This is a genomic window from Rhizobium sp. Nf11,1, from assembly GCF_050587665.1.
Taxonomy (GTDB): domain Bacteria; phylum Pseudomonadota; class Alphaproteobacteria; order Rhizobiales; family Rhizobiaceae; genus Rhizobium.
Genome location: NZ_JBOBHU010000014.1, coordinates 1 through 110,444, shown reverse-complemented (window position 1 = coordinate 110,444; position 110,444 = coordinate 1). Strand labels below are relative to the sequence as shown.

Annotated in this window: 112 protein-coding genes, 1 tRNA gene, 4 pseudogenes and 1 riboswitch; of the genes and pseudogenes, 44 read left to right on the top strand and 73 right to left on the bottom strand. The window is 61.5% G+C overall.

What is annotated here, in order from left to right:
- Positions 1–57: 57 nt before the first annotated feature.
- From ACQ7C1_RS20910 to soxR, 3 genes are all read right to left on the bottom strand, one after another.
- Positions 58–399, bottom strand: coding sequence for an ArsR/SmtB family transcription factor (locus ACQ7C1_RS20910; protein ID WP_085779680.1), 342 nt, complete (start codon positions 397–399; stop codon positions 58–60).
- A gap of 102 nt (positions 400–501) precedes the next feature.
- Positions 502–1,272: an SDR family NAD(P)-dependent oxidoreductase gene (locus ACQ7C1_RS20905; RefSeq protein WP_430959680.1), complete on the bottom strand. Its 771-nt coding sequence runs from the start codon at positions 1,270–1,272 to the stop codon at positions 502–504.
- Positions 1,273–1,396: 124 nt separating this feature from the next.
- Entirely contained in the window at positions 1,397–1,867 is a 471-nt protein-coding gene (gene soxR / locus ACQ7C1_RS20900; RefSeq protein ID WP_085779681.1) for a redox-sensitive transcriptional activator SoxR, read from the bottom strand.
- Positions 1,868–2,199: 332 nt separating this feature from the next.
- Positions 2,200–2,313, top strand: a riboswitch (TPP riboswitch).
- Positions 2,314–2,422: 109 nt separating this feature from the next.
- On the opposite strand from soxR, the gene ACQ7C1_RS20895 reads away from it, so the two are divergent.
- The 5 genes and pseudogenes from ACQ7C1_RS20895 (at position 2,423) to ACQ7C1_RS20875 (ending at position 7,327) form a co-directional block, all read left to right on the top strand.
- A complete protein-coding gene (locus ACQ7C1_RS20895) occupies positions 2,423–3,229 on the top strand; it encodes an ABC transporter permease (RefSeq protein WP_430959647.1) in 807 nt (268 codons plus the stop codon).
- Complete coding sequence (locus ACQ7C1_RS20890; protein ID WP_430959646.1) at positions 3,226–4,038, top strand: ABC transporter ATP-binding protein; 813 nt, start codon at positions 3,226–3,228, stop codon at positions 4,036–4,038. The genes ACQ7C1_RS20895 and ACQ7C1_RS20890 overlap by 4 nt, the downstream gene beginning before the upstream one ends.
- 64 nt (positions 4,039–4,102) lie before the next feature.
- Positions 4,103–5,113, top strand: coding sequence for an ABC transporter substrate-binding protein (locus tag ACQ7C1_RS20885; RefSeq protein ID WP_430959645.1), 1,011 nt, complete (start codon positions 4,103–4,105; stop codon positions 5,111–5,113).
- An 89-nt stretch (positions 5,114–5,202) separates the two neighbouring features.
- Positions 5,203–6,422: pseudogene (locus ACQ7C1_RS20880) on the top strand (acyltransferase family protein).
- Between the two features lie 167 nt (positions 6,423–6,589).
- Entirely contained in the window at positions 6,590–7,327 is a 738-nt protein-coding gene (locus ACQ7C1_RS20875) for a sugar transferase (protein ID WP_085779685.1), read from the top strand.
- Positions 7,328–7,730: 403 nt separating this feature from the next.
- On the opposite strand, the gene ACQ7C1_RS20870 is transcribed toward ACQ7C1_RS20875, so the two are convergent.
- The 8 genes from ACQ7C1_RS20870 to ACQ7C1_RS20835 all read right to left on the bottom strand — a co-directional run bounded on the left by ACQ7C1_RS20870 (position 7,731) and on the right by ACQ7C1_RS20835 (position 15,773).
- The gene (locus ACQ7C1_RS20870) at positions 7,731–8,138 is read right to left on the bottom strand and encodes a F0F1 ATP synthase subunit epsilon (RefSeq protein WP_085779686.1); all 408 of its coding nucleotides are present in this window, start codon (positions 8,136–8,138) and stop codon (positions 7,731–7,733) included.
- Positions 8,138–8,377, bottom strand: a complete 240-nt coding sequence (locus ACQ7C1_RS20865; RefSeq protein WP_097598149.1) for a hypothetical protein — start codon at positions 8,375–8,377, stop codon at positions 8,138–8,140. Before ACQ7C1_RS20865 ends, ACQ7C1_RS20870 begins: the two co-directional genes overlap by 1 nt.
- Complete coding sequence (atpD, locus tag ACQ7C1_RS20860) at positions 8,377–9,804, bottom strand: F0F1 ATP synthase subunit beta (protein ID WP_183705101.1); 1,428 nt, start codon at positions 9,802–9,804, stop codon at positions 8,377–8,379. The genes ACQ7C1_RS20865 and atpD overlap by 1 nt, the downstream gene beginning before the upstream one ends.
- Positions 9,805–9,826: 22 nt before the next feature.
- Positions 9,827–10,711, bottom strand: coding sequence for a F0F1 ATP synthase subunit gamma (locus ACQ7C1_RS20855; RefSeq protein WP_097598151.1), 885 nt, complete (start codon positions 10,709–10,711; stop codon positions 9,827–9,829).
- A 26-nt stretch (positions 10,712–10,737) separates the two neighbouring features.
- The gene (gene atpA, locus ACQ7C1_RS20850) at positions 10,738–12,267 is read right to left on the bottom strand and encodes a F0F1 ATP synthase subunit alpha (RefSeq protein ID WP_008527976.1); all 1,530 of its coding nucleotides are present in this window, start codon (positions 12,265–12,267) and stop codon (positions 10,738–10,740) included.
- On the bottom strand, positions 12,267–12,833 hold the full coding sequence (locus tag ACQ7C1_RS20845; protein ID WP_085779690.1) for a F0F1 ATP synthase subunit delta: 567 nt from the start codon (positions 12,831–12,833) through the stop codon (positions 12,267–12,269). Before ACQ7C1_RS20845 ends, atpA begins: the two co-directional genes overlap by 1 nt.
- Positions 12,834–13,088: 255 nt before the next feature.
- Positions 13,089–13,478, bottom strand: a complete 390-nt coding sequence (locus tag ACQ7C1_RS20840; protein WP_097598153.1) for a DUF4345 domain-containing protein — start codon at positions 13,476–13,478, stop codon at positions 13,089–13,091.
- A 78-nt stretch (positions 13,479–13,556) separates the two neighbouring features.
- Positions 13,557–15,773, bottom strand: coding sequence for a primosomal protein N' (locus ACQ7C1_RS20835; protein ID WP_430959644.1), 2,217 nt, complete (start codon positions 15,771–15,773; stop codon positions 13,557–13,559).
- Between the two features lie 186 nt (positions 15,774–15,959).
- On the opposite strand from ACQ7C1_RS20835, the gene ACQ7C1_RS20830 reads away from it, so the two are divergent.
- Positions 15,960–16,892, top strand: a complete 933-nt coding sequence (locus ACQ7C1_RS20830; RefSeq protein ID WP_430959643.1) for a dihydrodipicolinate synthase family protein — start codon at positions 15,960–15,962, stop codon at positions 16,890–16,892.
- A gap of 17 nt (positions 16,893–16,909) precedes the next feature.
- On the opposite strand, the gene ACQ7C1_RS20825 is transcribed toward ACQ7C1_RS20830, so the two are convergent.
- Positions 16,910–17,350, bottom strand: coding sequence for a GNAT family N-acetyltransferase (locus tag ACQ7C1_RS20825; RefSeq protein ID WP_430959642.1), 441 nt, complete (start codon positions 17,348–17,350; stop codon positions 16,910–16,912).
- Between the two features lie 4 nt (positions 17,351–17,354).
- A complete protein-coding gene (locus tag ACQ7C1_RS20820) occupies positions 17,355–18,305 on the bottom strand; it encodes a GNAT family N-acetyltransferase (RefSeq protein ID WP_430959641.1) in 951 nt (316 codons plus the stop codon).
- 139 nt (positions 18,306–18,444) lie between these two features.
- Here ACQ7C1_RS20820 and ACQ7C1_RS20815 point away from each other — a divergent pair, with 139 nt between their 5' ends.
- Entirely contained in the window at positions 18,445–19,380 is a 936-nt protein-coding gene (locus ACQ7C1_RS20815; protein WP_430959640.1) for a tyrosine recombinase XerC, read from the top strand.
- Between the two features lie 177 nt (positions 19,381–19,557).
- Entirely contained in the window at positions 19,558–20,634 is a 1,077-nt protein-coding gene (locus tag ACQ7C1_RS20810) for a TraB/GumN family protein (RefSeq protein WP_430959679.1), read from the top strand.
- A gap of 12 nt (positions 20,635–20,646) precedes the next feature.
- Here the strand turns inward: ACQ7C1_RS20810 and ACQ7C1_RS20805 are convergent, their stop codons facing one another.
- From ACQ7C1_RS20805 to sdhC, 18 genes and pseudogenes are all read right to left on the bottom strand, one after another.
- Positions 20,647–21,147 carry a cytochrome b gene (locus ACQ7C1_RS20805; protein ID WP_430959639.1) on the bottom strand — a complete coding sequence of 167 codons (501 nt, stop codon included), beginning with the start codon at positions 21,145–21,147 and terminating at the stop codon, positions 20,647–20,649.
- A 101-nt stretch (positions 21,148–21,248) separates the two neighbouring features.
- Complete coding sequence (gene lpdA / locus ACQ7C1_RS20800; RefSeq protein WP_430959638.1) at positions 21,249–22,655, bottom strand: dihydrolipoyl dehydrogenase; 1,407 nt, start codon at positions 22,653–22,655, stop codon at positions 21,249–21,251.
- A gap of 24 nt (positions 22,656–22,679) precedes the next feature.
- Positions 22,680–22,910 (bottom strand): annotated as a pseudogene (locus ACQ7C1_RS20795) (LysE family translocator); the annotation flags it as partial.
- Positions 22,911–22,927: 17 nt separating this feature from the next.
- Positions 22,928–23,679 (bottom strand): annotated as a pseudogene (locus tag ACQ7C1_RS20790) (SDR family oxidoreductase).
- Complete coding sequence (locus tag ACQ7C1_RS20785; RefSeq protein WP_097598161.1) at positions 23,676–24,206, bottom strand: hypothetical protein; 531 nt, start codon at positions 24,204–24,206, stop codon at positions 23,676–23,678. The pseudogene ACQ7C1_RS20790 and the gene ACQ7C1_RS20785 overlap by 4 nt, the downstream one beginning before the upstream one ends.
- Positions 24,203–24,952, bottom strand: a complete 750-nt coding sequence (locus ACQ7C1_RS20780) for a DUF4241 domain-containing protein (RefSeq protein WP_097598162.1) — start codon at positions 24,950–24,952, stop codon at positions 24,203–24,205. The genes ACQ7C1_RS20785 and ACQ7C1_RS20780 overlap by 4 nt, the downstream gene beginning before the upstream one ends.
- Before the next feature lie 11 nt (positions 24,953–24,963).
- On the bottom strand, positions 24,964–26,223 hold the full coding sequence (gene odhB / locus ACQ7C1_RS20775) for a 2-oxoglutarate dehydrogenase complex dihydrolipoyllysine-residue succinyltransferase (RefSeq protein ID WP_097598163.1): 1,260 nt from the start codon (positions 26,221–26,223) through the stop codon (positions 24,964–24,966).
- A 39-nt stretch (positions 26,224–26,262) separates the two neighbouring features.
- Positions 26,263–26,571, bottom strand: a complete 309-nt coding sequence (locus tag ACQ7C1_RS20770; RefSeq protein WP_085779703.1) for a YciI family protein — start codon at positions 26,569–26,571, stop codon at positions 26,263–26,265.
- 15 nt (positions 26,572–26,586) lie between these two features.
- Complete coding sequence (locus ACQ7C1_RS20765; protein WP_430959637.1) at positions 26,587–29,571, bottom strand: 2-oxoglutarate dehydrogenase E1 component; 2,985 nt, start codon at positions 29,569–29,571, stop codon at positions 26,587–26,589.
- 168 nt (positions 29,572–29,739) lie between these two features.
- Entirely contained in the window at positions 29,740–30,642 is a 903-nt protein-coding gene (sucD, locus tag ACQ7C1_RS20760; protein ID WP_430959636.1) for a succinate--CoA ligase subunit alpha, read from the bottom strand.
- Positions 30,643–30,661: 19 nt separating this feature from the next.
- Positions 30,662–31,855 carry an ADP-forming succinate--CoA ligase subunit beta gene (gene sucC, locus ACQ7C1_RS20755; protein ID WP_085779704.1) on the bottom strand — a complete coding sequence of 398 codons (1,194 nt, stop codon included), beginning with the start codon at positions 31,853–31,855 and terminating at the stop codon, positions 30,662–30,664.
- 34 nt (positions 31,856–31,889) lie between these two features.
- Positions 31,890–32,852 (bottom strand): malate dehydrogenase, encoded by a 963-nt coding sequence (mdh, locus tag ACQ7C1_RS20750; RefSeq protein WP_004679265.1) that lies wholly within the window; start codon positions 32,850–32,852, stop codon positions 31,890–31,892.
- 176 nt (positions 32,853–33,028) lie between these two features.
- Positions 33,029–34,192 carry a cell division protein ZapE gene (gene zapE / locus ACQ7C1_RS20745; RefSeq protein ID WP_430959635.1) on the bottom strand — a complete coding sequence of 388 codons (1,164 nt, stop codon included), beginning with the start codon at positions 34,190–34,192 and terminating at the stop codon, positions 33,029–33,031.
- 80 nt (positions 34,193–34,272) lie between these two features.
- A complete protein-coding gene (locus ACQ7C1_RS20740) occupies positions 34,273–34,788 on the bottom strand; it encodes a protease inhibitor Inh/omp19 family protein (protein WP_088391343.1) in 516 nt (171 codons plus the stop codon).
- A 219-nt stretch (positions 34,789–35,007) separates the two neighbouring features.
- Positions 35,008–35,787 (bottom strand): succinate dehydrogenase iron-sulfur subunit, encoded by a 780-nt coding sequence (locus ACQ7C1_RS20735; RefSeq protein ID WP_285195351.1) that lies wholly within the window; start codon positions 35,785–35,787, stop codon positions 35,008–35,010.
- Between the two features lie 18 nt (positions 35,788–35,805).
- On the bottom strand, positions 35,806–37,647 hold the full coding sequence (sdhA, locus tag ACQ7C1_RS20730) for a succinate dehydrogenase flavoprotein subunit (protein WP_430959634.1): 1,842 nt from the start codon (positions 37,645–37,647) through the stop codon (positions 35,806–35,808).
- Positions 37,648–37,654: 7 nt separating this feature from the next.
- Positions 37,655–38,035 (bottom strand): succinate dehydrogenase, hydrophobic membrane anchor protein, encoded by a 381-nt coding sequence (gene sdhD, locus ACQ7C1_RS20725; protein WP_085779708.1) that lies wholly within the window; start codon positions 38,033–38,035, stop codon positions 37,655–37,657.
- Between the two features lie 10 nt (positions 38,036–38,045).
- Positions 38,046–38,441 (bottom strand): succinate dehydrogenase, cytochrome b556 subunit, encoded by a 396-nt coding sequence (gene sdhC, locus ACQ7C1_RS20720; RefSeq protein ID WP_064811779.1) that lies wholly within the window; start codon positions 38,439–38,441, stop codon positions 38,046–38,048.
- A gap of 315 nt (positions 38,442–38,756) precedes the next feature.
- Here sdhC and ACQ7C1_RS20715 point away from each other — a divergent pair, with 315 nt between their 5' ends.
- A complete protein-coding gene (locus tag ACQ7C1_RS20715; RefSeq protein WP_430959633.1) occupies positions 38,757–39,248 on the top strand; it encodes a hypothetical protein in 492 nt (163 codons plus the stop codon).
- A 37-nt stretch (positions 39,249–39,285) separates the two neighbouring features.
- On the opposite strand, the gene ACQ7C1_RS20710 is transcribed toward ACQ7C1_RS20715, so the two are convergent.
- The 5 genes from ACQ7C1_RS20710 to tsaD are packed head-to-tail and all read right to left on the bottom strand — an operon-like array spanning position 39,286 to position 42,758.
- Positions 39,286–39,936 (bottom strand): class I SAM-dependent methyltransferase, encoded by a 651-nt coding sequence (locus ACQ7C1_RS20710; protein ID WP_430959632.1) that lies wholly within the window; start codon positions 39,934–39,936, stop codon positions 39,286–39,288.
- A gap of 6 nt (positions 39,937–39,942) precedes the next feature.
- Positions 39,943–40,374, bottom strand: coding sequence for an EVE domain-containing protein (locus tag ACQ7C1_RS20705; RefSeq protein WP_430959631.1), 432 nt, complete (start codon positions 40,372–40,374; stop codon positions 39,943–39,945).
- 2 nt (positions 40,375–40,376) lie between these two features.
- The gene (locus ACQ7C1_RS20700; RefSeq protein WP_085779712.1) at positions 40,377–40,670 is read right to left on the bottom strand and encodes a YciI-like protein; all 294 of its coding nucleotides are present in this window, start codon (positions 40,668–40,670) and stop codon (positions 40,377–40,379) included.
- A gap of 10 nt (positions 40,671–40,680) precedes the next feature.
- Entirely contained in the window at positions 40,681–41,664 is a 984-nt protein-coding gene (locus ACQ7C1_RS20695; protein ID WP_430959630.1) for an NAD(P)H-dependent glycerol-3-phosphate dehydrogenase, read from the bottom strand.
- The gene (gene tsaD, locus ACQ7C1_RS20690) at positions 41,661–42,758 is read right to left on the bottom strand and encodes a tRNA (adenosine(37)-N6)-threonylcarbamoyltransferase complex transferase subunit TsaD (protein WP_430959629.1); all 1,098 of its coding nucleotides are present in this window, start codon (positions 42,756–42,758) and stop codon (positions 41,661–41,663) included. Before tsaD ends, ACQ7C1_RS20695 begins: the two co-directional genes overlap by 4 nt.
- Positions 42,759–42,829: 71 nt before the next feature.
- Between tsaD and hemC the strand changes: the two genes are divergently transcribed.
- From hemC to ACQ7C1_RS20660, 6 genes are all read left to right on the top strand, one after another.
- A complete protein-coding gene (hemC, locus tag ACQ7C1_RS20685) occupies positions 42,830–43,759 on the top strand; it encodes a hydroxymethylbilane synthase (RefSeq protein ID WP_430959628.1) in 930 nt (309 codons plus the stop codon).
- 7 nt (positions 43,760–43,766) lie between these two features.
- Positions 43,767–44,474, top strand: a complete 708-nt coding sequence (locus ACQ7C1_RS20680) for a uroporphyrinogen-III synthase (protein ID WP_430959627.1) — start codon at positions 43,767–43,769, stop codon at positions 44,472–44,474.
- Positions 44,475–44,542: 68 nt separating this feature from the next.
- Entirely contained in the window at positions 44,543–45,808 is a 1,266-nt protein-coding gene (locus ACQ7C1_RS20675; protein ID WP_430959626.1) for a COG4223 family protein, read from the top strand.
- A gap of 4 nt (positions 45,809–45,812) precedes the next feature.
- Positions 45,813–47,414, top strand: coding sequence for a heme biosynthesis protein HemY (locus tag ACQ7C1_RS20670; RefSeq protein WP_430959625.1), 1,602 nt, complete (start codon positions 45,813–45,815; stop codon positions 47,412–47,414).
- Positions 47,415–47,431: 17 nt separating this feature from the next.
- Positions 47,432–47,917 (top strand): TerB family tellurite resistance protein, encoded by a 486-nt coding sequence (locus ACQ7C1_RS20665; protein ID WP_085779719.1) that lies wholly within the window; start codon positions 47,432–47,434, stop codon positions 47,915–47,917.
- Positions 47,907–48,659, top strand: a complete 753-nt coding sequence (locus tag ACQ7C1_RS20660; RefSeq protein WP_430959678.1) for a glutamine amidotransferase — start codon at positions 47,907–47,909, stop codon at positions 48,657–48,659. Before ACQ7C1_RS20665 ends, ACQ7C1_RS20660 begins: the two co-directional genes overlap by 11 nt.
- A gap of 13 nt (positions 48,660–48,672) precedes the next feature.
- On the opposite strand, the gene ACQ7C1_RS20655 is transcribed toward ACQ7C1_RS20660, so the two are convergent.
- Positions 48,673–49,905: an MFS transporter gene (locus ACQ7C1_RS20655; RefSeq protein ID WP_097598175.1), complete on the bottom strand. Its 1,233-nt coding sequence runs from the start codon at positions 49,903–49,905 to the stop codon at positions 48,673–48,675.
- Between the two features lie 139 nt (positions 49,906–50,044).
- Here ACQ7C1_RS20655 and ACQ7C1_RS20650 point away from each other — a divergent pair, with 139 nt between their 5' ends.
- Together ACQ7C1_RS20650 and ACQ7C1_RS20645 are read left to right on the top strand one after the other, a co-directional pair.
- The gene (locus ACQ7C1_RS20650; RefSeq protein ID WP_430959624.1) at positions 50,045–50,344 is read left to right on the top strand and encodes a YggT family protein; all 300 of its coding nucleotides are present in this window, start codon (positions 50,045–50,047) and stop codon (positions 50,342–50,344) included.
- Positions 50,341–50,652 (top strand): DUF167 domain-containing protein, encoded by a 312-nt coding sequence (locus ACQ7C1_RS20645; RefSeq protein WP_430959677.1) that lies wholly within the window; start codon positions 50,341–50,343, stop codon positions 50,650–50,652. The genes ACQ7C1_RS20650 and ACQ7C1_RS20645 overlap by 4 nt, the downstream gene beginning before the upstream one ends.
- A 4-nt stretch (positions 50,653–50,656) precedes the next feature.
- On the opposite strand, the gene ppa is transcribed toward ACQ7C1_RS20645, so the two are convergent.
- The 4 genes from ppa to ACQ7C1_RS20625 form a co-directional block, all read right to left on the bottom strand.
- A complete protein-coding gene (gene ppa, locus ACQ7C1_RS20640; RefSeq protein ID WP_064805467.1) occupies positions 50,657–51,193 on the bottom strand; it encodes an inorganic diphosphatase in 537 nt (178 codons plus the stop codon).
- 147 nt (positions 51,194–51,340) lie between these two features.
- Positions 51,341–51,847 (bottom strand): GNAT family N-acetyltransferase, encoded by a 507-nt coding sequence (locus ACQ7C1_RS20635; RefSeq protein WP_430959623.1) that lies wholly within the window; start codon positions 51,845–51,847, stop codon positions 51,341–51,343.
- A gap of 200 nt (positions 51,848–52,047) precedes the next feature.
- Positions 52,048–53,868: a translational GTPase TypA gene (gene typA / locus ACQ7C1_RS20630; RefSeq protein ID WP_064811516.1), complete on the bottom strand. Its 1,821-nt coding sequence runs from the start codon at positions 53,866–53,868 to the stop codon at positions 52,048–52,050.
- A gap of 159 nt (positions 53,869–54,027) precedes the next feature.
- Positions 54,028–56,115 carry a M3 family metallopeptidase gene (locus ACQ7C1_RS20625; protein ID WP_430959622.1) on the bottom strand — a complete coding sequence of 696 codons (2,088 nt, stop codon included), beginning with the start codon at positions 56,113–56,115 and terminating at the stop codon, positions 54,028–54,030.
- A gap of 226 nt (positions 56,116–56,341) precedes the next feature.
- On the opposite strand from ACQ7C1_RS20625, the gene ACQ7C1_RS20620 reads away from it, so the two are divergent.
- Positions 56,342–56,773, top strand: coding sequence for a hypothetical protein (locus ACQ7C1_RS20620; RefSeq protein WP_097598178.1), 432 nt, complete (start codon positions 56,342–56,344; stop codon positions 56,771–56,773).
- A gap of 30 nt (positions 56,774–56,803) precedes the next feature.
- Here ACQ7C1_RS20620 and ACQ7C1_RS20615 read toward each other — a convergent pair whose 3' ends face one another.
- Both ACQ7C1_RS20615 and ACQ7C1_RS20610 read right to left on the bottom strand, forming a co-directional pair.
- The gene (locus tag ACQ7C1_RS20615) at positions 56,804–57,445 is read right to left on the bottom strand and encodes a LysE family translocator (protein WP_430959621.1); all 642 of its coding nucleotides are present in this window, start codon (positions 57,443–57,445) and stop codon (positions 56,804–56,806) included.
- A gap of 253 nt (positions 57,446–57,698) precedes the next feature.
- Positions 57,699–58,922 carry an argininosuccinate synthase gene (locus ACQ7C1_RS20610; RefSeq protein ID WP_430959619.1) on the bottom strand — a complete coding sequence of 408 codons (1,224 nt, stop codon included), beginning with the start codon at positions 58,920–58,922 and terminating at the stop codon, positions 57,699–57,701.
- Positions 58,923–59,100: 178 nt separating this feature from the next.
- Here ACQ7C1_RS20610 and ACQ7C1_RS20605 point away from each other — a divergent pair, with 178 nt between their 5' ends.
- Positions 59,101–59,952 carry an SDR family NAD(P)-dependent oxidoreductase gene (locus ACQ7C1_RS20605; RefSeq protein WP_430959618.1) on the top strand — a complete coding sequence of 284 codons (852 nt, stop codon included), beginning with the start codon at positions 59,101–59,103 and terminating at the stop codon, positions 59,950–59,952.
- 183 nt (positions 59,953–60,135) lie between these two features.
- Complete coding sequence (locus ACQ7C1_RS20600; protein ID WP_085779730.1) at positions 60,136–60,777, top strand: LysE family translocator; 642 nt, start codon at positions 60,136–60,138, stop codon at positions 60,775–60,777.
- A gap of 60 nt (positions 60,778–60,837) precedes the next feature.
- Here the strand turns inward: ACQ7C1_RS20600 and ACQ7C1_RS20595 are convergent, their stop codons facing one another.
- The 5 genes from ACQ7C1_RS20595 to ACQ7C1_RS20575 all read right to left on the bottom strand — a co-directional run bounded on the left by ACQ7C1_RS20595 (position 60,838) and on the right by ACQ7C1_RS20575 (position 65,671).
- Positions 60,838–61,632 (bottom strand): ABC transporter ATP-binding protein, encoded by a 795-nt coding sequence (locus tag ACQ7C1_RS20595; protein WP_085779731.1) that lies wholly within the window; start codon positions 61,630–61,632, stop codon positions 60,838–60,840.
- Positions 61,629–62,507 carry an ABC transporter permease gene (locus tag ACQ7C1_RS20590; RefSeq protein WP_430959617.1) on the bottom strand — a complete coding sequence of 293 codons (879 nt, stop codon included), beginning with the start codon at positions 62,505–62,507 and terminating at the stop codon, positions 61,629–61,631. Before ACQ7C1_RS20590 ends, ACQ7C1_RS20595 begins: the two co-directional genes overlap by 4 nt.
- 120 nt (positions 62,508–62,627) lie before the next feature.
- Positions 62,628–63,581, bottom strand: coding sequence for an ABC transporter substrate-binding protein (locus ACQ7C1_RS20585; RefSeq protein ID WP_430959616.1), 954 nt, complete (start codon positions 63,579–63,581; stop codon positions 62,628–62,630).
- A gap of 93 nt (positions 63,582–63,674) precedes the next feature.
- Entirely contained in the window at positions 63,675–64,904 is a 1,230-nt protein-coding gene (rlmN, locus tag ACQ7C1_RS20580) for a 23S rRNA (adenine(2503)-C(2))-methyltransferase RlmN (RefSeq protein ID WP_430959615.1), read from the bottom strand.
- Positions 64,905–65,149: 245 nt separating this feature from the next.
- The gene (locus ACQ7C1_RS20575; protein ID WP_085779735.1) at positions 65,150–65,671 is read right to left on the bottom strand and encodes an invasion associated locus B family protein; all 522 of its coding nucleotides are present in this window, start codon (positions 65,669–65,671) and stop codon (positions 65,150–65,152) included.
- Positions 65,672–66,007: 336 nt separating this feature from the next.
- Between ACQ7C1_RS20575 and ACQ7C1_RS20570 the strand changes: the two are divergent.
- Positions 66,008–66,550: pseudogene (locus tag ACQ7C1_RS20570) on the top strand (sigma-70 family RNA polymerase sigma factor).
- Positions 66,551–66,565: 15 nt separating this feature from the next.
- Here ACQ7C1_RS20570 and ACQ7C1_RS20565 read toward each other — a convergent pair.
- Together ACQ7C1_RS20565 and ACQ7C1_RS20560 are read right to left on the bottom strand one after the other, a co-directional pair.
- Positions 66,566–66,958 (bottom strand): YkvA family protein, encoded by a 393-nt coding sequence (locus ACQ7C1_RS20565; protein WP_085780227.1) that lies wholly within the window; start codon positions 66,956–66,958, stop codon positions 66,566–66,568.
- 67 nt (positions 66,959–67,025) lie between these two features.
- Positions 67,026–67,331 carry a 4a-hydroxytetrahydrobiopterin dehydratase gene (locus ACQ7C1_RS20560; RefSeq protein ID WP_085779737.1) on the bottom strand — a complete coding sequence of 102 codons (306 nt, stop codon included), beginning with the start codon at positions 67,329–67,331 and terminating at the stop codon, positions 67,026–67,028.
- A 33-nt stretch (positions 67,332–67,364) separates the two neighbouring features.
- On the opposite strand from ACQ7C1_RS20560, the gene ACQ7C1_RS20555 reads away from it, so the two are divergent.
- Entirely contained in the window at positions 67,365–67,865 is a 501-nt protein-coding gene (locus ACQ7C1_RS20555) for a low molecular weight protein-tyrosine-phosphatase (RefSeq protein ID WP_430959614.1), read from the top strand.
- Here the strand turns inward: ACQ7C1_RS20555 and thpR are convergent.
- Together thpR and ACQ7C1_RS20545 are read right to left on the bottom strand one after the other, a co-directional pair.
- Positions 67,772–68,365, bottom strand: a complete 594-nt coding sequence (gene thpR / locus ACQ7C1_RS20550) for an RNA 2',3'-cyclic phosphodiesterase (RefSeq protein ID WP_097598187.1) — start codon at positions 68,363–68,365, stop codon at positions 67,772–67,774. The genes ACQ7C1_RS20555 and thpR overlap by 94 nt on opposite strands.
- Positions 68,366–68,433: 68 nt before the next feature.
- The gene (locus ACQ7C1_RS20545; protein WP_430959613.1) at positions 68,434–69,078 is read right to left on the bottom strand and encodes an arylesterase; all 645 of its coding nucleotides are present in this window, start codon (positions 69,076–69,078) and stop codon (positions 68,434–68,436) included.
- A 72-nt stretch (positions 69,079–69,150) separates the two neighbouring features.
- On the opposite strand from ACQ7C1_RS20545, the gene ACQ7C1_RS20540 reads away from it, so the two are divergent.
- The 4 genes from ACQ7C1_RS20540 to ACQ7C1_RS20525 all read left to right on the top strand — a co-directional run bounded on the left by ACQ7C1_RS20540 (position 69,151) and on the right by ACQ7C1_RS20525 (position 73,966).
- Positions 69,151–69,858 carry an ABC transporter ATP-binding protein gene (locus tag ACQ7C1_RS20540; protein ID WP_088390967.1) on the top strand — a complete coding sequence of 236 codons (708 nt, stop codon included), beginning with the start codon at positions 69,151–69,153 and terminating at the stop codon, positions 69,856–69,858.
- Entirely contained in the window at positions 69,855–72,398 is a 2,544-nt protein-coding gene (locus ACQ7C1_RS20535; protein ID WP_430959612.1) for an ABC transporter permease, read from the top strand. The genes ACQ7C1_RS20540 and ACQ7C1_RS20535 overlap by 4 nt, the downstream gene beginning before the upstream one ends.
- A gap of 174 nt (positions 72,399–72,572) precedes the next feature.
- The gene (locus ACQ7C1_RS20530; protein ID WP_085779743.1) at positions 72,573–73,301 is read left to right on the top strand and encodes a Bax inhibitor-1/YccA family protein; all 729 of its coding nucleotides are present in this window, start codon (positions 72,573–72,575) and stop codon (positions 73,299–73,301) included.
- Positions 73,302–73,408: 107 nt separating this feature from the next.
- Entirely contained in the window at positions 73,409–73,966 is a 558-nt protein-coding gene (locus ACQ7C1_RS20525; RefSeq protein WP_097598192.1) for a GNAT family N-acetyltransferase, read from the top strand.
- A gap of 6 nt (positions 73,967–73,972) precedes the next feature.
- Here the strand turns inward: ACQ7C1_RS20525 and ACQ7C1_RS20520 are convergent, their stop codons facing one another.
- The 3 genes from ACQ7C1_RS20520 to acnA all read right to left on the bottom strand — a co-directional run bounded on the left by ACQ7C1_RS20520 (position 73,973) and on the right by acnA (position 78,449).
- The gene (locus ACQ7C1_RS20520; RefSeq protein WP_085779745.1) at positions 73,973–74,374 is read right to left on the bottom strand and encodes a DUF2794 domain-containing protein; all 402 of its coding nucleotides are present in this window, start codon (positions 74,372–74,374) and stop codon (positions 73,973–73,975) included.
- Positions 74,375–74,672: 298 nt separating this feature from the next.
- On the bottom strand, positions 74,673–75,413 hold the full coding sequence (locus tag ACQ7C1_RS20515) for a DUF1223 domain-containing protein (RefSeq protein ID WP_430959611.1): 741 nt from the start codon (positions 75,411–75,413) through the stop codon (positions 74,673–74,675).
- 345 nt (positions 75,414–75,758) lie between these two features.
- On the bottom strand, positions 75,759–78,449 hold the full coding sequence (gene acnA / locus ACQ7C1_RS20510; RefSeq protein ID WP_430959610.1) for an aconitate hydratase AcnA: 2,691 nt from the start codon (positions 78,447–78,449) through the stop codon (positions 75,759–75,761).
- Positions 78,450–78,710: 261 nt separating this feature from the next.
- On the opposite strand from acnA, the gene ccmA reads away from it, so the two are divergent.
- The 5 genes from ccmA (at position 78,711) to ACQ7C1_RS20485 (ending at position 81,841) form a co-directional block, all read left to right on the top strand.
- Complete coding sequence (gene ccmA / locus ACQ7C1_RS20505; RefSeq protein ID WP_430959609.1) at positions 78,711–79,355, top strand: heme ABC exporter ATP-binding protein CcmA; 645 nt, start codon at positions 78,711–78,713, stop codon at positions 79,353–79,355.
- A gap of 241 nt (positions 79,356–79,596) precedes the next feature.
- On the top strand, positions 79,597–80,256 hold the full coding sequence (gene ccmB, locus ACQ7C1_RS20500; RefSeq protein WP_430959608.1) for a heme exporter protein CcmB: 660 nt from the start codon (positions 79,597–79,599) through the stop codon (positions 80,254–80,256).
- Positions 80,257–80,303: 47 nt separating this feature from the next.
- Entirely contained in the window at positions 80,304–81,065 is a 762-nt protein-coding gene (locus ACQ7C1_RS20495; protein ID WP_430959607.1) for a heme ABC transporter permease, read from the top strand.
- 3 nt (positions 81,066–81,068) lie between these two features.
- Positions 81,069–81,236 (top strand): heme exporter protein CcmD, encoded by a 168-nt coding sequence (gene ccmD, locus ACQ7C1_RS20490; RefSeq protein ID WP_097598197.1) that lies wholly within the window; start codon positions 81,069–81,071, stop codon positions 81,234–81,236.
- A complete protein-coding gene (locus ACQ7C1_RS20485) occupies positions 81,233–81,841 on the top strand; it encodes a DsbE family thiol:disulfide interchange protein (protein WP_430959606.1) in 609 nt (202 codons plus the stop codon). Before ccmD ends, ACQ7C1_RS20485 begins: the two co-directional genes overlap by 4 nt.
- 174 nt (positions 81,842–82,015) lie before the next feature.
- Here the strand turns inward: ACQ7C1_RS20485 and ACQ7C1_RS20480 are convergent, their stop codons facing one another.
- The 6 genes from ACQ7C1_RS20480 to ACQ7C1_RS20455 form a co-directional block, all read right to left on the bottom strand.
- Entirely contained in the window at positions 82,016–82,603 is a 588-nt protein-coding gene (locus ACQ7C1_RS20480) for a DUF2585 domain-containing protein (protein WP_430959605.1), read from the bottom strand.
- A complete protein-coding gene (locus ACQ7C1_RS20475; protein WP_430959604.1) occupies positions 82,600–83,244 on the bottom strand; it encodes a septation protein A in 645 nt (214 codons plus the stop codon). Before ACQ7C1_RS20475 ends, ACQ7C1_RS20480 begins: the two co-directional genes overlap by 4 nt.
- Positions 83,245–83,321: 77 nt before the next feature.
- A complete protein-coding gene (ftsY, locus tag ACQ7C1_RS20470; protein WP_430959603.1) occupies positions 83,322–84,869 on the bottom strand; it encodes a signal recognition particle-docking protein FtsY in 1,548 nt (515 codons plus the stop codon).
- A gap of 16 nt (positions 84,870–84,885) precedes the next feature.
- Complete coding sequence (gene mtaB, locus ACQ7C1_RS20465; RefSeq protein ID WP_430959602.1) at positions 84,886–86,157, bottom strand: tRNA (N(6)-L-threonylcarbamoyladenosine(37)-C(2))-methylthiotransferase MtaB; 1,272 nt, start codon at positions 86,155–86,157, stop codon at positions 84,886–84,888.
- On the bottom strand, positions 86,154–87,059 hold the full coding sequence (dapF, locus tag ACQ7C1_RS20460) for a diaminopimelate epimerase (protein WP_430959601.1): 906 nt from the start codon (positions 87,057–87,059) through the stop codon (positions 86,154–86,156). The genes mtaB and dapF overlap by 4 nt, the downstream gene beginning before the upstream one ends.
- Before the next feature lie 112 nt (positions 87,060–87,171).
- Positions 87,172–87,396, bottom strand: coding sequence for a hypothetical protein (locus ACQ7C1_RS20455; protein ID WP_064805530.1), 225 nt, complete (start codon positions 87,394–87,396; stop codon positions 87,172–87,174).
- A gap of 398 nt (positions 87,397–87,794) precedes the next feature.
- Between ACQ7C1_RS20455 and ffh the strand changes: the two genes are divergently transcribed.
- The 9 genes from ffh to leuC all read left to right on the top strand — a co-directional run bounded on the left by ffh (position 87,795) and on the right by leuC (position 95,725).
- Positions 87,795–89,375 carry a signal recognition particle protein gene (gene ffh / locus ACQ7C1_RS20450; protein ID WP_430959600.1) on the top strand — a complete coding sequence of 527 codons (1,581 nt, stop codon included), beginning with the start codon at positions 87,795–87,797 and terminating at the stop codon, positions 89,373–89,375.
- A gap of 16 nt (positions 89,376–89,391) precedes the next feature.
- Positions 89,392–89,712, top strand: a complete 321-nt coding sequence (locus ACQ7C1_RS20445; RefSeq protein WP_085779768.1) for a chorismate mutase — start codon at positions 89,392–89,394, stop codon at positions 89,710–89,712.
- Between the two features lie 48 nt (positions 89,713–89,760).
- A complete protein-coding gene (gene rpsP / locus ACQ7C1_RS20440; protein WP_097598210.1) occupies positions 89,761–90,132 on the top strand; it encodes a 30S ribosomal protein S16 in 372 nt (123 codons plus the stop codon).
- 115 nt (positions 90,133–90,247) lie between these two features.
- A complete protein-coding gene (gene rimM / locus ACQ7C1_RS20435) occupies positions 90,248–90,814 on the top strand; it encodes a ribosome maturation factor RimM (RefSeq protein ID WP_097598324.1) in 567 nt (188 codons plus the stop codon).
- On the top strand, positions 90,814–91,515 hold the full coding sequence (gene trmD, locus ACQ7C1_RS20430; protein ID WP_430959599.1) for a tRNA (guanosine(37)-N1)-methyltransferase TrmD: 702 nt from the start codon (positions 90,814–90,816) through the stop codon (positions 91,513–91,515). Before rimM ends, trmD begins: the two co-directional genes overlap by 1 nt.
- Positions 91,516–91,726: 211 nt before the next feature.
- Positions 91,727–92,269, top strand: coding sequence for a 50S ribosomal protein L19 (rplS, locus tag ACQ7C1_RS20425; RefSeq protein WP_064708028.1), 543 nt, complete (start codon positions 91,727–91,729; stop codon positions 92,267–92,269).
- Positions 92,270–92,407: 138 nt separating this feature from the next.
- Entirely contained in the window at positions 92,408–93,205 is a 798-nt protein-coding gene (locus tag ACQ7C1_RS20420) for a basic amino acid ABC transporter substrate-binding protein (RefSeq protein WP_430959598.1), read from the top strand.
- A gap of 18 nt (positions 93,206–93,223) precedes the next feature.
- Positions 93,224–94,042 (top strand): amino acid ABC transporter permease, encoded by an 819-nt coding sequence (locus tag ACQ7C1_RS20415; protein ID WP_085779773.1) that lies wholly within the window; start codon positions 93,224–93,226, stop codon positions 94,040–94,042.
- 273 nt (positions 94,043–94,315) lie between these two features.
- Complete coding sequence (leuC, locus tag ACQ7C1_RS20410) at positions 94,316–95,725, top strand: 3-isopropylmalate dehydratase large subunit (protein ID WP_183706507.1); 1,410 nt, start codon at positions 94,316–94,318, stop codon at positions 95,723–95,725.
- A 108-nt stretch (positions 95,726–95,833) separates the two neighbouring features.
- Here the strand turns inward: leuC and ACQ7C1_RS20405 are convergent, their stop codons facing one another.
- Together ACQ7C1_RS20405 and ACQ7C1_RS20400 are read right to left on the bottom strand one after the other, a co-directional pair.
- Complete coding sequence (locus tag ACQ7C1_RS20405) at positions 95,834–96,664, bottom strand: aldo/keto reductase (protein ID WP_430959597.1); 831 nt, start codon at positions 96,662–96,664, stop codon at positions 95,834–95,836.
- A gap of 131 nt (positions 96,665–96,795) precedes the next feature.
- Complete coding sequence (locus ACQ7C1_RS20400) at positions 96,796–97,317, bottom strand: L,D-transpeptidase family protein (RefSeq protein WP_097598216.1); 522 nt, start codon at positions 97,315–97,317, stop codon at positions 96,796–96,798.
- A 168-nt stretch (positions 97,318–97,485) separates the two neighbouring features.
- Between ACQ7C1_RS20400 and ACQ7C1_RS20395 the strand changes: the two genes are divergently transcribed.
- Together ACQ7C1_RS20395 and ACQ7C1_RS20390 are read left to right on the top strand one after the other, a co-directional pair.
- A complete protein-coding gene (locus tag ACQ7C1_RS20395) occupies positions 97,486–98,169 on the top strand; it encodes a response regulator transcription factor (protein ID WP_011427159.1) in 684 nt (227 codons plus the stop codon).
- 130 nt (positions 98,170–98,299) lie between these two features.
- Positions 98,300–98,755, top strand: a complete 456-nt coding sequence (locus tag ACQ7C1_RS20390) for a cyclic nucleotide-binding domain-containing protein (protein ID WP_011427160.1) — start codon at positions 98,300–98,302, stop codon at positions 98,753–98,755.
- A 6-nt stretch (positions 98,756–98,761) separates the two neighbouring features.
- On the opposite strand, the gene ACQ7C1_RS20385 is transcribed toward ACQ7C1_RS20390, so the two are convergent.
- The 6 genes from ACQ7C1_RS20385 to tesB all read right to left on the bottom strand — a co-directional run bounded on the left by ACQ7C1_RS20385 (position 98,762) and on the right by tesB (position 106,284).
- Positions 98,762–99,565, bottom strand: coding sequence for an exodeoxyribonuclease III (locus tag ACQ7C1_RS20385; protein ID WP_430959596.1), 804 nt, complete (start codon positions 99,563–99,565; stop codon positions 98,762–98,764).
- A 100-nt stretch (positions 99,566–99,665) separates the two neighbouring features.
- Complete coding sequence (locus ACQ7C1_RS20380) at positions 99,666–100,334, bottom strand: outer membrane lipoprotein carrier protein LolA (RefSeq protein WP_430959595.1); 669 nt, start codon at positions 100,332–100,334, stop codon at positions 99,666–99,668.
- A gap of 138 nt (positions 100,335–100,472) precedes the next feature.
- Positions 100,473–103,142, bottom strand: a complete 2,670-nt coding sequence (locus ACQ7C1_RS20375) for a DNA translocase FtsK 4TM domain-containing protein (protein ID WP_430959594.1) — start codon at positions 103,140–103,142, stop codon at positions 100,473–100,475.
- Positions 103,143–103,386: 244 nt separating this feature from the next.
- Positions 103,387–104,811: an ammonium transporter gene (locus ACQ7C1_RS20370; RefSeq protein ID WP_430959593.1), complete on the bottom strand. Its 1,425-nt coding sequence runs from the start codon at positions 104,809–104,811 to the stop codon at positions 103,387–103,389.
- A gap of 27 nt (positions 104,812–104,838) precedes the next feature.
- Entirely contained in the window at positions 104,839–105,189 is a 351-nt protein-coding gene (locus tag ACQ7C1_RS20365) for a P-II family nitrogen regulator (RefSeq protein ID WP_003543684.1), read from the bottom strand.
- 210 nt (positions 105,190–105,399) lie between these two features.
- Positions 105,400–106,284 carry an acyl-CoA thioesterase II gene (gene tesB / locus ACQ7C1_RS20360; protein ID WP_183706495.1) on the bottom strand — a complete coding sequence of 295 codons (885 nt, stop codon included), beginning with the start codon at positions 106,282–106,284 and terminating at the stop codon, positions 105,400–105,402.
- Between the two features lie 84 nt (positions 106,285–106,368).
- Here tesB and ACQ7C1_RS20355 point away from each other — a divergent pair, with 84 nt between their 5' ends.
- On the top strand, positions 106,369–107,583 hold the full coding sequence (locus ACQ7C1_RS20355; protein WP_430959592.1) for a ubiquinone biosynthesis hydroxylase: 1,215 nt from the start codon (positions 106,369–106,371) through the stop codon (positions 107,581–107,583).
- 18 nt (positions 107,584–107,601) lie between these two features.
- Here the strand turns inward: ACQ7C1_RS20355 and ACQ7C1_RS20350 are convergent, their stop codons facing one another.
- From ACQ7C1_RS20350 to ACQ7C1_RS20335, 4 genes are all read right to left on the bottom strand, one after another.
- Positions 107,602–107,790, bottom strand: coding sequence for a Trm112 family protein (locus ACQ7C1_RS20350; protein WP_003567459.1), 189 nt, complete (start codon positions 107,788–107,790; stop codon positions 107,602–107,604).
- Between the two features lie 9 nt (positions 107,791–107,799).
- Positions 107,800–108,486, bottom strand: a complete 687-nt coding sequence (locus tag ACQ7C1_RS20345) for an LON peptidase substrate-binding domain-containing protein (RefSeq protein WP_430959591.1) — start codon at positions 108,484–108,486, stop codon at positions 107,800–107,802.
- Positions 108,487–108,562: 76 nt separating this feature from the next.
- Positions 108,563–109,537, bottom strand: a complete 975-nt coding sequence (gene trxA / locus ACQ7C1_RS20340; protein WP_430959590.1) for a thioredoxin — start codon at positions 109,535–109,537, stop codon at positions 108,563–108,565.
- Positions 109,538–109,593: 56 nt separating this feature from the next.
- A complete protein-coding gene (locus ACQ7C1_RS20335) occupies positions 109,594–110,103 on the bottom strand; it encodes a prolyl-tRNA synthetase associated domain-containing protein (RefSeq protein WP_085780232.1) in 510 nt (169 codons plus the stop codon).
- Positions 110,104–110,360: 257 nt separating this feature from the next.
- Between ACQ7C1_RS20335 and ACQ7C1_RS20330 the strand changes: the two genes are divergently transcribed.
- Positions 110,361–110,435: transfer RNA gene (locus ACQ7C1_RS20330), tRNA-Gly, on the top strand.
- Positions 110,436–110,444: the final 9 nt, after the last annotated feature.

Below are 110,444 nucleotides of genomic sequence, written 5' to 3'. Positions count from 1 at the left end.
GAAATCATCCGGATCAGCTATCTTCGACGCAGCAACCGTGCTCCGCAAGGGCGGGTCCTAATTGTTTTCAGCAGCCGGAAAAAGATCGAACAGCGATTCAAGGAAGGCAAGCACGTTTGTATTGCCGATACGGTAATAGACCAGCCTGCCCTGACGGCGCGTATTGACGAGACCTTCGAGCCTCAAACGCGCGAGCTGCTGCGAGACCATTGCCTGCTGAATGCCGAGGATGTTTTCGATTTCACTCACCGTCCGCTCCTCGGTCGCGAGTATGCAAAGAATCAGAAGTCGGGTCTGGTGCGCCAGCGCCTTCAGCAGATCGCTCGCCTCACGAGCGTTTCCAGCGAGTTTGTGCAGTTCCTGACCGGACATTCCCGGCTCGGGCTTGGGCAATGGCATTCGACATCTCGGAAGGGAAGCAAAAGGCAGATCAGCACAATAGCATATTCGCACACACGAATTTGCCAAAAGTGATGAAATGTCAAAAAAGGTCTAACTAAATCAGCAGATAAGCTGGCCGCCATTGATCTCGAGGACCTGGCCGGTAATGTATCCGGAGAGCGAGGGCGCCGCCAGAAACAGATAGGCGGGCGCGCAATCCTCCGCTGTGCCCAGCCGCTGCAAGGGAATAGACTTTCTCGTCTGCTCCAGCTTTTCGGGGGAGGAATAGCGCTCGTGGAAATCCGTCTCGATCGTTCCGGGCGAGACACAATTGACGCGGATGCCATCCGGCGCCAGCTCGCGGGCAAGCGCCTTGGAATAGGTTGAAACGAAGGCTTTCGAGGCAGAATAAATCGAAGAACCGGGGCTGCCGCCGGTCAGCGCGGAAATTGAAACGGTGTTGACGATGGCAGCGCCTTCCGCCGCCTTCAATGCCGGCAGCAACGCACGCGTCAGCGCCACCACCGACGTCTGGTTCAAACGCACAATCGCCTCATAATCTGCGTCAGTCAGTGTGGCAGCTGGAAAACGGCCGAGCATAGTGCCGGCGTTGTTGACGAGCACATGCACCTTGTCGAAAAAGGTAAGCGCATTTTCGGCAAATTGCGCAGCGCCGCCAGCGGCAGTGAAATCGGCGTGCAGCAACAGCGCCCGTCTTTCGGATTCAGCCGTCAGCAGAAAATCCGGCAGATCGCGCCCCGGTTTGCGTCCGGTATGGACGATCACCTTCGCGCCGCAGTCCAGGAACTGCCGGGCCACTTCGAGACCGATGCCCCGCCCGGCGCCGGTTACGATGACATTGCGATTCTCGAATAGTCTCGGATGGAACACGAAGCCGTCCTCCTCGCGGACAATGCCGCCTGTTGCGCCATTCGCCCTTAACATATGAGCGCGCCGGCCGAAAGAAAGGCAGGCATCATCTTTCCGCCAGAGGCTGGCGCTCTTCCCTGAAAGTTCATACTTCGATTTCTGTCTCCAGCAGCCGTGCGCCTGGCCCTTCCTCGCCGAGCTGATCGAAGGGATTGCGCAACGGACAGCTTTCGATCGACAGGCAACCGCAGCCGATGCAGCCGGTCAGACGGTCTCGCAGCAGGCTCAGCCGTCTGATTCGCGTGTCGAGTTCATCCTTCCAGCGCGCCGACAGCGTCTGCCAGTCGGCAATCGTCGGCGTGCGCCCCTGCGGCAGGGAGGCAAATGCCGTCTGGATTTCCGAAAGCGGAATGCCGACACGTTGCGCCACCTTGATGATGCCGAGCCGGCGAAGGACATCGCGTCCGTAGCGCCGCTGGTTGCCGCGCGTGCGGATACTCGAGATCAGCCCCTTGGCCTCATAGAAATGCAGCGCCGAGACGGCAAGACCACTGCGTTGCGCCACTTCGCCGACCGTCAGAAGCCTGCCGAGCGGCGTTGCAGAAATCCTATTCATGGCCTATTGACCTCAATATTAGTTGAGGTTTTATAACCGCTGCTTCCCCGGCCGTAAAGCACGAGGCGCAGGAAGGAGCGTCAGTGAGATCATCCGGTCGATACAAGCTGAAATGATGGTGTCGGCGCTTGCCCGCGCCCGCACCAATCGCCCCTGCCGATATTGCCGCCTGAAAGACAAGCGCTCGGGTTCCGTTCCCGGCAGGTACGGAACCTCGGAAAACACCCGGACAGGACCTCCGTCCGGGTGTTTTTTATCAGCGCCCCATCCGACCGGGCGGACGGGTTTGCAATTTTGCGGTTGCGGCAAGAAAACCCCGATGATAGTTTTCGCCGAAATAACAGGGGAGCTCCGTGTCGCCGGGGCTGAGATGTGAGGCGCAAGCCTCCGGACCCTTCTAAGCTGATCTGGGTAATGCCAGCGGAGCGAGGTCCAAATGTATTCCGGCGCGCAAGTGTCACTCTACCGGACGTCCGGCAATTCCGTCGGCATCCCTATCGATGCCCTCGACAGGTTTGCGCGAACGGCCCGGCGAAACCCTGAAATCGAACGCCGATGACATCGCCACGACCATCGGATTCGCGCCTTGCGACGCTCTATCTCGCCGTGTACCGGGCAATGCCCGCCTTGCTCGCAGGCTTTGCTTTTCTGGCGGCATGGGAACTCTATGTCGATCTTTCCGGCATCAAACCGTCCATTCTGCCGGCACCTTCGCGTATCCTCGTCCAGGGCTGGCTGAACCGAGAGGGGCTGATATCAAACACCTGGCCGACGCTCGGCGCGACACTCGGCGGTTTCGCCCTGTCGCTCGCCTTCGCCTTCGCCTCTTCGATCCTGATGGATTTCATGCCCTTCATGCGCCGGGCAATGCTGCCGATCTTCATCGCCAGCCAGACTTTGCCGCTGGTGGCGATCGCGCCTCTCGTCGTCCTCTGGTTCGGTTTCGGCCTTTTGCCGAAGATATTGCTGGTGGCGCTCGTCACCTTCTTTCCGCTGCTTGTTGCCCTGCTTCAGGGCTATGAGGCGACCGATCGCGACATTGCCGAGCTCTTGAATTCGATGAAAGCGAGCCGCTGGCGCATTTTCCGCCTGGCGCGGTTTCCCTCGTCGCTGCCCTATTTCTTTGCCGGCCTTCGAATCTCGATCACCTATGCGGTCGTCGGCGCGATCTTTGCCGAATATGCCGGCGCTGCAAGCGGCCTCGGCATTTATATCCTCAACGCCAAGAACAATTTCCGTCCCGATCTCGTGCTCGCCGCCGTGATCGTCAGCGCTCTGCTGACGCTCTGCCTCTTCGCGCTGACGCTGGTTATCCAGCGTTTCGTCATGCCTTGGCAGCCATCTCAGGAGCGGCGCCGATGACCGGTCAGATGCTTGAGCTGCGCAACATCTCGAAGTCCTTCGACGGCATGAAAGTTCTAGACGACATTTCGCTCGCCGTCGCAGACGGCGAGTTCGTCTCGATCGTCGGCCCATCCGGCTCCGGAAAATCGACCGTGCTGAGACTGCTGACACAGGCGCTGCGACCCGATTCCGGCGCCATGCTTTTCAACGGCGCAGCGCTGGAACAGACGCCGCATTCCTTTGCCTTCATGCCGCAACGCGATGCGCTGATGCCCTGGCGCCGGATCATCGATAATGCCGCGCTCGGTCTGGAAGTGAAGGGCATGGCTCGCCGGGCTGCACGCGCCGCTGTCGCGCCCCTCTTCGAGCGGTTCGGCCTTGCCGGCTTCGAGCATCACTACCCCGCCTCTCTTTCCGGCGGCATGCGCCAACGTGCTGCGCTGCTGCGCACCGTCATCCAGGAGCAGGACATGCTGCTGCTCGACGAGCCCTTCGGCGCGCTCGATGCGCTGACCCGCACGCAGATCCAGGAGTGGCTGCAAGGCATGTGGACCGAACATCGCTGGACGGCGCTGCTGATCACCCACGATGTTCGCGAGGCCGTTTTCCTCTCCGACCGGATCTACGTGCTGTCTGCCCGTCCGGCACGTGTCATCCGCGAATTCCGCGTTCCCCTGCCCCGCCCGAGAAGCATTGCCGATCTCGGTTCGCCGGCGGCCCAGGCGATCGAGACCGAAATCCTGCAAACCCTGCTTCATCCGCCAGAACAGGGTGGTTTTAGGCCGGTCGGCCCAAAATCTGAATCCTGTTCCAATTTAAAGAGTTAGAGTCTGATGTCGTTCGAAAACCGTACTTTTCGGCGTCATGCTCTAAAGACCTGAGGAGGTCACCATGCCGCTTCTCACCCGCCGCCAGACGATGCTCGCCGCCATCGCGACAAGCCTCGCCGGCCGCGTCGCCTTCGCTCAATCGGCGCCCGCAAAGGTTCGTATCGCGCTCGACTGGACGCCCAACACCAATCACATCGGCATCTACGTCGCCAAGGCGAAGGGCTTCTACGCGGCCGCCGGCCTCGATGTCGAAATTCTACCCTTTACCGACACGAGTGCCGGCACGCTGGTATCAAACGGGGTCGCCGATTTCGGCATCAGTAGCGAGATCGAGGCCCTGACGCAGCGTGCTGGCGGCGGTGACGTGAAGATGGTCTACGGCGTCGTCCAGACGGAAACCGCACGCCTGATCTTCAAGGGCGGGCGGGACGACATCAAGAGCCCTAGAGATCTCGATGGCAAGACCTATGGAGGCTTCGGCGGCACTTGGGAAAGCGCGCTGGTCTCGGCGATGATCCGCAATGACGGCGGCAAGGGCGACGTCAAGACCGTCACCCTTGGCACCTCCGCCTATGAGGCGCTGGACAATGGCTCGATTGACTTCACGCTGGAGATCTACACCTGGGAGGGCATCGCCGCTGAGCTGGAAAATCGGCAGATCAGCCGCTTCCACTATTCCGATTACGGCATTCCCGACGAGCAGACGACAGTCATCGTTTCCAGTGACGCCTATCTCTCTGCCAGTCGAGAACACGCGCGCGCCTTCATCCAGGCCACGCGTCAAGGCTACGTCTACTCCATCGATCATCCCGACGAAGCCTGCGACCTGCTGATATCAGGAAGTAACGGTGCGCTGATGAACACGGAACTGGTAAGAGCATCTCAGAAGGCGTTGATCGAAGGCCATTTCCTGAGATCCGAGTCCGGCGTGATCGGCACGCTTGATCCGGCAAAGGCCGATGCCATCGGCGCTTTCCTGGTCGAGAACGGCATTCTCGTCGATGCGAATGGCGTCGTGCTCAAGGAGAAGCCGGACTTTTCCACCTATTACACCAACGAACTCCTCGGCTGAGCTCGCCCCGGGCCTTGCCGAGGCGGTCTTCCCAGGCAATGCTTTGCGCCTGGGCGGTTTGAGCCGAATCGGGCAGGGCGGGGAACGACATGCGAGCACAGGACAGACTGGCCGGAGCCGACTTTCTGCGCGCAATGGCCTGCTTGTTGGTGCTCGCGCACCATCTCGCGCTCCGGCTGGATATGCGCAGAATTCCGGATGAATTTGCGGCAACGGCAAACGTTCTCCGCTTCGGCAATTTCGGCGTCGCCATCTTCTTCGTGCTCAGCGGCTTTCTGCTTGCCCGCCCCTTCTGGCACGCTCTCGACGCCGGCGGCGCCATGCCCACCCTTGGGCACTACGTCATCCGCAGGTTGGCGCGCATCGCTCCGGGCTTCTGGGTCGCCACCAGCGTCAGCTTCGTCCTTAGCCTGACGCTGCTTGCCCTGCCGCTGACGCCGGAACTCGTCGTCCGCTACGTCTCGGGACTGTTGTTCATGAGCCAGTGGCATTGGCGCACGTTTTTTCCCGTCGAAGCCGATGGACCGCTCTGGTCCATTCCCTTCGAGGTCACCAGCTATGTGCTCCTCCCGGTCGGCTTTTTCGTGCTGTTTCGCTTGCCGCTGCTGCGGCAACGTCCGTTCTTCGCCCGCGCCGCCTGGCTCTGCGTCATTGCCGTGGTCCTTCTTGCCCATCTGATGATCCTGAGGCTCTTTGCGCTCGACGATATCGGTCGCGGCTGGGCATATGGCCTTCAGGGTGGAGCGAAGGAATGGATGCCCAACTATAATCCGATCGGCTTCTTTGCTGTCTTCGCGCTCGGCGCGCTTGCCGCCGGCATCGAAGTGATGTTGCCCGCAAGACGATCTCCCTGGTTCGACGCCGCGGCACTCCTCGCCGTCGCGGTTGCCGCTTACCGCCTCCTCATATCCCCAGGCGGCTCGGCCGAAGGTTACGGTTGGCTTGACATCCCCTATGGATTTCCGGTCTTCCCACTGGCCGTTGCAACAGCGCTCGTTTCACTCAACCATTCGCAGCGTCTGGGCAGACTGCTTGATAACCCCCCCGTCCGCTACATCGCCAAGATCTCCTTCGGCATTTACATCTGGCAGGAGATCATCCTGACATTGATCCAGAGACTGGACCCCGGCTCGTTCGGCGCCTCCTCCGAGAATGTGGTCACCGGCTGGCTGCAATCCTGCACACTGACAGCGGCGCTCGTTTTTCTGGTGGCAAGCCTCAGTTATTATCTGTTGGAACGACCAGTAATCGATTTTGGCAATCGCCTGACATCGCGCCGCCTGATCGGGCTACTCCTTTAGAAGTATAATTTCGGACGCCGCTCAACTAGAGGCATTAAGGTTAACGCGAAATACTCCCATTTTTGGCGTCTTTATGCTTACCGATTTCTTATTTATAACGATGACAAACCATACGTAAGCATGTATCTGTCTCCCCGCTGTTCAGTATCGCATCTAAACTTCTGGGCATTGAGTAATGTATGCTTTTACTTCGAAGATAAGTTCACGCTTCGATTCGTCTCAGCGTCAGAACAAAATCCGGACCCTGGTTGTAGCGAACTCCAACATTCGCCAACCGGACAGCTTTTCCGGTGTCGAAGGGAGGGCGGCTCTGCGATTGGCCGTAAAGCGGCTGATTGATATCGTCATCTCGGCCAGCGCTCTGCTCGTACTGGCGCCGCTTTTCCTGGCAATCGCTCTTTTCATCAAACTCGACGATGGAGGCCCCGTATTCTTCCGCCAGATCCGTTGGGGCCTGAACGGGCGGAAGATCACCGTCTTCAAGTTCCGCTCGATGCACATCGAAGCTTGCGATCCCAGCGGCATTCAGCAGACCGTCAAGGGCGACAGCCGGGTGACCGGCTTCGGCGCTATGCTCCGCAGGACCAACATTGACGAGCTGCCGCAGCTTCTGAACGTCCTCAGGGGCGACATGTCCCTGGTCGGGCCGCGCTGCCATGCCATCAACATGCGCGCAGCCGGCCGGCTCTACGAAGAATTGGTGCCGAACTACCACCATCGTCACGTCATGCGCCCCGGCATCACCGGCCTCGCGCAGACACGCGGCTGGCGCGGGCCGACCGCACGGCCGCTGCAAGCCCGGGCCCGGATCGCCTGCGATATCTATTATGTCAGGCATTTCAGTCTGCTGCTCGACCTGAAAATCCTGTTCAAGACGCTGGTCATCGAGCTGCGCGGCGGCACCGGCTTCTAGGGCAATTCCAGGAAAAGTATGGAACGGTTTTCCGTTCGGAATCGCGTAAAACGAAATCTTAGGGCGATTCTGCGCTTCGGTGAAAACCTGAACCGCTCTCGAACCCTCCTGGTTGGTCCATAGCGTCGCGCGCGCAAAAGTGCGACACTGCGAAAAGGACATCAGCCAAACGAAGCGCTAAAGCGCGAGAAGCAAGTCAGCAACGCGAGTATCAAGGGCCGTAGCACCTTTGCGCGCCCTGAAGACGCGCGGCGCTGCAAATGTGGCCTCTCGGTCATGAGCCGGACAAAAGCGGTTTTGAATGCCCGCTCTTTTTCAAATCTTTGATGAGGCGCTTCAAGTTCCCTCGCAGAAAACAAAAAAGCGGCCTCGCGGGCCGCCTTTCATCGAAGCCGTCGATTGGTCAATCCTGCTGGACGATGCCGCTAAGATGCGTCAGTTCCATGATGAAATGCTCGAGCTTCGACTTGTGCTCGTGCAACTCGGCATGTTCGAGTTCCTTGCGGGCTGCCTCGATGCGACGGGTCAGTTCGTCCTTATGGAGTTCCTCGACTGGAACGGCGGACTCTGCCAGCAACGTGCAGCCGGTCGGCAGAATGTCGGCAAAGCCGCCGAACACGACATAGTCCTGCTTCTTCCCAGAAGCTGAACGCACGCTCACGACACCCGGCTTGACCGTCGTCATCGTCGGCGCATGGTGCGCCATCACGGTCATCTCGCCCTCAGTCGCGGGAATGACGACCTCGGTCACCATCTCCGACAGCAGCAGACGCTCCGGCGAAACGAGCTCAAAGTTGAAATTGTCAGCCATCAGTGACTTACCTTCTCGGCTATGGCTTTTGCATCTTGCAATTTGGTCCCGCAGAACGGGCAGTGCAGTATCGCCTGGTCGAGATATCCGAGACCTTCTTCGGTCTGAACCAGTCCCACGACCATCATGATCACGCCGTTATCGGCACGGTAGATGGTCGGCGCGGCTGGCTCTGGGAGTTCCGCTACGACCCCTTTCAGGGAGTCGCAGCAGAATATCTCGTCCTTAGCGTCGCTCATCAAGCAGCAGCGAGCTTCTTGGCCTTTTCGATGGCTTCATCGATCGAACCGACCATGTAGAAGGCAGCTTCAGGCAGGTTGTCGTATTCACCGTTGACGAGGCCCTTGAAGCCCTTGATCGTGTCTTCGAGGGCAACCAGCTTGCCCGGCGAGCCGGTGAAGACTTCGGCGACGAAGAAGGGCTGCGACAGGAAGCGCTCGATCTTGCGGGCGCGGGCGACGGCCAGCTTGTCTTCTTCAGACAGTTCGTCCATGCCGAGGATGGCGATGATGTCCTGCAGGGCCTTGTAGCGCTGCAGCGTAGACTGAACCTTACGAGCGACCTCGTAGTGCTCTTCGCCGACGACCATCGGGTCGAGCATGCGCGAGGTGGAGTCGAGCGGGTCGACGGCCGGGTAGATACCCTTTTCAGCGATCGAGCGCGACAGAACGGTCGTTGCGTCCAAGTGGGCGAACGAGGTTGCCGGTGCCGGGTCGGTCAAGTCGTCGGCCGGAACGTAAATGGCCTGAACCGAGGTGATCGAGCCGGTCGTCGTCGTGGTGATGCGTTCCTGCATCGAGCCCATGTCGGTTGCGAGCGTCGGCTGATAACCCACGGCCGAAGGAATACGGCCGAGCAGAGCCGACACTTCCGAGCCTGCCTGCGTGAAGCGGAAGATGTTGTCGACGAAGAACAGAACGTCCTGGCCCTGGTCGCGGAAGTGTTCTGCAACTGTCAAACCCGTCAGAGCGACGCGAGCGCGGGCGCCCGGCGGTTCGTTCATCTGACCGTAAACGAGCGCAGCCTTGGAGCCTTCGCCACCACCATGCTTGTTGACGCCCGATTCGATCATTTCATGGTAGAGGTCGTTGCCTTCGCGGGTACGCTCACCCACGCCTGCGAAGACCGAGTAACCACCGTGCGCCTTGGCGACGTTGTTGATCAGCTCCATGATGAGAACGGTCTTGCCGACGCCGGCACCGCCGAACAGGCCGATCTTGCCGCCCTTTGCGTAAGGAGCGAGAAGGTCGACGACCTTGATGCCGGTGACGAGGATCTGCGCTTCCGTGGACTGCTCGACGTAAGCCGGAGCGTCCTGGTGGATGGCGCGCCTGTGAGCGGTGGTCAGCGGGCCTGCTTCATCGACCGGCTCGCCGATGACGTTCATGATACGGCCGAGCGTTTCGTCGCCGACGGGAACCGAGATCGGAGCGCCGGTATCGATGACCTGCTGGCCGCGAACGAGGCCTTCGCTCGAGTCCATCGCGATGGTGCGGACTTCGTTTTCGCCCAGATGCTGAGCGACTTCGAGAACCAGGCGGACGCCGTTGTTGTCGGTTTCAAGCGCGTTCAAAATCGCCGGCAGTTCGCCTTCGAAAGCAACGTCGACGACGGCGCCGATAACCTGGGTGACTTTGCCGACAGAGCGGGTAGCTGCCTCAGCCATATTCTTACCCTCTTTCCCTAACTCAGAGCGCTTCCGCGCCCGAAATGATTTCAATCAATTCCTTGGTGATCTGAGCCTGACGCTGACGGTTGTAGCTCAGCGTCAGCTTGTTGATCATCTCACCGGCATTGCGCGTCGCATTGTCCATCGCGCTCATCTTGGCGCCCATCTCGCCCGCGACGTTCTCAAGGAGAGCACGGAAGATCTGGACGGAGATATTGCGCGGGATCAGGTCGTCGAGGATCGACGCCGGATCCGGCTCGTATTCATAGACGGCGCCTGCATGTTCTGCATCCTGGGCGACGGCTTCCGGAGCCTTGGCCGGGATGAGTTGCTGGGCGGTCGGAACCTGTGAGATGACCGACTTGAACTCGGAGTAGAACAGCGTGCAGATGTCGAACTCGCCGGCCTCGTACATCTCGATGACGCGCTTTCCGATCTGGTCGGCATTCTCGAAACCGATCTTCTTGACTTCGCGCAGTTCCTTGCGCTCGATGATCAGCGATGCATATTCACGCCGCAGGATATCGTAGCCCTTCTTGCCGACGGTGAAGATCTTCACCGTCTTGCCCTCGGCAAGCAGCCTGCGGACATGGTCGCGCGCAAAGCGAGCAATCTGCGAGTTGAAACCGCCGCAAAGACCGCGTTCGGCCGTGCAGACCACCAGCAGATGGACCTGGTCCTTGCCGGTGCCGGTCATCAGCGCCGGCGCGCCATCCGCCTCGGTGACGGCCTTGGCAATGTTCGCCAGAACCGCACCCATGCGCTGCGAATAGGGCCGGGCGGCCTCGGCCGCCTCCTGCGCACGCCGAAGCTTCGCCGCGGCGACCATCTTCATCGCCTTGGTGATCTTCTGCGTCGCCTTGACGGAGGCGATCCGGTTTTTCAGATCCTTAAGTGAAGGCATCCGTTATCCGTCCTAACTGGGCCCGATTACTGGAAAGACTTGGCGAAGCTATCGAGAGCAGCGGTGAGCTTGCCCCGAGTATCGTCGCTGATTGCCTTTTCCGTGCGGATCGCGTCGAGGATGGCTGAGCCTTCCGAGCGCAGATAGGACAGCAGGCCCTGTTCGAACTTGCCGACCTGAGCGACCGGCAGCTTGTCGAGGTAGCCATTGACGCCTGCGAAAATCACGGCGACCTGCTCTTCCGTCTTCAGCGGCGAGAACTGCGGCTGCTTCAGGAGTTCGGTCAGGCGTGCACCGCGGTTCAACAGGCGCTGCGTCGCAGCGTCGAGGTCCGAACCGAACTGGGCGAATGCGGCCATTTCGCGATACTGGGCGAGCTCGCCCTTGATCGAGCCGGCAACCTGCTTCATCGCCTTGATCTGGGCCGAGGAACCGACGCGGGAAACCGACAGACCGACGTTAACGGCCGGGCGGATACCCTGGTAGAACAGGTCGGTTTCAAGGAAGATCTGGCCGTCGGTGATCGAGATCACGTTGGTCGGAATGAAGGCCGAAACGTCGTTGCCCTGCGTTTCGATGACAGGCAGAGCGGTCAGCGAACCGGCGCCCTTATCGTCGTTCATCTTTGCAGCGCGCTCGAGCAGGCGCGAGTGCAGGTAGAAAACGTCGCCCGGATAGGCTTCGCGGCCCGGCGGGCGGCGCAGCAGCAGCGACATCTGACGGTAGGCGACAGCCTGCTTGGATAGGTCGTCATAGCCGATCAGGGCGTGCTGAGCGTTGTCGCGGAAGTATTCGCCCATTGCGCAACCTGCGAACGGAGCGAGGAACTGCATCGGAGCCGGATCGGAAGCGGTCGCGGCGACGATGATCGAGTATTTCAGGGCGCCGCGCTCTTCGAGAACCTTGACGAACTGGGCAACCGTCGAGCGCTTCTGGCCGACGGCGACGTAGACGCAGTAGAGCTTGTCGTTGTCGGGGCCGTTGTCGTGGATTGGCTTCTGGTTCAGGAAGGTGTCGAGCAGGATGGCGGTCTTGCCGGTCTGGCGGTCGCCGATGACGAGCTCGCGCTGGCCGCGGCCGACGGGGATCAGAGCGTCGATGGCCTTGAGGCCGGTCGACATCGGCTCGTGAACCGACTTGCGCGGAATGATGCCTGGAGCCTTGACGTCAACGCGCGCACGGCGGGTCGCGTTGATCGGGCCCTTGCCGTCGATCGGGTTGCCGAGAGCGTCGACGACGCGGCCGAGCAGCTCCGGACCGACCGGCACGTCGACGATGGCGCCGGTGCGCTTGACGGTGTCGCCTTCCTTGATGTCGCGGTCGGAGCCGAAAATAACGACACCAACGTTGTCGGATTCAAGGTTCAGGGCCATGCCGCGGATGCCGCCGGGAAACTCGACCATTTCACCAGCCTGAACATTGTCCAGACCGTAAACGCGAGCGATACCGTCACCGACGGAGAGAACCTGGCCGACTTCCGAGACTTCTGCCTCTTTGCCGAAATTTTTGATCTGGTCTTTGAGAATTGCGGAAATTTCCGCGGCGCGGATATCCATCAGCCGACCTCTTTCAATGCAAGCTTAAGGGTAGAGAGTTTGGTACGAAGAGACGTATCAATCTGACGGGACCCGACCTTGACGATCAGACCACCAAGAATTGACGGATCAACCGTGACAGCAATTGCCACGTCTTTGCCGGTGACGCCCTTCAGCGCCGCCTTCAATTCATTTTCCTGCTCTGCTGAGAGAGCATGGGCCGAGGTGACCTCGGCAGAAATTTCGCCGCGATGATTGGCGGCGATCAGCCGGAAGGCCTTGATCATGCCGGGCAGAGCGAAGAGGCGGCGGTTGCGCGCCACGACCTTCAGGAAGTTGGCGAAGAAGCCCGAGATGCCGGCCTTTTCACTGATGGCGACGATGGCCTTCAGCTGGTCCTCGGCAGAGAAAACCGGGCTCAGTATGAAGCGCTTCAAATCATCGCTCTCATCCAGCATCGCCTGGAAACGGTCAAGGTCTGCAGTTACGGTAGCGACGGCACCCTCTTCGAGCGCCAGCTCGAAAAGCGACGAGGCATAGCGCTCTGCAACACCAGAAGTAAGCTGGGACGTGTCTGCCACTGGCACAAATTTCCCTGATTTCAATCCAAAATCCGGCTCTCGGCGGGCGCCGAACCTATGATCTTGAATTCGTTTTGATTTCCCCCAGAAATCACAAGAGAAGCCTCTTGCTTCTTCCGAAATTCGGGGTCCGTCTAACATAGGATGTTCGGACTCGCAACACGCGTAACGTCCGAATACGCCTTTCGCATGAATTTCTGTTCGCAAAATTGCGCAAAGGCTTCCGGACAGGCCGCGAAGGCGGCCCGCCAGCGGTGAAATTCACGTTTGAATGAAGCCGAAAACATAAAGCAGCGGTAACGCAGCAAGCACGACTTGCACAACCAGAAGTAAATAGTTGACCAGATTGCTCCCCTTATCGGACAGGATCGATATGATCCGCGCAAAGGCAGCCATGCTGAAGGAGGCGCCGAGCGCCATGTAGATCCAATCCTGCGCAAGCAGGATCGCTGAGAGCCCGAAGCCGAGATAGAAGCCGCCCATCGAGCGTCCCTCGCCATATCCTTCCGACCGCCCCTCCTGCACCTGCAAGCCGAGAAGACGGAAAGCATGGCCCGGCGCAAACATCATGATGAAACCGGCCAGCGCCGTGAAAGCGGCAGAGCAGAAGGCGAGTTGCTCGCCGAGTTCGGTCGGAAAATAGAATTCCATGCATCGGCCCCTAATCGCCCGGATGATTCGCTGTTTTATGGCATGCGCTCGAAAAGGAGGAAATGGCGGCGTACTATTTTAAAGAAAGCTCTGGGGATCAATGTCGAGCTGCACCTGCACCGACCCGCGCTCCTTCGGAGATTGCGACAGCATCGCCCGCAGAAATCCCTGCATGTCGGAGTTGCGCCGTCCGTGGACCAAAAGGCGGAAGCGGTGGCGGCCGCGCACCAGGGCAAGCGGCGCTTCCGCCGGGCCGAGCACTGAGATGCCGGAGACCTGGGGTGCTGCGTTGCGCATGCCGCGCGCATGATTTTCCGCGTCTTGGCGCATTTCGGCCGAAACGATGATCGAGGCGAGCCGGCCGAACGGCGGCAATGCTGCACGTTCGCGCTCGGTGATTTCGCGCTCGTAAAAGGCATCGGAGTCGCCGGAAACGATTGCCTGCATGACCGGGTGCTGCGGCTGGTAGGTTTGCAGCAGCCCATGGCTCTTCAGGCCTGTCCGCCCGGCGCGGCCCGTCACCTGCGACAGAAGCTGGAAAGTGCGTTCGGCCGCGCGCGGATCGCCATTGGCAAGACCGAGGTCGGCATCGACGATGCCGACCAGCGTCATCAGCGGAAAATTATGCCCCTTGGCGACGAGCTGGGTGCCGATGACGATATCGGCCTCACCCTTCGCGATCGCATCCAGCTCCAGCCGCAGCCGCTTCACGCCGCCCATCATGTCCGAGGAGAGGACGATCGTCCGCGCCTCAGGGAAATGTCGTTCCACCTCTTCGGCGATGCGCTCGACGCCTGGCCCGCAGGCGACCAGATGGTCGAGCGTCCCGCATTCCGGGCATGCCTCGGGCGTGCGCTCGGCATGACCACATTGATGGCACTGCAACTGCTTGCGGAAGCGATGCTCGACTAGCCAGCTCGAACATTGCGGGCATTGGAAGCGGTGACCGCAGACCCGGCAGAGCGTCAGCGGCGCATAGCCGCGCCGATTGAGAAAGAGCAGCGCCTGCTCCCGCCTCTCCACGGTCTTGCCGATCGCCCGGATCAGCACCGGCGAGAGGAAGCCACCCCGCTCCGGCGCGTGCCTGCGCATATCGATGAGATGTAGATCCGGCAGCGCCGCGTCGCCGAAACGCGTGGGCAGGTGGACAGTGCTGTAGCGGCCGTTCTGTCCGTTGACCTGGCTTTCGACCGATGGTGTCGCAGAGACCAGGATGACGGGAAAATCGCCGATGCGGCCGCGCACGACGGCCATGTCACGGGCATTGTAGAAGACCCGATCTTCCTGCTTGTAAGCGGGATCATGCTCCTCGTCGACGATGATGAGGCCGAGATTCTCGAAAGGCAGGAAGAGCGCCGAGCGGGCGCCGGCCACGACGCGCACTTCGCCGGTCACCGCCTGGCGCCAGACTTTTTCGCGCATGCGCGGGGCGAGATCGGAATGCCATTCGGCCGGCTTTGCTCCGAAGCGATCCTGAAAACGCTCGAGGAAACTGGCCGTCAGCGCGATCTCCGGCAGCAGGATCAGCACCTGCTTGCCACGTTCCAGGGTCTCGGCGATCGCCTCGAAATAGACTTCCGTCTTGCCGGAACCCGTGACGCCATCGATCAGCGACACCGAAAATTCGCCCCTGCGGACGTCGGAGACGATTTCCGCCGCCGCCTCTTTCTGCGGCCCTTCGAGGCGCGCGGCGGCAAAGTCGGGATCCGGCATCGCCACGACTGGCGGCGGCGGCAGGAACACCGTTTCGAAAATGCCGAGCGTGACCAGTCCATCGACCACGCTCGTCGAAACACCGGCCGCATGCGCCAGACCGCTGCGCGTCCAGGAGAGACCGTCGGAGGCGGCCGCGAGCACGCGCGCACGCGCCGGTGTCATCCGCTCAGGTTCGCCGCCGACGAATTTCAGCCCCTCCACCATAGGCTCCGGCTCGAAGGCGTTCGGCGCCCTGAGCGCCATGCGCGCGACGAGACCGGGCGGGGAGAGCGTATAGCTCGCCACCCAATCGATGAAATCCCGCATTTCCTTGGAAAGCGGCGGGCAATCGAAGACATGGCTGATCGGCCGAAGCTTCTTCGGATCGACGCCATCTTCGCCGCCGTCCCAGACGACACCGATCACCTGCCGCGGCCCGAGCGGCACCTGCACGACCGAGCCGGGCTCGACCGCCATGCCCGCAGGCACCGAGTAGGAATAGGGTTTCGGCGCCGGCATCGGCACCAGCACCGGAACCGTTCGGTTCACGGGCGGTGCTTCGAAAAGCGCGCCAAAGAGATCGGACGAATCTATGCTCATCGCGCGAGACCATGCCCGCAAATCGCTGGAATTGGAACCGCAAAGACGCGAGGGCTCGTCGGGGGAGAATGTGGATAACGAAGACGCGCCAAGACGGACCGCGTCTTGACGAAAAGGTTGCGGGGCAAGCAATCGGCCGCCTAGATTTCCGGTAGATTTGTTCGACAGCTGAATCGGAGAGCATGAATGGCCAGACTGACCGAGAATGCCAAAGGCGTCTACGTTATCGCCGTAACTCCCTTTGCCGACGACGGCGCGCTCGATCTCGAAAGCGTCGACTGCATGGTCGATTTCTACGAAGGCGCCGGCGTCACCGGCCTGACAGTGCTCGGCCAGCTCGGCGAGGCCCCGAAGCTGACTGCGGACGAATCGCGGATCGTGGTCGAACGTGTACTGAAGCGCCTCGACGGGCGCCTGCCGGTGGTCGTCGGCGTGTCGGCGCCCGGACTTGCCCCGATGAGGGAACTCGCCAAGGCCGTCATGGGCGAAGGTGCCGCCGGCGTCATGGTTGCGCCGCCGTGGACCATCAGGACCGACGATCAGGCCTTCGCCTTCTACCAGTCGGTTGGTGAAACCCTGGGTGATACGCCTTTCGTGCTGCAGGACTATCCGCTCACGACCAATGTGACGATCGCATCCGCGGTCATCGAGCGCATCGTCAGGGAGGTGCCGAATTGCGTCATGCTCAAACACGAGGATTGGCCTGGCCTGTCGAAAATCACCGCACTCCGCGCAGCCAGCGACACGCGCGGCATGCGGCGCATCTCCATTCTCTGCGGCAATGGAGGGCTTTTCCTGCCCGAAGAAATGGGCCGGGGCGCCGACGGCGCCATGACCGGCTTCTGCTATCCCGAAATGATGGTCGGCGTCGTCGAAGCCTATAGCGCCGGCAATGCTGATCGCGCCTACGAAATCTTCGATGCCTACCTGCCGCTCGCCCGCTATGAACAGCAGCAGGGCATCGGTCTTGCCTGCCGCAAATACGTGCTTGCCAAGCGCGGCGTCATCAAGTCCCCCGCCTTGCGCAAGCCGGGGCTTAGACTTTCAGCGCTCGACATTGCCGATGTCGAGCGGCTTTTGGCCCGCCAGGGCGTCCGCCTCAAGGAGATCGGCGCATGATGGTGTGCGGTCTCGCCTCAACCGCGCAGGTCGAGAACATGGGTGTAGCCATCCTGCTCACTGGGACGAAACTCAAGCGACTCCCAAAATTTCGCCGCACCGTCGTTTCCCGCATGCACGGTGACACAACGGCAGAAGCGCCGCGCGTGATCCAGAAGAGCGAGCGCAAGCATCCGCCCGACGCCGCGACCGCGCATCGCGGGGCGGACGTAGAAACGCCGCATCCGCAGCGCTTCCGGCAGGGTGGGTTCGATGGTCATGCCACCAACGCCAACGAGTGTTTCGCCGGCAAAGGCGCCGAGCAGCCTTTCGCCGTCACCCGCGAAGCGGATGTCGCCAGCTGCCCACTCATCGATAAGCCGGCCGATATGGAGATGGCCTTCCTGCCGGGCGTCGTCCGCAAGTCCCGCCATCGCCTCCGGCAAACGATCACGGAAGATGCGAATATCGATCGTCACGGTTCTAGAAGGCCAGAACCGACATCTGGCGCGGCATCGCCGCAGCCGGCCCGGCGACCGGCACGAAGGTCGCGTCCCCATCGCGGGCCATGTCGTGGACCGTATGTTTCTCCAGCGCCTTCGTCACCTCGTTGACATCGCCATCGAGATGTTCGGCGGGAATGAGATTGCCGATGACGAAATCGAAACGGTCGCCGCGCTTGTTCAAGAGTTCGTGGAAAACCGTCATGTCGCGAAGCTCCGTCGACCACTTCGCCAGCCAGTAGAACAGGCCGGAATTGCGCGCCGTCATGTGGACGGGGAGGATCGGCAGATTGTATTTGCGCGCCAGCCCGACGGCCGACGTTTTCCATGGGCGCTCGTTGAGCTGGCCGTTCGCCCAATAGGCAATGCGGCCGGACGGAAAGAGCACGGTGGCCTTGCCTTCCCGCACAGCGTGGTTCGTCAATTGTAGCGTCTCGCGCGCCTTAAGCTTGCTCTTGTGCTCCTCCCGCCATTCGACGGGGATGACCATCTCGGCAAAACGCGGATTGACGCGGATCGCGTCGCGATTGGCAAAGAACATCATATCGGGCCGGCGCGTTTTCAGCAGATCGAACACGGCGACCCCGTCGGCAATGCCAGTGGGGTGATTGCTGACGAGGATGAAGCCGCCGCTGTCGGGAATGCGTTCGCCGTTGGCGACGCCGATGTCGAGCTTCAGCACGTCGCTCAAATATTCGAACGACTGGAACCCCGGCATCTTGGCAACCGCATTGGCGAATTCGATCGCCTTGTTATAGCGCAGAAGCGTGTAGAGGAACGGTCGCATGACCGGCCAGAGCGGATGTTTCACGATCCTCTGGCCGCGTTCGGCAATCAGCGTATCGACGATGTGACCGGGCTTTCCCTGTGAAACGAGAGCGATCGCTTCCGCGAGTTGTCCGAAAGCCGTCATGGAGTCGCGCCGTGCCATGAAAGATCCTGTCTATGGGCTGTAAGCTATCGCAGTACAATATGATCGAAGGATGACAATGGCTTGGCCGGCATTAGCAATTCGATAACCGTTCCTGCTTCAAATTGGCGGACTTGAAGGCAAATTCAAGGCCAGCAACGTGAATGAACTGCTTGTAATCGCCGACCCGCGCCTGATGGCGGAACGCACTGCGTGGCTCGAAAACCTCGCTCGTGAACGCCGTCTTTCCGAGCATACGCTCGATGCCTATGAGCGCGACACCCGCCAGTTTCTGACCTTCCTGACCGGCCATCTCGCCGGCCCGGCGACCCTCGCGGATATCAGGGAATTGCGCCCCGCCGATTTCCGCGCCTTCCTTGCTGCTCGGCGCAGGCAAGGCTCCGGCGCCCGTTCGCTCGGCCGCAATCTCGCCGGCCTTCGCTCGCTGTTGCGTCACCTGGAAAAGAAGGGCCTGGTCAATGCCGCCGGCGCCGGCGCGATCCGTTCGCCGAAGCAGCCGAAGTCGCTGCCCAAACCGCTGTCGGACACGCAGGCGATCACCATCGTCAGCGATGAAGCCCAATTGCATGACGAACCCTGGATTGCCGCGCGCGATGCGGCTGTCATGACGCTGCTCTACGGCTGCGGCCTACGCATCTCCGAGGCACTGAATCTCGTTCCCGCCGACCTGCAAAAGGGCGCGACGACGCTGCGCATCACCGGCAAAGGCAACAAGACACGGCTGGTGCCGCTTCTGCCCGTGGTTTTCGACGCGGTCGAAAAATATCGCGCACTCTGCCCATATGATCTCGACAGCGACGCGCCGCTGTTTCGCGGCGCCCGCGGCGGCAAGCTGCAGGCGGCGATCATCCAGCGGGCCATGCAGAAGCTACGGGGCGCCTTCGGCCTGCCGGAGACGGCGACGCCGCATGCGCTCCGCCACTCCTTCGCCACCCATCTGCTTGCCGGCGGCGGCGATCTGCGCACCATCCAGGAACTGCTCGGCCACGCCAGCCTTTCGACAACACAGGTCTATACCGGCGTCGATGCATCGCGGCTGCTTGAGGCGTATGATCGAGCCCATCCGCGCGCTTGATGGATGTCGTCCAAAATGCGTAGCGCTTGTGACGACGGCACCCCACATTCGACACGCTCAGCGCCCATGAATTCGGCTCGATGCGATGCGCTAAGTTTTCGTTAACGCATTCTCTTAAAGGATTATGCGTAAGCCGAGCGTAGAGCAGAAGCGATTGGGCATGTGGGGAATACCATGATGACGACTTCGATCAGCCGCCGGGCTTTTTTCCTCGCAGCACCCGGCAATCTGCTGCTCTGGCTGATTGCGGCCTTCCACATGCTGCTTGTAGCAGCCCTGTTTGTCGCCCTCCTGGCCGCAAGGCCGGCGGCGGCCGAAGACGCTGCCTGCACCGGCCGCAATCTGATGGTCGACTTGCAGCAGAGCGACCCCGCCCGATATGCCGAGGCGGTCAAGGAAGCCGAGGCAACGCCGAACGGCAAGGGCATCTTCTGGAAGATCGAAAAGCCTGGACTTGCCCCCTCATGGCTGCTCGGCAGCATGCATGTGACCGATCCCCGTGTGCTTGCTCTGCCACCGCGCGCCCAGGCCGCCCACGACGCAGCCAATACGATCATCATCGAATCCGACGAGATCCTCGATGAACGCAAGGCAACCGCCGCCCTGCTCGCGCGGCCGGAACTGACGATGTTCACCGACGGCACGACGATCGATAAGCTGCTCTCTGCCGAGGATTACAAGCGCCTGGAAGCCGGCCTCAAGCAGCGCGGCATCCCCCTCACCGCCGTCTCCCGCATGCGGCCATGGATGATCGCCAGCGCCGTCGCCCTTCCGGCCTGCGAACTCGCACGCAAGGCCAGAGGCGTGCAGTTTCTCGACCAGAAAATTGCCAGCGACGCCGTTGCTGAAGGCAAGCAGGTCAAGGGGCTGGAAACCCTTGCCGATCAGATCCAGGCCATGGCCGATCTGCCGGTCGAATTCCATATGAAGTCGCTGATCGAGACGCTGGAACTCGGAGCAAAAATGAATGATGTCGTCGAAACGATGACCGATCTCTACCTCTCCGGCGATATCGGCATGACCATGCCGATCCTGAAGACAGTGACGCCGGAGAACGAAGGAGAAAGCAGCGACTATGCTGCCTTCGAACAGCGGGTCATCCTCGATCGAAACAAGGTCATGGCAGAGCGCGCCGCACCCATTCTTGACGGTGGCAACGTCTTCATGGCCGTCGGCGCCCTGCATCTGCCCGGCGAGGGCGGCGTCATCGAATTGCTGCGCAAGCAGGGCTTCACCGTTACCGCCGTGAACTGAACTCGTTTTCGGTCAGCCGAGCGTCATGCGGCGCAGCACATTGCTCTTCCAATAGAACTGATGGACGAGCGCGCCGGCGACGTGGGCGGCGATCAGCCCCCAAAGAATGACCTTCAAGACATCCGCGTGAACGAAACCGGCGGGCTTGATGCCGAAATAGTAAGCGGCGATGCCGGAAAGCGGCAGCACGAAGAGCAGGATATAAAGCCCCGCATGGACGAGCTTTGCCCCTAGATGAAAGATCGCCGGCTCCTGCGAAACCTCAGACGGCACACCCTGCATAAAACGCAGACAGAGCCTGAGGACGGCAAGCAGCAGAATGGCGATGCCGACGTAGGCGTGAATATTCGCCGAGGCAATCTGCTCGGGCGTCGGAACCTCGCCCCTGCGAACGAGGCGGTGCCAGATATTCATCCCGTCGGGAAACAGCAGATTGAAGAAGATCAGCAGCGCCACGGCCCAGTGGAGGAAACGTTGGCTGAGACTGTAACTCAGGATGGACGGCTGCTGCATTCCTGATCTCCCCCGATGCTCGAACTTTGCGATATGAGACAACTAAAACAGCCGCTTGCCTCTCGGCAAGCGGCTGCGCGCTTCATTACGAAGATGTAAGATTACATATGGATCGGCTTGAAGAAAGTCGCGAGTGCAGCCTCCTTGACCGCTTCGGACATCGTCGGATGTGCATGGCAGGTCCGACCGAGATCTTCCGATGAGCCGCCGAATTCCATCAGCACGGCGATCTCGTGGATCATCTCGCCGGCACCGAAGCCGACGATATGGCCGCCGAGCACGCGATCGGTCTCCTTGTCCGCGAGGATCTTGACGAAGCCGTCGGTCGCCAGCATTGCGCGGGCGCGGCCGTTTGCGGTGAACGGAAATTTGCCCACCTTGTAAGCGATGCCCGCCGCCTTCAGTTCCTCCTCGGTCTTACCGACCGAGGCGACCTCCGGCTGGGTATAGACGACGCTCGGAATGACCTCATAATTGACGTGGCCATGCTGACCGGCGAGGATTTCGGCGAGCGCCACACCCTCGTCTTCCGCCTTGTGCGCCAGCATCGGACCCTTCACCACGTCGCCGATCGCATAGATGCCGGCGACATTGGTCTTGAAGTGACCGTCGATCTCGACGCGGCCGCGATTATCGAGCACGACACCTGCCTCTTCCAGGCCGAGGCCTGCGGTATAGGGCTTACGGCCGGTGGCGATCAGCACGACTTCGGCGTCGAGCGTCACCGCGTCACCGCCCTTGACCGGCTCGAATGTGACCTTGGCGCCCTTGCCGCCCTTCTCGACGCCGGTGACCTTGGCACTGAGGTTGAAATCGATGCCCTGCTTGGCAAGCATGCGCTGGAACTGCTTGGAGACTTCGCCGTCCATGCCGCCGAGGATGGTGTCGAGATATTCGACGACGGTGACCTTGGCGCCGAGACGCGACCAGACCGAGCCGAGTTCGAGGCCGATGACGCCGCCGCCGACGACGATCAACGTTTCCGGCACCTTTTCCAGTGCGATGCCGCCGGTGGAGGAAATGATGGTCTTTTCATCGATCTCGACCTGCACGCCGGGAATTCCGGCGACGTCGGAGCCGGTGGCGATGACGATGTTCTTGCCCTCGATCTCCTGCGCCGTTCCATCCTTGGCGGTGACGGAAACCTTGCCGGCCGAAACGATCTTGCCGGTACCCTGGAAAGGGTCGATCTTGTTCTTTTTGAAGAGGAAGGCGACGCCGTCGACATTCGACTTCACCGTCGCGTCCTTGTGCGCCATCATGTTGCCGAGGTTGAGCGTCGGCGCCGGCACGTCGATGCCAAGCGCGCTTAATCCGTGGCCGGCCTGATGGAACATTTCGGAAGCATGGAGCAGCGCCTTCGACGGAATGCAGCCGACGTTCAGGCAGGTGCCGCCATAAGTCGCGCGCTTTTCGACGACGGCGACCTTGAGGCCGAGCTGGGCTGCCTTGACGGCGCAGACATAGCCGCCCGGGCCGGTTCCGATAATGATCACATCATAAGACATTGCTTTTCCCTTTGAATTTATCGTTTAGTCGACTGCGCGCGACAGCGCCAGGCGGAAGCCGAAGGCGACGAGTGCCGCTCCGGTGATGCGGTTGAACCATTTGCCGCTGGCGATGAAGCGGTCACGGATCGCCTGACCGTGAAGAAATAGAAGACGCCGGCAAACAAGGCGACCAGCGCCGTCGCCAGGCCGATGCCGTAGGAAAAACTGGATAAGGACAGGCGTATCGTGATGCACGAGTGTATACTGCATGCTGTTTCTTACCCGTCTTTCTAGCGGCCGCCGCTCACGTTGAGGATCGCGCCGGTGACATAGGAGGCGGAAGGAGAAAGAAGATAGAGGATAGCGTCTGCCACCTCCTCGGCTGTGCCTGGACGCTGCATCGGGACCGACGGCGCCATTTCGCGGGCCCGGTCCGGCAGTCCGCCCGAAGCATGCAGATCGGTTTCGATGATACCGGGTCTGACGGCATTCACACGAATACCTTCGGCTGCGACCTCACGCGCGAGCCCGATGGTGAAGGTATCGATCGCCGCCTTCGAAGCCGCATAATCGACATACTGTGTGGCCGAGCCGAGGATTGCCGCCATCGACGAAACATTGACAATCGCGCCGCCCCGCCCACTATGACGGCTCGACATGCGGCGAACGGCCTCTCCCGCGCACAGATGGAGCCGGTCACATTGACGCGCAGCATCCTTTCGACCCGCTCCATCGACATCTCATCGACCCGCTGCGGATAATCGACAATGCCGGCATTGTTGACCAGCCCGTCGAGCCGGCCGAAATGACGGTCGACCGCCGCAAACATCGCGGCGATATCGGCAGCCTTGCCGACATCGCCCTGGATCGCCACGGCCTCGCCGCCGGCCTCGGTGATCGCCGCAACGACAGCCTCCGCCGCCTGTCGGCTGGAGGCGTAATTCACGGCGACGCGCCAGCCCTGGCGCGCGGCGAGCCGGCAGACCGCGGCGCCAATACCCCGGCTGCCGCCGGTCACGAGAACAACAGGTGCATCACTCATGTCGCACACTCCTTGAAAGTCAGCACGTCCCACGGCGCCACTGAAGCCTTGCCCTCGCCCCAGGCGCTCGATTCACGAATGGCGGGACCAAGGCCGGGAAGCACGAGCTTTTCGGCCGCCGCCGCGCCCTCCGGCTGCAGATTGTCCATCTCGCCCTGGGCATTCATACCGTAGACGGCGCCCTGCCAGACGGTGCATGCATCGAGGTCGGCGCCCGTCGCGTCTCCCTCCGGGCAGTTGAACATCAGGATGCCGATCGCCCGCACCGGATCTTCCGATGGCATCACGTAGCCTTCCATGACGACGGATGCCTCGAGCGCATTGACCTTGAACTGGTTGCTGGCGGCAGCCGAGGGAGAATTCAGCGGTGTAAAACGCAGTTCGTAGGCGCCGTCACGGTCGACGTAAACGGCGTGCTCCTGTTTGCAGTCGGCGGCGAACGCGGCAACCGGAGTGGTGAAAACCGCGGCAGCTGCAATTGCAGCCACGCCTTTCCGCCCTGCCATGATCCCGATCGCCCCGCTCATTGCACCTTCGCCTCTCGCCGTCCATCGGCATTCTCGATAACACCAAAATCCGTCAACAGCACCAATGGACGACCGTCCTTGTCGAGGCCCCAGAAGACAGGATAGACACCGTCGCCCCAGCCGCTCCAGAACACAGCGACGTTGCCCTTCTTGCCGGCAATCGGCCGGTGCAGCGCATAGTGGTTCTTGTTGGCATCGAGGTCCGAAGCCAGCACGTCATCATAATAGTTGATGTCGACGCCCGGTTTCTGCGCCTGGACCTGCGCTTCACGCTCATCGATCAGCGCCAGCGTATCGGCATCCATGTAGCAGCCGATGCCGGCATCGACGGGATAGCCGAAGATCTCGTCATCCTTCAGCATCGCCGGGTCCTGCCCGGGAAGGACAGCTAGCTCCCAATGATCGGGCTTGCCCTCGGCAAACCGCATGCTGGCCGCCGCGATGCGACCGAAGGCCCGGTAGAGCGTCACCGGATAGTCACCCGGCGCAACCGTTCTTGCCAGCGCCGGACGATCCGGCTGAGCAAGCGGATCGGCAGCGACAATGCGCCCCGACGTCAGCTCGACATCGCCCATATGGACCACGTCGATCGACCGGCTGGAGAGTTCGGCATCATCAAACGCCACCAACTCGAAATTGCTGCTGGCCTTGCCGACATCCCAGCCGGCAGCCGATGCGGAGACCGGCGCATGCGCGGCGGCAGCGCAAAGAAGAAGGCGCGCCGCTCGCATGACCCGGTTCCGCATCGAAATGCTCCTTAGAGATCGAGAACCAGACGTTCCGGATCTTCGAGGCTCTCCTTGACACGCACGAGGAAGGTGACCGCTTCCTTGCCGTCGACGATACGGTGATCGTAGGACAGCGCCAGATACATCATCGGACGGATGACCACCTGGCCGCCGATCGCAACCGGCCGCTCCTGGATCTTGTGCATGCCGAGAATGCCGGACTGCGGCGCATTGAGGATCGGCGAAGACATCAGAGAACCGTAGACGCCGCCATTGGTGATGGTGAAGGTGCCGCCCTGCATGTCGGCCATAGCAAGCGAGCCGTCACGGGCCGCCTTGGCAAGGCGGCCGAGTTCCTTCTCGATTTCGGCGATCGACATCTGGTCGGCGTCGCGGATAACAGGAACGACGAGGCCCTTGTCGGTGCCGACGGCCATGCCGACATGGCAGTAGTTCTTGTAGATGATGTCGGTGCCGTCGATCTCGGCATTGACTGCCGGCAGTTCCTTCAGGGCATGCGTCACCGCCTTGGTGAAGAAGCCCATGAAGCCGAGCTTGACGCCGTGCTTCTTCTCGAAAATGTCCTTGTACTTGTTGCGCAGGTCCATGACTGCCTTCATGTCCACCTCGTTATAGGTGGTCAGCATGGCGGCGGTGTTCTGCGCGTCCTTGAGGCGCTTGGCGATCGTCTGGCGCAGGCGCGTCATCTTCACGCGCTCTTCGCGTGAGGCATCCTCGACCGTCGACGGGCCACGCGCTGCAACCGGCGCCGCTGCCGGTACGGCCGCCGGAGCGGAAATGCCCTTGGCGACGGCGGCGATGACATCGCCCTTCAGCACCTGGCCACGTTTGCCACTGCCGTCGACCTGATCGGCGGAAAGATTGCTTTCAGCCAGCATCTTCGCAGCCGCCGGTGCCGGCGGCATGGTGGAGACGGAAGCACTCGACGACGATGCAGCGGCAGCAGCAGCTGGCTGGGCCGCGGCAGCCGGGGCTGGCTGGGCGGGAGCGGCGGCCGGTGCGGCAGCAGCCGGCGCGGCGGCGGCGCCGGCACCTGCGGAGATCTGGCCGAGCAACGCACCGAGGCCGACGGTCTCGCCGGCGGCAGCGACGATTTCCGAAAGCGTGCCGGAGACGGGCGCGGGAACTTCGATGGTCACCTTGTCGGTTTCAAGCTCCAGAATCGGCTCGTCAGCCTTGATGGCGTCGCCGACCTTCTTGAACCAGGTGCCGACGGTTGCCTCGCTGACGGATTCACCGAGAGTTGGAACGCGGATTTCTGTGGCCATTGTTCAAATCCTGATTTCGTGTGTTTTCGTTTATGCGTTTCAGACGGCGGGCGGCCGCAAAATGATCGAGGGCATCGGCAGGATATCGAAACGGAAACCGAGACCGGAAGCGATGATGGGATCGCCGTCGGCAAGCGCTTGTGCCGCCGCCTGATCCTCGACTTCGACGACTGCCATGCCGAAGGCGCCTTGACCCTCGAACACGGGACCGACGACAATTGCCGATCCCGCAAGGGCCTGCCGATGCCAATATTCGACGTGGCGTTTCATCGCCGCCATTTCCTCCCCCGTCCCGTCGTGCGGAAAAGTGGGGCGCGGCGGCAGCAGTCTCAGAAAGAAGTAAGCCATTGCGCCCCCCTTGATTTAGCCGCCCAATGCATCCTCGAGGAATGCGGCGAGCTGAGACAGATGCTTCGACATCAGGCCCGTCGCCGGCGAGGCGGCGGCCGGACGGCCGGTATAGCGGACGCGCTGGTATTTCGCATCGATATGGGCGAGCACCCATTCGAGGAACGGGTCGATGAACGACCATGCGCCCATGTTCTTCGGCTCTTCCTGGCACCAGACCATCTCGGCATTGCGGAAGCGCGACAGCTCGTTGATCAGCGCCTTTGCCGGGAACGGATAGAGCTGCTCGACGCGCAGGAGATAGATGTCGTCGATGCCGCGTTTTTCACGCTCTTCGAGAAGATCGTAATAGACCTTGCCGGAGCACATGACGACGCGGCGGATCTTGTTGTCCTTCTGCAGCTTGATCGGGCCGTCCTTGATCACCTCGGCATCATCCCACAGCAGGCGGTGGAAGGCGGATTCACCGGCCAGTTCGGCAAGTGTCGAGACCGCTCGCTTGTGGCGCAGCAGCGACTTCGGCGTCATCAGGATCAGCGGCTTGCGGAAGTCGCGCTTCAGCTGCCGGCGCAGGATGTGGAAATAGTTCGCCGGCGTCGTGACATTGGCGACCTGCATGTTGTCTTCCGCGCAGAGCTGCAGGAAGCGTTCCAGGCGAGCCGAGGAGTGCTCCGGACCCTGACCTTCATAGCCGTGCGGCAACAGGCACACGAGGCCGGACATGCGCAGCCACTTGCGTTCGCCCGAGGAGATGAACTGGTCGAAGACCACCTGCGCGCCGTTGGCGAAATCGCCGAACTGCGCTTCCCAGAGCGTCAGCGCATTCGGGCGGGCGAGCGAGTAGCCGTATTCGAAGCCGAGCACGGCCTCTTCCGAAAGCATCGAATTGATGACTTCGTAGCGGGCCTGCGTCGGCGAAAGATTGGCGAGCGGAATGTAGCGTTCCTCGGTCTCCTGATCGTAGAGAACCGAGTGACGCTGCGAGAAGGTGCCGCGTTCGCAATCCTGACCGGACAGACGGATCTTGTGGCCTTCCAGGCAGAGCGCGCCAAAGGCGAGCGCTTCGGCCATCGCCCAGTCGAGGCCCTCGCCGGTGGCGATCATGTTGGCCCGGTTTTCCATGAAACGCTGGATCGTGCGGTGCGCATTGAAGCCTGCCGGGATTTCCGAGAGCTTGCGGCCGATCTCCTTCAGCGTCTTCATCGGCACCGCGGTCTTGCCGCGGCGCTGTTCGTCGGCATTGTCGGCCGTGCGCAGGCCCGACCACTCGCCATCCAGCCAGTCGGCCTTATTCGGCTTGTAGTGCTGGCCGGCGTCGAACTCCTGCTCGAGATGCGCGCGCCAGTCGGCCTTCATCTTCTCGACTTCGCCTTCGGTAACCAGTCCCTCGGCGACCAGGCGGGCCGCATAGAGCTGCAGCACGGTCTTGTGGCCGCGGATCACCTTGTACATCTTCGGCTGCGTGAAGGACGGCTCGTCGCCTTCATTGTGGCCGTAGCGGCGATAGCAGAACATGTCGAGTACCACAGGCTTGTGGAACTTCATGCGGAATTCGGTCGCGATCTTGGCTGCGTAGACGACCGCTTCCGGATCGTCGCCGTTGACGTGCAGGATCGGTGCTTCGATCATCTTGGCGACGTCGGACGGATAGGGCGACGAGCGCGAGAAGGCCGGATTGGTGGTGAAGCCGATCTGGTTATTGATGATGACGTGCATGGTGCCGGCAACACGGTGGCCGCGCAGACCGGAAAGACCGAGGATTTCGGCAATGACGCCCTGGCCGGCGAAGGCCGCATCGCCATGGATCAGCAGCGGCAGAACCTTGGCGCGTTCGGAAAGCGGAATGATGTCGCCTTCCCACACCGTAGCGCTCATGTCCTGCTTGGCGCGAGCCTTGCCCATCACGACAGGATCGACGATTTCGAGATGCGACGGGTTCGCCGTCAGCGACACGTGTACCTTGTTGCCGTCGAATTCGCGGTCGGAGGATGCACCGAGATGGTACTTGACGTCGCCCGAGCCTTCGACTTCATCGGGTGCGTAGGAACCGCCTTTGAATTCGTGGAAGATGGCGCGGTGCGGCTTGCCCATGACCTGCGAGAGCACGTTGAGGCGGCCGCGATGGGCCATGCCGAACACGGCTTCCTTCAGGCCGAGATGACCGCCGCGCTTCAGGATCTGCTCCAGAGCCGGGATCAGCGATTCGCCGCCATCCAGGCCGAAGCGCTTGGTGCCCTTGAACTTGACGTCGAGGAACTGTTCGTAGCCTTCGGCTTCGACGAGTTTCGAAAGGATCGCCTTCTTGCCCTCAGGCGTGAAGGCCACGCCCTTGTCCGGGCCTTCGATGCGCTCCTGGATCCACGCCTTCTCTTCCGGGTTGGAGATATGCATGAATTCGACGCCGAGTGTCGAGCAGTAGGTGCGCTCGAGGATCTCGATCATTTCGCGGATGGTCGCGTATTCCAGGCCGAGCACGTTGTCGATGAAGATCTTGCGGTCGTAATCGGCTGATGTGAAGCCATAATTTTCCGGCGACAGCTCGCGATAATCATCGACGGTGGCGGCGATTCCGAGCGGGTCAAGCTTGGCGTGCAGGTGGCCGCGCATGCGGTAGGCGCGGATCATCATGATGGCGCGGACGGAATCGCGCGTCGCCTGCAGCACGTCGGTGCTGTCGGCAGGCTTGCCCTCGGCTGCGGCCTTGGCCTTAACCTTCGTCTCGATCACCTTCTCGACGATGCCCCAGTCGCCGTCGAGAGCCGACACCAGATCGCCGCCGGCTGCCAGAGGCCAGTTCTTTCTACGCCAGGAAGCTCCCTTTGCCGCCTTTTTCACATCGGCAGGATCGTCTTCCAGCGCCTTGAAGAAGGCGCGCCATTGATCGTCGACCGACGCCGGATCCTCTTCGTAGCGCCCATAGAGCTGCTCGATATAGGCCGCATTGGCGCCATCCAGAAACGAGGTGATCTGAAACTGCTCGTTGGCTTCTTGCCGTGCCATGGTGATATGCGAACGCTTCCGTCCGCCTCCTGACTTTGATGATTTTGCCGGATCGATCGCCGGCTGCCGCATTCCGATCGCCGCCTGTCCGCGGCGCATCTGCTGCTCTCGTATCCAAGCCGGGCGGAAGGCGCAGATGCCGTTCCTCCGCCCGGTCTATAGGCGGCTTCAGCCCTTCAGGACTTCCACCAGCGTCTTGCCGAGGCGGGCCGGAGACGGAGACACCTTGATGCCAGCCGATTCCATCGCCGCGATCTTCGATTCAGCGTCGCCCTTGCCGCCGGATACCACGGCGCCGGCATGGCCCATGGTGCGGCCCTTCGGTGCCGTACGGCCTGCGATGAAGCCGGCCATCGGCTTCTTGCGGCCCTTCTTGGCCTCGTCCTTCAGGAACTGGGCTGCGTCTTCTTCGGCGGAGCCGCCGATTTCGCCGATCATGATGATCGAAGTCGTGGCTTCGTCGGCGAGGAACATCTCGAGCACATCAATGAACTCGGTGCCCTTGACCGGGTCGCCGCCGATGCCGACGGCCGTCGTCTGGCCGAGGCCTTCGTTGGAGGTCTGGAAGACGGCTTCATAGGTCAGCGTGCCCGAGCGGGACACGATGCCGACCGAACCCTTGCGGAAGATCGAGCCCGGCATGATGCCGATCTTGCATTCTTCCGGCGTCAGGATGCCCGGGCAGTTCGGCCCAAGCAGGCGCGACTTGGAGCGGTCGAGGCGAGCCTTCACGCGCACCATGTCCATGACCGGAATGCCTTCGGTAATGCAAGTGATGAACGGTATCTCGGCGTCGATCGCTTCGATGATGGCATCGGCAGCGCCCGCCGGCGGAACATAGATGACGGTCGCATCGGCGCCGGTCTTTTCCTTGCCCTCGGCAACGGTCGCGAAGATCGGCAGGCTTTCGCCCTTTGCGCCGGTCCAGGTTTCACCACCCTTCTTCGGGTGGATGCCGCCGACCATCTGGATGCCGTAATAAGCGAGCGCCTGTTCGGTGTGGAACGTGCCGGTCTTGCCGGTCAGACCCTGAACGAGGACCTTGGTGTCTTTATTGACGAGAATAGACATTCTTTCCGATCCCTCAAAATTAGCCGTTGATCGCCGCGACGATCTTCTTGGCCGCATCGTCCAAGTCGTCAGCCGCCGTGATCGCGAGACCCGACTCGTTCAGGATCTTCTTGCCGAGCTCGACATTGGTGCCTTCAAGGCGCACGACGAGCGGAACCTTGAGACCGACTTCCTTGACCGCGGCAATGACGCCTTCAGCGATGACGTCGCACTTCATGATACCGCCGAAGATGTTGACGAGAATGCCCTCGACCTTCGGGTCTGCGGTGATGATCTTGAAGGCCGCAGCGACCTTCTCCTTGCCGGCGCCGCCACCGACGTCGCAAAAATTGGCCGGCTCCTTGCCGTACAGCTTGATGATATCCATCGTTGCCATGGCGAGGCCCGCGCCGTTGACCATGCAGCCGATATTGCCGTCGAGCGCGACGTAAGCGAGGTCCCACTTGGAAGCCTCGATTTCCTTGGCGTCTTCTTCGGTCTCGTCGCGCAGCGCCCGGACGTCGTCGTGACGGAAGAGCGCGTTGCCGTCGAAGGACATCTTGGCGTCAAGAACGCGCAGATGGCCATTCTTCATGACGATCAGCGGATTGATTTCGAGAAGCGACATGTCCTTCTCGTTGAAGGCCTTGTAGAGCAGCGGGAAGAGCGACTTGGCGTCTTCTGCGGCAGCACCTTCGAGCTTGAGAGCGGCGGATATCTTGGCGACGTCGGCAGTCGTCACGCCGGCTTCCGGATCGATGGCGATCGTCTGGATCTTTTCAGGCGTATCGTGCGCGACGGCCTCGATGTCCATGCCGCCTTCGGTGGAAACGACGAAGGCGACCTTACCGACCGAACGGTCGACCAGCAGCGAGCAGTAGAGTTCGCGTTCGATGTCGGCGCCGTCTTCGATGTAGAGACGGTTGACCTGCTTGCCGGCTTCGCCGGTCTGCGCGGTCACCAACGTGTTGCCGAGCATCTCCTTGACGTTGGCAACGACGTCTTCGATCGACTTGGCGAGACGTACGCCGCCCTTGGCTTCCGGCGACAGCTCCTTGAACTTGCCCTTGCCGCGGCCGCCCGCATGGATCTGGCTCTTGACCACGTAAAGCGGGCCGGGAAGCGACTTGGCGGCCGCCTCGGCTTCTTCGACCTTGAGAATTGCCACACCCTCGGCAACCGGCGCGCCATAGCCCTTCAGCAGAGCCTTGGCCTGATATTCATGAATGTTCATGGGTCTATCCCTGTTTCGATTACTTCAGCGCCGATTACTTCAGGGCAGGCGCGATGTTGATGCAGGCTTCGCACAGACCGGCGACAGCGGCCACCGACTTGTCGAAGGCTTCCTTCTCAGTCTTGTTGAGATCGATCTCGATGACGCGCTCGACGCCGCCGGCGCCGATGACGGTGGGAACGCCGACATACATGTCCTTGACGCCGTATTGGCCGGTCAGATGGGCCGCGCAAGGCAGGACGCGCTTCTTGTCTTTGAGATAGGATTCGGCCATTTCGATCGCCGAGGCAGCCGGCGCATAATAGGCTGATCCGGTCTTCAGCAGGCCGACGATCTCGGCGCCGCCGTCACGGGTGCGCTGGATGATCTCTTCGAGGCGCTCCTTGGTGACCCAGCCCATGGTGACGAGGTCGGTGAGCGGAATGCCGCCGACCGTCGAGTAGCGGGCGAGCGGCACCATCGTGTCGCCGTGGCCGCCGAGAACGAAGGCCGTGACGTCCTGAACGGAGACGTTGAATTCCTTGGCGAGGAAGAGGCGGAAGCGCGAGGAGTCGAGAACACCTGCCATGCCGACGACTTTGTTGGCCGGAAGGCCGGAAAACTTCTGCAGCGCCCAGACCATGGCATCGAGCGGGTTGGTGATGCAGATCACAAAGGCGTTCGGGGCATACTTCTTGATGCCGGCGCCGACCTGCTCCATGACCTTGAGGTTGATGCCGAGAAGATCGTCGCGGCTCATGCCCGGCTTGCGCGGGACGCCGGCGGTGACGATGCAGACGTCGGCGCCTTCGATCGCCGAATAGTCGCTGGCGCCGGTCAGATTGGCGTCGAAGCCTTCGACCGGCGAGGACTGTGCGATGTCGAGGCCCTTGCCCTGGGGGATGCCGTCGGCGATGTCGAAGAGGACGATGTCGCCCAGTTCCTTCAGGCCGGCCAGATGCGCCAGCGTGCCACCAATCATGCCAGAACCAATGAGTGCGATCTTGTTACGCGCCATTTCGCTGTTTCCTTTGCGATCAAATTCGTCGAACGACGCTTGAAGGCACCGCCCAATGACGCACTCGCATAGACCCAAAGGCTAAAAATGGCAATCCATTAATTTTGATGCAGCATTTTCAATCGTTTAGATACTAAAATTCTTACGTAAACGTAAGATATTTTGTCACCGCATTGTTACTCTGCGGCGCGTTTCTTATGGTGCAGCGCAAGATATTCCGCGCTCCGCATCTCGAACAGGCGTGATGCCGCGCGATCGAATTCAAAGCTCTCGGTGCCACGACGGTTGACGAGCAAGTCCTCCGGCATCGCCGCTGCCGATATGTAAAGCCGCACGGCATGATCGTAGAGCGTATCGACCAGAATGATGAAACGCTTGATCTGGTTCCGCTTCTCCGGCCCGAGCAAGGGAACGTGATCGAGGAAGACCATATCGAAGCGTTCGGCGATGGCCAGGAAGTCGGCGGCCCCGAGCGGCTTGTCGCAGAGATCGGCGAAAGAGAAGCGCGCCATGCGGTCGGCGGCAAGCGGCACGTGGATGGAGCGCCCCTTCATCGGTATATCGAGCGGCTGCGCCTTGCGCCCATGCAGCGCCTGCGTCCAGGACGCCTCCATCGCCATGTCATTATGTTCGCTGAGCGGCACGAGATAGACCGGCAGGCTATTCAGCTTCTCCATCCGGTAGTCGGTCGGCGAATCCAGTGTGACGACATCGACATGCTGCTTGAGCAGAGCGAGGAAGGGCAGGAACAGGCCGCGATTGAGCCCATCCTTGTAGAGATTGTCCGGTTCGACATTCGAGGTCGCCACCAGCACGCATCCCCGCGCGAAGAGTTCGGAAAACAGCCGCGACAGGATCATCGCATCGGCAATGTCGGTGACGGTGAATTCATCGAAGCAGAGCAGTTCCGCTTCATCGTAGAGGGCTGCGGCGACCGGCGGCATCGGATCGGCCTGCTTCGTCTCGCCGTTCTTGAGCTTCAGCCGATGTGCCGCGATACGGTTGTGAACATCCGCCATAAATTCATGGAAATGCGCCCGGCGCTTCTTCCTGCACGGCGCCATGGCAAAGAACATGTCCATCAACATGGTCTTACCGCGTCCGACGCTGCCGTGAATATAGAGTCCCTTGATGCCGTCGGCGGCTTTCTTCTTCTTGGCAAACAGCCAACCGAGCGCGCTCGTTTTGGCCGCCGGCCGCAGTTGCTTCAGCCCGGCAAGCACCCGATCCAGGCTTTTGGCCACCTCCATCTGGGCGGAATCGACCTGCAACGCACCGGCAAGCGTCAGCGATTTAAGCTGTTCGCAAACGCTGAGCGTATAATCTGGCATTGGCTGCATGAGGGCACGTCCGCCTGTCGGTCATCAGCGGCGCACCGCCGGATCGTTCGCCGCGCGGTTCGTTTACCGCGCCGGTTCATTTACCGACTGAGGCTGATCTGCTGACCCGTATTCGTCTGGCCCTGGAAGCGATTGTCGGCCGTCTTGTAGACGCTGCCGATCTGGTTGCCCGAACGATCTTTGAGCAGCACCTGCTTGCCGGCGACCTCCCAGGAGCCCATCGCCGTCAGCTCGCCGACGCAGCCGCGCGTGCCGCCACGCGACCCGCTGCCGAGATTGGTGAGCGTCAGGAACATGTCGCAGCTGCCGTTGACGCGCCAGCTTCCGACCATCGATTCCTTGGTGACGTCGAGCGCATTCGCTGCCATGGCGCCTGACTGCGCCCCAGGCATCGGTGCCGTCGCCGTCGGCGCGGCCGGAAACTGCGAGCTGCCGGTCGGCGGCGGAAGCTGGCCGCCCTGCACAGAGGGCACAGGCTGCGCCGTCAACGGCGCCGGTCCGGCGTTCGAGTTGGAGCTATAATCATATGCCGTACGCTGACAACCGGCTAGCGCGAGAGCCACCACCAGACCTGTCATCGCATATCGCAACTGCATCATCATACTCCTGAATTCGGCTATCGCCGCAAGAACGGGCGTGAGACAAGTCCGATTATCGTAATTCGCTTTGGTTAATCAAGTCGGGTTGCAGAAATTGCCCGTGACAACACCTAACCGAAAAACGATACAGTTCAACTGCCCTGCTGCAAAACTTCCTGCACATGAATTTTGTCAGGAAGGTGTTGCGCGCGCGTATCTCCCCGACTCCCGCAGTGATCAGACCCGGCGCTCGACCATCATCTTCTTGATTTCGGCGATTGCCTTGGCCGGATTGAGGCCCTTCGGGCAGGTCTGCGCACAGTTCATGATCGTGTGGCAGCGGTAGAGGCGGAACGGGTCCTCGAGATTGTCGAGACGTTCGCCGGTCGCCTCGTCTCTGGAGTCGATCAGCCAACGATAGGCCTGCAGCAGAACGGCCGGACCGAGATAGCGGTCGCCGTTCCACCAGTAGCTCGGACAGGAGGTCGAGCAACAGGCGCAAAGGATGCATTCATAAAGACCGTCGAGCTTCTGCCGGTCCTCGTGGCTCTGCTTCCATTCCTTGGCCGGCGTCGGCGACACCGTCTTCAGCCAAGGCTCGATCGAGCGATGCTGGGCGTAGAAGTTGCTGAGATCGGGCACCAGATCCTTGACGACGGGCAGATGCGGCAGCGGATAGATCTTCACCGCGCCCTTGATATCGTCGAGGCCCTTGGTGCAGGCAAGCGTGTTGGTACCGTCGATGTTCATCGCGCAGGAGCCGCAGATGCCCTCGCGACAGGAACGGCGCAGCGTCAGCGTCGGATCGATCTTGTTCTTGATGTAGAGCAGGCCGTCGAGAACCATCGGGCCGCAATCGTCGACATCGATGTAGAAAGTGTCGATCGACGGGTTCTGACCATCATCCGGGCTCCAGCGATAGACGCGGAATTCGCGCGTGTTTGTTGCACCGGCCGGCTTCGGCCAGACCTTGCCTTCGCGCATCTGGGAGTTCTTGGGGAGAGCGAGTTCAACCATGCGAGGTTCCTCTTGAGATCAGTAGACGCGCGCCTTCGGCTCGATCTTGTGCGGATCGATGCCTTCGGCGATCAGCTCGGTGTGAACAGGCCTATAGTCGAGTTTCACCTCGCCTGCCTCGTTCACCCAGGCGAGCGTATGCTTGCGCCAGTTGACGTCGTCGCGGCCGGCGAATGCGCCCTCGGTGTAATCCTCACGTGCGTGCGAACCGCGGCTCTCCTTGCGGGCCTCGGCGCCGTAGATCGTCGTGATGGCGTTTGCCATCAGGTTCTGCAGCTCGAGCGTTTCCACGAGGTCGGAGTTCCAGACCATCGAACGGTCGGTGACTTTCAGATCGCGCATTTCCTGCCAGATCGCCGAAATGCGCCGGCAACCGGATTCCAGCGATTCCTGGGTGCGGAACACCGCCGCGTCTTCCTGCATGGCGCGCTGCATCTTCTCGCGCAGCGCTGCCGTCGGCGTGCCGCCGCTGGCGTGGCGCAGGCCGTCGAAGCGGTCCATGATCTTGTCGCAGGCGGCTACGTTGAGATGCGGGATCGGCGCCGCCCGGTCGATGACCTCGCCGGCGCGGATTGCGGCGGCGCGGCCGAAGACCACGAGGTCGATCAGCGAGTTGGAACCGAGGCGATTGGCGCCGTGCACCGAAGCGCAGCCTGCTTCGCCCACAGCCATCAGGCCGGGAATGATCCGCTCCGGATTGGCGCCATCGGCGTTCAGCACTTCGCCCCAATAGTTGGTGGGGATGCCGCCCATATTGTAATGAACGGTCGGCAGAACCGGGATCGGCTCGCGTGTGACGTCGACGCCGGCGAAGATCTTGGCGCTCTCGGAAATGCCCGGCAGGCGTTCATGCAGAACGGCCGGATCGAGATGGTCGAGATGCAGGAAGATGTGGTCCTTGTTCTTGCCGACGCCGCGGCCTTCGCGGATCTCCAGCGTCATGCAGCGCGAAACGACGTCGCGCGAGGCAAGATCCTTGGCCGAAGGCGCATAACGCTCCATGAAGCGTTCGCCCTCGGAGTTGACGAGGTAACCGCCTTCGCCGCGCGCGCCTTCGGTGATCAGACAGCCCGATCCGTAGATACCGGTTGGGTGGAACTGCACGAATTCCATGTCCTGCAGTGGCAGGCCGGCGCGTGCCACCATGCCGCCGCCGTCGCCGGTGCAGGTATGGGCAGACGTTGCCGAGAAATAGGCGCGGCCGTAGCCGCCGGTCGCCAGCACCACCATCTTGGCGGCGAAGCGATGGATCGTGCCGTCATCGAGACACCAAGCGACGACACCGGTGCAGCGGCTGCCGTCTTCGGACATGATCAGGTCGAGCGCAAAATATTCGATGAAGAATTCGGCATTGTTGCGCAGCGACTGGCCGTAGAGCGTATGCAGGATGGCGTGGCCGGTACGGTCGGCGACGGCGCAGGTGCGCTGCACCGGCGGGCCCTCGCCGTAATTCTGCATGTGGCCGCCGAAGGGGCGCTGATAGATCTTGCCCTCCTCGTTACGCGAGAACGGCACGCCGTAATGCTCGAGCTCATAGACCGCCTTCGGCGCTTCCATGGTCAGATACTGCATGGCGTCGACGTCGCCGAGCCAGTCCGAACCCTTGACGGTGTCGTAGAGATGCCACTGCCAGCTATCCGGCGTCATGTTGCGCAGCGAGGCGGCGATGCCGCCCTGCGCCGCTACGGTGTGCGAGCGGGTCGGGAAAACCTTGGTGATGCAGGCGGTACGGAATCCCTGCTCGGCCATGCCGAGCGTCGCGCGCAAACCTGCGCCGCCGGCGCCAACGACGATCACGTCATAGGAGTGGTCGACATATTTGTAGGCCTTGCCATTCTGGGCTGGTGAAGTCGGTGCCATGTCGAGCTTATCCTACGAATGCAATTTTCAAAATGGCGAAGAGACAGAGGCTGGCGACCACGATCGCAAAGAACGTGTTCAGCATCAGCAGAGCGATCTTTCCGAATTCGCCATGCACATAATCCTCGATGATGACCTGCATGCCGAGCTTCATATGGATGACGCCCGATATCACCATCAATCCCATGACGACGGCGACAAAGGGGTTCGACAGGGCGCGAACAACATCCGCATAGGGCGCGCCGGCATAGGTGATCATGAAGATGACGAAGAAGAGGATCAACGGAATATTGGAGACCGCGGTCAGCCGCTGACGCCAGAAATGGCTTGTGCCTTCCTTGGCGGAGCCGAGCCCGCGAACCTTGCCGAGGGGGGTGCGCATATCCATGAGAGGACCTTCAGAAGCGAATGAGAAAGCCGATCGCCCAGACCAGCACGGTCAGACAGAGCGAGCCGATGACGTTGGCGATGGCGAGCTTGGTCGAGACTTCCTTCTCGAAGCCGTAGCCGAGGTCCCACATGAGATGGCGGAAACCGCCGAGCATGTGGTGCAGCAGTGCCCAGGTATAGCCGAGCAGCACGAGCTTGCCGAGAAGGCTGCCGAGCACCCAGTTGGCCCAGTCGTAGGAGCTCTGGCCGCTTGCCGCTGCGATCAGCCACCAGGCGACCAGCAGCGTGCCGACGTAGAGCGCGCCACCGGTGATGCGGTGGACGATCGACATGACCATGGTGGGAATAAGTTTATAGACTTGCAAATGCGGCGACAGGGGCCGGTTATTTGTCACGTTCGCCATCAGAACCTCGCGGCGGCTTCTCTGCGCTCCCGGATTTCGGAGCATGCTCAGTCAACCACACGAATGACAAAATTCTCTGTGTGCGTTGCATCAATTGCGCACGTTTAATCACCGGAAAGCCATACGACAAGCACAATCGCTGTCTGCTTTTAATTTAATCGATTCGGGTTACCGGGAAGTTTGCGGACTAACGAAACTGGTCTTTTCCGCTCAATATTTCGGCCACTTCTCAGGCGCGCATGGACAAGCTGCAGCTTTTGGCGCAATCTGGCGTTAACGATTTGTTAACGATTGCAATTCCGGAGGCCGGCGTCGATGTTTCGCAGTCTGTCGAGAGCTACCTTGCTTACCCTTGCCGCGCTGGCCGCACTTCCCGCCATGGCGGGCGAGCACCGCGACGATCGTCGCTTTCCCCATCGCCGTGTCTTTCACGATGGACTTTATCTCGGCGAAAGGCTGAGTTGGCGCGATCGCGGCATTCGTTTCGACAGCACCTATGGCTATCGATACGGCAGAAAGCGGATGCCGATGCTGGAACGGTTTTCGCCGCCGACAGCCAATCGCGTCACCCGCGGCAGTCTCGTCGTCCTCCTGCCCCAGACAGCCGGCGGATACGGCAGCGGCACCTATGCCGGGTCTTCCTATGTCTACGAGACCGACGGCGGGACCTATGTCGGTGGCAACGGCTACGGCTACTATCCTGCAGCCCGGCCTGAGACGCTGGCGCCGAAGGCAAAGGTCATCGACGTCGCCATCCAGGACGATCCCTGCTCCTATGAAGCCAATGTCTGCGTCATCCGGCCTTAACCGCATGGCGCATCGCGACGCGCGTTAGAGTTCCGTATCAGCCGGGCGCGAAGCGCCATACGGTCGTCTTCTTGATGTCGCTATCCTCTAGCGCCCGCGTCACCGCCACCTGATAGACGGCGCAGAATTCCAGCCGGTCCCGCGGAAGGTAGCTGCGCCCGGGATCGCCGACCAGTACCGGCCTGCCCTCGGCCGCCAGCCGCGCGAACCAGGGGACGAGCGCATCGGCGAATGTGCGATCGTAAAAGACATCGCCGGCTAGCACGATGTCCGCCTCGACGCTCGCACCGACCAGATCGGCGCCGGTAAATCCGAGCGCAACATGATTGGCCTCGGAATTCAGCCGGATTGCCGTCTTTGCCCAGGGGTCGATATCGGCAGCCATCACCTCCCCGGCGCCGGCCATAGCCGCCGCAATGCCGACAAGGCCGGAGCCGCTGGCGAAATCCAGCACGCGTTTGCCCCGCACCATGTCCGGATGATCGAGGATGTAGCGCGCCAGCCCCTGCCCGCCCGCCCAGGCAAAAGCCCAGAAGGGCGGCGGCAGGCCGACGGCTTCCAGCTCCTCTTCCGTTTTCAGCCAGAGTTCATGCGCCTCGTTCGCCAGAAAGAGCGAAATCTCCGGCACCTGCGGCGGCGGCAGCAGACTCGTATTGGCGCGAATGAAGGTTTCCGGGTCGGTCTTCAATGGTCTTCAGCGCGGCGGATTGTCGAGGCCGCCCATGCGGCAGACTTCGGCCCATTCGTCATCCGTCACCGGCTGCACGGAAAGGCGCATGGAGGTGACGAGCGACATTTTGGCGAGTTTCGCATTCGCCTTGATGTCCTTCAGCGTTACCGGCTTCGGCATGTCCATGACGGCGCGGATATCGACGCAATCCCACTTCGGATCGCCCTTGCCGCTGGAGTCGGGATGCGACAGCGCTGCGACTTCGACGATGCCGACGATCTCCAGCCCGTCATTGGAATGGTAGAAGAACCCTTTGTCACCAATCTGCATCGCCCGCATGTTGTTGCGCGCCAGATAGTTGCGCACGCCGGTCCATTCCGTGCCTTTTTCACCGGCGGCCTTCTGCTGCTCCCAGGACCAGGAGGCAGGTTCGGATTTATAGAGCCAATGCGCCATGCTCACGCCTCCGGCTTGTTGAAGACCCAGTTGAAGGGCTTGATATCGACGCTTTCGAACAAACCGGCCATGGCGTAAGGGTCGGCATCGGCGAGCGCCTTTGCCTCTTGCGCTGTCTCCGCCTTGACAAGCACCAGACTGCCGCAGGCCTTGCCTTCGTCGTCAAGGAAAGGGCCGGCCATGGAGAGCTTGCCTTCGGCATTGAGTTTGTCGAGATAGGCAAGATGCGTCGGCCGCGTCTCCATGCGAACGTTCAGATGTCCCGGCTTGTCCTTGCAGAGCAGGGCGAAAAGCATGTCTGTTCTCCTATTCGGTGGTGATTGGACGCGTCATCAACTGCTCGATGGCGTCTGATATGTCGAGCCGGCCGTCGATGATGGCGGAAACGGCATCCGTGATCGGCATGCTGATCGCAAGCCCCGCGGCAAGCCGGGAGGCGACGGAAGCGGCAAACGCACCCTCCACCAGGGCGCCGTGGGTGGGATCGGTCTTTTCGCCGCGCCCGAGCGCAATGCCGAAACGCAGGTTTCGCGATTGATGACTCGTTGCCGTCAGCACCAGATCGCCGAGACCGGAAAGTCCGCGCACCGTATCGGCCTGCCCGCCTTTGGCCACGACGAAGCGCGACATTTCCGCGAGACCACGGGCGATCAATGCCGCACGGGCGGATTCGCCGATGCCGCGGCCCTCGACGATACCGCAGGCGATCGCCAGCACATTTTTGAGCGCGCCGCCGAGCTGCACGCCGATACGATCGGTGGAGGCATAGAGCCGGAAGGTCCGTCCGGAGATCGCCTGAGCGAGCCGCTCGGCTGTCTCCATGTCATTAGCCGCAATCGCCATCGCCGTCGGCAGCCCTTTGGCGATATCGGTGGCAAATCCCGGGCCGGAGAGAACCGCCACCGGATGGTCCGGCAGTTCCCGCTCGAGCATATCGGTCAAAAGATTGCCCGTCGTCCGCTCAATGCCCTTGGCGCAGGTGACGACAACGGCATCCTTTGACAGGTAGGGACCATATTGCCGCGCCGCGTCGGCCTGTGCCTGCGACGGCATCGCAAAAAGCACGATGGACGCCCCGGTGATCGCATCCGCCTCGGCGGAAAATTCCAGGGCTTCGGGCAGCGAGATGCCGGGCAGCACGGCATCATGCAGCCGTTCTTCTTTCAGATCCTCGATCAGGGACGGATCGCGCCCGACGAGCGTCACGGCGCTGCGGCCGGCAAGGGCGATCACAGCGGCAAGCGCCGTGCCGAATGCGCCCGATCCGATGACGGCGATCTTTTCACTCATGCCTTGGCTCCTCTCTTTCCAAAGCCGATCAGCGTTTCGGCATTGGCATCGAGCGGCCAGCGCGAACGCGGCTGCACGTCGAGTGTATCAGGCGCTACACCGGTCGCCATGCGCTCGAGCCCCGCCCAGGCGATCATCACCGCATTGTCGGTGCAAAGGCTGAGCGGCGGCGCAATGAAGCGGAAGCCGTTCTTGTCGCAGAGCGCCCGGAGCGTGCCGCGCAGCTCGAGATTGGCAGCGACGCCGCCGGCAACGACCAGCGCCGGCTTCTCGCCGCTGCTCGGGAACTCCGTCTTGAACCGTTGCAGGCCGCGGCCGATGCGGTCCTTCAGCGTGCGCGAAATCGCCTTCTGGAACGAAGCGCAGATATCAGCCACATCCTGATCGCTGAGCGGCGCGATCTCTTGCGCCGCCTGCCGCACCGCCGTCTTAAGGCCGGAAAACGAGAAGTCGAGCCGCGCCTCGCCGACGAGCGGGCGCGGAAAATCGAAACGATCGGCATTGCCGTCGCGCGCCATCCGCTCCACCGCCGGACCGCCGGGATAGGGCAGGCCGAGCAATTTTGCCGTCTTGTCGAAAGCTTCGCCGAGTGCATCGTCGATCGTAGTGCCCCAACGTTCATACTGTCCGACGCCACGCACCAGGATCAGCTGCGTATGGCCGCCGGAAACGAGCAGCACCAGATAGGGAAAGGAGAGCCCGTCGGTCAGCCGCGCCGTCAGCGCATGGCCCTCGAGATGGTTGACCGCATAGAGCGGTTTGCCGGCGGCCCTGGCGATCGCCTTGCCGGTCATCAATCCGACAAGCAATCCGCCGATCAGACCCGGGCCTGACGTGGCGGCGATGGCGTCGACATCATCAAGCGACAGATTCGCGCGTTTCAGCGCCTGTTCGATCAGTTCGTCCAACGCCTCGACATGGGCGCGCGCGGCGATCTCCGGCACCACGCCGCCATAGGCGCTGTGCTCGTCGAGCTGGGAAAGCACGACGTCCGACAGGACGTTGCAATGCCCCTCCGCATCACGCTCGACGACGGCGGCGGCGGTCTCGTCGCAGCTTGTTTCGATGCCGAGGATGCGCAGAAAGGGAACCATTGGCCTGTTCGTTGATTGCGATGGAACGGAAACCCGTTTACGAGAATTCCGGTAACAACGGAACAGAGCGGATGCAAACAAAACCTTTCCGGATCGGCACGCGGGGCAGCCCGCTGGCGCTTGCCCAGGCGCATGAGGCCCGCGACAGGCTGATGGCGGCGCATAACCTGCCTGAAGAGATGTTCGAAATCGTCGTGCTGACCACCAAGGGCGACCGCATCACCGACCGATCGCTGGCCGAGATCGGCGGCAAGGGTCTCTTCACCGAGGAACTCGAGCAGAAGCTTGTGTCGGGCGAGCTGGATTTCGCCGTGCACTCCGCCAAGGACATGCCGACGCACCTGCCGGAGGGCCTCCACCTCTCTGCCTATCTGCCGCGCGAGGATATCCGCGACGCCGTCGTCGGTCGCACCGCACCCAGACTGATCGACCTGCCGCATGGCGCCACCGTTGGCTCTTCGTCGCTGCGCCGCCAGGCGCTGATCCGCCGTATGCGGCCCGACATCAACGTCATCACCTTCCGCGGCCTCGTCGAAACCCGCCTGCGCAAGCTGGAGGAAGGGCAGGTGGATGCGACCTTGCTGGCGCTAGCCGGCCTCAAACGACTCGGCAAGGTCGAGGTGATCACCGATATCCTCGACCCCGATAGCTTCCCACCGGCGCCGGCGCAGGGGGCGATCTGCATCGAAAGCCGCGTCGGCGACACAAAAATCGATGACCTCTTGGCGGCGGTCAACGATGCCGCGACCTTCGACACCGTCTCCTGCGAACGCGCCTTCCTCGCTGCTCTCGACGGCTCCTGCCGCACGCCGATCGGCGGCTATGCCGTTTGCGAGGGCGACCTCATTCGATTCTCCGGCCTGATCATCACGCCCGACGGCCGCAGCCAGCATGCGGTGACCACCGATGGCCACCGCCGCGACGCGGCCGCACTCGGCACCCGCGCCGGCCAGGATGTGCGCGCTAGAGCCGGCAGCGCCTTCTTCGACGACTGGCACTGAAGCGGCCATGCGTGTGCTCGTCACCCGCCCCGCGCATTCGGCGACAAGAACAGCACAACGTCTGCGCGACATGGGCCACGAGCCGCTGCTGCTGCCGCTGCGTCGGCCGGTGCACGACAGGGCCGCAGCCGCAAGCGCGCTTACGGCCAGCAGCGGTGCAATCGCTGTGACCAGCGCCGAGGCGGTCAGGGTCGTTTCCGCCCTCGGCGATCAGCTCTACCCGCATCTGGCCCGCCCGCTTTTCGCGGTCGGAGACGCGACGGCGCAAGCCGCGGAAAGCCTCGGCTTCCGATCGGTCGCCTCTTCCTCCGGCAACGGACGCGATCTCGCCGAGCTCGTCGCGGCGCAAGGGGTGAATGGTTTGCTCTATCTTGCCGGGATACCGCGCGCCGAAACTTTTGAACAAGGAATGGTCGAACGCGGCATCCGTTTTTCCGTCGCCGAATGCTATCGCATGACGCCGGTTGTTCCGAGCCCGATTGAGGTCGAAGCTCTCTTTTCCGGCGGCCGCCCGAACGCCGTTCTCTTCTATTCCCGGCAGGCGGTGGAAGATTTTTTTCACCTGGCAGAGCTGCGATCAGCCCTGTCGGAACACCGCGAAACCCGCCTTCTCTGCCTGAGCGAAGCGGTAGCACAGGCCATTCCGATGTCCCTGAAAAAAACCGTGGCGATTTCGTCCATGCCGGATGAGCAAAGTCTTTTGTCGCTGCTTTGAAGGCTCTAGCCGCCCAAATTTGATCTAACCTCTTCCCTTAACTGGCATCACTGTCTAGTTTCGTTGCAATGCAGGATAAAGAGGACCTCATGGTATCGGGAAACCCGCCACGCCATTCGAAGAGCGCCGATGAGCCGGTCACGATCGACCTCGATGCACAGGACTTCGCCTCCGAAGCCGATACCGAAAAGCCGGTGAACAATCATTCCGGCGACGCTGACAGCCACCCTGCGGATCTCGGCCCGCCGCCCGAAACCGAAGCGGCGTCGCAGCCTGAACCCGAAAGCAGGCCCGAATCGGAGCCGGAGGAGGAGAAGTCGGCAGCCGCCGAATCTTCCTTCACACCCCCTGCCGAACAGCCCGCGCGGCGGGGCGCCGGCACCTCCGGTCTTATCGCCGCCGGCATTTTCGGCGGTCTCGTGGCGCTGCTTGGCGCGGGTGTCATTCAATATGCAGGTTACCTCCCGGGTTCCTCCGCCCCGCAGACCTCGTCCGAGATCGCCGATCTCTCCGGTGAGATCGAAGGCTTGAAACAGACCGTCGCCAACCTTGCCGCCAATCCCGTAAACACGGGTGACGGCGCGTTCGAGACGCGGATTGCCGCGCTGGAAACGGCTGCGAAGAACACCGCAGCGGCGCCATCGGCAGATCCTGCAAATGTCGAGGCGCTCAACCAGAAGGTTGCAGAGCTCAGCAGTCAGGTCGACCAGCTGCGCTCGATGCTTGCCCAGTCCTCCGACCAACAGACGAGCAGCGACGCCGATATCGCCAAGCGCCTCGCCGAGGCCGAAAAGAAGCTCAATGAGCCGCGCGAGGATGTTGCCGTCGCCCGAGCCATCGCGGCCGCCGCCCTGAAGGCGGCGATCGATCGCGGCGGGCCGTTCCTGGCCGAGTTGGATACGTTCGCCGGCGTCGCACCTGACGATCCTGCTGTCGCCGACTTGCGTGGCTTTGCCGAGACCGGCGTTCCCTCACGCGCCGACCTGATGCGCCAGGTTCCCGACGTTGCAACCGCCATCATCGAATCGATTAATCAGCCGGATCCGAACCAGAGCTGGTCGGATCGGCTGATGGCGAGCGCAAAATCGCTGGTGACGGTCCGACCCGTCGGCAATATCGAAGGCGAAAGCGTCGAAGCGATCGCCGCCCGCTTAGAAGACAAGGTGAAGAACGGCGATCTGCCCGGTGCGTCCGCCGAATGGAACAATCTGCCGCCCCCCGGCAAGCAAGCGTCCGCCGCCTTCAAGCAGTCGCTGGAAGCGCGCATCCGTGTCGAGGAACTGGTCGGCGGGGCGCTGTCGAAAGCCGTCAACGGCGCCGGCAAGGAAGGGTGAGACCATGACCAGGCTAGTCATCTTCGCCTTGCTCGTCCTGCTTCTTGCCTACGGCTTCTCCTGGTTCGCCGACCGCCCCGGGGACATCTCGCTGATCTGGGAGGGCCAGATCTACCAGACGAAACTGATCGTCGCCGTCAGCGCGATCATCGCCCTTATCGCCGCCGTGATGATCGCCTGGTGGTTCGCCCGGTTGATCTGGACTTCGCCGCATTCGGTGACACGCTATTTCCGCGCCCGCAAGCGCGATCGCGGCTATCAGGCACTGTCGACCGGCCTGATCGCCGCGGGCGCCGGCAATGCATTGCTCGCCCGCAAGATGGCGGCTCGTTCGCGTGGCCTCATCCGCGCCGATCAGGAGCCGCTGATCAATCTGCTCGAGGCTCAGGCGGCACTGATCGAAGGCCGCCATGATGAGGCGCGCGCCAAGTTCGAAGCCATGGCCAACGACCCGGAAACGCGCGAACTTGGCCTGCGCGGCCTCTATCTCGAAGCCCGCCGCCTCGGAGCCAACGAGGCCGCCCGCCAATATGCCGAAAAGGCCGCCGACAACGCCCCCTATCTGCCCTGGGCCGCCCAGGCGACCCTCGAATATCGCAGCCAAGCCGGCCGCTGGGACGATGCGATCCGACTGCTCGAGCAGCAGAAGGCCGCCCGCGTCGTTGACAAACCCGAGGCCAACCGCCTGCACGCCGTGCTGCTGACGGCACGCGCCACCGAAAAGCTGGAAGGCAACCCGGCCGGCGCCCGCGACGACGCCCTGCAGGCGCTGAAGCTCGCCGCCGATTTCGTTCCGGCCGCTCTCATTGCCGCGAAGGCACTGTTCCGCGAAGGCGGTCTGCGCAAGGCCGCTTCGATCCTCGAACAAGTATGGAAATCGGCGCCTCATCCCGAGATCGGCCAGACCTATGTCAGAGCCCGCAGCGGCGATTCCACACTCGACCGCCTGAAACGCGCCGAACGGCTGGAAGCGATGCGCCCGAACAATGTTGAATCTCTTCTTGTCGTCGCTAAGGCGGCGCTCGACGCGCAGGAATTTGCCAAGGCGCGCGCCAAGGCGGAAGCGGCGGCGCGCATTGAGCCGCGTGAAGCCGCCTTCCTGCTCCTGGCCGACATCGAGGAGGCCGAGACCGGCGACCAGGGCCGCGTGCGCCACTGGCTCGCCCAGGCGCTGAAAGCCCCGCGCGATCCCGCCTGGGTTGCGGATGGTTTCGTCTCCGACAAATGGCTGCCGGTGTCGCCGGTCACCGGTCGTCTCGACGCCTTCGAATGGAAGGCGCCGTTCGGTCAGATCGAGGGGCCGGTCGAAGACGGCTCAGTCCCGGCCTCGATCGAAACGGCTCTGAAGACCCTGCCGCCGCTGCGTGACGTCAAACCGGAAAGCCCGGTCAACGATCACCGCATTATTGAGCTGGAACGCGCCGCAACGATCGCCGAGGCTGTGCGCCCGGCGCCGGCAAAGCCGAAACCCGTCGAAGCCGCCGCCAGCGGCAAAGCGCCAGCACCGAACGAAGCAAAGCCCTTTTTCGGCGGGCTGCCGGATGATCCCGGCGTTCGCGATCCCAGGACGGAACCGGAACCCAAGACACGGCTTCGCCTTTTCTGACACGGAACGAAACCCGCATGTTCGAACGCTTTCAGGCATTCTTCCAGAATCTCACCGCCGATCGTCCGAAGAAAGGCTTTGCCCCCGATGACCCGCGCATCGCAGTGGCAGCACTCTGCATGCAGGTCATGGAAGCCGACGGCCAGATCAAGGCCAGTGAAAAGAAGCGGCTGCGCAAGCTCTTGAAGGAGCAGTATTCGCTCGACAGCAAGCAGCTCGATGCTTTGATGGCCGCCGGCCTCGAAGCCGAAAGCTCCGCCGTCGACTATTATCGCTTCACCGCCGACCTGAAACGCCATCTCGATACCGAGCAACGTCTGGAGCTGATCGGCATTCTCTGGGACATCGTTTATGCCGACGGCGAGCGCAGCGAGATGGAAGATCATGTCATCTGGCGTATCGCCGATCTGCTCGGGGTCTCCTCACGCGAACGCATTCAAAAGCGGCAGGAGGCGGCCGCCAGGGTAACGGATATCCAGGTTGCGCAAGATGATGCCGACTGAGCAAAACCTGAACAGGGACCGGCGCCCGATCCTTATCGTCCTGCATCAGGAGCGATCCAGTGCCGGACGTGTCGGGCAATTGCTGGTCGAAAAAGGCTACTGCCTCGATATCCGTCGCCCGGTCCTCGGTGATCCGCTTCCGATGACGCTCGCAGACCATGCCGGCGCCGTCGTCTTCGGGGGGCCGATGAGCGCCAACGATCCGGACGACTTCGTCAAGAAGGAGATCGACTGGATCGACGTCCCGCTACGGGAAAAACGCCCTTTTCTCGGCATCTGCCTCGGTGCCCAGATGCTGGTGCGTCAACTCGGCGGCAAGGTGCAGCCGAATGCCGACGGCTCGACGGAGATCGGCTGGTACCCGCTGCACCCGACCGAGAAGGGCCGCCTGCTGATGCACTGGCCGAAGATGGTCTATCATTTTCACCGCGAAGGCTTCGAGCTGCCACACGGTGCCGATCTGCTCGCCGAAGGCGATGCCTACCCGAACCAGGCCTTCCGCTACGACGGTAACGCCTGGGGCCTGCAGTTCCATGCCGAGCTCACCCGGGTGATGATGCATCGCTGGGTCGTGCACGGTGCGCATCGCTTCATTCTGCCGAATGCCCAGCAGGGCCGCGAACACCTCGAAGGCCGCATGCTGTTCGACGCGCCGCTGAGAGCTTGGCTGACAGAATTCCTCGATCTCGTCTTCGAGGGAAAGTCGGCGAAGGCGACACCGTCTATCACTCTGCACGCATAATTCCGCTTAGCGGTCAGGCGGGCGCGTCGAGCGTGTCGATCCTGCGCAGCTTCGGGAAACTGGAAGCCCAGATCGCCGCAACCGCCAGAGTTCCGATCCCGCCGATGATGACTGCTGGCACCGCGCCGAAGACCGACGCCATCGTGCCCGCCCTGAACTCCCCAAGTTCGTTGGAAGCGCCGACAAAGACCATGTTGACCGCATTGACCCGGCCGCGGAGTTGGTCCGGCGTCCAGAGCGCGATCAGGCTCTCGCGCACATAGACCGACACCATGTCGGCCGCGCCCATCAGCGCCAGTGCTGCGATCGAAATTTCGGTATTGGTCGAGGCGCCGAAGATGATGGTGCCGACACCGAACAGGGCAACGCCGATGAACATATAGAGACCGGCGCGGTGTTTCAGCGGGTAGGCTGCGAGGAAGATCGCCATGACGATGGCGCCGAGTCCTGGCGCTGCCCGCAGCAGTCCGAGTCCCCAAGGGCCAAGCGTCAGAATATCGCGGGCGAAGATCGGCATCAGTGCAGTCGCACCGCCGAGCAGAACGGCGAAGAGATCGAGCGAGATCGCGCCGAGCACCACCTTTTCGGCACGGATGAAACTGAAGCCGCCGAGGATCATCGCCCAGCTCTTGGCCTCGCCCGTCGTCTTCTGTTCCGGCTTGGGGATCATGAAGAGGAGAGCCGCGCCGAGGATGGAAAAGATGACCGCCACCGTATAGGCGGTCGTCGCACTGACGCCATAGAGCAGGCCGCCGATCACGGGCCCGGTGATCGCCGCGAGCTGCCAGGACGATGAATTCCAGGCGATCGCATTGGAAAGGGCGTGCTCGGGCACGAGATTGGGTGCGAGAGACTGCACCGCCGGCGACATGAAGGCACGCTCGATCCCGAAAATAAGAAGCACCGCAAAGACCGGCCAGGGCGCGAAGGTCTCCGTCGCCGTCATGATCAGCAGCGCCAGCGTGCAGAGCGCGCTTACCAGAGAGCAAAGAGCGGCGATGGCCCGGCGATTGTGCCGATCGGCGACCGAACCGGTGACCAGGATGAGCAGCAGCGACGGCAGGAACTGTACCAGCCCGATCAAACCGAGATAGATCGCCTTGCCGGTCTGATCGTACATCTGCCAGCCGACGGCGACACTGACGATCTGCTGCGAGAAGGACAGCAGGAAGCGCGCGAAGAAGAACCGCGTGTACGACGGATGCCGGAACGCGGCAAAACGGTCTCCGGTGGGCGAAAACGACATGGGCCTTGTCCGAGGAAGCGGGCGCGGAATGGCTGCGAAGCGGCCCGTTAAACATGATCTGCCATGCGTCTCCACACGGCACTTGCTCGTTTAGTCGCCAATGTCTACATGTCTGTCAACAACGAATTTGGAGATGACGATGTATGCGCTGCTGGCCACCATTGATTTAGCTTTGCGAATTTATACGTTCATTCTGGTCGGCAGCGCGATCTTCTCGTGGCTCTATGCCTTCAATGTCATCAATTCCCACAACCAGTTCGTCAGTCAGATTGGGATGTTCCTCTACAACATCACCGAGCCTGTGCTGCGCCCGATCCGCCGCTTCCTGCCCAATCTCGGCGGTATCGATATTTCGCCGATCATCCTGTTGCTGATCATCTTCTTCATCCGCATGCTTCTAGCAACCACCATTGCGCCGATGTTCGGCGTTGGCCTCTGAGCCGTCCCTGGAGCCTTTTCAGTGATCATCTGCGCCTCGCCGTCCGGCTGACGCCGAATGGCGGGCGTGACGCGATCGATGGCATCGAGGCGGATGGCGAAGGCGAAACGCACCTGAAGGCCCGCGTCACATCAGCCCCGGAAAAGGGCAAGGCCAACAAGGCCCTCATCCTTCTCGTCGCCCAATCGCTGCGCATTCCGAAATCCAGCGTCAGCCTCGTCTCCGGCGAGACGGCGCGCAAAAAAATCCTCCGGATCGAGGGCGACCCGGAGGATTTGGTAAAAAAGCTCGAAGCGTTATTAGGCTGAGGGTTCAGCCCTTCGCCTTCTTGGCCCGCTCGACGGCCTCGATGATGAGCTGGCCGGCTTCCTTGGAATCGCCCCAGCCGAAGATCTTCACCCACTTGCCGGGCTCCAGATCCTTGTAGTGCTCGAAGAAATGCTCGATCTGCTTCAGCGTGATCTCCGGAAGATCGGTAAAGTCCTTCACCTTCTCATAGCGCAGCGTCAGCTTCGGCGACGGCACGGCAATGATCTTCTCGTCTTTGCCGGAATTGTCTTCCATCTTCAGGACGCCGATCGGACGCACGTTGATGACGCAACCCGGAACCAGCGGCCGGGTGCTGGCGATCAGCACGTCGATCGGGTCGCCATCTTCAGACAGCGTGTGCGGTACGAAACCGTAATTGCCCGGATAGGTCATCGGCGTGTAGAGGAAACGATCGACGACCAGCGTGCCGGCCTCCTTGTCCATTTCATACTTGATCGGATGACCGCCAACAGGAACCTCGACGATAACGTTGACGTCTTCAGGTGGATTGTTACCGATTGAAATGGCGTCGATGCGCATAGGATACTCCCGCGGGGTTGAATTGCTCGAAGCCAGATAATCAGTTTCATCTCGCAACGCAACACGGCAGATCACCGATGCGTGATGACACCGGCGTGATGCGGCAAAAACTTTAAAGGAGAGGTGTGCGAAGCTTGAGCAGGCCGATCAGTTCCAGATGAAACCGATCTTCTTCAACTGCTTGTGGTCGAAATTTTCCATACCTTCGCAGAAATCGGTCCCGCCGTGGTGGCGGTAGAAGCGGCTGGCGGCCTCGTTTTCCTCGAGGCACCAGACGACCAGCCCGTTGCAGCCGAGCGACTTCAACAGCCGGCGCGCCTCGCCGAACAGCATGTGGCCGAGACCGATGCCCTGATATTCGGGGCGAAGATAAAGCTCGTAGATTTCGCCTTCCTGCGGCAGGGCGCGGGCACGGTTGAGACCGAGCGTCGCATAACCGGCGACCGTCCCTGCGACATCGAGAACCAGCAATGTCGCAGGTCCGCGCGTGGCCTTGCGCCACCAGTTCTCGCCACGACGCTCGATCATATGCGTCAGCGCGCGATGCGGAATGATGCCTGCATAGGTATGTTGCCACGCGAGCCTGTGCGTTTCCGAAATGGCTCGGGCATCGTGCGGTTCGGCCCGCCGGACATCGATCGACAACGTCTTCATAACGCTTACTCTGGTCCTGCCGCAGGCAATTAACCATATGCGGCGAGCGCATCGTGATCGATTGCCCACAGACTTGATATGTGGACGACGGATAAAATTTAACGCTTTTTTAACGATTGTCACAAGTCGGAATCAACGCAGCGCACAATAAAAAACCCCGGCTCGAAGGCCGGGGTTTGAAGGCGGTAACGACTGAGCTCTTAGAGAGCCGCCTTGGTCTTCTCGAACCGCTTGCGGTCGTTGGCGTCGAGATACATCTTGCGCAGGCGAATGGACTTCGGCGTGACCTCGACCAGTTCGTCTTCCTGGATCCAGGAGAGCGCGCGCTCCAGCGTCATGCGGATCGGCGGGGTCAGCTTGACGGCTTCGTCCTTGCCGGCGGCGCGGATGTTGGTCAGCTTCTTGCCCTTCAGAACGTTGACCTCGAGGTCGTTGTCGCGGGTGTGAATGCCGATGATCATGCCCATATAGACCTTTTCGCCGGCGTCGATGATCATCGGCCCGCGGTCTTCCAGGTTGAACAACGCGTAAGCAACGGCTTCACCGGCTTCGTTGGCGAGCAGCACGCCGTTGACGCGGCCGCCGATCTCACCCTTGTAGGGCTGGTAGCTGTGGAACAGGCGGTTCATGATCGCCGTACCACGCGTATCCGTCAGCAGTTCCGACTGATAGCCGATCAGGCCGCGAGTCGGCGCGTAGAAAACCAGACGGACGCGGTTGCCGCCGGACGGGCGAAGCTCGACCATTTCGGCCTTGCGCTCCGACATCTTCTGCACCACGACGCCGGAATGTTCTTCGTCGACGTCGATCAAAACTTCTTCGATCGGCTCCAGAAGCTGACCGCTCTCATCCTTGTGCATGACGACGCGCGGACGCGAAACGGCAAGCTCGAAGCCTTCGCGGCGCATGTTTTCGATGAGAACCGCAAGCTGAAGTTCGCCACGGCCGGAGACGAAGAACGAGTCCTTGTCGGCGCTTTCTTCGATCTTCAGCGCAACATTGCCTTCGGCTTCCTTGAACAGGCGGTCACGAATGACGCGGCTCGTCACCTTATCGCCTTCGGTGCCGGCTAGCGGCGAGTCGTTAACGATGAAGGACATAGTCACGGTCGGCGGGTCGATCGGCTGCGCCTTCAGAGCTTCCGTGACCGACGGATCACAGAAGGTATCGGCGACCGTGCCCTTGGAAAGGCCGGCGATCGCGACGATGTCGCCGGCGTGCGCTTCCTCGATCGGCTGACGCTCGATGCCGCGGAAGGCGAGGATCTTGGAAATACGGCCCTGCTCGATCAACTTGCCGTCCTGGCCGAGAACCTTGACAGCCTGGTTCGGCTTGATCGAGCCGGAGGCGATGCGGCCGGTGATGATACGGCCGAGGAAGTTGTTGGCTTCGAGGATGGTGCCGATCATCCGGAACGGACCTTCTTCGACCTTCGGCTCGGGCACGTGCTTGACGACGAGGTCGAGCAACGGTGCAAGGCCTTCGTCGGTCGGGCCTGCCGGATCGTAGTTCATCCAGCCGGCGCGACCGGAACCGTAAAGGATCGGGAAGTCGAGCTGTTCGTCGGTCGCATCGAGTGCGGCGAAAAGGTCGAAGACTTCGTTGACGACTTCGTCGGCGCGCGCATCGGGACGGTCGATCTTGTTGATCGCAACGATCGGACGCAGGCCTACCTTGAGGGCCTTGCCGACGACGAACTTGGTCTGCGGCATCGGGCCTTCGGCAGCGTCCACGAGAACGATCGCGCCGTCCACCATCGAGAGAATACGCTCGACTTCACCACCGAAGTCGGCGTGGCCGGGCGTGTCGACGATGTTGATGCGCGTGTCCTTCCATTCGATGGAAGTCGCCTTGGCGAGAATGGTGATGCCGCGCTCTTTTTCGATGTCGTTGGAATCCATCACGCGTTCCATGACGCGCTGGTTCTCGCGGAACGAGCCGGACTGTTTCAGAAGCTCGTCAACGAGAGTGGTCTTGCCATGGTCAACGTGCGCGATGATCGCGATGTTGCGAAGTGCCATATGTCATAATCTCTGAGGCTGGGGCGCTACGCCAAGTGGACGCGCCATTTACGTTTGGCGCGCTCTTACCGGTTTTTTCGCGATTGCGAAAGGGGGTCGCGCGCGAAAGCTGCGGCATGGCTGCCGCCATGCCGCTCGCTTTTCTGTCATCAAACTGTCTTAAGCGTCGCTGCCTGTCAATTCCTCGAAGGTGGCGAGTCCCTTTTTGACCAGCATAGCATCCGGCCTCGGCAGCTTGCCGCGGAAGCCCTTATAGGCATCCTCGGGATCAACCGAGCCGCCGGCGGAATAGATATTCTCCTTGAGCTTGCGCGCCATCTCGCCGTTGAAGGCGTCTCCCGTCTCCTCGAAGGCGGCAAAGGCATCGGCGTCGAGAACTTCCGACCACATGTAGGAATAATAGCCGGCCGAATAACCGCCGGAGAAGATGTGCTGGAAGTGCGGTGTGGCATGGCGCATGACGATCGACTTCGGCATGCCGATCTCGGCCAGCACCTCCGCCTGTACCGCCATCGGATCGTCAACCGCTTCGCGCGTATGAAACGCCATATCGACGAGCGCCGACGAGGTGAATTCGACGGTATTGAAACCGGCATTGAAGGTGCGGGCCGCCAGTACCTTGTCGATCAGCACCTGCGGCATCGGCTCGCCTGTCTCGAAATGCACGGCGTATTCCTTGAGGATGGCGGGAACAGTCAGCCAGTGCTCATAAAGCTGCGAGGGCAACTCCACGAAATCGCGCGAGACGCCGGTGCCGGAAACCGAGGGATAGGTGACGTTTGAAAGCATGCCGTGCAGCGCATGGCCGAATTCATGAAACAGCGTGCGGGCATCGTCGAGCGACAGCAGCGCCGGCTTGCCTTCGGCGGGTTTGGCGAAATTGCAGACATTGTAGATGATCGGCAATTCGCCGCGGCGGCCGTTCTTCAGTTGCAGCTTGTGCTGCGATTGCAGCGAGCTCATCCAGGCGCCTGAGCGTTTCGAGCTGCGGGCGAAATAATCGCCGAGGAAAAGGGCGACCAGTCTGTCGTCCCGATCCCTGATTTCGAACACTCTGACGTCGGGGTGATAAGCCGCGACACCCTTCTTCTCGACCGCGCGGATGCCGAACAGCCGGCCAGCCACGTCGAAGCAGGCGTCGATGATCTTTTCGAGCTGCAGGTAGGGCTTGAGCTCGGCCTCGGAAAAATCGAACTTCCGCGCCCGGATCTTTTCGGCATAGTGGCGCCAGTCCCAAGGCATCACCTCATGGTTCCGCCCCTCTTCGGCGATCAGTGCCGCGATGTCGAGCTCTTCCTCGCCGGCGCGTTTCACCGCCCGCGCCCAGACGGCCCTCAGCAGGTCGTTCACCGCATCGGCCGTCTTGGCCATCGTATTGTCGAGCTTCAGCTCGGCGAAATTGCCGTAGCCGAGCAGCTTCGCCACCTCGTGGCGCAGGGCCAGCGTTTCCTTGATGACGCCGCGATTGTCAGTCTCCCCGCCGTTTGCGCCGCGCGCCACCCATGCCTTGAAGGCCTGTTCGCGCAGGTCCCGCCGCCCCGAGAAAGTCAGGAACGGCTCGATGATCGAGCGCGACAGCGTCACCGCATATTTGCCCTCCTCGCCGCGTTCGCGCGCCGCCGCTGCCATCGCGTCGCGCAGGAATTCCGGCAGCCCGTCGAGCTCTGCACCCTCGGATAGCATCAGCGCCCAGGCCTTCTCGTCGGCCAGCACGTTCTGGCCGAACTGCGTGCCGAGACCCGCGAGCTTTTCGTTGATCGCTGCAAGCTTCTCCTGCTCGGGCTTTTCAAGCTTGGCGCCTGATTTGACGAAGCCTTTCCAATGCCGCTCCAGCACCCGCGTCTGCTCCAGCGTCAGGTCGAGGCTCTCACGATTCTCCCAGAGCGTGTCGATGCGGGCAAAGAGCGCGGCATTCATCCCGATCTTCGAATAGTGCCGTGACATCTTCGGCGAAATCTCCCGCTCGAGCGCCTGGATGACTTCGTTGGTATGTGCGCCCGCCTTGTTCCAGAACAGCGCCGAAACGCGCGACAGTGCATCGCCGGCGATCTCAAGCGCCACCACCGTATTGTCGAATGTCGGCGCATCGCTATTTCCGGCAATCTCATCGATCTCCTGTTCATGCGCGGCGAGCGCTGCGCCGAAAGCGGCAGAAAAATCGCCATCCTCGATGGCATCGAAACGTGGCAGACCGTGGAGAGCGTCCCAGTTTACGAGCGCCGGATTGAAATCATGGGGAGAAGCCATCGGAGAATTCCTTTTGGTATGCGAACGGATGGTCAATATAGGAGAGCCGCCGCAGAATTGGTATGTCGCCGCGTCAGGCGTTTGCCTCGTCGGGCAATCTGACGCAGGTCAGCCAGAGCCGGCACACAAGATTTGACAATTGAAAATTAACTATTTGTTAACGATTGACGCGAATCACCCACAGGCGCTAGTTTCCCGATGATCTTCCTGCCAGGGGACATGCGCCATGGAAATTTTTTCCCTGCGGTCTTCTCAGAGTTTGCTGTTTAAAAACAACCCTAATAACGCAAGAAATTCGAAGACTGCCGATATTCAAATCGAGACAAAGGCTCCGGCCCCGGTTTCGTTCCAGCTCGAAGATAATCTCGACGAGGGGCCGGATTTCACCGCCGTCAGCCCTGGCGAGCTGCGCAACTACGCCCGCCAAAGCTTCGATAGCGGCCTGATCGATCAGAACACTTACGCCGCGATCTCCGAACCATTGCCGATGCATGCGATCGATCCACTGGGCAATATCATCGATCTCTCCAGCGTCACCGACGGCACGAGTTTCAATTTCCTCGATTATTATAAGAATCAGCTGCAGGTCGCCATGTCGATCGGCGATCCTCATGAAGTCCAGACGCTAAAGTCGATCGTCAATTTCCTGAACGGCTGAGCGAATGCGCCTCGCATGAAATGAGGCGCTTCAAGCCTTGCGCCAGCCGATGAGGCCGGGCGTTGCATGCCATAGCGCCTGGGCGGCAAAGCCCATGAACAGCACGCCGGACGAGCGCACGATCAGCCGCTCATGCGCGCGATAGAAGCGACGAACCGCCCCCGCCCCGATGATGCCGATCAGAATGACGTCGGCTGTCACGAAACCCAGGAAAGACACAACGAGAAGCACCGGCAGCGCCTCGAAATCGAGCGCGCCGGCCGAGCCTGCGACCAGCGCCGTGAATGTGGCAAGCGCGACCGGATAACCCTTCGGATTGGTGACGCCGAAAATCAGGCCACGCCGGAACGGCCGCTCGACCATAACAAGCGCCTGCCCGTCCGGTCTCGGCTTGGCGTTGACTGCGCCCCAACCGATCCAGGCGAGGTAGAAACCGCAGGCGAGCCCGAGCAGATCGAAGACGAAGGTCCCGATCGTCTTCGCCCCGACGATCGCAATCAGCGCCAGCGATGACCAGATGAGATCCCCGACCAGATGCCCCATCATGAACAAGGCGCCCGCCTTACGCCCCTGCCCGGCGCCGATGCCGAGCAGTTGCAGGAAGGCGGGTCCCGGAATGAGCACATAGAACAGCGCCGCCAGAAAGGCGCCGAAAAGCAGGGACTGCGTCATGGGGATGCTCCGAAGAATGACCAGAGCAGACTAAGTGATGGCAGGCGCCGGTCAAGGGCGATTAAACGGCCATGAAAAGGTCAGAGCGGTTCTGCGCTCGGTGAAAAGCTGAACCGCTCGATCGCAATCTGCATCTCGTCATCACCTTCCGGTTGCGCGGCGCGCCGTGCTTTGACCGTCCGTACCTCATTTCACGAAAAAGCCCGCACGGCAAAAATACCGGCGGGCTCGTATCGAGTCCGAGAAAACGTGATTACTTCGCGAGGTTACGCTTGCCGAGCGTGCGCAGGCGCAGCGCGTTGAGCTTGATGAAGCCGGCTGCATCCTTCTGGTCGTAAGCGCCCTGGTCGTCCTCGAAAGTGACGAGCTTATCGGAATAGAGCGACTTTTCGCTCTCGCGGCCGATGACCATGACATTGCCCTTGTAGAGCTTCAGCGTCACTTCGCCTTCGACATGCTCCTGGCTCTTGTCGATCAGCGCCTGCAGCATCTCGCGTTCCGGCGAGAACCAGAAGCCGTAATAGATCAGCTCGGCGTAGCGCGGCATGATCTCGTCCTTGAGATGGGCGGCACCCCGGTCGAGCGTGATCGATTCAATGGCGCGGTGCGCCGAGAGCAGGATCGTGCCGCCGGGCGTTTCGTAGACGCCGCGGGACTTCATGCCGACGAAACGGTTCTCGACGAGATCGAGACGGCCGATGCCGTTGTCGCGGCCGTAGGTGTTGAGCGTGGCGAGCAGCGTCGCCGGCGACATCTCGACACCATTGATAGACACGGCATCGCCCTTGCGGAAGCCGACCTTGATTGTCGTCGCCCTGTCGGGAGCGGCCTCCGGCGAGATCGTGCGCATGTGCACATATTCCGGGGCTTCCTGCGCCGGATCTTCCAGAACCTTGCCTTCGGAGGAGGAATGCAGCAGGTTGGCGTCGACGGAGAAGGGAGCCTCGCCCTTCTTGTCCTTGGCGACCGGGATCTGGTGCTGTTCGGCAAAGGCCAGCAGCTCCGTGCGGCTCTTGAACGCCCAATCGCGCCAGGGCGCGATGATCTTGATGTCGGGATTCAAAGCATAGGCGGAGAGCTCGAAACGAACCTGATCGTTGCCCTTGCCGGTCGCGCCGTGGGCGATCGCATCCGCGCCGGTCTTGCGGGCGATATCGATCAGATGCTTTGAGATCAGCGGACGGGCGATCGAGGTGCCGAGCAGGTAGACGCCCTCGTAGACAGCATTGGCGCGGAACATCGGAAAGACGAAGTCGCGCACGAATTCCTCGCGAACGTCCTCGATATAGATCTCCTTGATGCCGAGCATTTCGGCCTTCTTGCGCGCCGGCTCCAGCTCCTCGCCCTGGCCAAGATCGGCGGTGAAGGTGACGACTTCGGCGCCGAGTTCCGTCTGCAGCCACTTCAGGATGATCGAGGTGTCGAGGCCGCCGGAATAAGCGAGCACGACTTTCTTCACGTCTTTGTATGATGCCATGATGATGAGGTCCGTTGCATAAAGGCCGGCGAAAACCCGGTGTCGCGGCACTTTTAGCGAGATTGGCGCGTGACGCAAGGGCAAGTGCGATGGCTGAGGCGCCGATAGCGTTTGACAGTGCGCAAGCGGCACCCATATTCGGCTGCGTGCGAACAATGCTCGAGGAGGGGCTGTCCCCGTGACGAATATTCAAGATATTTTCAAGAAGTCCAATGTTGCCGTCATTACCGGCGGCGCTTCCGGCATCGGGCTTGCGGCGGCGAAGTATTTTGCCGGACGCGGCATGAGCGTCGTCATCGCCGATCTCGGCGGCGATCGGCTGGCCAACGCCGCCGAGGAGCTCAAAGCCATTGCCGGCGAAGAGGATGTGATGGCAGTTGAGACCGACGTCGCCAGCCGCGACTCCCTGGAGGCGCTCGAACGCGCCGTGCTCCAGCGTTTCGGCCGTGTGCACGTGCTGATGAACAATGCCGGGATCGGCCCGGAAACTTCGATCTTCAGTGCAAACGCGAATTGGGACCATATCTTCGCCGTGAACCTGATGGGCGTCGTCAACGGGACGCGCGTCTTCGGGCCGAAGATGCTGTCCCACGGCGAACCCGGGCTGATCATCAATACCGGCTCGAAGCAGGGCATCACCACGCCGCCGGGCAACCCCGCCTACAACATCTCCAAGGCTGGCGTGAAAGTCTTTACCGAGGCGCTCGAACACGAGCTTCGCAACACCAGAGACGCCAAGATCTCCGCGCATCTGCTGATCCCCGGCTTCGTCTTCACCGGTCTCACCAAGGGCGACCGCGCGGAAAAGCCCACCGGCGCCTGGACGCCGGAACAGACGGTCGACTTCATGGTCGAAAGCCTGGAACGCGGCGATTTCTATATCCTCTGCCCCGACAACGACGTGACCCGCGCGGTCGATGAACGCCGCATGGCCTGGGCCGCCGGCGATATCATCGAGAACCGCCCGCCGCTGTCGCGCTGGCACAAGGATTACGCCGACAAGTTCAAGGCCTTCCTCGAAGAGAAGTAATCGGTGCCACTGCATTTCACCCGGAAGCGTGCAGCGGTTCCGGGATAACGATATGCACAAAAAACAGCGAATGCGCGCCGCATGAATCAAGTTTAGTGCGACGCGCATGAGAAGGTTTGATTGGTAATTTTCTGAAGGCTGGATAAGTAGTCACCTTGACTGATCCAGCTTTCCGAGCGTGCCATGGATTTCCTGCCGAACCTGCCGACCCTTCTCGCCTTTGCCGCCGCGACGCTGCTGCTCGCGGCGACCCCAGGTCCCGATATGACGCTGTCGATCAGCCGTTCACTCGCCCAGGGCAAGAAGGCGGCCCTTTTCGTCGTCGTCGGCACCAGCCTCGGCATCGTCGTCCACACCATGCTGGTCGCCTTCGGCATTTCGGCGCTGATCACCGCTTCGCCGACCGCTTTCCTGATCCTGAAGACCGGCGGCGCCGGCTATCTGCTCTGGCTCGCAGTGCAGGCGATCCGCTTCGGCTCGAAGCTGACGGTCGCCAAGGTCGAGACGCAGAAGGGCACCGCGCTTGCCAACGTCTCATCCGGCTTCTGGGTCAATCTCCTGAACCCTAAGGTCATCATCTTCTTCATGACCTTCCTGCCGCAATTCGTCAGCGCCGGCGATCCCGCCGTCACGCAGAAGCTGCTGTTTCTCGGCTTTTGCTTCATCCTGATCGGCATGCCCGTCAATGCCGCTGTCGTCTTTGCCGCCGACTGGCTGGCGTCCTGGCTGCAGAACAACAAGAAGGTTCTGCGCGGCATGGATTACACCTTCGCCGGCGTCTTCTCGATCTTCGCCGCCAAAATCCTGCTCACCCAGGCTCGATAGGTCGCGGTCGGCTTTGCCGATCCGCACGCTGACGGCTCAGCCGATCAGCACGCTGTTGGTTCAGCCAATCAGCAAAGCATCGTCATCGAGCGTCTGGCCGCGCATCTTGCGGAACATGGCGATCAGATCTTCGACCTGCAGGTCCTTCCTGCTGTCGCCCGCCACGTCGAGAACGATCTCGCCACCATGGAGCATGATCGTGCGGTGGCCGTAATCAAGCGCCTGGCGCATGGAGTGCGTGACCATCATCGTCGTCAGCTTGCGCTCGGCAACGATCTTCTGCGTGAGGTTCATCACGAACTCGGCCATCCCGGGATCGAGGGCCGCCGTATGTTCGTCGAGCAGCAGCACTTCGGAGCCGGCAAGTGTCGCCATGACGAGGGACACCGCCTGCCGCTGCCCGCCCGAGAGCAGATCCATGCGATCCTTCAGCCGGTTTTCCAGCCCGAGATTGAGCTCGGCGATCCGCTCCTTGAAATAGTCCCGACGTTTGCCGCCAAGCGCCGGCACAAGCCCGCGCTTTTCGCCGCGTCGGGCAGCCAGAGCAAGATTCTCTTCGATCGACAACGAGCCGCAGCTGCCCGTCAGCGGATCCTGGAAGACGCGTGCCACCAGGCCGGCGCGCGCCGCCGTCGATTTGCGCGTCACATCGCTCTTGCCGATCAGCACCTGTCCTTCGCTCGGGATGACATCGCCGGCGAGCACGCCGAGCAGCGTCGATTTGCCGGCGCCGTTGGAGCCGATGACGGTGACGAAGGAGCCTTGCTCGATGGTCAGGCTGACGCCGTTCAGCGCCTGCTTCTGCAGCGGCGTGCCGCGTCCGAAAACGACCTTGATGTCTTTGACGCTGATCACGACACGGCACCTCGGCGAAGACGGGGTAGAATGAGCGCGAAGGTCACGAGCACCGCCGTCACGAAATTGAGGTCGGAGGCCTGCAGGCCGATGACGTCGCTCGACAGCGCCAGCTGGATCGCGATGCGATAGAGGATCGAGCCGAGCACGCAGCCGACAAGCGCGATCAGCAGGCCGCGGCGTCCGAGCAGCGTCTCGCCGATGATGACCGCCGCGAGCCCGACGACGATCGTGCCGACGCCCGAAGTGACGTCGGCAAAGCCGTTGGTCTGGGCAAACAAGGCGCCGCCGAACGCCACCAGCGCGTTCGAAATCGCCATGCCGAGATAGATTTGCCGGCTGGTGTCTACGCCCTGGGCGCGGGCCATGCGCGCATTGGCGCCGCTCGCGCGCATCGCAAGCCCGGCATCGCTTTCGAGGAAGCGCCAAACCAGAAGCAGCGCGACGATGACGAGAACGCCGACGAAGAGCGGCCGCACATAGAAATCGCGCAGGCCATGACCGAAGAATGGACTGATCATCGTATCGGCATTGATGAGGGCGACGTTGGGTTTTCCCATCACTCTCAGATTGACGGAGAAGAGCGCGATCATCGTCAGGATCGAGGCAAGCAGGTTGAGGATCTTGAAGCGCACGTTGAGCAGCGCCGTCACCATGCCGGCCGCCGCGCCCGCCGCCATCGCAATCAGCGCCGCGAGCCAGGCATTGACGCCGGCAATAATCAGCACCGCGGTCACCGCCGCGCCGAGCGGAAAGGAACCATCCACCGTCAGGTCCGGGAAATCGAGGACGCGGAAGGCGAGATAGACGCCAAGGGCGACGAAGGAATAGACCAGGCCGAGCTCGACGGCCCCCCAGAATGCGATTTGGCTCAAGGCTTTCAGCCCCTTTTGTTTCCGTTCCGCCCGTCGCGAAACCGCAGCCTTTTAATACTTCAGCCGCACCCGTGCAAACGGGAGCGGCTGAATGTGAATGGTCGAAGGAACGATGGCCGTTTATTCGATGACTTTGTTGGCGCGCGAAAGCACGCTCTCGGGCAGGGTGACGCCCATCTTGGCCGCGGCGGCCTTATTGACGACCAGATCGCTGCCGGCAGCGGTCTTGACGGCGATGTCGCCGGGGTTCTCACCCTTCAGCACGCGCACGACGATCTCGCCCGTCTGCTTGCCAACATCGTAATAGTTGAAGCCGAGGGCGGCGATCGAGCCGCGCGAAACCGAATCCGTGTCGGCGGTGAAGAGCGGCAGCTTGCTCTCTTCGGCAACCGAAACGGCGCCTTCGAGCGCGGAGATGATCGTGTTGTCCGTCGGAACGTAGATGGCGTCGGCGCGGCCGGCGAGGGCGCGCGCCGCACCCTGAACCTCGGCAGACTTGGTGGCAGCCGATTCCACGACCGTCAGGCCGGCCTTTTCGGCCTCGGCCTTCAAGACGGCGAGCAGCGAAACCGAGTTAGCCTCACCTGAGTTGTAGAGGTAGCCGATGGTTTTGACCTTCGGCACGATTTCCTTGATCAGCGCCAGGTGCTCGGCGACCGGCGACATGTCGGAAAGGCCGGTCACATTGCCGCCGGGCTTGTTCATGTTCTTGACGAGCTGGGCGCCGAGCGGATCGGAGACGGCGGTGAAGACGACCGGAATGTCACGCGTCGAGGAAACGACCGCCTGGGCCGAGGGCGTGGAGATTGGCACGATGACGTTGGGCTCGTCGCCGGCGAATTGGCGGGCGATCTGGGCAGCGGTGGCCGGATTGCCCTGCGCCGATTCGAACAAGAATTTCAGGTTCTCGCCTTCCTTGTAGCCGGCGGCCGTCAGCACGTCGAGAACGCCCTTGCGCGCGGCATCCAGCGCCGGGTGCTCGACGATCGCGGTGACGGCGACGGTCACGTTGTCGGCCTTTGCGGGCAGGGAAAGGGCCAAAGTGGCGGCAAGAGCGAGCAGAATCGGGCGCATGGGTGTCCTCCTGAATGATTTTGGCGGCACTATTAGGAAAAGCGCATGCTTAAATCAATGCAGGAGAATTGTAGCGACGATCAAACTTGCTGATCAGTCGTCGGCGCCGTGATTGGCGATCATCATCGCCTCGAAGGCCAGGCGCTCGGTCTTGCGCATGCGTTCGGATTCCGATTTCAGCTGGCCGCAGGCGGCAAGAATGTCGCGGCCGCGCGGCGTGCGGATCGGCGAAGCGTAACCCGCCGAATTGATGAAATCGGCGAATTTCTCGATCTGCTCCCAATCCGAACACTGATAATTGGTACCGGGCCAGGGATTGAACGGAATGAGGTTGATCTTCGCCGGCACGCCCTTCAGGAGCTTGATCAAACCCTTCGCGTCTTCGAGGCTGTCGTTGACATCCTTCAGCATCACATATTCGAAGGTGATGCGCCGCGCATTGGAAAGGCCCGGATAGGCCTTGCAGGCGTCGATCAGCTCCTTCAGCGGATATTTCTTGTTGATCGGCACGAGGATGTCGCGCAGGTCATCGCGCACCGCATGCAGCGAGATCGCGAGCATGACGCCGATCTCCTCGCCGGTGCGGAAGATCTCCGGCACGACGCCGGAGGTGGAAAGCGTCACGCGGCGCTTGGACAGCGACAGGCCGTCGCCATCCGTGGCGATCAGCAGCGCCTGCTTGACGCTGTCGAAATTATAGAGCGGCTCGCCCATGCCCATCATCACGATATTGCTGACCTTGCGGCCCTCGGCAGGCATGATCGTGCCCTGCGGCGCTTCACGATCCGGGAAGTCGCCGAGCCGGTCGCGAGCGAGCAGCAACTGCGACAGAATTTCCTCCGCCGTCAGGTTGCGCACCAGGCGCTGTGTCCCGGTATGACAGAAGGAACAGGTCAGCGTGCAGCCGACCTGGCTTGAGATGCAGAGTGTGCCGCGGCCCTCTTCCGGAATGTAGACGGCCTCGATCTCGACCGGGCGTCCTGCGCCTCGCGCGGGAAAACGCAGCAGCCATTTGCGCGTGCCGTCGTTCGAGACCTGCTCCTCGACGATTTCCGGACGCGCGATGGTGAAATGCGTCTTCAGCATTTCACGCATATCCTTACCGACATTGGTCATATGGTCGAAATCAGAGACGCCGCGCACATAGATCCAGTTCCAAAGCTGCGAGACGCGCATCTTGATCTGCTTTTCGGGTACTCCCTTTTCCCGGAGCGCTGCCGCCATTTCCTCGCGGGAGAGCCCGATCAACGACGGCTTCTCGGCGCCGGAAGGCGGGCGCGCGGCCTGAGGTTTGTTGACGACGATCGCATCCATGACGGACATAGGCTTCTGACCCCGAATTCAAACACGTAACCGTTCCGCAAGCCGCTGACTTCACGGTGTGATCCGGAAGACTTGCGGGCGCATGACGGCACATTGGCAGAAATTGATCGCAGACGGCGACTGATATCGCGAACTGTCCGCTGTTTACGCGGCCTTTAGCATCATTTTGGCTGCGCGTCACTATAGATGGAAATAACAAAGGCCGGCGCAAGGCCGGCCTTTTGAACTCTCTCAGCAAAAGCCGCTTACTTGCAGCTTTCGATCTGCTTGAGCGCTGCCGAGATGCCCGAGAGCGAATAGCTGTAGGACGTGCCGGTGCCTTTGCGCGAAACCGCATTCACGGTCATCGAATGGCCGGTCTTCATCGCCGCGACGAGGGCCGGCTCCTGGGCAGCATTCTCGACCCAGCCGGCCTTGTCCTTGGTGAACATGACGAAGGTCTTGTTGTCGATGACGACGTTGATCTTCGAATTTTCCTTCACCGTATAGCCCATCATCGCCTGCGGCTCATAGGAGATGTTCTGGCCCGGACGCTGCGAAACGATGAAGAAATTGTCGCCGTGGTCGACGCTTGCCGGCTGCTTTGCCGTCGGGACCGACAGGACGTAGCACACGGTGCTGTTGCCCGACTTGTAGGAATAAGCCCCCCAGGCCTGGAACTGCTGAATGCGGGTCGGCGCGGCGGCGGTCGCGGCCTGCTGCGCTGCCGCCACTCCGGCCATTGTCATGGTGAGGGCGAGGGCGGATACGATACTTCTTACAAACATGGATTCCTGCCGGTTCTTGCGATTCAAGGCCCGAAGCGATCATAGCGGGCGCCGCATAATCACGATCTGCTTTATTTTGACTTAATTCAGGTTACCAAATGGTCAACAATAGCTGCGATTTGTATGTGCCTGTGTCATTTCAGCTCGACTACCACTTTTGCCCCTTGCCGAAATCGGCTGCGATGCCGGTGCGCCGATGGGCACGGCTGGCCGTTCGGCTGAACTTAAGACACAAAGATTCAGGCAAGAGTTTGACCTTTCAAAAATCCGCTGTACCTCATTAAGACTTTGGAAATCCGGGACGAAATTTTTGTCCTAGGGGGCTGGTGAGACGAGATGGGTGCCCGGGAAAGACAGCGTTTCGCTGCCCTCGCAAAGGCCGTCGCAGACGATCGCGACCAGCAGGCCTTTTCCATCTTGTTCGACTATTTCGCCCCGCGCCTGAAAGACCTGGCTGACGCGCCAGAAGATGACGTCAGGCGACGCCGGAGAGCTGGTCCAGGAGATCATGATCGTGCTCTGGCACAAGACCTGTCTCTACGATGCCACGCGATCTTCTCTGTCGACCTGGCTTTTTCGCATCGCCCGCAACCGCCGCATCGATCTGCGGCGCCGCACCAGCACCCGCACTTTCGACGAAACCGACCCGAGCCTGCTGCCATCGGCCGAGATCGGCGCCGATGAAATCATCGCAAATGGCGATCGCGACGCCAAGCTACGCGCCGCTGTCGAACAACTGCCCGAAGAACAGCGCGACATGATGCGTGCAGCTTTCTTCCTCGGCGAATCGCATTCCGGCTGCCGCTCGGCACGCTGAAATCACGTATTCGGCTTGCATTTGGAAAGCTTCGCAAGATGCTGAAGCGGGAACTCGGCTGAACCGAGCCGCGGTCTTCAAATCGTTTTCATCGTTTCGGCGGGCCTGTCGGCAAGGACCCTGTCCGCCGCGTCGTAATGGCTCGGCCGGATATGACCGCGCACCATGGCGAAGGCGGCGGAAAGCACGGCGATGTCGTCAGAAAAGCCGATGACGGCGAAAATATCCGGAATCATGTCGACCGGCATGACGAAATAGGCCAGCGCTGCCAGCAGCACGCCGCGCACCTTGGTCGGCGTCTGCGGATCGAGCGCACAGTAGAAACCAGCAACGACGTCGCGCGAAAAGGGAATCTGCCGGACAGCCCGGCGGAAGGTCGGCCAGAACTTCTGCCGTACGGTTTCCTCCCGCCGGTTCTGGGTGTCCTCGTCGCCCGGCAGCAGGATTTCCCCGAATTTGACCTCGTCCATCCCTGACATCCTTTCGTCCATGCGAACATATGGTGATGGCGCTTCGGCTTTCAATCAGCGCTCGTTTTCAAACGGCACCGCGTGCTGCCACCTTGTCCATCGCCCTGGCGAGCTTGAAATCCAGTTCCGTCAGCCCGCCGGCATCATGCGTGTTCAGCGTCACATCCACCCTGGAATAGACGTTGAACCATTCGGGATGGTGGTTGAGTTTCTCGGCCGTAATCGCCGCCTGCGTCATAAAACCGAAGGCCTCGATGAAATTTGAAAACTTGAACGTTTTCGAGATCGAAGAGGCCGCATCGTTGAGCGCCCAGCCCGAAAGCTCGGCCATTCGTGCCTCGGCCGCGGCCCGTTCCAGTCTTTCCTGTTTCATGCCATGGTCCTCTCATCTGTCAACAGGTTACCGATGAAAGACATCAGCATCCTTTTCGTTTGTATGGGCAATATATGCCGTTCTCCGCTTGCGGAGGGAATTTTTAGCCACCTTGTCGCCAAGGCGAGGCTGACCGATCGTTTCACGATCGATTCCGCCGGCACCGGCGACTGGCATGAAGGCGAACCGCCCGACCGCCGTTCGATCGCTGTTGCCCGCAACCACGGCATCGACATAGCAGGGCAACGTGCCCGGCGCATCCGTTCGATCGATATCGTCAGTGTCGATCTGATCGTCGCCATGGACCGCGACAACGTGGCGGAACTCAACAGGATCGCCTCTCCCGAGGCGAATATCCAGCTGTTCGGCGATATCGCGCTGGGAACAGGGGAGGACATTGCCGACCCCTATTATGGCGGTCCGGAAGGTTTCGAGCTGCTCTATACCAGGCTCTTGACCGGCTGCAGCAGCCTGCTCGAAACGCTGGTCGCCGGACGTACTTCGTGCAGCGGGAACACTTCCTCGGTGAGATAGGGCCCGCCACCGACCGATTCGCGCGATGAAAGCAGCACGAAACGCGGCGCCGTGAAGGTCGCGGTGTGGAAGTTGCCGCGCCCGCTCAGATATTGCACGACATCGTCGAGCCGCGAGGATTTCAGCCGTGCCAGCGTCACGTGCGGCGTGAATTTGCGCGGATCCGGCGGCAGGCCGATGCGCTGGCAGATCCGTTCGATCTCGGCCTGCAGGGCGTACATTTCAGGCGAGTGAGAAACGCCTGCCCAGACCGAATGCGGCTTCTTTGAACCGAACGAGCCGATGCCTTCGAGCCGGAACTGAAATTCCGGCCGATCGATCCGGTCGAGACGTTCAACGATTTCATCGGCCGTGCGGCCGTCGACATCACCGATGAAGCGTAGCGTGATGTGGTAATTTTCCACATCGATCCATCGTGCTCCGGGGAGGCCACCGCGCAGCAATGAAAGGCTCATTGCCGCATTGCGCGGAATTTCGAGGGCGGTAAACAGTCTCGGCATAACGAGCACTCCCCGAATCTTTTGCAGGTGCTTACACGGAATCACGCAATCAATGGCCGTGCAAGCCCCTAATTCTTCACAGAAGAAATCGTATCGATGAAATTTGTGACATCAGCTTCCATTTTCTCGACCATGACGTCGACACCTCTCGCGTTCGGATGCATGCCGTCATCGAGCTTCAGCCCCGCATCGAGCACAACCCCGTCGAGGAAGAAGGCATAGAGTCGAACTCCGTGTTTCTCCGAAAGTTTCCGATAAATCGGATTGAAGCGCGCCGCATAATCCGCTCCCATGTTCGGCGGCGCCATCATGCCGACAAGCAGCACCGCTATGCCGCGCGCCTTGAGCCGGGCAATCATCTGGTCGAGATTTTTCTCGCTCTCTTCCGGCGAAATTCCACGCAGCGCATCGTTTGCGCCAAGCTCGAGGATAACGCCATCGGTGCCGTCGGGGACCGACCAGTCGATCCGGGCAAGCCCACCTGTCGTGGTGTCGCCGGAAACCCCGGCATTGGCAATGGAAACGTCGAGCCCCCTCGCCTTCAACGCCGCCTGCAGCTTTTCCGGAAAGCCCTGGCCGGGCGGCAGCTGATAACCCGCCATCAGGCTGTCCCCGAATCCGACGAGATTGATCGTCCGCGCATTCGCTCCAACGGCAAAGATCAGCGACACCGCGATGACGGTGAATTGAAGCGCGGCAACTTTAAATCTCATTCTGGCTTCCCTAGATTGGCGAGGTGCCGTTATGCGGCCATTGCGTTAGAGATTAATATAGGGCGATTTCCGTTGGCAAAAACCATCATCGAGTTGAAGGGCGCCGATCTCACCCTTGGCAGTGCGGCCGCCTCCGTCCATGTTCTGAAGGGTATCGATCTCGATATATCGGCCGGCGAATCCGTCGGCATCGTCGGGCCTTCCGGTTCCGGCAAATCCACTCTGCTGATGGTGCTTGCAGGACTGGAGAAGCTCGACAGCGGCGAAATCAACATCAATGACACGCCGCTCCACGCCCTCAGTGAGGATGAGGTCGCCGATTTCCGCGGCCGCAACATCGGCATCGTCTTCCAGTCCTTCCATCTGATTGCCAACATGACGGCGCTGGAAAACGTCGCGGTGCCGCTGGAGCTCGCCAATATCAGCAACGCCTTCGAAATCGCCCATCGCGAACTGAGTTCGGTCGGTCTCGGCGAACGGCTGAACCACTATCCCGGCCAGCTTTCCGGCGGCGAGCAGCAGCGCGTGGCGATTGCCAGAGCGCTCGCTCCTTCGCCCGCCTTGCTGATTGCCGACGAGCCCACAGGCAATCTCGATACCGAGACCGGCCGACAGATCGCCGACCTTCTTTTCGCCAAGCAGGCCGAGCGCGGCATGACCCTGCTTCTCGTCACCCACGACGTCTCGCTTGCAAACCGCTGCTCGCGCCAGATCCGCGTCCGTTCCGGCAGGATCGAGGGCGACAGCGCTGCCCGCCGCAGCGAAGCGGCAATCGCATGAGCATGGTCACGCCACGCGTCGCGCTCGCTTTTCGCCTGGCGCTTCGCGAGTTGCGAGGCGGCATCCGCGGCTTCTATATCTTCCTGGCCTGCATCGCACTCGGCACCGGGGCGATCGCCTCCGTCAATTCCGTTTCGCAGTCGATCACCGACACGATCGCCTCGCAGGGGCAGGAGCTGCTGGCGGGCGACGTCCGCTTCGAACTCAACAATCGCCAGGCGACACCTCAGGAAATGAGCTTCCTTCAGGGCCTGGGAACCGTTTCGGTTTCAACGGGTCTGCGCTCGATGGCCCGCAAGCCTGACGGTTCCGATCAGGCGCTGGTCGAGGTCAAGGCGGTCGATGACGCCTATCCGCTCTACGGCAGGTTCGTCGCCGAACCGGACTATCCGCTTGCAGCCCTGCTTTCCGGCCAAGGCGGCACCTATGGCGCGGTCGCCGCCCCGCTGCTTCTCGATCGGCTCGGCCTTGCGATCGGCGACGAATTGCTGCTCGGCAATGTCAAGCTCAGCATTACCGGTACAGTGAAGACCGAGCCGGACGCGCTGTCGGAAGGCTTCGGTTTTGCACCGCGTCTGCTTGTCAGCCGACAGGCGCTCGAAGCCTCGGGGCTGATCCAGACCGGAAGTCTGGTTGAACACGCCTATAAGATCCGATTGGAAGACAAGCGCGCCATGTCGGGCATCCAGGCGCGTGCCTCCAAGGAGTTTCCCTCTGCCGGCTGGGCGATCCGCACCAGCGACCGCGCAGCGCCCTCGCTCACTGAAAACATCACCCGTTTCTCGCAATTTCTGACGCTGGTCGGCCTCACAGCCCTGATCGTCGGTGGTGTTGGCGTCGCCAACGCCGTGCGTGCTTTCCTCGATTCCAAGCGCACCACCATCGCCACCTTCAAATGCCTCGGCGCTCCGGCCGCCGTCGTCGTTCTGATCTATCTCTTTCAGATCGCCATCATCGCCCTTGGCGGCATTATGGCCGGCCTCGTCATCGGCGCCCTGTCGCCGATCTTTGCAGCACAGTTCCTGGCGCAATTCCTGCCGGTCTCGACCGAGCCGACCCTCTATCCCAGTGCCCTGCTGCTTGCGACGCTCTTCGGCATCCTGACCACGCTCGCCTTCGCCATTCTGCCGCTCGGCCATGCCCGCGAAGTACCGGCCACCGCGCTCTTCCGCGAGCAGGGTTTTGAGGCCCGCCGTCTACCGTCCTGGCCCTATATCCTGCTTGCCGCCCTCTTCATGGCTGCCCTTGCCGGCCTTGCCATCCTCACCGCCTATGACCGTTTCATCGGCGTCGTCTTCGTCGGCGCAATCGTCTTCGCCTTCGTCGTCCTGCGCCTCGTCGCCGCCTTGATCGCCTGGCTCGCGCGCCGCAGCCCGCGCGTTCATTCGCCGGCGCTGAGGCTCGCAATCGGCAACATCCACCGCCCCGGCGCGCTGACGCCATCGGTCGTGCTCTCGCTCGGCCTCGGCCTGGCATTGCTGGTGACCCTGACCCTGATCGACGGCAACCTGCGCCAGCAGCTGACCGGCCGAATGAACGAGGGTGCACCCAACTTCTTCTTCGTCGATATCCAGAGTGCCGAGGTCGACGCCTTCCGAAATCTTGTCCAGACGCAGGCGCCGAAGGGCAAGTTGATGGAGGTGCCGATGCTGCGCGGCCGGATCGTCGCCTTCAACGGCGAGGACGTCACCAAGATGAATGTGCCGGCCGCCGGCCGCTGGGTGCTGAACGGCGATCGAGGCATCACCTACGCCGACACGCTGCCGGAAAATGCCGCCCTCACCGAAGGCATCTGGTGGGACAAGGATTATAGCGGCGAGCCGCTCGTCTCCTTCTCCTCGGAAGAGGCGCATGAACTCGGGCTCAAGATCGGAGACACGGTGACCGTGAACGTGCTGGGGCGCAATATCACGGCAAAGATTGCCAATCTGCGCCGCGTCCAATGGGAATCACTGTCGATCAATTTCGTCATGGTCTTCTCACCGAACACCTTCCGCGGCGCCCCGCATGCCTGGCTGGCGACCCTGACCGATCCCTCCTCGACGCCGGCCGAAGATGCGGCGATCCTGAAATCCGTCACCAATACCTATCCGACGATCACCAGCGTGCGAGTCAAGGACGCGATCGACATCGTCAACCAGCTCGTCAGGCAGCTTGCGACAGCGATCCGTGCCGCCGCATCGGTGGCGCTCATCGCCTCGATCCTTGTCCTGGCCGGTGCGCTCGCCGCCGGCAACAGGGCGCGCACCCACGATGCGGTGGTGCTGAAGACGCTCGGCGCCACGCGCGCCATGCTGATTCGTGCCTTCAGCTACGAATATCTGATCCTCGGACTGGCGACTGCGATCTTCGCACTCTTTGCCGGCGCCGTCGCCGCCTGGTTCATCGTCGCCCGCATCATGCGACTGCCGTCTGCCTTCCTGCCTGACGTGGCGGGCCTGACGCTGGTGACGGCACTCGTTCTGACAGTCGGCATCGGTCTCATCGGCACCTGGCGCATCCTCGGGCAGAAGGCGGCGCCCGTGCTGCGCGAGCTTTGAAGCTGTCCCAAAAGCCTTCACCTTACGGCGATTTAACCGGCCGCGCCGTTGCAGGCCCCTTGTTTGCAAAGGGCGAAAGCCTCATATTGTCTGCAGGCATGCTGGAGCTCCGCAGCGGCGCCCGGGTCGAGAACCCCGACACCGTATCTCCTTCGGAGCTTGTAAGAGGAAACTATGGCTGATCTTCGTAACTATCAAAGCCGCGTCCAGACCGGCGAGATGATTGATCAAGGCCTGCGCGCATATATGCTCAAGGTCTACAACCTGATGGCGCTGGGCCTGGCGATCACCGGCGTGGCCGCATATCTCGGATTCAACTTCGCGGTCCAGGACGGCCAGCTCACCCAGTTTGGCGCGCTTCTGTTCCAGTCGCCGTTGCGCTGGGTCGTCATCCTTGCCCCCCTTGCGGTCGTCTTCTTCCTGAGCTTCCGCATTCATCAGATGAGCGTCTCCGCCGCCCAGACCACCTTCTGGATCTACGCCGCCCTGGTAGGGCTGTCGCTCTCGTCGATCTTCCTGGTCTATACCGGCCAGAGCGTTGTTCAGACCTTCTTCGTCACCGCCGCCTCCTTCGGCGCACTGTCGCTTTACGGCTATACCGCGAAGCGTGACCTGTCGGCGATGGGTTCGTTCCTGATCATGGGTCTCTTCGGCCTGATCATCGCCTCGCTCGTCAACATCTTCCTGGCTTCATCCGCGCTGCAGTTCGCGATCTCGGTGATCGGCGTGCTGATCTTCGCAGGCCTCACTGCCTACGACACGCAGCGGATCAAGGAACTCTACTATGAAGCCGATGACGTCGCTGTCGCCGGTCGCAAGGCGATCATGGGTGCACTGACGCTTTACCTCGACTTCTTGAACCTCTTCATGTTCCTGCTGCAGTTCATGGGCAACCGCAGATAACAGGCGCAATGAGATCGAAAAGGCGGCTTCGGCCGCCTTTTTTGTTGCGCCGGTTTCGCAGGGATGATTTTAGAGGAGCCTGCTCTTCCGATGGACCTGCCGCCCCGATGTCCTTCCTTCTGCGCAACGCCGCCCAAGCCGACATCCCCGCCATCACGGAGATCTATCGTGACTCGGTCCTGAATGGCGTTGCAAGCTACGAGATTGCGCCGCCCTCCGAGGCCGAAATGGCCCAGCGTTTTTCCGCGATAGTCAGTCAGCAATATCCCTACATCGCCGCGGCCGATGCGGACGGGAAACTCCTGGGCTACGCTTATGCGTCGGCCTTCCGCACCCGCCCCGCCTATCGCTGGATGGTGGAGGATTCGATCTACCTGGCCCCCGAAGCCCGCGGCCGTGGCATCGGCAAGGCACTGATGATCGAGCTGATCGACCGCTGCACCGCGCTTGGTTTTCGTCAGATGGTAGCCGTCATCGGTGGCGCGAGCCCGGCCTCGATCGCGCTTCATCTGAAGGCAGGTTTTGTGGAGGTCGGCCTGATGAAGGGCACCGGCTACAAGCACGGCCACTGGCTGGACACGATGCTCATGCAGCGCAGCCTCGGCGAGGGCATGACAACCGATCCGAATCCCTCCACCTACCCCGGTACGCTGTTTGCGGGCTGATAGAAGTTATTTATCCACGAGTTTCAAGGTTTTGTCGAATACCTTGAGGACCTGGTTCAACTCGTGTCCGCGCTTCAGGATCATGCCGTTGATATTGATCACGGAATAGGCACCTTGCTTGGCGGCAAGCTTCGGGTTCTTTTCAATCCGGAAGAGCGGCATCTCGCCGGAGCGCTTGAAGACGGAAAAGACCGCTCTGTCCTTCAGATGGTCGATGGCGTAATCGCGCCATTCCCCCTCGCCCACCATGCGGCCGTAGATCCAGAGGATCGCATCCAGCTCGCGCCGGTGGAAAGTCACCGGAAGCGGGTCCTTGCTTTGTTTGTATTCCCTGAGATCGACGATGACCGAGGAACTATTGTCGACGGAGCGGCTTTCGCCGTGTCGCAAATCCGGCTGATCTGTCATCAGGTCTCCAAGGCCTCCGCTTGTGACAGGAGAGTGACAGTTTGCCCGAGCCGCCGCAAATTGCAAGAGCGGCGCTCCTCACATTCGCCGCACGTCCAGTCACGTTCGCTGGGGACCAAGCAATGCTTTCTCCCCAGTGCCGCATTTCAGTCAAAACAGCGCCTCATTTGCGGGAGATTTATGCATCCCGGTTTGGCGCCAGCGCGCCAAAGGGCCCGGCGGAGCGTATCGACCTTAACCCCAGCCCCGAATACGCTCGGCCGGGCCGCCCGCATTTCACCCGTACTCGGGTGAAATATCAGATGCTTTTTCCCGCCATCACCACGGTCGCGCCGAGGATCGCCGCCGGATCGCCGTCGGCCGTGGCCGACTGTAGCAGGATTGCGCAGCCCTCGAGCTGCGGCCGCTGCAAGACGCTCGCCGGTAGCGTCAGACTGGTCGCCTTGCCATCCCACATGCCGACAGTTTCGACGTTGGTGACGCTGTGCAGATAGGAGATCTTCTTTCCGCTGTTTTCGCCTTTTTCGACTTCGATTGTCTTCTCCTTGTCGAAATACACCATGACGACATTGGCCTTGCCCTGTCCGGCACCGATCTTGATCTCCAACTCGTCGCCGCGCATCGCCGCGCTGATGGGAACGGTCAGCCCATTGCCTTCGCTGCTGTAGGTGTCGATCTTGCTGTTGATGCCGGTGAGATCGGCGCCGGCCAAATGGCCGCGCCCGTTGACGATGGCTTGCGGCGTATAGACGTTGCTGCGACCCATCGTCCTGGCATAGCCGTACTGCCGCTCGGTATTTTCCTTCGAGCTCAGCGTATCGGCCCAGCCGAGATAATTCCAGTAGTCGATGTGATAGGCGAGCGCGATGACATCGCCTTGGTTCACCAGCTTGCGGAAGGCGGCATCAGCGGGAGGACAGGAGGAGCAGCCCTGTGACGTGAAAAGCTCGACGACGCCTCTCGGCTTGCCGTCTTCGGCATGCAGCGAGCCTGCAAAAGCAACGCCGGCGATCAGCGAAATCAAGAAACGGGGGGACATTCACCTGCACCTCTTTTTCAGCGCCGGCAGCGTTTAGGAACCGAAGGCTCTGAGACATGAACGTACGAATAATCCTTCCGGGTCCAAACGAAAAGTCACGAACGGGTGAGACGTAGCTCGCCCGGAAAGCGCTGAAAACAAATCATCGTGAGCCCCATCGAATACTGTCGCCGCAAAGAGGAGCCGCCGGAAATTGCTCTCCGGCGGCCATTATCATAGCAATCTCCTAGATCCGGATGATTTCAGGCCGATTCGGCCTAAAATCTCAATCCGGATCTACATCAAAGAAGCAGAGCATGATGTTTTCCGAAAACCGCTCACACTTTTCGGCATCATGCTCGACAATCAGGCAGCGAGATCACGCAGAACCGTCTGCAGGATGCCGCCATTGTTGAGGTAGATCACCTCGTCGAGCGTATCGACGCGCGACAGCAGCGGAACTTCCTTCACCGTGCCGTCGCCATAGGTGATCTTGGCGATCTTCCTCTCGCGCGGCTTGATCTTGTCCAGCCCCTCGATGGTGACGAGCTCGTCGCCCTTGAGGCCGAGGCTCTGCCAGGTCGTGCCCTCTTCGAAGACGAAGGGGATGACGCCCATGCCGACCAGGTTCGAGCGATGGATGCGCTCGAAGCTCTGGGCGATCACGGCCTTGACGCCGAGCAGGTTGGTGCCCTTGGCAGCCCAGTCGCGCGAGGAGCCGTTGCCGTATTCGACGCCGGCGAAGATGACGAGCGGCACGCCTTCGGCCTTGTACTGCATGGCGGCGTCGTAGATCGATGTCTCTTCCTTCGACGGGTAGTGGATCGTGTAGCCGCCTTCCTTGCCGTTCGGGCCGAGCATGTGATTGCGGATGCGGATATTGGCGAAGGTGCCGCGCATCATCACTTCATGGTTGCCGCGCCGCGTGCCGTATTGGTTGAAGTCGGCAACGGCAACGTCATGGCCGATGAGGTATGCGCCGGCCGGCGATGCCGCCTTGATCGAACCGGCCGGAGAGATGTGGTCGGTGGTGATCTTGTCACCGAACAGGCCGAGGACGCGGGCGCCCTTGATGTCGGAGACGCCGGTGCCCTTCTTGCCCATGCCGACGAAATAGGGCGGGTTCTGGACATAGGTGGAGTTGTCGTCCCAGGCATAGGTCTGGCCCGGCGGGACCTGGACGGCCTGCCAGTTGGCATCACCCTTGAAGACGTCGGCATACTTGGTTTCGTAGAGTTCGCGGGTGACGTATTTCTGGATGAACTCCTGCACCTCGTGCGAGGTCGGCCAGATATCCTTGAGGTAGACCGGCTTGCCGTTCTGGTCTTCGCCGATTGGCTCCTTGGTCAGGTCCTTCTGGACCGTGCCGGCAAGAGCGTAGGCGACGACAAGCGGCGGCGAAGCGAGATAGTTCGCCTGGACGTCGGGCGAGATGCGGCCTTCGAAGTTGCGGTTGCCGGAGAGCACGCCGGAAACAATCAGACCCTTGTCATTGATCGTCTTGGAGATCGGCGCCGGCAGCGGGCCGGAGTTGCCGATGCAGGTGGTGCAGCCGAAGCCGACGAGGTTGAAGCCGAGCTTATCGAGGTCGGCCTGCAAGCCCGACTTGGCGAGATATTCGCCGACGACCTGCGATCCGGGCGCGAGCGACGTCTTGACCCACGGCTTGGTCTTCAGGCCCTTGGCAACGGCATTGCGGGCGAGAAGGCCGGCAGCGATCAGCACCGACGGGTTGGAGGTGTTGGTGCAGGAGGTGATGGCTGCAATCGCCACGTCACCATGGCCGAGATCGAAATCGGTGCCTTCGACTGCATAGCGGTTGTTGAGCTGCCCGGGCTTCTTGTAGTCGGCTTCCATCGACGTCGCGAAACCGGAAGCGATGTTTTCAAGCGCGATGCGGCCTTCCGGACGCTTGGGGCCTGCCATCGACGGCACGACGTCGCCGAGGTCGAGCTCCAGCGTATCGGTGAAGACGAGGTCGGAACCGTCGCCTTCGCGCCACATGCCCTGGGCCTTCGAATAGGCTTCGACAAGCGCGATGCGATCATGCGTGCGGCCGGACATGGTGAGATAGTTGATGGTTTCGCCGTCAACCGGGAAGAAGCCGCAGGTCGCGCCGTATTCCGGACCCATGTTGCCGATCGTCGCACGGTCGGCGAGCGGCATGTTGTCCATGCCGGGGCCGAAGAATTCGACGAACTTGGAAACGACACCCTTCTTGCGCAGCATCTGCACGACGGTCAGAACGAGGTCGGTCGCGGTGACACCTTCCTTGAGCTTGCCGGTCAGCTTGAAGCCGATAACTTCGGGCAGAAGCATCGAAACCGGCTGGCCGAGCATGGCGGCTTCAGCCTCGATACCGCCCACGCCCCAGCCGAGAACGCCGAGACCGTTGATCATCGTCGTGTGGCTGTCGGTGCCGACGCAGGTATCCGGATAAGCGATCGTCTCGCCGTCCTCTTCCTTGGTCCAGACGGTCTGGCCGAGATATTCGAGATTGACCTGGTGACAGATGCCGGTGCCGGGGGGAACGACCCGGAAGTTCTTGAATGCCTGCTGACCCCACTTCAGGAAGCGGTAGCGTTCGCCGTTGCGCTGATATTCCAGCTCGACATTCTTGGCGAACGCCTGCGGCGTGCCGAATTCGTCGACGATGACGGAATGATCGATGACGAGGTCGACAGGAACGAGCGGGTTGATCTTCTCGGGATCGCCGCCGAGCGACACCATCGCGTCGCGCATCGCGGCCAGATCGACGACCGCGGGAACGCCGGTGAAGTCCTGCATCAGCACGCGCGCCGGGCGATAGGCGATTTCGTTTTCGACAGCGCCCTTGTTGTTCAGCCACGCGGCAACGGCGAGGATGTGCTCCTTGGTGACCGACTGGCCGTCTTCGAAGCGCAGCAGGTTTTCGAGCAGCACCTTCATCGAATAGGGAAGCTTCGATACGCCGGCCAGACCGTTTGCCTCAGCCTTGGGCAGGCTGTAATAGACATAGTCCTTTCCACCAACGGAAAGCGTGGAACGACAATTGAAACTGTCAAGAGATTTAGACACGAGAGACCCCGTTCTGATAGCCAACACAGTCGTGCGAACGCCTATGCACTTAATGCACATCAGGATGCGGGTACGGCCATTTCCGCTGTCCGCACGTGGAGCAGATGCTCCAAGTTCGGCGCAAGGATGAAATTCACGCCGACCGCTGGCGTGGTTGCCGGTCTTATAGATAATTTCCTAAAAACTTGCCATACCCGAGCACTGCCAAAACCAGACATTTTTTGAGCCTTCCGAAAGCCGCAACGAAGAAAGAGCCGACGCATGCAACTCACCGCCGAAAATCTGGCTGCAAGGCGCGGTGAGGATCTCATTTTCGTAAACATTTCCTTTCACTTGACTGCAGGAGAAGCCCTTGTCCTGACCGGCAAAAATGGATCGGGAAAATCCACTTTGCTGCGCGTTGCCGCCGGCCTTCTGAAGCCCGAAAAAGGAACTGTCATCTTCCGCGATAAAGAGAGCCCGCAAGGCCGCCATCCGGGCGAGGTCAGCCACTACCTCGGCCACCGAAATGCGATGAAGAATGAACTTACGGTTGCAGAGAATTTGGAATTCTGGCAGTCCTTCCTCAGCAGCCCGGGCGCCGCCGGCCTCGCTCTCGAAGATGCCGCCGAAGCCGTCGGCCTCTCGGGGATCACCCACCTTCCATTCGGCTATCTCTCCGCCGGCCAGCAGCGCCGCTTCGCCTTCGCCAAGCTGCTCGTCGCCCACCGCCCCATCTGGATCCTCGATGAACCCACAGCGGCACTGGATGCGAGTGCCGACCGGCTGTTTGCCGGATTGATCGAGGCGCATCTGGCCAAAGGCGGCATCGTGCTGGCAGCGACGCATCAGCCGCTGGGTCTGAAGAATGTGCAGGAAATGAAGATGACGGGCTTCGCCGGTGTGGATCAGGGGGTGTGGGGTTGATGTTTCTCGGTGTGGCTACCCCCCTCTGCCCTGCCGGGCATCTCCCCCACAAGGGGGGAGATCGGCAGGAGGCGCCCTCTTGCCCTGATCAAACGCCACAGATGATCGCAGGCGCCTGGCGTGCGATCAAGATTTCGCGAAGCCGGTGCATCTTGCCGATCTCCCCCCTTGTCGGGGAGATGCCCGGCAGGGCAGAGGGGGGTATCGCCCCGTCCTCCCCCCGTGCGGAGAACCGCCCCGCATGATCGCCCTCTTCCTCCGCGACCTCAAACTCTCGATTCGCGCCGGCGGCGGCGCACTGATCGGCGTGTTGTTCTTCCTGACCGTCGTCGCCGTCATCCCTTTCGGCGTCGGCCCTGACCTCAAGCTTCTCTCCCGCATCGGCCCCGCCATCGTCTGGATCGGCGCACTGCTCGCCGCCCTTCTCGGCCTCGACCGCCTGTTCCAGGCCGAGCGCGACGACGGATCGCTCGATCTGATGCTGATGCAGGAAACGCCGCTGGTGTTGACCGTGCTCCTCAAATGCTTCGCCCACTGGACCGCGACCAGCCTGCCGCTGGTCATCGCTTCGCCGCTGCTCGGCCTGTTCATGAACATGGACGAGACGGCGATCGGCGCCACAGTGCTGACGCTCTTCGTCGGATCGCCGGCGATCACCTTCATCGGCGCCGTCGGCGCTGCCGTCGTCGTCGCTCTGCCCCGCGGCGGCCTGCTGGTCTCGATCCTCGTGCTGCCGCTGACCATTCCGGTACTGATCTTCGGCGTCAGCGCCACCTATGCCGCGGTCGAGGAACCGGCGCCATTCCTGCCGCCTTTCCTCATATTGATCGCACTGACGCTCTTCTTCGCGGTCATCGGCCCGGCCGCCGCCGCCTTGGCGCTGCGAAACACGTCGGATTGAATGCCTTTCGATTGCGGGAAAAGCCGGATCAAGGTAAGGAAGCGCTCATGAGCCAAACCAGCCTTGCCATCAGCAAAATCAGCGATCTCGCCAACCCGACGCGGTTCCTGGCGCTGGCGGCCCGCGTCATTCCCTGGATGGCCGGCATCACCACCCTCTGTTTTGCGGTCGGCCTCTATCTGAGCTTTGCGACCGAAGGCGATTACCAGCAGGGCGAGACTGTGCGCATCATGTATATCCACGTGCCCGCGGCCTGGCTTTCGATGATGTGCTACACGATCATGAGCTTTTCTGCGATCGGCACGCTGGTCTGGCGCCACCCGCTCGCCGATGTCTCGGCCAAATCGGCAGCTCCGCTCGGCGCCGCCTTTACCCTGATTGCGCTCATCACCGGTTCGCTCTGGGGCAAGCCGATGTGGGGCACCTGGTGGGTCTGGGATGCGAGGCTCACCTCCGTCTTTATCCTCTTCCTGATGTATCTCGGCCTCATCGCGCTGAGCCGCGCCATCGACGATCCTTCGAGGGCGGCGCGTGTCTCCGCCGTGCTGATCCTCGTGGGCTTCGTCAACATCCCGATCATCAAGTTTTCCGTCGACTGGTGGAACACGCTGCATCAGCCGGCAAGCGTGATGCGCCTTGGCGGCCCGGCGATTGATCCGGAATTCCTGCGCCCGCTTTTCGTCATGGCGATCGCCTTTACCCTGCTGTTCTTCACGCTGCATATCATGGCCATGAGAAACGAGATCTGGCGCCGCCGTGTCGCCGCCCAGCGCCGTCTCGCCGCCCGCATGGCGAGCCGGGAGGAATAGGCCGTGACGCACGCCTTCTATGTCTATGCATCCTATGGCATCGCCGCATTGGTGACGATCGCCGTCATCCTGTGGACCTGGGCCGACGGCCGGGCGCGCCGCCGCGAGCTTGCGAGCCTCGAAGCCGCCGGTATCCGCCGCCGCTCGGCGCGGCCAAAGGATGGCGAATGACCGAGACGCCCGATACCAAAACTGCCAAGCCACGCGGATTTGGCCGCTATGCACTGGCGCTTCTGCCGCTGATCGTGTTCGGCGGCATTGCCGCGACGGCCGCGAAGATGCTCTACGACCAGGATTTTCACGGCAAGAACATCGCCGAAATTCCGTCCGCCCTGATCGGCACCAAGGCGCCGTCGCTGAACCTTCCTCCGCTCGAGGGCGCCAACCTGCCGGCGCTGACCGACGCCGCAGTCAGCGGCAAGCTGACCCTCGTCAACGTCTTCGCCTCATGGTGCATCCCCTGCCGCGACGAGCACCCTATCCTGAAGGAACTGGCGAAATACGGCCGGTTAAACATTGTCGCCATCAATTACAAGGACAAGAACGAGAACGCCCTGCGCTTCCTCGGCGAACTCGGCAATCCCTATCAGGCGATCGGAATCGATCCGAACGGCAAGGCGGCGATCGACTGGGGTGTTTATGGTATTCCGGAAAGTTATCTGGTCGGCCCCGACGGCACCATTCTCTACAAGCGCGTCGGCCCCTTCGACGAGATCAGCCTGAAGGAAGGCCTGTTTCCGGCGATGGAAAAGGTGCTGGGCAAGCCGGCTTCGTAATTCATATCCAAGGAAGGCCCTCCCCAACCCCTCCCCACAAGGGGGAGGGACTGTCGCGGAACCGCCCCACGACAAACCATCAACGTTTCTGCGGATCAGACGATGAAAGGGATAGAGGCAGCGCGGCATCCAACCCCTTGTGGGGAGGGGTTGGGGAGGGAACTTTTCCTGGCCCTAAACCCCGCCCTGCCAGACCTTGATCGCCTCGACCGGCCAGATCAGCATCAGCACGTTGAGCGTCAGATTGTCGCGGATCATATAGCCGGTGAAAATCTCGAAGAAGATGGCGACCGCGACCGTCAGCGCCACCGGCGCGCGCCAGGCGAAGAAGAAGCCCAGGCACATGAAGACGGTGTCCATTGCCGAATTGAGGATGCTGTCGCCGTAATAATCGAGCGCGATCGTCGCGGTGCGGTAGCGGTCGATGATGAGAGGGGAGTTTTCCAGCAGTTCCCAGCCGGACTCGATGACGAGCGCCAGGAGCAGACGCGCCATCAGCGGCTTGCGGCGCAGGAGCAGATAGCTCAGGCCGTAAAACAGGAAGCCATGAATGATGTGCGACGGCGTGTACCAGTCCGACAGATGCTGCGAATTGCCGCTGGTATTGACCCCGCCCTCCCACAGCTTGACATAACCGCAGGCGCAGATCGGCACACGGCCCATCATATATTCTGCGATGATCTGGGCAGCCAGGACTGCGATGCAGGCGACGAACCAAAAGCTCTGATGCCTGACCCGATATTCGGCGTCTGCAGCGGTCACTTCTCGCCATCCGTTTCCAGGTTGATGCTGTGTTTGAGCACCAGAGGCATCTGCGCCAGCGTGAAGATGATGGTGATGGGCATCGTGCCCCAGACCTTGAAGGCGACCCAGGTATCGTCGGAAAAATTGCGCCAGACGACTTCGTTCAGCACGGCGAGAAACAGGAAGAAGACGCCCCAGCGGATGGTAAGTTTGCGCCAGCCTTCGGCATCGAGCTGGAAAGCGGCGTTGAAGACATAGCCGAGCAGAGACCGGCCGAAAGCGAGCCCGCCGAGCAGCGCCACCCCGAAGAGCGTGTTGACGATGGTCGGCTTCATCTTGATGAAGGTCTCGTTCTGCAGCCAGATCGACAGCGAGCCGAAGATGACGACCACGATGCCGGAGACGAAGGGCATGATCGGCAGATGGCCGAGCACGATCTTCGAAACCACAAGCGAAATCACCGTCGCCGCCATGAAGAGCCCAGTCGCGACGAACAGCGGCCCGCCCAGTTCGGAAAGGGCGGGAAATTTTTCGACCAGCCATTGGCCACGCAGATTGGCGAAGAAGAAGATCATCAGCGGCCCGAGTTCCAGCGCCAGTTTCAGCATCGGATGATGGCGGTCGGCCGCGGACGGGGTGATGTCGCTTTCGGTGGTCATGCGTTCTTCGAACCTGCTATTGCTGAAAACCCGTTTCCGACCGTCCCTTGCAGGCTTTCGGCGGCATATCTGTGGCATCATTGCTCGAGCCCGGCAATGGCATGGGCAAAATCCTCGGCCTCGAACGGCTCCAGATCTTCCACGCCTTCGCCGACGCCGATGAAATAGACCGGCAACTTGTGCTTGGCGGAGATCGCGACGAGAATGCCGCCGCGCGCCGTGCCGTCGAGCTTAGTCATGATCAACCCGTTGACGCCGGCGACATTGCGGAAGATCTCGACCTGGCTCAGCGCATTCTGCCCCGTCGTGGCATCGAGCGTCTGCAGCACGGTGTGCGGCGCGTCGGGATCAAGCTTGCCGAGCACACGCACGATCTTCTCGAGTTCGGCCATCAGCTCGGCCTTGTTCTGCAGGCGGCCGGCGGTATCGACGATCAGCACGTCGCATTTTTTTGCCTTGGCCTGCTCAAAGGCGTCGTAGGCAAGACCGGCTGCATCGGCGCCGAGCTTGGTGCCGATGAATTCGGAATTGGTCCGCTCGGCCCAGATCTTAAGCTGCTCGATCGCCGCCGCGCGGAAGGTATCGCCGGCGGCGAGCATCACCTTCAGCCCGGCACCAGAGAGCTTCGCCGCGAGCTTGCCGATAGTCGTCGTCTTGCCGGTGCCGTTGACGCCGACGACGAGGATAACATGCGGCTTGTGCGAAAGATCGAGCTGTAGAGGCTTGGCGACCGGCTTCAGAACCTTGGCGATTTCCGACGCCATGATCCGGCTGACATCCACGCCGGTCACATCTTTGCCGTAGCGCTCGGAAGCGAGCGTATCGGTGACGCGCAGCGCCGTCTCGACGCCGAGATCGGCCTGGATCAGCAGGTCTTCGAGATCCTGCAGGGTCTCGTCGTCGAGCTTGCGCTTGGTGAAGAGCGCGGTGATCTGGCCGGTGAGCTGCGAGGACGTACGCGCAAGCCCGTTGCGCAGGCGCTGGAACCAGCTGAGTCTGGGTTGCGGGGCAACGGGTTCGGGTTCGGCGACCTTCGGGCCGGTAGCGAAGCCTTTGGGAAGGATGGGAGTGCTGGTCGCCGATTCCACCGTGGGGCTACCCCCCTCTGCCCTGCCGGGCATCTTCCCCACAAGGGGGGAGATCGGTTGAACAGAGGCGTCCAGCACCTCATCGATCTCAGGTAGAATTTCCTCTACAGGCGCTTCTGCGACTTCTTCGGTCCCTTCGATCGAAGCCGGCGCATCAGACTCCGAATGATCTCCCCCCTTGTGGGGGAGATGTCCCGAAGGGACAGAGGGGGGTGCTTCCGCAGCACTCTCGGCACTCACCTCCGCTTCCGCCTCGGCTTCCAGCAGCGACAGCGGCACGACGCCCATATCCCTGAGCTGGTCCGGAGCCGGCAGGATCGCTGGCTCGGCATCGTCACGCTCTTCCTCGGCATCCTGCACGACATCCGCAGCCGGTCCGCCGGCGGTATCCATCTCCTCGGGAAGAACAGGATCATCCGCGATCGGCAGGTCTTCGTCGCGCGAACGCTGCTCGAGCTCCCTTTCCACAGCCTCAGGCACGGGTTCTTCAGCCGGCTTGCCGAAGGTGAAGACCTTTTTGATGAAACTGAGCGCCATGGGGATTCCGTGAAAGTCAGGCCGCTGCGGCCGTCAATTGCATGTCGAGATGCTTGCCATTGTGGCCGGTGATCGTGACCGGCACAAGTTCGCCGGGACGAAGGCCGGCGGCTGTGACCAGCGTGAAGTTTTCCGTATGCGCAAGGCCGTTGTTTTCGACAAGCAGCCACTGCCGGGTTCCTACCATGCCATCGAGGTGGGATTGATGCAGCCTATGTCCCGTGGCGCGCAGCCGTGCGGCGCGGTCCTTGACCAGCGACCGGTCGAGCTGCGGCATGCGGGCGGCCGGCGTACCGGGACGCGGGCTGTAGGGGAAAACATGCAGGTGCGCGATATCAGCTTCTTCAGCGAGCCGCACCGCATTGGCGAACATCTCTTCCGTTTCCGTTGGGAAACCTGCGATCATATCGGCGCCGAAGCTCATCTCCGGGCGAAGGCGGCGCGCATCCTCAATGAAACGCAGCGCGTCGGCGCGAGAATGCCGCCTCTTCATCCGCTTCAGGATCATGTCGTCGCCATGCTGCAGCGACAGATGCAGATGCGGCATGAAGCGAGGCTCGTCGGCGATCAGGTCCATCAGATGGGCATCGGCCTCGATGCTGTCGATCGAGGATAGCCTCAGTCGGCGAATCTCCGGGAGCTGTTTCAAAAGCGTCTTTGCCAGAAGCCCGAGCGTCGGCGCGCCCGGCAGATCGCCGCCATAGCTGGTGGCGTCGACCCCGGTCAGCACGATCTCGCGATACCCGCTGTCGACGAGCTTGCGGGCCTGGTCAACCACGGCGCCCATCGGCACCGAGCGGGAATTGCCGCGGCCATAGGGAATGATGCAGAAGGTGCAGCGATGGTCGCAGCCGTTCTGGACTTGGATGAAGGCACGAACATGACCGTCGATGTGCCTGACCATCTGCGGCGCCGTCGCCCTGACGCTCATGATATCGTTGACGCGGAGCTTCTCCTCGGCCGAAACACCGAAATCCGGCAGGCTGCGATAGGAGGCGCTTGAAAGCTTCTCCTCGTTGCCGAGCACCGCATCGACCTCCGCCATCTCGGCGAAGGTCTGTTTTTCCGTCTGCGCGGCGCAGCCGGTGACGATGATGCGGGCATGTGGATTGTCGCGCCGCGCCCGGCGGATCGCCTGGCGGGCCTGACGCACGGCTTCGCCGGTCACGGCGCAAGTATTGACCAGGATGGCGTTGTTGAGCCCGGCCTTCTCGGCCTGCGCCTTCATCACTTCGGATTCATATGTGTTGAGGCGGCAGCCGAAGGTAATGACCTCGACGCCGCTCACTGCGCCCCCGCCTCTTGTGTACCACCGCGCGACCAGAGACCTGTCGACGGATCGAGTCGGCCCGACCATTCCCATTCGGCCGGACCGGTCATGATGACGTGATCGTCGCGCTCGCGCCATTCGATCGAAAGCACGGCTGGCGGCTTGGCGCTCGCCACATTGATCGTCACCTTGCGCCCGGTGCGGCCGGTACGCGCGGCGCTGACAGCAGCGGAACAGGCAGCCGAGCCGCAGGCGAGCGTCAACCCCGCGCCGCGCTCCCAAGTGCGTGTCGTCACGGATGTCGGCGAAGTCACCTGCGCCAGGGTGATATTGGCGCGCTCGGGAAACATCGGATGATTTTCGAGCAGCGGCCCGAAGCGGGCGAGATCATAGGACATTACATCCTTATCCACCCAGAAGATCGCATGCGGATTTCCCATCGACATGGCGGAAGGCGAATGCAGCACCGGATTGTCGATCGGGCCGATCTGCAGCTCGATACGGCTGGTGTCGTGAAATTCTTCCGCCAGCGGGATCCTGTCCCAATCGAAAACCGGCTTTCCCATATCGACGGAGATCGTCCCGTCCTCGTGCTCGACGGCATTGAGGATCCCGGCGACCGTCTGGAAGGTGAAGGCCTTCCGACCGGTCTCTGCGGCAAGCGCCTGCACGACGCAGCGGGTGCCGTTACCGCAGGCCTGCGCCTTCGAGCCATCGGAGTTCAGGATATCGATGAAGGCATCTGTGCCGTCGGCCTTCGGATCATGGATCGCCATGATCTGGTCGAACTCGGTCTCAGGATCGGCATTGAGCGCGACCGCCGCCGAGGGCGTCACCTTATCAGGCCGTCCGCGCATGTCGACGACCAGGATCTTGTTGCCAAGCCCGTTCATCCTCGCGAATTCGACCGTTGCGCTCATAATATCATTCCGTCCGTCTTTCCGCTGTATATGGCGGAAACGCGAGGGAATTACCAGTGGGTGAGTGCCATGCAGGCCTTGCAGCCGACTGAGCCTCCGGGCGGTCCGTCTTCTACCGCTGCCCGCCGTCGGCTTCGAAGGACGCCGCATGCGCCTCGACGATAGCGGCGGTGATGACCTTCCTCAGCTCGTAGACCAGCGAGCGGGATCGTTTGCGATCCAGATCCTGTGCCGCTTTTGCAAGACTAAGGCCTTCGTTGAGAACAATATGATGGGCACGTGCCAGCGCCCAACTTTCAATATCAGCATTGATCATTCGATATCTCCGCCGGATCATCCGGCATCAAGGATATTCACGAATCATTTTACAGGACGCACTTAAGTAGAAAGTAGAATCACAAGCGGAATATTTTGCAACTGGCGTAAATAGCGTATTGGCCTGTAAGCGGCATTTAACTACCGGATCCATGTCCCATTGCTTCCGAAAAGCCGGTCATGCAGCCATCGGCCCGCATTCGCCTTGACTTTCCCGCCGCTTTCCTGTTTATCGCGGCCAATCCGCGACGAGCTACATGACTCCGAGCCGCCGACCGGGACACCGAGATCCCGGAGGTCAACACCCGACAGCGCGATGCGCCCTCGGGTGCTTTTTGGCTTTGCGTCTTGTTTTCGTCAAGGAAAAGCACGACGTTTCCGGGCAGATCAACCCGCCCGAAACGTATCAAGGAAGAGCCGATGTTTGAAAACCTCCAGGACCGTCTTGGATCCATTCTGAATGGACTGACAGGCCGTGGCGCGCTTTCGGAAGCCGATGTTTCTGCAGCGCTGCGCGAGGTTCGCCGCGCGTTGCTGGAGGCCGACGTCGCACTCGACGTCGTGCGCTCCTTCACCGACCGCGTGCGTGAAAAGGCAGTCGGCGCCGAGATCCTGAAGTCGATCAAACCCGGCCAAATGGTCGTCAAGATCGTGCATGACGAGCTGATCGAGATGCTGGGCGGCGAAGGTGTCGGCATCGATCTGCATGCGCCGGCCCCCGTCGTGGTCATGATGGTCGGCCTGCAGGGGTCGGGCAAGACGACGACGACCGCCAAGATCGCCAATCGCCTGTCGACGCGCGATAAGAAGAAGGTGCTGATGGCGTCGCTCGACACGCGCCGTCCGGCCGCTCAGGAACAGCTTCGTCAGCTCGGCGCCCAGACCAATATCGACACGCTGCCGATCATCACGGGTCAGTCACCGACCGATATCGCCGCCCGCGCCGTGCAGGCGGCCAAGCTCGGCGGCCACGACGTCGTCATCCTCGATACCGCCGGCCGCACCCATATCGACGAGCCCTTGATGGTCGAGATGGCCGACATCAAGAAGCGCTCGAGCCCGCATGAAATCCTGCTGGTCGCCGATAGCCTGACCGGCCAGGACGCCGTCAACCTCGCCCGCAACTTCGACGAACGCGTCGGCATCACTGGTCTCGTGCTGACCCGCATGGACGGCGACGGCCGCGGCGGTGCGGCCCTTTCGATGCGTGCCGTCACCGGCAAGCCGATCAAGCTGATCGGTGTCGGCGAGAAGATGAGCGAGCTCGAGGAATTCCATCCCCGCCGCATCGCCGACCGCATCCTCGGCATGGGTGACATCGTCTCGCTCGTCGAGCGCGCGGCCGAGAACATCGACGCCGAGAAGGCGGCCGCGATGGCCGCCAAGATGGCCAAGGGTAAGTTCGACCTCGATGACCTCGCCGACCAGCTGCGCCAGATGCAGAAGATGGGCGGCATGGGCGGCATCATGGGGATGATGCCCGGCATGGCCGGCATGAAGGACAAGATGGCCGCCGCCGGTCTCAACGACAAGCTTTTCGGCCGCCAGATCGCCATCATCCAGTCGATGACCAAGGCCGAACGCGCCAATCCCGACTTGCTCAAGCATTCGCGCAAGAAGCGAATCGCCGCCGGCTCAGGCACCGATGCCGCCGACATCAACAAGCTTCTGAAGATGCACCGCCAGATGGCTGATATGATGAAGATGATGGGCGGCAAGGGCAAAGGCGGCCTGATGAAGCAGATGATGGGCGGCCTTGCGGGCAAGATGGGGCTGGGGGGCCTCGGCGGCATGGGCGGCATGCCCGATCTCTCGAATATCGACCCGAAGCAGCTGGAAGCCCTGCAGAAACAGGCGGAAGCGGCGGGTTTGGGAAAACCGGGTGGGGGTATGCCCGGTCTCGGCGGCTTGCCGGGTGGTTTGCCTGGCCTCGGCGGCGCCAAGCTGCCGGGTCTTGGCGGTGGTTTCCCGGGTTTGCCCGGATTGCCGAAGAAGAAGTGAAAGGATCGCTTGCCCCATGATTGATCCGGACGTCAAAGCCCAGCTCGGGAGCTATCGTCAGTCGATCGACAATATCGATGCCGCTCTCGTGCACATGCTGGCCGAACGCTTCCGCTGCACCAAAGAGGTCGGCGTGCTGAAGGCCAAATACAATCTGCCGCCGGCCGATCCGGCGCGCGAGGAATACCAGATCGAACGCCTTCGCCAGCTGGCGAAAGCCGCCAATCTGGACCCGGATTTCGCCGAGAAGTTCTTGAACTTCGTCATCAAGGAAGTCATCCGGCATCATGAGCAGATCGCTGCGGACCACGCTGAACAGAACGCCGCAGCCCGATAACCATACCGCCTTACGAAGCGGTCTAGAAAAGCCTAAGGAGTAAAGAACATGGCACTGAAAATTCGTCTCGCCCGCGGTGGCTCCAAAAAGCGCCCGTATTACCACGTCGTTCTCGCCGATGCGCGCAGCCCGCGCGACGGCCGCTTCCTCGAAAACCTCGGCTCCTGGAACCCGATGCTCGCCAAGGATGACGAAAAGCGCGTTCAGCTGAATGCCGAGCGCATCAAGCATTGGCTCGACAACGGCGCTCAGCCGACTGACCGCGTCCTGCGCTTCCTCGACGAAGCCGGCGTTGCCAAGCGCGAAGCCAAGAACAACCCGATCAAGGCGAAGCCTGGCAAGCGCGCCCAGGAACGCGCCGCCGAAAAGGCCCAGAAGATCGCCGACGCCGCAGCAGCTGCTGCTGACGCCGCGGAATAATCCGGACATCCCCTTTTCGAGCGGGCGGCATGGCGACATGCCGCCCGTTTTCGTTTCCAATCGCCCGCACTTCGTTTATGAGAAACCTGTCTTTCGGCTTCACATGAAGGAACCCATGACAAAGCTTGAAAACCCGGTTTTGATGGCTACGATCGGCGGCGCACAGGGCCTCAGGGGCGAGGTGCGCGCCAAGGCCTACACGGCCGATCCGACCGCGCTCGGCGATTATGGCCTTCTGCACAGCATGGACGGACGCAGCTTCGAAATCCTCGAAATCCGCGAGATGAAGAACGTCGTCGTTGTCCGTTTCCGCGGCATTAACGACCGCAACGCCGCCGAAGCGCTGAACGGACTCGAACTCTATATCGAACGAGACAACCTGCCGGACGAGGAGCTCGAGGACGACGAATTCTACTATGCCGATCTCGAAGGGCTCGAAGCGCTTGATGACAAAGGCGTCAGCTACGGGACGGTCACCGGTGTATTCGATTTCGGCGCCGGCGATCTCCTGGAGCTCAAGGGCCCGGGCAAGCGCCCGGTCCTCATTCCCTTCTCCGAAGCCTCGGTGCTGGAAATCGATCTCGAAGCCGGTACGCTGCTGATCGATCCGCTGGCGGCGGGACTGGTCGATGAGCCCGAGCTGTCGCAGTTCACTGCGGGCAAGCCGAAAAAGAAGAAGTAATGGCTTTCCGGGCGCGCATACTGACACTTTATCCGGAAATGTTTCCGGGGCATCTTGGCTTCTCGCTCGCCGGCAAGGCGATGGAGCGTGGGCAATGGTCGCTGGATCTGGTGCAAATACGTGATTTCGCCACTGACAGACACCGCACCGTCGACGACACCCCGGCGGGCGGCGGCGCCGGCATGGTGCTGAAGGCAGACGTTCTTGCTCGCGCGATCGACAGCGGCGGTGAGAATGATCCCCGGCCGCGCCTGCTGATGAGCCCGCGCGGCCGTCCGCTAACTCAGCAGCGCGTGCGTGAGCTTGCGGCGGGTGACGGTGTCATCATCGTCTGCGGTCGCTTCGAGGGCGTCGACCAGCGGGTGATCGAGGCACGCGGATTGGAAGAGGTCTCGATCGGCGATTACGTGCTGTCGGGTGGCGAGCCGGCGGCGCTGGTTCTGCTTGATGCGATCATCCGCACCCTGCCCGGCGTTATGGGCAACGATCTTTCCGGCCTGCACGAAAGCTTCGAGGGCGGCCTGCTGGAACATCCCCATTATACCCGCCCCCAAGAGTGGGAAGGCCGGGAAATTCCCTCCGTCTTGACGTCCGGCAACCACGGGGCCATCGAGAAATGGCGCTACCAGGAAGCGGTGCGACTGACGCGGGAACGGCGGCCGGACTTGCTCGATAGCGTTAAAACCGAGAAAAACGGCTGATTTCGCCGGCCTTTTCACAAAAATGTCGTGCGAGGGATGACAAGCCCCGGCCTTTCGTGTATTGGCGCACGCGGAAATGGGGTTAGCCCCGTCTGCCAGCAAACAAAGAATGGCGAATCCGCTCCCGCCCGCAAGGGCACAATCCTGAGGCTAAGCCAAAGGATCAGTGTCGAGCGCTCTGGCTGTTTCAGAAGAACCAAAGGTTAAGACGATGAACATCATCCAGCAGCTTGAGGCCGAACAGGCCGCCAAGATCGAAGCCAAGCGCACCCTCCCCGAATTCTCCCCGGGCGACACCGTCCGCGTCAACGTGAAGGTTACGGAAGGCAACCGTACCCGCGTTCAGGCCTATGAAGGCGTCTGCATCGCCCGCTCCGGCGGCGGCCTGCAGGAAAACTTCACGGTCCGCAAGATCTCCTACGGCGAAGGCGTCGAGCGCGTATTCCCGGTCTACTCGCCGCTGATCGAAAGCGTCGACGTCGTTCGTCGCGGTAAGGTCCGTCGCGCCAAGCTCTATTACCTCCGCGACCGTCGCGGCAAGTCCGCTCGTATCGTCGAAGACACCGGCGTTCGCGCCCGCAAGCTCAACGACGCCGAACGCGCTGCTGTCGCCGAGGAGAAGGCCCGTATCGAAGCCGAGAAGGTTGCAGCCGCCCAGGCGCTCGCGGCCGAAAAGGCAGCAGCAGAAGCTGCCGAAGCCAAGGCCGCTGCTGAAGCAGCTGCTGCAGCCGAAGCCGAGAAGGCCGCAGAATAAGATCTGCGCAAAATTCTGTTTCTGGAAAGGCGGTCTTCGGATCGCCTTTTCTATTTTTTACGCGACCGTGCGGCCGGCGGCCTTGCCTTCGGCAGGTCATCCGTGACAATTTTCGCCGTTCAATTTTGGAGCCGTTCTATGCTGTTTCGTCGCACCGTTCTCGCAAGCTTCGCCGCCCTTATGCTTGCGCCTATAGTCGCATCGGCCGCCGAACTGCCGGATCTTGGCGGCAAGAGCGTCATCGTCGTCACCGAGAATGCCTATCCGCCGCTGCAGTTCGTCGACCCGAAATCCGGCAAAGCGATCGGCTGGGAATATGATGCGATGAATGAGATCGCCAAGCGGCTGAATTTCAAGGTCGAATATCAGAACACCAGCTGGGACGCGATGATCCAGGCGGTTTCCGACGGCCAGTACAACATCGGCATGACCGGCATCACCATCAAGGACGACCGCAAGCAGAAGGTGGATTTCTCCGATCCTTATATGCGTTCCCAGCAATTCATGCTGGTGCGCGGCGATGAGAAGCGCTTCACCGACGCCAAGTCCTTTGGTGAATTCAAAGACGGCCTGATCGGCGCCCAGCCTGGCACCTCGCCTTTCTACACCGCCGTCTACGAAATCCTCGACGGCAACGAACAGAACCCGCGCATCAAGCTTTTCGAAACATTCGGCGCCACCGTGCAAGCCCTGAAAACAGGCGACGTCGATCTCGTCCTCACCGACAGCGTCGCTGCCAAGGGCTATGTCGATTCTTCCAACGGCGGCCTGAAGGTCGTCGGCGAACCGCTCGGCACCGAGGACTTCGGCTTCATCTTCCCGAAGGGTTCCGATCTCGTCGCTCCAGTCAATGCGGCTATCACAGCGCTGAAGTCCGACGGCACCTTCGACGCACTGAACAAGAAATGGTTCCTCGACTACAAGATGGGCGAATAATCCGCCGAGCGATCGCAGATGGCGCCCCAACCATCCCCGCGACACGAGAAGGACGACCGTCCCTGGTGGCTGGCCGTCCTTGTCCTGATCGGCATCGTTCTCGCCGTCGTCATCATCACCAATGACATTTACACCCAGGTCTTCCGGACCGTGGTGAATGGCGTCGGCGTCACCGTGTTCGTGACGCTCGTCGCCTTTGCGCTTGCAACGGTGCTCGGTCTCGGCATCGCGCTGCTCGGGCTGGCCGACAGCATCGTGCTGCGCCAGATCGCCCGCTTCTACATCGAGATCATCCGCGGCATTCCCATGCTGGTGCTGCTCTTCTACGTCGCCTTCGTCGGTGCGCCCGGTTTCGTCACGACGTATAACTTCATCATCACGCCCCTGGTGAAATCAGGTATCGCCGAGCCGATCCTGGTGCGCGACCTATCGCTGATGTGGCGGGCCATCATCGCGCTGATGATCGGCTATTCATCCTTCATCGCCGAGGTCTTCCGAGCCGGCTTTCAATCGGTCGATATCGGTCAGATCGAGGCGGCAAAGTCGCTCGGCCTGTCGCGCTACCGCCGGTTCCGGCTCGTTGTCTTCCCGCAGGCGATCCGGGTCATCCTCCCGCCGCTCTCCAACGATTTCGTCTCGATGGTGAAGGATTCGTCTCTCGTGTCGGTGCTCGGCGTGGCCGACATCACGCAGATGGGTAAGGTCTATGCCTCCGGCTCCTTCCGCTTCTTCGAGACCTATTCGATCGTCACCTATATCTATCTGATCCTGACGATCGGACTGTCGCTGGCGCTGCGGCGGATCGAGAAGAAGATGAAGCAGATGCCGCGACACTAAAAACCTGCGTCCATTCGGATGCAGAAAGGACGCGCCTCACGATTCGAATTGCCGTTTCGATCAAAAATCGCTATATCCAGCGCCATGGAATCCAAGTTCAGTTGCATTGGCGCGCATATATTCGTGCTGCAGGATCATTATCGCCTGCCGGCGCGGTTCTTTGCATGCGTCTCCGGTGCACTCAACAGCCGACTTCGTTGATCGAATGACGGCCGGCGGAGCCTGATCCGCTTTTTCCGATTTTCCAAAGCTTCCAAAAACGGACTTACCGCCATGAGCGCACCGCGTACCCTCTACGACAAGATCTGGGACGACCACCTGGTCGACGAGCAGGCAGACGGCACCTGTCTTCTCTACATCGACCGCCACCTGGTCCATGAAGTCACCTCGCCGCAGGCTTTCGAAGGCCTGCGCATGTCCGGCCGCAAGGTTCGCGCCCCTGAAAAGACGCTCGCCGTCGTCGACCACAACGTTCCGACCTCGGCCGACCGCCATCTCGGCATCAAGAACGAGGAAAGCCGCATCCAGGTCGAGCAGCTCGCCAAGAACGCTGCCGAATTCCACGTCGAATATTATTCCGAGAACGATAAGCGCCAGGGCATCGTCCACATCATCGGGCCGGAACAGGGCTTCACCCTGCCGGGCATGACGATTGTCTGCGGCGACAGCCACACCTCCACCCATGGCGCCTTCGGCTCGCTCGCCCACGGCATCGGCACATCTGAGGTCGAGCACGTTCTCGCCACCCAGACGCTGATCCAGAAGAAGGCCAAGAACATGCTGGTGCAGGTCGACGGCCAGCTGCCGGCAGGCGTCACCGCCAAGGATATCGTTCTTGCCATCATCGGCGAGATCGGCACCGCAGGCGGCACCGGCTACGTCATCGAATATGCCGGCGAAGCGATCCGCGCGCTGTCGATGGAAGGCCGCATGACGATCTGCAACATGTCGATCGAAGGCGGCGCCCGCGCCGGCCTCATCGCTCCCGACGAAACCACCTTCGAATATATCAAGGGCAAGCCGCGCGCGCCCAAGGGCGAAGCGCTGGAACAGGCGATCGCCTACTGGAAGACGCTGAAATCAGACGAAGGCGCTCATTTCGACCGCGTCGTCAAACTGAACGCCGCCGAACTGCCGCCGATCGTCTCCTGGGGGTCTTCCCCTGAGGACGTCGTCTCCGTCCAGGGCATCGTACCCAATCCGGATGAAATCCAGGACGAAACGAAGCGTGCCTCCAAGTGGCGTGCGCTTGACTATATGGGCCTGAAGCCGGGCACGAAGATGACCGACATCGCTGTCGATCGCGTCTTCATCGGCTCGTGCACCAACGGCCGCATCGAAGACCTTCGCGCCGCTGCCAAGGTCGTCGAGGGCAAGACCGTCGCCTCGACCGTCAACGCGATGATCGTCCCCGGCTCCGGCCTCGTCAAGGAACAGGCGGAAGCCGAAGGCCTCGACAAGATCTTCAAGGCCGCCGGTTTTGACTGGCGCGAGCCGGGTTGCTCCATGTGCCTTGCCATGAACGACGACCGCCTTAAGCCGGGCGAGCGTTGCGCCTCGACCTCGAACCGAAATTTCGAAGGCCGTCAGGGTTTCAAGGGCCGCACGCATCTCGTCTCGCCGGCCATGGCCGCCGCCGCCGCAATTGCCGGGCACTTCGTCGATATCCGCGAGTGGAACTGATCCGTCCGACGGAATGAAAGATAAAGCCGCCCGATGCGTCTGCGCGCATCGGGCGGCTTTTACATTGCGGCGCCTACAGCCGATCGGCGGTGTTCGCGCAACCGGCGATCAGAAAGCCGCCGTCATCGGATCCGGACCCATGCGGGCGCCAGCATTGTCGAGCTTGGCAATCTCCGCCATGTCGTCGGCATCGAGCTTGAAGTCGAACACCTGGAAGTTCTCCTCGATGCGCGACGGCGTGACCGACTTCGGGATGACGACGAGGCCGGTGTCGATATGCCAGCGGATGATCACCTGGGCCGGCGTCTTGCCATGCTTCCTGGCGATCTCGGCGATGGCGGGGTTCGAAATGAACTTGCCTTGGCCGAGCGGGCTCCACGATTCGGTGGCGATATTCAGTTTCTTGTGAACCTCCTGCGCCGCCTTCTGCTGAAAGTCGGGATGCAGTTCGATCTGGTTGATCACCGGAACGACGCCGGTCTCGCCGATGATGCGCTCGAGATGTTCGGGATAGAAGTTCGACACGCCGATCGAGCGGGCGCGGCCCTCTTCGCGGATGCGCACGAACGCTTTCCAGGTCTCGGTGTAGAGGCCGCGATGCGGCGACGGCCAGTGAATGAGATAGAGGTCGACATAGTCGCAGCCGAGCTTCTTGAGGCTGCCGTCGAAGGCGCGCAACGCATTGTCGTAGCCCTGGTCGGTATTCCTGAGTTTGGTGGTGACGAAGATATCCTTTCGGTCGAGGCCGGACGAGCGGATGCCTTCGCCAACACCCTCTTCATTGTCGTAACCCGAAGCCGTATCGATATGCCGATAGCCGGCGGCAATGGCAGTGCGTACCGTCGGCGCGGCAATCTCCTGCGGCGTCTGCCAGACGCCGAGACCGACCTGGGGAACGGAATGTCCGTCATGGAAAGTGATGATGGGTTGAGCGGTCACAATATATCTCCGGGAGTTTGAAGAATTGGACGAGGCATGGATTGCGCCCGCACCTGCGGACGTCCCGGAACGCATTTCAGCCGGAGCGTCCGGTCACCGGAACCATATAGGTGGCGGCATCCTGAAGACAATCAGAGGACCCGGACAATCGTTCCCTTTCGAAGGTGGGGCAGAAGGCGGCGCATGTCACGCAGGCTTACGGCTACGCAGCCGGCCGTCGGCTCGTAGCCAGGCCTGATGAGATGGAAGAAGATCGCCGAACCGCGGTTGCGCAGCCGCGAGGAAATGTTCCAGTCCATGACAAGGCAGATATCGTAGAGGCCGTCACTACGCCGCATCTCCTCATGACTTGCGCCGAATGGCGCCCGCACGAGGCGATTGTAGTTGGCGTTGCCGGGTTGGTCGCACCAGAGCATGTCTGCGCGGATGCGGCGAATGGGCAGCGAGGTGATGAGCTGACCGTTCCGTTCACCGCGCCGGAAGCCGGAAATCAGCCGCATTGCCGCGATCGGCGTGGCGCCGTCGCCCTCGCGTTTCAGGATGGTCCGGCCCGAACGGCCGATCGCGGCAGGGATGGTGATTGCGCCGAATCGGACGATGGCGCGGCTCTTCTTCCCTGGCGCGGGGCGCACCACGATCGTCGATGGCCGCATGCCCCGGCTCCGCCTTGCTTTTTCCATTTTTCTCGCATGTCTTGCATTGCCTGAGGCGTTGATTGAAATCATATGAAAAGCTGCGCGGCAACAGCACCGCCGGCCGATCCTTGCCAAAGCTACAATTTGGCGTAGGACTAGGGGACTTAACTTTGAGGACGCAACGGCATGACCGCACGCACCATTCTTCTGGTGGATGACGACGAGGACCTTCGTCAGACCCTGACGGAGCAATTGTCGCTTTATGAGGAATTCACGGTTCTGCAGGAAGCCAACGCCGGCAAAGGTGTTGCGACCGCCCGTTCGACGCCGGTCGACCTCTTGATCATGGATGTCGGCCTGCCCGATATGGACGGCCGCGAAGCGGTGAAGCTCCTGCGCAAGGGCGGCTTCAAGGCGCCGATCATCATGCTCACCGGTCACGATACCGATTCGGACACGATCCTCGGCCTTGAAGCAGGCGCCAACGATTATGTCACCAAGCCCTTCCGCTTCGCTGTGCTGCTGGCGCGCATTCGCGTGCAATTGCGCCAGCACGAGCAGAGCGAAGACGCGACCTTTACCGTCGGTCCTTACCTCTTCAAGCCAAGCCAGAAACTGCTCACCACCGACAACGGCCAGAAGATCCGCCTGACGGAAAAGGAAGCGGCGATCATCCGCTATCTCTACCGCGCCGAACAGAAGGTCGTCACCCGTGACGTGCTTCTTGAAGAGGTCTGGGGCTACAATTCCGGTGTAACCACGCACACGCTGGAAACCCATGTGTACCGGCTGCGCCAGAAGATCGAGCGCGATCCCTCCAACGCCGAAATTCTGGTGACGGAAAACGGCGGCTACAAGATCATACCCTAGAGCATTCCGTTTTCTCCAAAGATGCTCTAACTCTTTGTTTTCACGTAGCTCCCAGCAAAAGCGTTTCACGCTTTTCCTGGCAAAACCGCCAGGCGCTTCTGTTGGAATTGCTCTAAGGCGAAAAGCCGACATGGCGCTGACCGACGACATTCATCTGCTTTCCCAGCTTCCGCTGTTCAAGGACATGAGCGAGGACCAGTTGCGATTGATCGCGTTCGGCGCCGACCGGCGCATGATCGCCGCCGGCCAGATGCTGTTCCGCCAAGGCTCCCCGGCCGAGAGCGCCTACGTCGTCTTGAGCGGCAGCTTGGAACTCAGCACGACGAGCAGCGACGGCATGCAGCGGGCGGAGGCTGTCGCCGGACCGGGAACACTGATTTCGGAGCTGGCGCTGGTCACCCTGGTGGAGCGCAAGTTCACCGCGATCGCGCGCGAAGACACAAGCATCATCCGCATCACCCGCGCCCTCTTCCATCGGCTACTCGAGGAATATCCCGATGCGGCCCGCCTGATCGAAAACCGCATCCGCGACAATCTCGCCGAACTTGCAGCCAAGGCGGCAAGCCAGTTCCACCGCTTCAGCTGATTGCCGTCAGAAATCGAAATGCGCCGTTACCGGCACGTGGTCCGACGGCCGGTCCCAGCCGCGCGCTTCCTTGAGAATCTCGATCCGCTGGAGATGCGGCCCTAGATCGGAAGACGACCAGATGTGGTCGAGACGGCGGCCGCGGTCGGCCGCTTCCCAATCCTTGGCCCGGTAACTCCACCAAGTATAAAGCTTCTCGCTCGCCGGCACATGCTGGCGCATGAGATCGAGCCAGCCGCCACGCTTCATCACCTCGATGAGCCCGTCGGTTTCGACGGGCGTATGGCTGACGATTTTCAGCAGTTGCTTGTGTGACCAGACATCGTGCTCCAGCGGCGCGATGTTGAGGTCGCCGACGAGGATGGCGGAAGTATTGGCCTCGCCATTGGCTTTCAGCTGCTTCATCTCCTCGATGAAATCGAGCTTGTGGCCGAATTTCGGATTGATGGTGCGATCCGGCTCGTCGCCGCCGGCCGGGACGTAGAAATTGTGCAGCCGGACACGGCGATTGCCGCGTTCGAACACCGCCGATATGTGGCGGGCATCGCCGACGCCGCAATAATCCTGCCGGTGATCCTCCGTCAGCGGAATGCGCGAGGCGATTGCGACCCCGTGATAGCCCTTCTGGCCGTGGATGATGATGTGATCGTAGCCCATCGCCCGCAAAGGTGCTGCCGGAAAGAGCTCGTTCGGCACCTTGGTCTCCTGCAGGCAGAGAATGTCAGGCCTCTGTTTGAGCACGAGCTGCTCGATGATCGGCATGCGCAGCCGCACCGAATTGATGTTCCAAGTCGTAATCGAAAAACCCATGCCCAAGCCCTTTCACACTTTCATGGAAGGGCTTTAGAACAAAGGCACGCAGGAGGAAACCGGCAGCGTGCAAAGGCTTCAGGCGATCAACCGAAAACCCTCAGTCGCGTGAAGCTGCCGTGCCGGGAATGCTCTCGTAGGGCACCCGGAAGACGCGGTCGTCGAACTGCACGCCCGTCTTCACGTTGAAGATCATCACCGACGTATCCTTGCCCTGGTTGTCGGTGATCGTCCACTGGCGCAGATCATAGGTCTTCGGATCGAACATCATGGTGATGGTCGAGTTTCCGAACACGGTATTGTTGCCGAGCGCGATCGTCGTCAGGTCCGACTCCTCCTTCACGCCCTTCACCATGCCGGCCGAAAGGTCGATATGCTGCGCCAGGAGCAGGCTGAGCGGAGTCTTCGAGAGCGGATAGAGATCCCAGGTCTTGAGCTTCATATTGCCGATGGCGACATTCTTGCCGTCGGCGATCACCCGCATTGGCGACGGGTCGTCGTAGTTGAAACGCAGCTTGCCGGGACGCTGGATGAAGAACTTGCCGCCGGTTTGTTCGCCGCGCGGACCGAACTGGACGAATTCGCCCTGCATCGTCGTGACACCGGAGAAATGATCGGCGATTGCCTGCGCGGTGCCGGAGGCGGGCGCTGCCGCCTGCGCGATGGCGCTGATAGGGACGGCGCTCGCCATAGCAGCGACGGCGAAAGCGCCGAGAAGATCGCGGCGCGTCATCGCCAGGCCGGAGAGGAAGGAATCGGAGTTACGCATCTAAATCTCCTTAATGCGATCTGCATGCCGCTGAAAGGCGGCGTCTTCAAGGCGTTGCGATCGGCGCGCGAAAAGCAACGGCGTTGATGCCGTTACGTTTCCGCAAAGCGGCCACATCAGAAATATATGGCGCTTGTCTCAGCGGTCGAGGATGTCGCCCTCGGTCGGAACGAGGATTTCTCGTTTGCCGGCATGGTTGGCCGGCCCGATGATGCCTTCCTTCTCCATGCGCTCGATCAGCGAGGCGGCTCTATTATAGCCGATACCAAGTCGGCGTTGGACGTAAGAGGTCGAAGCCTTGCCGTCGCGCAGCACGATGGCGACGGCCTGATCATAGGGATCTTCCGAATCCGAAAGGTTCGACGTGCCGGCCGGGCCGCCGCCGCCATAATCGCCGTCCTCGTCGTCATCGGCGGTGATCGCATCGAGATATTGCGGCGAGCCCTGCGTTTTCAGGTAGGAGACGATCTCTTCCACCTCGACATCAGAAACGAACGGGCCGTGGACGCGCTGGATGCGCCCGCCGCCCGCCATATAGAGCATGTCGCCCATGCCGAGCAGCTGTTCGGCGCCCTGCTCGCCGAGAATCGTGCGGCTGTCGATCTTCGAGGTGACCTGGAAGGAGATGCGGGTCGGGAAGTTCGCCTTGATCGTGCCGGTGATGACGTCGACCGAAGGGCGCTGGGTCGCCATGATCACGTGGATGCCAGCCGCACGCGCCATTTGCGCCAGGCGTTGGACCGCGCCTTCGATATCCTTGCCGGCGACCATCATCAGATCGGCCATTTCGTCGATGATGACGACGATATAGGGCATCGGCTTCAGATCGAATTCCTCGGTCTCGTACATGGCTTCGCCGGTATGGCGGTCGAAGCCGGTCTGCACCGTGCGCGAGATCACCTCACCCTTCGACAAGGCCTGTTCGACGCGCGTGTTGAAGCCGTCGATGTTGCGCACGCCGATCTTCGACATCTTCTTGTAGCGCTCTTCCATCTCGCGCACCGTCCATTTCAGCGCGACGACAGCCTTCTTCGGATCGGTGACAACAGGCGAAAGCAGATGCGGAATGCCGTCATAGACGGAGAGTTCGAGCATCTTCGGGTCGATCATGATCAGCCGGCACTGTTCCGGCGTCATGCGGTAGAGCAGCGACAGGATCATCGTGTTGATGGCGACCGATTTGCCCGAACCGGTGGTGCCGGCGACGAGCAGATGCGGCATCTTGGCGAGGTCGGCGATGACGGCTTCGCCGCCGATCGTCTTGCCGAGCGCCATGGCGAGCTTGGCCTTGCTGCCGTCGAAATCCCGCGACGCAATCAGTTCGCGGAGATAGACGGTCTCGCGTGTCTGGTTCGGCAGTTCGATACCGATCGCATTGCGGCCCGGCACGACGGCGACGCGGGCGGCAATGGCGCTCATCGAACGGGCGATATCGTCGGCAAGGCCGATGACGCGCGACGATTTGATGCCGGGCGCCGGCTCCAGTTCGTACAGCGTGACCACGGGGCCGGGACGGACATGAATGATTTCGCCCTTGACGCCGAAATCCTCGAGCACGCCTTCGAGCATGCGGGCATTCTGCTCCAGCGCATCGGCCGACAGTGTCGAATCGCGCACCACGTTCCTGGGCTCGGCGAGCAAATGCATCGAGGGAAGCTGGAAGCCCTCGGGACGAATGAACGAGCCCTGCGCTTCCCGCTCGACACGCGCGCCGGGCTTCGGACGCGTGATCGCCGGGACGACGCGAGGCTCCGGCTTGGCGGCGGCTTTTGCCGGCGCACGGATCATCCAGTCGTCATCATCGTCGTCAGGCAGAATGTCGGCCGGACGCGGCGGCATGTCGGTATCGAAGGGCGGATCGTCTTCCTCATCCTCATCGTCGATGGAAAGCGATGGCGCGGCGACGCGGCGGAGCGAAGCCGAGCGCGGCTCCATCGACGGCTCGAGGCGCTCGCCGCGGACGGCCGGCGCTTTGGCGCGGACCGGTTCGTTCAGCGTTCCGAATTCATCGTCGTTGAAATCATAGGGCGATTCGAAATCACCCTGGCGCCGCTTGCGCGGTCCCATGCCGAACAGCCGGCGCAGCCGGCCCTGGCTCATGAACCAGGCATGCGTCATCGCGCCGCTGAAAGCGACCCAGCGCGATTCGTCCTCTTCCTCATCCTCGTCTCCGACCACCCGCGCCTTGCTTGTTGTCTCGACGTAATCGTCCTCGATTTCGTCATCGGTCTCGCTGCGGCCGACGAGGCCTGATGCAAAGAGCATCATCCAGGCCGTCGGCACGGCAAAAATGCAGCCGACGACCATGGCGAAGGTCCCTGTGGGATAGGCGCCGACGAAGAGTGCGGGAAAACGCAGAATCATATCGCCGATGACGCCGCCGATACCGTTCGGGATCGGCCAGGTGAGCGGCGGCGGAAAACAGCCGATGACGGCGGAGCAAAGCACGGAGCCGGCAAGCCAGGCGCCGATGCGGGCGGGAATGCGGTCGAAGCGACGGCCGGAGATCATCGTCAGCGCCCAGGCCACGATCGGCAGCATCGCCACGACACTGGCAAGCCCCAGAAACTGCATGACGATATCGGCAAAGGCAGCACCGCTGTAGCCGAGAATATTCGTCGGCAGGTTGGCAGTGGCGTAGGAATAGCTCGGATCGGCGACATTCCACGTCGCCAGCGCCGCAACTGAGAAAGCCAGCAGCAGAAAGATCGCAAAGCCGATGAGTGCCTGGATCTGCCGCAGCATGAATGCCGAGAAGGAGAACCGATCCGGACGGCCATCCATTGCCGGCGACGTGCTTCTTGCCATGTGTCTAACCCGTCCAATGCCTGAGGGCAGGCGAATCGCCGAAGCCTCGCCATGCCAAATGCGTCCGCTCTACCTAACCAGAGCGGGGTTAAAGCGATGTTAACCATGCATTCCGGCGTGCCCAATGCCGGCGATGAAAATAAAAAAGGCCCGAACCGGTGGAAGGTTCGGGCCAAGAGCGGCTCTTGGTGAGAGCCGCGACGGGCTGTGTGGGGCGCCCTCACGCGGGCGCCCAAAGCCGAGATTACGAGTGATAGGCGGCTTCGCCGTGGGTCGCCAGGTCGAGACCTTCGCGCTCGGCCTCGACGGAGACGCGCAGGCCGATGACGACATCGACGATCTTGTAGAGGATCGCCGAACCGATGCCCGACCACAGGAGGGTGGTGAGAACGCCCTTCGCCTGGTTCAAGACCTGGGTTGCCGTGCCGGCATAGGTGGCGGCAAAATCAGCCGTCGAATAGTCGACAATGCCTGCACCGCCCAGCGCCGGATTGACGAGGATGCCGGTGCCGAGAGCGCCGATGATGCCACCGATGCAATGCACGCCGAAGACGTCGAGGCTGTCGTCATAGTTGAACTTATTCTTCACGACGTCGACGAAGAAGTAGCAGATCGGCGAGACGACGAGGCCGAGAACGATCGAGCCCATCGGACCGGCAAAACCTGCCGCTGGCGTGATGGCGACGAGACCGGCGACGGCACCGGAAGCGCCGCCGAGCATCGAGGCCTTGCCGCGGGCGAGGCTTTCGACGATGCACCAGGACACGGCGGCGGCGGCCGTCGCGACGAAGGTGTTGATCATCGCAAGCGATGCATAGCCATTGGCTTCGAGGTTGGAGCCGGCATTGAAGCCGAACCAGCCGACCCAGAGCAGCGAGGCACCGACCATGGTCAGCGTCATCGAATGCGGAGCCATGATTTCCTTCTTATAGCCCGTGCGCTTGCCGAGCATGATGGCGCCGACAAGGCCGGCGATACCGGCATTGATGTGAACGACCGTGCCGCCGGCGAAGTCGATTGCGCCGTAAGAGAAGATCAGGCCGGCCGGTGCGCTGTAGGAACTCGGGCCGCCCCAGAACCAGACCATGTGCGCCATCGGGAAGTAGATGAAGGTGACCCACAGCACGACGAAGAGCATGACGGCCGAGAACTTGACGCGTTCGGCGAAGGCGCCGACGATCAGGCCGGGCGTGATGCAGGCGAAGGTCATCTGGAAGACGATGAAGGTGTATTCCGGAATGGCGACGCCCTTCGAGAAGGTTTCGGCAAGCGACGATGTGTTGACGCCGGCGAGGAAGGCCTTGGAGAAGCCGCCGATGAAGCTGTTCAGCGAGCCGCCGTCGGTAAAGGCGAGCGAATAGCCGTAGGTCACCCAGATCAGCGACACGACCGCCGTGATCATGAAGACCTGCATCAGCACGGAGAGCATGTTTTTGGCGCGCACGAGACCGCCGTAGAAAAGCGCAAGGCCGGGGATGGTCATCAGAAGGACGAGCGCCGAGGAGACGAGCATCCAGGTATTGTCACCCTTGTCCATGGTGAAGGCAGGAGCAGCGGCGGCAGCAGCTGGCGCGGCAGTCTCCTGCGCAAAAGCGACGACCGGCGCAAGAAGCGCGGCCGATGCAGCGCCGACGCGCGCAAAGGTGGAAGAAAACTTCGAGATTGACATTGGAAAAGGCTCCTTGATCTGCCGTTCTTACAGCGCTTCTGAATCGGTTTCGCCCGTACGGATGCGCACGGCATGGTCGATCGAATAGACGAAAATCTTGCCGTCACCGATCTGGCCGGTCTTGGCCGACGCCGCGATGGCTTCGACCGCCCTGTCGACAAGTTCCGATGCAACCGCGATTTCGATCTTGAGCTTCGGCAGGAAGCTGACCGCATATTCGGTGCCGCGATAGATTTCGGTATGCCCCTTCTGGCGCCCGTAGCCCTTCACTTCGGTTACGGTCAGGCCCTGAATGCCGATCGCCGTAAGGGCTTCGCGGACCTCATCGAGCTTGAACGGCTTGATAATAGCCATCACAATTTTCATCTGGTTTCCCATCCTTCGTTATCCTCGGCGCGGAGCCGACTCTCCTTGCCGCTGACGTTCCTGAACAGCGACCGGCGATATACATTCAAAGGACGTGCCAGATTCGAAGCCGAAGTTAACTTATTGAAAAATAAATGTTATAATTGGGAATGCCAATAAACAGGCAATTGACCGAGCAATAAGCGCACAAATAATGCGCAAATCTGCAAATATGCCTGTTATTTATTCATTTGCCTTTTTCCGAATCAATCCTTCTTGCGCGACCGATGCGATCAGCACACCTGTCCGGGTGAACAGGCTCCCGCGGGTTAATCCCCTGGCGCCCGAAGCCGAGGGGCTGTCCTGCGTATAGAGCAGCCAGTCGTCGAGTTTGCAGGGTCGGTGGAACCACATGGAGTGATCGAGACTTGCCACCTGCAGGCTCTGGTCGAAGATGGACGTTCCGTGGGCATAAAGCGACGTATCGAGCAGCGTCATGTCTGAGAGATAGGCAAGCACCGCCGCCTGATAGAGCCGGTCATCGGGAACCGGACCGGTGGCGCGCACCCAGACGTCCTGCCGGGGCTCGAGCTTCCTGTCGGAAAAATAATGGGTCAGCGAGACGGGACGGATCTCGATCGGCCGCTCGCGCTCCCAATATTTCCGGATCGCTTCCGGTGCATGCGCGAGATATTGCTCCTTGATCTGCTGCTCGCCAAGCAGCTCTTCGGGCATCGCCACCTCGGGCATGGCGATCTGGTGGTCGAAGCCTGCTTCCTCGACCTGGAAAGAAGCCGACAGCGCGAAGATTGCCTTGCCGTGCTGGATAGCGACGACGCGCCGGGTGTTGAAGCTCGATCCGTCGCGGATGCGCTCCACCTGGTAGATGATCGGTACCGAGGGATCGCCGGGGCGCATGAAATAAGCGTGCAGCGAATGAACGAAGCGCTTGGCCCCGATGGTGCGCTGTGCCGCCATCAGCGCCTGGCCGATGACCTGGCCGCCGAAGACCCGCTGCCAGCCGGCCTGCGGACTGCGGCCGCGGAAGATATCGACCTCGATCGGCTCCAGATCGAGCGTCGCAAGCAGCCTCTCCATCGCCGAAGGTTCGCTCGTCTCGCGCGTCATTTTGTATGCCTCCCGGCGGTAGGAAGTGAAGTTGCGATGATCTATATAGATCACATCTGAGGCACAAGGTACGGGAGCGGCGCGATGCTGGATATGCTGGTTGTGGGCGGGGGGTATGTCGGCCTTTCTGCGGCGGTCGCGGTCAAGCAGGCAGCGCCCCATCTGAACGTCGCGGTCGTGGAGGCCGCCCCCGAGCATGTCTGGAAAAACGATACGCGCGCTTCAGCCATCATCGCGGCGGCCTCAAAGATGCTCGAAGTCTTCGGCATCTGGAACGAGATCGAGCCGGAAGCGCAGCCGATCACCAAGATGATCGTCACCGATTCCAGGACCTCCGATCCGGTTCGCCCGGTTTTCCTGACCTTTGACGGCGAAGTGGCCGAAGGCCGGCCCTTCGCGCACATGATTCCGAATGTCACCATGGTGACAGCACTTCGCGGCGCCTGCGAACGGCTCGGCATCGACATACGCCACGGATTGACCGCGACGGAGCTCAAAACCCAGGACAGCCATGCCACCGTCACGCTTTCGGACGGCAGCATGCTCGAATCCCGGCTGGTGGTTGCCTGCGACGGCGTGCGCTCGAAGCTGCGCGATCTCGCCGGCATCAGGACCGTCACCTGGGACTACGGCCAGTCCGGCATTGTCGCGACCGTCGAACATGAGCGGCCGCATGACGGCTGCGCCGAGGAGCACTTCCTGCCGGCCGGCCCCTTCGCCATCCTGCCGCTCAGGAACAACCGATCGTCGCTCGTCTGGACGGAGCGCACGCATGATGCCGACAGGCTGGTCGCCGCCGACGAGCTGGTATTCGAGGAGGAATTGGAACGCCGCTTCGGCCACAAGCTCGGGGCACTGAGGGTGATCGGCGACAAGCGCGCCTTTCCGCTCGGCCTGACGCTTGCCCGCGCCTTCGTCGCCCCGCGTTTCGCGCTGGCCGGCGACGCCGCCCACGGCATCCATCCAATCTCGGGACAAGGCCTCAATCTCGGCTTCAAGGATGTCGCGGCCCTCGCTGAAACCATCGTCGAGGCCGACCGCCTCGGCCTCGATATCGGCTCGGTCAACATTCTCGAACGCTACCAGACCTGGCGGCGCTTCGACACCTTCCGCATGGGCGTGACGACCGACGTGCTGAACCGGCTGTTCTCCAACGATGCGATGCCGATCCGCATCGCCCGCGATGTCGGTCTCGGCCTTGTCGACCGGCTGCCGCGCCTCAAATCCTTCTTCATCGGCCAAGCGGCCGGGACGACCGCCAAGGACAGTCCGCGCCTGCTGGCCGGTCAGACGATTTAGGTGATTTGAAGAAACACGCTATTCGTCGAGACGCCTAGCCTCGGATACCAGCATGATCGGAATTCCGTCGCGGATCGGATAGGCAAGCTGCGCCTTTTCCGAAACAAGTTCATTGTGCTCGCGATCATAGGAAAGCCGGCCCTTGGAGAGCGGGCAGACCAGGAGTTCGAGCAGTTTCGGATCGACGCGGCTGAGTTTTTCGTCCATGGCCGAAGTTTACTGCAGAACCGTATCGGAGTCACCGAAGACTCGCGCCAGCACGATTTCGGTAATGGCGATCAGCGTCTCCGCCCGCGTCTTCAGGTCGGGCGCCTCCAGGAGCGCCTGTTTTTCGGCCGGCCCGAACGGCGACATCATGGCGAGCGAATTGACGAGCGTCAGGTTGCTCGCCCGCTCGACGCTCTCCCAGTCGGCCTCCAGCTTGTTGGCATCGAGATAGGCCTTGAAGGCGGTCAGCAGAGCGGTGCGATCGACCGCCTCCTCCTCGTTCGCAGCCGAAAGATCGGCGATGAACGGCGCAATGCGGAAGATACGGAAGGGATCGCTGGTCACCTTCTCCTCCAGGAGCCGGAAGCGGCAGACCCCGGTCAGCGACACGATATAACGCCCGTCGCCGGTCTCGGCGAAGGAGGTAATGCGGCCGAGGCAGCCGACAGCGGCCAGGCTAGGCTCGCCACCCTTGTCCTCATGTTCGCCGAGCGCCGGCTGCACCATGCCGATCAGCCGGTTTCCGCTGAGCGCTGCGTCGAGCATCGCGAGATAACGCGGCTCGAAGATGTTGAGAGGAAGCTGCCCGGCCGGCAGAAGGAGGGCTCCGGTCAGGGGGAAGACGGCGATCGCATCGGGCAGATCGCCCGGCTTCAGGTATCTGGCATTACCGACTTGCATGAAACCGTCCCGCATCCTTGTAAACGAGCATGCCCGTCCTGACGAGAATGTGGTGCCCCTGCCCGAAAACGCAAGGGCAGATTTTCTAAACTTAGGAGAACAGCATCGCCGAAAGCTTGCGCCTCGCAGCAACCGTCGCCGGATCCTTGAAGCCCCAGACCTCGAAGAACTGCAGCAGCTGTCGACGGGCGCCGTCATCGTCGAAGGCGCGATCCTTGCGCATGATGAGAAGCAGATGTTCGGCGGCCTCGTCGCGCCGGCCTTCGACATTGAGGATCTTGGCAAGCTTCAGCCGCGCCTCGTGATTGTCGGGATCGGCCGCCAGCTCGCGCTCGAGCGCGACGGGATCGCCGAGCTTGCGCGCCTCCTCGATCTGGTCGAGCTTCTTCAGCACGGCCTGGATGCCGGCGTCCTTCGCGACCTCTTCCGGCAGATCGGTCAGCGCTTCGCGCGCCCGCTGATGCTGGTTTGCGGCGATCATGCACTCGGCCATGCCGGCAAGCGCCTTGGGATTTTCCGGGTCGGCCTGCATGACCGCGCCGTAAAGCTGCGCGGCCTCATTGACATTGCCGGCCGCAAGCAGGTCTGCCGCTTCCGTCAGCACGGCTTCGATTTCGGCCGCCTCGTCGGCGCCGGCCGGACCGGCGATGCGATCGATGAACTGGCGGATCTGGCTTTCCGGCACCGCGCCCATGAAGCCGTCGGCCGGGCGGCCGTTGACGAAGGCGATGACGGCGGGGATCGACTGGATGCCGAGCTGGCCGGCAATCGAGGGATGGTCGTCGATGTTCATCTTGACCAGCCGCACGCGGCCCTTTCCTTCGTTGACCACCTTCTCCAGGACCGGCGTCAGCTGCTTGCAGGGACCGCACCACGGCGCCCAGAAATCGACCAGCACCGGATGTTTGCGCGACGCCTCAATGACGTCCTTGCCGAAATTCGCAGTCGTCGTGTCGCTGATGTAGCTGCCGGCCGCAGCCGCCGCTTCCGGCTGAGCGCCGAAGCTTGCCGTCGCCGACATCTGATTTCCGAAGGAACCGTTATAGGGGTTGTTGCTGCCGCTCATAGGTATCTCCCGCCGCGCCGATCCTGCCGGCGTCATTGTAGCGCTAAAATCGTATGTCAGGACGTCACTTTCAAGACAAGCGGCTTATGTCCGGTCGCTTCCATGAAACGGATGAGGTCGCCGCTCGCAATCGATGTTGTCGCATCGTTGGAGAGCGGATGGCAGTTGATGATTTCCTCGGCCATCAGATCGGCATCGAGCACGAAAGTGACGTTTCCGCCGATGTCGTTGATCGCGCCGAAGGCAGTGACCGCTCCCGGAATGACACCGAGATACTCCATCAGCTTCTCCGCTCTGCCGAAGGAGACCCGGCCGGACCCGCCAATAATGGTGTGAACCTGCTTGAGGTCGACCTCGGCATTCTCCTCCACCGTCAGCAGGAAATACCTGTCCTTCTTGTCCTTGATGAAAAGATTCTTCGTGTGGCCGCCGGGGATCGCGTCGCGCAACGCAACTGATTCGGCCACGGTGAAAACAGGCGCATGATCCACTGTCTTATGGGCGATGCCGAGCCCGTCGAGGAAGGCGAACAATTCTTCTCTTGTCTTGGGGGTATTATCGGACATCGGGTAATCCATCGAACGGAGATAAGGAAAAGTCGAGGCGTCCTGATTAAGTCCGTCCACAATGTTTGGCAATCTTCGCAACCGATGCTCTACCCCCGTTTTGCGCCCTTTCCGCTCTGCCTCGCCGGACACCGAAATTTTTCTTCGCTTCTCCGTCATTTCCCTGTTGCATTTGAAAATCCGTTAGGCCATATAGCGCCCGTCGCCACGAGGCGGCGCCCACGGTCCAACGACTACCCCGGACCGATGCGGATTGAGCGGGTGTAGCTCAGGGGTAGAGCACAACCTTGCCAAGGTTGGGGTCGAGGGTTCGAATCCCTTCGCCCGCTCCAGTTTTTCTC

Excerpts from the sequence above, each read along its gene's own strand:
- trxA (WP_430959590.1), bottom strand. The coding sequence starts at position 109,537 with ATGAGCGGCAGCAACAACCCCTATAACGGTTCCTTCGGAAATCAGATG.
- ACQ7C1_RS20820 (WP_430959641.1), bottom strand. The coding sequence starts at position 18,305 with ATGGCACGGCGCGACTCCATGACGGCTTTCGGACAACTCGCGGAAGCG.
- ACQ7C1_RS20395 (WP_011427159.1), top strand. The coding sequence starts at position 97,486 with ATGACCGCACGCACCATTCTTCTGGTGGATGACGACGAGGACCTTCGT.
- ACQ7C1_RS20415 (WP_085779773.1), top strand. The coding sequence starts at position 93,224 with ATGGCGCCCCAACCATCCCCGCGACACGAGAAGGACGACCGTCCCTGG.
- atpD (WP_183705101.1), bottom strand. The coding sequence starts at position 9,804 with ATGGCTGAGGCAGCTACCCGCTCTGTCGGCAAAGTCACCCAGGTTATC.
- ACQ7C1_RS20560 (WP_085779737.1), bottom strand. The coding sequence starts at position 67,331 with ATGAAACAGGAAAGACTGGAACGGGCCGCGGCCGAGGCACGAATGGCC.
- hemC (WP_430959628.1), top strand. The coding sequence starts at position 42,830 with ATGCAAACAAAACCTTTCCGGATCGGCACGCGGGGCAGCCCGCTGGCG.
- ACQ7C1_RS20735 (WP_285195351.1), bottom strand. The coding sequence starts at position 35,787 with ATGGTTGAACTCGCTCTCCCCAAGAACTCCCAGATGCGCGAAGGCAAG.
- leuC (WP_183706507.1), top strand. The coding sequence starts at position 94,316 with ATGAGCGCACCGCGTACCCTCTACGACAAGATCTGGGACGACCACCTG.
- ACQ7C1_RS20565 (WP_085780227.1), bottom strand. The coding sequence starts at position 66,958 with ATGGACGAGGTCAAATTCGGGGAAATCCTGCTGCCGGGCGACGAGGAC.
- ACQ7C1_RS20385 (WP_430959596.1), bottom strand. The coding sequence starts at position 99,565 with ATGGGTTTTTCGATTACGACTTGGAACATCAATTCGGTGCGGCTGCGC.
- ACQ7C1_RS20620 (WP_097598178.1), top strand. The coding sequence starts at position 56,342 with ATGGAAATTTTTTCCCTGCGGTCTTCTCAGAGTTTGCTGTTTAAAAAC.
- zapE (WP_430959635.1), bottom strand. The coding sequence starts at position 34,192 with ATGCAGCCAATGCCAGATTATACGCTCAGCGTTTGCGAACAGCTTAAA.
- ACQ7C1_RS20520 (WP_085779745.1), bottom strand. The coding sequence starts at position 74,374 with ATGACAGATCAGCCGGATTTGCGACACGGCGAAAGCCGCTCCGTCGAC.
- ACQ7C1_RS20895 (WP_430959647.1), top strand. The coding sequence starts at position 2,423 with ATGACATCGCCACGACCATCGGATTCGCGCCTTGCGACGCTCTATCTC.
- ACQ7C1_RS20715 (WP_430959633.1), top strand. The coding sequence starts at position 38,757 with ATGTTTCGCAGTCTGTCGAGAGCTACCTTGCTTACCCTTGCCGCGCTG.
- ACQ7C1_RS20380 (WP_430959595.1), bottom strand. The coding sequence starts at position 100,334 with ATGCGTAACTCCGATTCCTTCCTCTCCGGCCTGGCGATGACGCGCCGC.
- ccmB (WP_430959608.1), top strand. The coding sequence starts at position 79,597 with ATGATCGCCCTCTTCCTCCGCGACCTCAAACTCTCGATTCGCGCCGGC.
- ACQ7C1_RS20660 (WP_430959678.1), top strand. The coding sequence starts at position 47,907 with ATGCCGACTGAGCAAAACCTGAACAGGGACCGGCGCCCGATCCTTATC.
- sucD (WP_430959636.1), bottom strand. The coding sequence starts at position 30,642 with ATGTCTATTCTCGTCAATAAAGACACCAAGGTCCTCGTTCAGGGTCTG.
- ACQ7C1_RS20355 (WP_430959592.1), top strand. The coding sequence starts at position 106,369 with ATGCTGGATATGCTGGTTGTGGGCGGGGGGTATGTCGGCCTTTCTGCG.
- ACQ7C1_RS20680 (WP_430959627.1), top strand. The coding sequence starts at position 43,767 with ATGCGTGTGCTCGTCACCCGCCCCGCGCATTCGGCGACAAGAACAGCA.
- ACQ7C1_RS20575 (WP_085779735.1), bottom strand. The coding sequence starts at position 65,671 with ATGTTTGTAAGAAGTATCGTATCCGCCCTCGCCCTCACCATGACAATG.
- ACQ7C1_RS20870 (WP_085779686.1), bottom strand. The coding sequence starts at position 8,138 with ATGGCTGACAATTTCAACTTTGAGCTCGTTTCGCCGGAGCGTCTGCTG.
- ACQ7C1_RS20400 (WP_097598216.1), bottom strand. The coding sequence starts at position 97,317 with ATGCGGCCATCGACGATCGTGGTGCGCCCCGCGCCAGGGAAGAAGAGC.
- ACQ7C1_RS20810 (WP_430959679.1), top strand. The coding sequence starts at position 19,558 with ATGACGACTTCGATCAGCCGCCGGGCTTTTTTCCTCGCAGCACCCGGC.
- ACQ7C1_RS20370 (WP_430959593.1), bottom strand. The coding sequence starts at position 104,811 with ATGTCAATCTCGAAGTTTTCTTCCACCTTTGCGCGCGTCGGCGCTGCA.
- sdhC (WP_064811779.1), bottom strand. The coding sequence starts at position 38,441 with ATGGCGAACGTGACAAATAACCGGCCCCTGTCGCCGCATTTGCAAGTC.
- dapF (WP_430959601.1), bottom strand. The coding sequence starts at position 87,059 with ATGAGCGCAACGGTCGAATTCGCGAGGATGAACGGGCTTGGCAACAAG.
- ACQ7C1_RS20585 (WP_430959616.1), bottom strand. The coding sequence starts at position 63,581 with ATGCGCCCGATTCTGCTCGCTCTTGCCGCCACTTTGGCCCTTTCCCTG.
- ACQ7C1_RS20855 (WP_097598151.1), bottom strand. The coding sequence starts at position 10,711 with ATGCCTTCACTTAAGGATCTGAAAAACCGGATCGCCTCCGTCAAGGCG.
- ACQ7C1_RS20420 (WP_430959598.1), top strand. The coding sequence starts at position 92,408 with ATGCTGTTTCGTCGCACCGTTCTCGCAAGCTTCGCCGCCCTTATGCTT.
- ftsY (WP_430959603.1), bottom strand. The coding sequence starts at position 84,869 with ATGGCGCTCAGTTTCATCAAAAAGGTCTTCACCTTCGGCAAGCCGGCT.
- ACQ7C1_RS20675 (WP_430959626.1), top strand. The coding sequence starts at position 44,543 with ATGCAGGATAAAGAGGACCTCATGGTATCGGGAAACCCGCCACGCCAT.
- ACQ7C1_RS20885 (WP_430959645.1), top strand. The coding sequence starts at position 4,103 with ATGCCGCTTCTCACCCGCCGCCAGACGATGCTCGCCGCCATCGCGACA.
- ACQ7C1_RS20780 (WP_097598162.1), bottom strand. The coding sequence starts at position 24,952 with ATGCGGAACCGGGTCATGCGAGCGGCGCGCCTTCTTCTTTGCGCTGCC.
- ACQ7C1_RS20910 (WP_085779680.1), bottom strand. The coding sequence starts at position 399 with ATGCCATTGCCCAAGCCCGAGCCGGGAATGTCCGGTCAGGAACTGCAC.
- ppa (WP_064805467.1), bottom strand. The coding sequence starts at position 51,193 with ATGCGCATCGACGCCATTTCAATCGGTAACAATCCACCTGAAGACGTC.
- ACQ7C1_RS20740 (WP_088391343.1), bottom strand. The coding sequence starts at position 34,788 with ATGCAGTTGCGATATGCGATGACAGGTCTGGTGGTGGCTCTCGCGCTA.
- ACQ7C1_RS20545 (WP_430959613.1), bottom strand. The coding sequence starts at position 69,078 with ATGAGATTTAAAGTTGCCGCGCTTCAATTCACCGTCATCGCGGTGTCG.
- ACQ7C1_RS20705 (WP_430959631.1), bottom strand. The coding sequence starts at position 40,374 with ATGGCGCATTGGCTCTATAAATCCGAACCTGCCTCCTGGTCCTGGGAG.
- ccmA (WP_430959609.1), top strand. The coding sequence starts at position 78,711 with ATGCAACTCACCGCCGAAAATCTGGCTGCAAGGCGCGGTGAGGATCTC.
- ACQ7C1_RS20610 (WP_430959619.1), bottom strand. The coding sequence starts at position 58,922 with ATGGCATCATACAAAGACGTGAAGAAAGTCGTGCTCGCTTATTCCGGC.
- ACQ7C1_RS20695 (WP_430959630.1), bottom strand. The coding sequence starts at position 41,664 with ATGAGTGAAAAGATCGCCGTCATCGGATCGGGCGCATTCGGCACGGCG.
- lpdA (WP_430959638.1), bottom strand. The coding sequence starts at position 22,655 with ATGTCTTATGATGTGATCATTATCGGAACCGGCCCGGGCGGCTATGTC.
- sdhA (WP_430959634.1), bottom strand. The coding sequence starts at position 37,647 with ATGGCACCGACTTCACCAGCCCAGAATGGCAAGGCCTACAAATATGTC.
- ACQ7C1_RS20525 (WP_097598192.1), top strand. The coding sequence starts at position 73,409 with ATGTCCTTCCTTCTGCGCAACGCCGCCCAAGCCGACATCCCCGCCATC.
- ACQ7C1_RS20445 (WP_085779768.1), top strand. The coding sequence starts at position 89,392 with ATGATTGATCCGGACGTCAAAGCCCAGCTCGGGAGCTATCGTCAGTCG.
- ACQ7C1_RS20350 (WP_003567459.1), bottom strand. The coding sequence starts at position 107,790 with ATGGACGAAAAACTCAGCCGCGTCGATCCGAAACTGCTCGAACTCCTG.
- rplS (WP_064708028.1), top strand. The coding sequence starts at position 91,727 with ATGAACATCATCCAGCAGCTTGAGGCCGAACAGGCCGCCAAGATCGAA.
- ACQ7C1_RS20835 (WP_430959644.1), bottom strand. The coding sequence starts at position 15,773 with ATGAGCATAGATTCGTCCGATCTCTTTGGCGCGCTTTTCGAAGCACCG.
- ACQ7C1_RS20840 (WP_097598153.1), bottom strand. The coding sequence starts at position 13,478 with ATGGAATTCTATTTTCCGACCGAACTCGGCGAGCAACTCGCCTTCTGC.
- ACQ7C1_RS20830 (WP_430959643.1), top strand. The coding sequence starts at position 15,960 with ATGGCCAGACTGACCGAGAATGCCAAAGGCGTCTACGTTATCGCCGTA.
- odhB (WP_097598163.1), bottom strand. The coding sequence starts at position 26,223 with ATGGCCACAGAAATCCGCGTTCCAACTCTCGGTGAATCCGTCAGCGAG.
- ACQ7C1_RS20655 (WP_097598175.1), bottom strand. The coding sequence starts at position 49,905 with ATGTCGTTTTCGCCCACCGGAGACCGTTTTGCCGCGTTCCGGCATCCG.
- ACQ7C1_RS20665 (WP_085779719.1), top strand. The coding sequence starts at position 47,432 with ATGTTCGAACGCTTTCAGGCATTCTTCCAGAATCTCACCGCCGATCGT.
- ACQ7C1_RS20475 (WP_430959604.1), bottom strand. The coding sequence starts at position 83,244 with ATGACCACCGAAAGCGACATCACCCCGTCCGCGGCCGACCGCCATCAT.
- trmD (WP_430959599.1), top strand. The coding sequence starts at position 90,814 with ATGGCTTTCCGGGCGCGCATACTGACACTTTATCCGGAAATGTTTCCG.
- ACQ7C1_RS20865 (WP_097598149.1), bottom strand. The coding sequence starts at position 8,377 with ATGAGCGACGCTAAGGACGAGATATTCTGCTGCGACTCCCTGAAAGGG.
- ACQ7C1_RS20765 (WP_430959637.1), bottom strand. The coding sequence starts at position 29,571 with ATGGCACGGCAAGAAGCCAACGAGCAGTTTCAGATCACCTCGTTTCTG.
- ACQ7C1_RS20515 (WP_430959611.1), bottom strand. The coding sequence starts at position 75,413 with ATGTCCCCCCGTTTCTTGATTTCGCTGATCGCCGGCGTTGCTTTTGCA.
- ACQ7C1_RS20555 (WP_430959614.1), top strand. The coding sequence starts at position 67,365 with ATGAAAGACATCAGCATCCTTTTCGTTTGTATGGGCAATATATGCCGT.
- ACQ7C1_RS20390 (WP_011427160.1), top strand. The coding sequence starts at position 98,300 with ATGGCGCTGACCGACGACATTCATCTGCTTTCCCAGCTTCCGCTGTTC.
- ACQ7C1_RS20485 (WP_430959606.1), top strand. The coding sequence starts at position 81,233 with ATGACCGAGACGCCCGATACCAAAACTGCCAAGCCACGCGGATTTGGC.
- soxR (WP_085779681.1), bottom strand. The coding sequence starts at position 1,867 with ATGAATAGGATTTCTGCAACGCCGCTCGGCAGGCTTCTGACGGTCGGC.
- mdh (WP_004679265.1), bottom strand. The coding sequence starts at position 32,852 with ATGGCGCGTAACAAGATCGCACTCATTGGTTCTGGCATGATTGGTGGC.
- ACQ7C1_RS20335 (WP_085780232.1), bottom strand. The coding sequence starts at position 110,103 with ATGTCCGATAATACCCCCAAGACAAGAGAAGAATTGTTCGCCTTCCTC.
- ACQ7C1_RS20635 (WP_430959623.1), bottom strand. The coding sequence starts at position 51,847 with ATGAAGACGTTGTCGATCGATGTCCGGCGGGCCGAACCGCACGATGCC.
- ACQ7C1_RS20530 (WP_085779743.1), top strand. The coding sequence starts at position 72,573 with ATGGCTGATCTTCGTAACTATCAAAGCCGCGTCCAGACCGGCGAGATG.
- tesB (WP_183706495.1), bottom strand. The coding sequence starts at position 106,284 with ATGACGCGCGAGACGAGCGAACCTTCGGCGATGGAGAGGCTGCTTGCG.
- ACQ7C1_RS20875 (WP_085779685.1), top strand. The coding sequence starts at position 6,590 with ATGTATGCTTTTACTTCGAAGATAAGTTCACGCTTCGATTCGTCTCAG.
- sdhD (WP_085779708.1), bottom strand. The coding sequence starts at position 38,035 with ATGGATATGCGCACCCCCCTCGGCAAGGTTCGCGGGCTCGGCTCCGCC.
- ACQ7C1_RS20600 (WP_085779730.1), top strand. The coding sequence starts at position 60,136 with ATGGATTTCCTGCCGAACCTGCCGACCCTTCTCGCCTTTGCCGCCGCG.
- ACQ7C1_RS20785 (WP_097598161.1), bottom strand. The coding sequence starts at position 24,206 with ATGAGCGGGGCGATCGGGATCATGGCAGGGCGGAAAGGCGTGGCTGCA.
- ACQ7C1_RS20805 (WP_430959639.1), bottom strand. The coding sequence starts at position 21,147 with ATGCAGCAGCCGTCCATCCTGAGTTACAGTCTCAGCCAACGTTTCCTC.
- ACQ7C1_RS20615 (WP_430959621.1), bottom strand. The coding sequence starts at position 57,445 with ATGACGCAGTCCCTGCTTTTCGGCGCCTTTCTGGCGGCGCTGTTCTAT.
- rlmN (WP_430959615.1), bottom strand. The coding sequence starts at position 64,904 with ATGTCCGTCATGGATGCGATCGTCGTCAACAAACCTCAGGCCGCGCGC.
- ACQ7C1_RS20670 (WP_430959625.1), top strand. The coding sequence starts at position 45,813 with ATGACCAGGCTAGTCATCTTCGCCTTGCTCGTCCTGCTTCTTGCCTAC.
- ACQ7C1_RS20375 (WP_430959594.1), bottom strand. The coding sequence starts at position 103,142 with ATGGCAAGAAGCACGTCGCCGGCAATGGATGGCCGTCCGGATCGGTTC.
- tsaD (WP_430959629.1), bottom strand. The coding sequence starts at position 42,758 with ATGGTTCCCTTTCTGCGCATCCTCGGCATCGAAACAAGCTGCGACGAG.
- ACQ7C1_RS20650 (WP_430959624.1), top strand. The coding sequence starts at position 50,045 with ATGTATGCGCTGCTGGCCACCATTGATTTAGCTTTGCGAATTTATACG.
- typA (WP_064811516.1), bottom strand. The coding sequence starts at position 53,868 with ATGGCACTTCGCAACATCGCGATCATCGCGCACGTTGACCATGGCAAG.
- ACQ7C1_RS20495 (WP_430959607.1), top strand. The coding sequence starts at position 80,304 with ATGAGCCAAACCAGCCTTGCCATCAGCAAAATCAGCGATCTCGCCAAC.
- ACQ7C1_RS20365 (WP_003543684.1), bottom strand. The coding sequence starts at position 105,189 with ATGGGAAACCAGATGAAAATTGTGATGGCTATTATCAAGCCGTTCAAG.
- ACQ7C1_RS20890 (WP_430959646.1), top strand. The coding sequence starts at position 3,226 with ATGACCGGTCAGATGCTTGAGCTGCGCAACATCTCGAAGTCCTTCGAC.
- sucC (WP_085779704.1), bottom strand. The coding sequence starts at position 31,855 with ATGAACATTCATGAATATCAGGCCAAGGCTCTGCTGAAGGGCTATGGC.
- ACQ7C1_RS20770 (WP_085779703.1), bottom strand. The coding sequence starts at position 26,571 with ATGGCTTACTTCTTTCTGAGACTGCTGCCGCCGCGCCCCACTTTTCCG.
- rimM (WP_097598324.1), top strand. The coding sequence starts at position 90,248 with ATGACAAAGCTTGAAAACCCGGTTTTGATGGCTACGATCGGCGGCGCA.
- thpR (WP_097598187.1), bottom strand. The coding sequence starts at position 68,365 with ATGCCGAGACTGTTTACCGCCCTCGAAATTCCGCGCAATGCGGCAATG.
- ACQ7C1_RS20345 (WP_430959591.1), bottom strand. The coding sequence starts at position 108,486 with ATGCGGGACGGTTTCATGCAAGTCGGTAATGCCAGATACCTGAAGCCG.
- ffh (WP_430959600.1), top strand. The coding sequence starts at position 87,795 with ATGTTTGAAAACCTCCAGGACCGTCTTGGATCCATTCTGAATGGACTG.
- ACQ7C1_RS20455 (WP_064805530.1), bottom strand. The coding sequence starts at position 87,396 with ATGATCCGGCGGAGATATCGAATGATCAATGCTGATATTGAAAGTTGG.
- atpA (WP_008527976.1), bottom strand. The coding sequence starts at position 12,267 with ATGGATATCCGCGCCGCGGAAATTTCCGCAATTCTCAAAGACCAGATC.
- ACQ7C1_RS20535 (WP_430959612.1), top strand. The coding sequence starts at position 69,855 with ATGAGCATGGTCACGCCACGCGTCGCGCTCGCTTTTCGCCTGGCGCTT.
- ACQ7C1_RS20625 (WP_430959622.1), bottom strand. The coding sequence starts at position 56,115 with ATGGCTTCTCCCCATGATTTCAATCCGGCGCTCGTAAACTGGGACGCT.
- rpsP (WP_097598210.1), top strand. The coding sequence starts at position 89,761 with ATGGCACTGAAAATTCGTCTCGCCCGCGGTGGCTCCAAAAAGCGCCCG.
- ACQ7C1_RS20700 (WP_085779712.1), bottom strand. The coding sequence starts at position 40,670 with ATGCTTTTCGCCCTGCTCTGCAAGGACAAGCCGGGACATCTGAACGTT.